Below are 115,343 nucleotides of genomic sequence, written 5' to 3'. Positions count from 1 at the left end.
AATCCGAGGAAGAGGCCGAACGCATCGCGCTGCGACTGGTGCGCGAGGCCTTGGCGCAAGCCGACCCGCGCAGCAAGCATCCCGTGGCCATCCTGGTACGCGCGCGCGGCCATCTGGGCCAGTTGGTGCGCCGCCTGACGCAAGAGGGCATCGCCTGCCGCGCGGTCGAGCTGGTGCCGCTGGCGCAGCGCGAGGTGGTGTCCGATCTGGTGCAACTGGTGCGCGCCCTGGCGCATCCGGCCGATCGCCTGGCCTGGCTGTCCGTGCTGCGCGCGCCCTGGTGCGGGCTGACGCTGGACGCATTGCATGGCCTGTTCGGCCACGACCTGGCGACGCCGGTGCCCACGCTGCTGGCCAACGCCCTGCGCGAAGAGGCCGCGCCGGCGCCTGCCTGCGGCGCGCCGCAGATGGGCCTGTTCGACGCGCCGCAGGTTCAGCCCTGCCGCGCGGCGCAACTGCTGTCCGAGGCCGAGCTGCGCCGGCTGCGGCACGTGGCCGGCATCCTGCTGGACCAGGCCAACCGCGCCGGCGCCCTGCCGCTGGCCGCCTGGCTGGAGACCCTGTGGCGGCGCCTGGGCGGCCCGGCCCTGTATGCCGACGCCAGCGCGGCCGAGGACGCGGAAAGCCTGTTCCTGCTGCTGGAGCGGCTGTCTCCGCATGGCGGCCTGGATCCGGCCAGGCTGGATGCCGCGCTGGCCCGCCTGTACGCCGCTGCCGCGCCGGCGGACCAGGCGCGGGGCGGGGTGGTCGAGATCATGACCATGCACAAGTCCAAGGGGCTGCAGTTCGACACCGTCATCCTGTTCGGCCTGCACAAGGCGCCGCGCGGCGACCGCGCGCCGCTGGTCAGCTTCGAGCAGACCCAGGATCGCGTGCTGTTCGGCCCGGCCAAGCCGCGCGCCGAGCGCGAGCCCGACCCGATCTCGCGCTACCTGATGCAGCGCGAGCAGCGCCGCGCCTCGTACGAGACCGATCGCCTGCTGTACGTGGCCGCCACCCGCGCGCGCCATCGCCTGCACCTGGTCGCCCACGTTGCCGTGGACCCGGCCTCGGGCCAATCCAAGCCGCCGATGGCCAGCAGCCTGCTGGCGCGCCTGTGGAACAAGCTGCCCGACGCCAGCAGGCAGCCGCCGCGGGATTGGAGGCCGCTGGACGACGCCGAGGCCGGCACCACCGCCGTGCGTGGCCGTCCCCTGCGCCGCCTGGCGGACGAGGGCGTCGCGCGCCTGGCCGGCCAACCCCGCACCGCCGCCAATCCGGGCTTCGCCGTGCCGGCCGCCGACGCGCGCCAATGGAACCAGGGCGCCGACCATCCCGCCTGGCAACTGGAAGCCGCCTACGACGCCGCCATCGGCACCCTGGCGCATGCCTGGCTTGCCCGCATCGGCCAGGACGGCCTGTCCGCCTGGCCTGTCGCCGCGCTGCAGTCGCGCCTGCCGCTGTTGCGCAGGCAACTGACCCGCGCCGGCGTCCCGGCCCCCCTGGCTGCCGACGCTGCCTTATCCGTCCTGGACACCCTGACCGCAACCCTGTCCCATGACCGTGGCCAGTGGCTCCTCTCCCAATCCGGCGCCCGCCGCGAGTGGCCCCTGATCGACTCCACCGGCAAGGTCTCGGTGATCGACCTGGCGCTGAGCACGGAAGACGGCTGGCTGATCGTCGACTACAAGACGGGCCGCCCCCATCCCGGAGAGCCGGAGCCCGTCTTCGCCGAACGCATGCGCCAGCGCCACGGCGACCAACTGGAACGCTACTGCCGCCAGGTCACCGCCCTGGATGGCAGAAAGGCGAGGGCCGCCCTGTACTTCCCGAGGGCGAAGTTGTGGTTGGACCTGTGATCCCAAGCGACCCCGACATCAAGCAAACCCCACCCCAAAAAAAGCAAACGCTAGCCCAGGCGCAAGCAAGCAAACCCCATCCCAAAAAAAGCAAACGCTAGCCCCAGGCGCAAGCAAGCAAACCCCACCCCAAAAAAAGCAAACGCTAGCCCCTGGCGCAAGCAAGCAAACCCCACCCCAAAAAAAGCAAATGCTGGCCCCTGGCGCCATGCGCCACCCCCCTCCCCCTAAGGGGGGAGGGCCGGGGAGGGGGTTCCCATCAAGCTCCCTCCCCCTCGGGGGGAGGGCTGGGGCGGGGGCCCAACAGAGTGGCCCCTCGGGGCCCGCCGACATGAATTCGCCGCAGAAACGGGCGTCCAGCCCGTTCTGCTAGAATTCATGTCGACGGGCCCCTTCGCATGGTTCGGCGGTGAACCTGGTCAGGTCGGGAACGAAGCAGCCATAGTCGTTTAGGATCAGTGCCGAAGTCAGGCTCGTCATCCGGTTTCTCCAAAGGGGGCGCCGCGAAAAACGTGTAGCGGGATTCCATGATGAATCCGCCGCACGTTGGACGCGGTGCCCCTTTTGTCTTGCGGCCGGCTTGCCGCCGGGCGGATCATCCCCATCTGGGCGTGGCAGGCCAGGACGCAGCCGTCCGACCGCGCCCGCGCCGCAGCGATCGTCGCGGTTCCGGCATCAGCGCGCCGTGTACGCGCGCATAACTGGTTCTACAATCCGCCCATGACTTATCTGGTACTGGCCCGCAAGTGGCGCCCGCGATCGTTCGAGACCCTGGTGGGACAGGACCACGTGGTGCGCGCCCTCACGCACGCGCTGCAAACCCAGCGGCTGCATCACGCCTGGCTGTTCACCGGCACGCGCGGGGTCGGCAAGACCACGCTGTCGCGCATCCTGGCCAAGTCCCTGAACTGCGAAACCGGCATCACGCCCACGCCATGCGGCCACTGCCGCGCCTGCACCGAGATCGATGCCGGCCGGTTCGTCGACTACCTCGAACTCGACGCGGCCTCGAACCGCGGCGTCGAGGAAATGACCCAACTGCTCGAACAGGCGGTGTACGCGCCGGGCGCGGGGCGTTTCAAGGTCTACATGATCGACGAAGTCCACATGCTGACCGGGCACGCGTTCAACGCCATGCTCAAGACGCTGGAAGAGCCGCCGCCGCACGTCAAATTCATCCTGGCGACCACCGATCCTCAGAAGATTCCGGTGACGGTGCTGTCGCGCTGCCTGCAGTTCAACCTGAAGCAGATGCCGCCCGAGTCCATCGTCGGCCACCTGCAGGAAGTGCTGGGGCAGGAGACCATCCCCTTCGAGGTGCCCGCGTTGCGCCTGGTGGCGCAGGCCGCCGGCGGTTCGATGCGCGACGCGCTGTCGCTGACCGACCAGGCCATCGCCTACAGCGCCGGCAATCTCACCGAAGACGCCGTGCGCGGCATGCTGGGCACCATCGACCAGCGCCATCTCGTGCGCCTGCTGGAGGCGCTGGCCGGCGGCGACGCCGCCGGCGTGCTGTCGGTGGCCGACGAACTGTCCACGCGCGGCCTGTCGTATGCGGGCGCGCTGGCCGATCTGTCGGTGCTGCTGTCCAAGGTCGCCATCGCCCAGCGCGTGCCGGGCGCCTTGCCCGCCGAAGATCCGCTCACCCAGGACATCGTGCGGCTGGGCGGCATGCTGCATCCCGACGCGGTGCAGCTGTTCTATTCCGTCGCCGTGCACAGCCGCGGCGAACTCACGCTGTCGCCCGACGAATACGCCGGCTTCGTGATGGCCTGTCTGCGCATGCTGGCGCTCAACGGCGACGCGGGACCGGCCACGGCCCTGCAGACGCCGATGCCCACGCCGCAGGCGGTGTCCGCACCGGTCGCTGCTGCTGCCCCATCCGCGCCGGTCGCGGCCCCCGCGGCTGCTTTGCAGGCCTCTACGCCGCAAGCGTCGGCGGCGCCGCCCGCAGCGCAAACCGCGGCCGTGGCGCCGCCGGCATCCAGCCCGGTTTCCGCAGAGGCCTCTGTTTCAGCCGCCACAGACGCCGCCGTCCCGGCGGTCTCTTCGGCGGCCTCCGCTTCATCGGCCCCGATAGCGCCGCCGCCTGCGGCGATCGCCAGTGCATCCGCCACGGCGTCCGGCACGGCTGCCAGCGCAGCGGCTCCCGCCGCCACGCCCGTACAGGCCCCGTCCGCACAAGACGTGCCGCCCTGGGAAGATCTGCCCGCATCGCAGGCGCAAGCCGCGGCTTCTGCGCAGCCATCCGCGATGCCGCAGCCAGCCTCTGCTGCCGCGTCAACCAGCGGTACGAACATGCCGTCCGCCGAAGCTGCCACGACGGCAGCCCAGGCCACCGCCCCCGCCGCAAAGGCTTCGTCCTCCGAACCGCCCGTCCTCGACATTCCCGACGAAGCCTATGCCGCCTCGCAGGACGATGGTCCGCCGCCCTATGACGATGGCCCCCCGGATTGGCACGGCGACGACATCCCCTACGACGCCGAAGCCTTCACGCCGGACCCCGACGACGAGTTCGAGACGCTGTCGCCCGGCGCCGCGCCCGCCGCACCGCGCGAAGCCCGTCCGGCGCCCGTGCGCCGGCGCGCCCCGCGCGAGGGCGGCTCCCGTGCGCCCCGCCTGACCGACATGTCGGCCGACGGCTGGCCCGAGCTGGCCGCCAGGCTGCCCGTCACCGGCCTGGCCGCCGAACTGGCCAGGCAAAGCGAATGGGCCGGCGTGCAGGGCGACGCCGTCGTGCTGCGCGTGGCCGTGCGCACGCTGGCCGAAAGCGAAAGCCGCGTGCGCCTGCAGACGGTGCTGTGCGAACATTTCGGGCAGGGCCTGCGCCTGGAGATCCAGGTCGGCGCCACCGGCGACGGCACGGCGCACGCCGTGGCCCGCATCGAACGGGCCGCGCGCCAGCAGGCCGCCGAAGAAGCCGTGCAGGCCGATCCCTTCGTGCAGGCGCTCATCTCGCGCTTCGGCGCGCACGTGGTGCCCAATTCGGTGCGCCCCTCCGACACGCCGCCGGTGCACTGACGCGCCGCGGCTCCCACGAACCGTTCCCTCCCTCAAGGAAGACAGATCATGATGAAGAATCAACTGGCCGGCCTGATGCGCCAAGCGCAGCAGATGCAGGAAAACATGAAGAAGGCCCAGGACGCCCTGGCCGAGATCCTGGTCGAAGGCGCCTCGGGCGGGGGCCTGGTCAAGGTGACCATGACCTGCCGCAACGATGTCAAGCGCGTGGTCATCGATCCCAGCCTGTTCGGCGACGACAAGGACATGATCGAGGACCTCGTGGCGGCCGCGTTCAACGATGCGCTGCGCAAGGCCGAAGCCACGTCGCAGGAAAAGATGGCGGGCGTCACCGCCGGCATGCCCATGCCCCCCGGCATGAAGCTCCCGTTCTAATCGCTGGCCGCCGCTGGCGGCTTCACGCCTCGACAAGCCTCAGATGGACTCCCAGCTTCCCGAGCCTCAACCCCTGGTCGCGCTGATCGAAGCGCTGCGCCGCCTGCCGGGCGTGGGCGTGCGCTCGGCCCGCAGAATGGCCTATCACCTGTTGCAGCACGACCTGCAAGGGGCCGACATCCTGGGTCGCGCCCTGTCCGGCGCGGTGCAGAACCTGCGTCATTGCGCCCGTTGCAACAGTTTCACCGAGGCCGACGAAGAGATCTGTTCGGTCTGCGCCAATCCCAAGCGGGATGCGTCGGTGCTGTGCGTGGTCGAGACGCCCGCCGACCAGAACATGATCGAGTCCAGCCACGGCTACCGCGGCCTGTATTACGTGTTGATGGGCCGTGTCGCGCCGCTCGAAGGAATAGGCCCGCGCGAGCTGGATTTCCAGCGCCTGATCGACCGCGCCGCCGACGGGGTGGTGCAGGAAGTCATCCTGGCCACCAACTTCACCGCGGAGGGCGAGACCACCGCGCATTTCGTCAGCGAGGCGCTGTCCGGCCTGGGGCTGAAAGTCACCCGTCTGGCGCGCGGCGTGCCAGCGGGCAGCGAACTCGAATACGTGGACGCAGGCACCATTGCCTGGGCGCTGATGGAGCGCCGCGAGTCCTAGGGGCCTGCCGCCCCTGAAAGGCGTCTCGCACGGCCGGGTGTCCGGACGCCTGTCCGCGTTGCGAACGCTCGCCGCCGGCCCGCCGCGCCCCCCGTTCAGCCCCTCCGATCACCTTTCTACGGGATCATCCCGAGGATCGCCCCTGGACGCTGGGGTATGATGCTGCGGCAATCGAAGCCGGCGCAGACCGGCAAAACGGTACGCAATTTCCCGTGGATCGTCCGGGCAAGTTGCCATGCCGCCCCGCGCGGCCCAACAGGAGACAACATCCATGTCAGTCACTCGTCGTGATCTGCTGAAGCTGGCCGGCGTCGCCGGCACGCTCAGCCTGGCCCCCGCCATCGTGCGCGCCCAGAAACCCGAGAAGTCCAGTGTCCAGATCGCCGTCGGCGGCAAGGCCCTGGTCTACTACCTGCCGCTGTCCATCGCCGAAGCGCGCGGCTACTTCAAGGACGAAGGCCTGAACGTCAGCATCGCCGACTTCGCCGGCGGTTCCAAGGCGCTGCAGGCCGTGGTCGGCGGCAGCGCGGATGTCTGCTCCGGCGCCTACGAGCACACCATCAACCTGCAATCGAAGGGCCAGTTCTACCGCGCCTTCGTGCTGCAGGGCCGTGCGCCGATGATCGTGCTGGGCGTGTCCTCCAAGATGGGCTACAAGACGCCCGCCGACCTGAAGGGCAAGAAGGTCGGCGTCACCGCGCCGGGCTCGTCGACCAGCATGCTGGTCAACTTCTTCCTGGCCAAGCACGGCATGAAGCCGTCCGACGTGGCCTTCATCGGCGTGGGCGCCGGCGCGGGCGCGGTCACCGCGCTGCGCAGCGGCCAGATCGACGCCATCGCCAACCTCGACCCGGTGATGTCCGCGCTGGAAACCGCGGGCGATGTCCAGGTCATCGTCGATACCCGCAAGCTGAAGGACACGGTCGACACTTTCGGCGGCAACATGCCGGCCGGCTGCCTGTACGCCTCGCAGGACTTCATCAGCGCCAACCCCAACACGGCCCAGGCGCTGGCCAACGCCATCGTGCGCGCCGACAAGTGGATCGCCCGCGCCTCGCCCGACGAGATCGCCCGCGCCGTGCCCGCCAGCTACCTGCTGGGCGAGCCCGAGGTGTACAAGGCTTCGCTGACCAAGAGCAAGGAAGGCATCTCGCCGGACGGCTCGTTCCCCGACGACGGCGCCCAGACCGCCCTGAAGGCGCTGCTGAGCTACGTGCAGATGGACGAGTCCAAGATCGACCTGTCCAAGACCTTCACCAACGAGTTCGTCAAGCGAGCCAACCAGAAGTACGCAAATGGCTGATGCAGCACTGTCGCTCGAGGGCATCACCTGCACCTTTGCCGCGCGTGAGGGCGGCGGCAAGCGCTACACGGCGGTGCAGGACGCCACCATTGCCATCGCCCCGGGCGAGTTCGTCTCCGTGGTCGGTCCCACCGGCTGCGGCAAGTCCACCCTGCTGAACGTCGGCGCCGGCCTGCTGGCGCCGTCGTCCGGGCAGGTCAAGGTGTTCGGCAAGCCGCTGACCGGCATCAACGAGCGCGCCGGCTACATGTTCCAGGGTGAGGCGCTGCTGCCGTGGCGCAGCGCGCTGGACAACGTCACCGCGGGCCTGGAGTTCGCGGGCGCCGCGCGCGCCGAGGCCCAGCAGCGCGGCCGCGAGTGGATGCGCCGTGTCGGCCTGGGCGGTTTCGAGGACCGCTACCCGCACCAGATGTCCGGCGGCATGCGCAAGCGCACCATGCTGGCGCAGACGCTGATCCGCGATCCCGACATCATCCTGATGGACGAGCCGTTCTCGGCGCTGGACATCCAGACGCGCCAACTGATGGAGAACGAGGTCCTGGAACTGTGGATGGCCAAGCGCAAGGCAGTGCTGTTCATCACGCACGACCTGGACGAAGCCATCGCCATGAGCGACCGCGTGGTGGTGCTGTCCGCCGGTCCCGGCACGCATCCCATCGGCGAATTCGCCATCGACCTGCCGCGTCCCCGCGACGTGGCCGAAGTGCGCACGCATCCGCGCTTCGTCGAACTGCACGCCGCCATCTGGGACGTGCTGCGTGAAGAAGTCCTCAAGGGCTATGCCCAGCAGAAGCGAGCCTGAAGCCATGTCCAAGTCGTTCAAATCGGGTTCCGCCACGCTGCGTATCTGGCAACTGGGTCTGCTGCTCGTCATCCTGGGCACCTGGCATTTCGCTTCCGCCAGTCCGAAGGTCGCGTTCTTCTTCGGGCAACCGCTACAGGTCGCACAGCGCATCTGGAGTTGGTTCGTGGTCGAGGGCGACATCTACCGGCATCTGTGGATCACCCTGACCGAAACCGTGCTGGCCTTCATCATCGGCACCGTCGCCGGCCTGGGCGCGGGCCTGTGGCTGGGCCTGTCGCGCAAGGTCAGCGCCGTGCTCGACCCCTACATCACCGCCGCCAATTCCATGCCGCGCGTCATCCTGGCGCCCATCTTCGGCATGTGGTTCGGCCTGGGCATCTGGTCCAAGGTGGCGCTGGCGGTCACGCTGGTGTTCTTCATCGTGTTCTTCAACGTGTACCAGGGCGTGCGCGAAGTCAGCCCCACGCTGCTGGACAACGCCCGCATGCTGGGCGCGCGCCGACAGCAGTTGCTGCGCCACGTCTACCTGCCCTCGGCCACCAGCTGGGTGTTCTCCAGCCTGCATACCTCGGTGGGCCTGGCCTTCGTGGGTGCGGTGGTGGGCGAATACCTGGGCTCGGCCAGCGGCGTCGGTTACCTGATTCTTCAGGCCGAAGGCACGCTGGACGTGAACACGGTGTTCGCGGGCATCATCGTGCTGACCGCCTTCGCGCTGGTGCTGGACTACATCGTCAGCGTGGGCGAGAAACGCCTGATGAAGTGGCAGCCCCGGTCGGGCGAGACCGAGAAGCTGTGATCCCCACCCGGACCGATGCGCCAGGCGCGTGTCGGTCCAGGCCTTCCACGCGCGCGGGCCGTGCCTGAAAACCGCGTGCGTGCTGCAACGCCCCTTCATCGGGGCGTTTTCTTTTGGCGGGCCGGCGCCACGCTTTCAGGCCGGCCCGCCGTCGTGCCGGCCCGCGCATGAGTGAGGCACAGGCCCCGTCAGTGCTTGTCGCTGAGCGCCTGGGCGGCGTTGATCACCATCGGGCCGAAACGATGCGAGAACGCCTCCGGCGTCCATTGCGACAACTGGCCATAGATGTGGATCGCGGCGATGGGCAGGCCGTTGCGGTCCAGCACGGCGGCCGACACGGCCAGTTCACCCAACAACGATTCCTGCACCGTCTGTGCGAACCCGTTCGCGCGGGCCTCCAGCACCTTTCGCCAGATGTCTTGCGGGTCCGTCAGCGTGTGCGGCGTGGCCGCCGCGAGATCGGAGCGCGCCAGGATGTCGTCGACCCGATCATCGGACAGGTGCGCCATGATGGCCCGCCCGGCGCACGAGCGATACACCGGCATGGTGCGCCCCACCAGCGTGGCGAAGTAATAGCGGCGCCGCGTCTGCCTGCGCAGCGCATAGACGATGTCCAGGTCGTCGTGCAGGCTCAGGTCCACGCCTTCGTCGGCATCCTGCTGCAGCTCGATCAGCACCGGGTTGGCGCGTTCGATCAAGGGATTGCCGCGCAGGTAGTCGAAGGTGCGGCGCAGGATTTTCTTGCCCAGCACGTAGCCCCGTTGATTGGGCCCGCGTTCGAGATAGCCCAGCGCCACCAGCGTGTGCAGCATGCGCAACGTCGAGTTGCGGTCCAGGTTCGAGATCTCGATCAGTTCGCTCAGGCTCAAGGGGCCGGGACGTACGCCGAAGGCTTCGAGGATGTCGAACGCCTTGGCCACGGATTGATTGAAACGGGTGTCCACACTGCCCATGCATTGTCTCTATTGAATGTGATCGGGGTTGCCATCCAGGGTACGGCGCTGGAGTCCCCTGTTGCCAGACCGCCACTTTAACGGCCCTTTCAGTTTCGGATCCTAGGGAAATCACCCCTTTCGAAAATGCGTTCATGGGTTGATAGTCGCTCCTATGATATCAATCATCGATTTATAGGTATCAATATTAGATACTTATCCGGGTGTGTCCCGCGCGGACCGCCCGACGGGTGATACCGATCCGGTTTTTTTGCCGAACGCCTCGCGCGTCGCGAGGCTTGGAGGGACGAAATGAGCGAAGTACAGCCGCGCAAGCTGGCCGCGGCCGCCATCGAGGCCGCTGTCGATGGGTTGGAGCCGTACATGACCGACACCTTGTCGCGTTTCGTGCAATGCCGCAGCCTGCCGGGGCAGGAAACGCCGGCCGCCGAATTCATGGAGGCCGAGCTGGCGAAGCTGGGCCTGCAAAGCGAGCGCATCGTGCTGCGCACCGAGGCCATCAAGGATCTGCCCCTGTACTCGCCCGCGTGCTGCCCCGATGGCGGCCGCTACAACGTGCTGGCCTGCCATCAGCCGCGGCAGGCCACGGGCCGCTCGGTGCTGTTCAACGGCCACCTGGACGTGGTGCCCACGGGGCCCGAGGAGTTCTGGACCGAATCGCCGTTCAAGGGCGGCCTGCACGACGGCTGGCTGTATGGCCGCGGCGCGGGCGACATGAAGGCCGGCATCGTCTGCGCGCTGGCCGCGTTCAAGGCGCTGCGGGACCTGGGCATGCAGCCCGCCGCCCAGGTGGGTTTCAACGGCGTGCTGGAGGAAGAGAACACCGGCAACGGCACGCTGGCCTCGGTGTCCGCGCTGCAAAGCGCCATCGGCGCGGCCAGGCTGACATCCTTCGACGCGGTGCTGATTCCCGAACCCACGCATGAGGGCATGATGTCGGCCCAGGTCGGCGTGTTCTGGATGTACGTGGACATCGTCGGCAAGCCGGCCCACGCCTCCCACATGACCACGGGCATCAATCCCGTGGACATCGGCCTGCGCGTGATGGAGGCGGTCAAGCAGATCGAGCACGAGTGGAACCTGCCCGGGAACCGCCATCCGGCCTATCGCGAACATGAGCATCCCATCAACTTCAATCTCGGCCAGATCCATGCCGGCGACTGGAACTCGTCGGTGCCCAGCGTATGCACGCTGGGCCTGCGCCTGTCGTGCTATCCGGACATGCCCATCGAGACCGCCAAGGCGCGCATCGAGGCCGCCATCCGCCAGGTGGAGCAGGCTGTCGGCCAGCCGGATACCCAATTCAGGATCCGCTACGAGGGCTTCCACGCGCCCGGCTGCGAGTACGACCTGGACGTGCCTGCCCTGCAATTGCTGGCCGCCAAGCACCGGCACGTGACCGGCGAAGCGCCCAGGCCCGTGGCGCTGACGGGCACCACCGACGGGCGCCACTTCCATTTCATGATGGAAGCCCCCGTGACGTGCTACGGGCCCGTTTCGCGCAACTATCACGGCTTCAACGAAAGCGTCAGCGTGGCAAGCATGCTGCGCGTGGCCAAGACGTATGCGCTGTTCCTGAACGACTGGTGCGGTGTCGAGCCCCGGCTCGCCTGACACCGCCCATCCATCACGCCGATAACAGGGGAAATCATGCCGTTGGTCAACCAGGCCCGCCGGGCCATCGTCAAGTGCGCGTTCGCCGTGGCCGCCGCCGCCGCGATCATCAGTCCTTCCAGCCAGGCCGCCGAGACGCCGCAGTATGGCGGCGTGCTGACCGCCATCCTGCATCCCGAACCGCCCAGCCTGAACCTGGCGGTGCAGCAGGTGGCCGGCACGCAGATGGTGGGCGGCAAGATCTTCGAGAGCCTGCTGACCTACTCGTTCGACCTCAAGCCGCTGCCCAGCCTGGCCAGGTCGTGGGACGTGTCGGACGACAAGCTCACCTACACCTTCCATCTGCAGACCGGCGTGACCTGGCACGACGGCAAGCCGTTCTCCGCCGACGACGTGGTGTTCTCGTACGAGAAAGTGCTGTCCAAGACGCCGCGCACCCGCGGCCTGATGGAGAACGTGGCCTCCGTCACCGCGCCCGACGCGAACACCGTGGTGTTCAAGCTGAAGGCGCCGTACGCGGCCTTCCTGTACGCGTTCGACATCGGCGGCGGCGCCATCCTGCCCAAGCACCTGTATGACGTGGACACGCCCGTGGCGCAGAACCCGGCCAACAGCCATCCCATCGGCACGGGCCCCTTCAAGTTCAAGAAGTGGGAGCGGGGCGCCTACATCGAACTGGTGAAGAACGAGAAGTACTGGAAGGAAGGGCGCCCGTACCTGGACGGCATCACCTACCGCGTGATTCCCGACTCTGCCTCGCGCCGCCTGGCCATCGAACAGGGCACCGTGATGCAGGCCTGGCTGCAGGACCTGGAGCCCGTGGACGTGCCGCGCGTGGCCAAGCTGCCCAACATGGTCTACACCAACAAGGGCTACGAGTACTGGTCGACGATGCAGTGGATCGAGCTGAACAATGCCCGCGCGCCCTTCAATGACAAGCGTTTCCGCCAGGCCCTGATGTATGCGGTCAACCGCAAGTTCATCGCCGAGAAGATCATGTTCGGCCAGGGCGTGGTGGCCACCGGCCCGATCCACCACAACACGCGCTTCTATGACGGCAACGTCAAGAAGTACGAGTACGACCCCAAGAAGGCCATCGCGCTGCTCGACGAGATGGGGCTGAAGCCCAACGGCGACGGCGTGCGCGCCACCGTCAGCATGATCCCGCTGCCGTATGGCGAGATGCCGCGCCGCATGGCCGAGTACATCAAGCAGAACCTGTCCAAGGTCGGCATCGCCGTGACGCTGGAAAGCACCGACGTGGGCGGCTGGGTGTCGCGCGTGGGCGCCTGGGACTACGACATGGCGGGCAACGGCGTGTTCCAGTATGGCGACCCCGCCATCGGCGTGTCGCGCACCTACCTGAGCAGCAACATCCGCAAGGGCGTGATGTTCAGCAACACCTCGCAGTACAGCAACCCGAAGGTCGACGAGCTGTTCACCAAGGCCGCCTCGGCCGGCGACGACGCCGAGCGCCAGAAGTACTACTCGGAAGTGCAGCGCATCCTGGTCGAGGACGTGCCGCTCTTGTGGATCGTCGACACCAACTACGGCACCATGCTGAACAAGCGCGTGCATGACGCCGTCACCACGGGCCTGGGCGTGGTCGGCAATTACGCCGACACGTGGCTGTCGAAAGAATGAGCAGGATCGCCGCCTTCCTGGGCAGGCGGGTCGTCAAGAGCATCCTGGTGCTCTTCATGATCGCCTTGTTCAACTTCTTCCTGGTGCGCGCGGCGCCCGGCGATCCGGCCGAGATCCTGGCCGGCCAGTCGGGCGCGGCGGATGCCCAGTACATCCAGAAGCTGCGGCAGGACTTCGGCCTGGACCGGCCCATCGCCGTGCAACTGATGTCGTACCTGAAGCACGTCGCGGTCTTCGACCTGGGCTATTCGCATCGCCAGCAGGCGCCCGTGTCCACGCTGATCCTGAACCAGTTGCCGGCCACGCTGCTGCTGGCGCTGACGTCCTTCGCCTTCGCCTTGCTGGCCGGCATGGCGCTGGGCATCCAGGCCGCGCTCAGGGTCGGGAAGTGGGGCGATACCGTCATCACCACGGTCGCCATGCTGGCCTACGCCACGCCGCTGTTCTGGGTGGGGCTGATGCTGGTGCTGGTGTTCTCGGTGCAGTTGCAGTGGCTGCCGGCCTTCGGCTATGAAAGCGTCGGCACCTCGCTGACGGGCGTCGCGCGCTTCATCGACATTGCCCGTCACCTGATGCTGCCCGCGATCACGCTGGGGCTGTTCTACATGGCCGTCTACACGCGGCTGACGCGCGCCTCGATGCTGGAGATCCGCCAGCTCGATTTCGTCAAGACCGCGCGCGCCAAGGGGCTGTCCGAACGCACCGTCATCACGCGCCATGTGCTGCGCAACGCCTTGCTGCCGGTCATCACGTATGCCGGCATCCAGGCGGGACACCTGATCGGCGGCGCGCTGCTGGTCGAGACGGTGTTCGGCTGGCCCGGCATCGGCCGGCTGGCGTTCGATGCGCTGGTGCAGCGCGACTACAGCGTGCTGCTGGGCGTGTTCTTCATGGCGTCCATCGTGGTGGTCGTGGTCAACCTGGTCACCGACATCCTCTACACGGTGGCCGATCCCCGGATCGAACTGAAATGAATCCGCAACTCCCGCTGTCCTTCGCGAGGCAGCCTGGCTGAGCCGACATGAACGACTTCTTCCACGCTTTCAGCCGCCACAAGGGCGGCATCATCGGCCTGATCGTGCTGGCGCTGGTGGCCGCGATGGCCATTTGCGCGGGCTGGCTGTTTCCCGACAGTCCCTGGGACATCATCAACGCCCCGTACATGCCGCCGCTGTCGGACGACGCCCTGCTGGGCACCGACACGCTGGGCCGCGACATCGCCACCGGCATCGCCTACGGCGCGCGGGTCACGCTGGTGCTGGCGGTGGTGTCCACCGCCGTGTCCATCCTGGTGGGCATCACGGTGGGCGCCGTCGCCGGCTTCTACGGCGGCAAGGTCGACCAGGTGATCGTCGGCTTCATCGAACTGTTCCAGACCATTCCGGGCTTCTTCCTGGCGGTGGTGCTGGTGGCGATCCTCACCCCCACCATCGGCACCGTCATCCTGGCGATCGCGCTGGTGTCGTGGCCGCCGCTGGCGCGGCTGGTGCGCGCCGAGTTCATGAGCATGAAGCACCGCGAGTTCGTGCAGGCGGCGGTGCTCAGCGGCCAGTCCAACACCCGCATCATCCTCACGCAGATCCTGCCCAACAGCCTGTCGCCGGTCATCGTGTCGGGCTCGCTGATGGTGGCCAGCGCCATCCTGCTGGAATCCGCGTTGAGCTTCCTGGGCCTGGGCGATCCCAACGCGATGACCTGGGGCTACATCATCGGCGCCTCCCGAAGCGTGCTGCGCGATGCCTGGTGGATGAGCGTGTTTCCCGGCGTGGCCATCCTGGTGACCGTGCTGGCGCTGAACCTGGTGGGCGAGGCGCTGAACGATGCGCTCAATCCCAAGCTCGCCCGCAAGAGGACAAGCTGATGACCGCGCTTCTCGAAATCCGCGACCTGGTCGTGTCCGTGGTGCGGGACGGCCCCGACACGCCGGTGGTCAAGGGGGTGTCGTACACCGTCAACGCCAACGAGATCCTGTGCGTGGTGGGCGAGTCCGGCTCGGGCAAGTCCGTCACGGCGCATGCCTTGATGGGCCTGCTGCCCGAGGGCGAACTGCGCGTGTCCGGCGGCAGCATCCGCTACCGCGACCGCGAACTGGTGGGCTTGTCCCGCAAGGACTGGTACGGCCTGCGCGGCAAGTCGTTCGGCATGGTGTTCCAGGAACCCATGACCGCGCTCAATCCCATCATGCGCGTGGGCCGGCAGGTCGACGAAGTGCTGGAACGCCATACCGGCCTGTCCGCCCAGGCGCGCCGCGACAAGGTACTGGCATTGTTCCGCGACGTGATGCTGCCCGATCCCGAACAGTTGATCGACGCCTATCCCTTCCAGCTATCGGGCGGCCAGCGCCAGCGCGTGGTGATCGCCATGGCGCTGGCCATGGAGCCCGACATCCTGATCGCGGACGAGCCCACCACCGCGCTGGACGTGACCACGCAGGCGCAGATCCTGGCGCTCATCAAGGACATCCAGGCCCGCATGGGCATCGGCGTGATCTTCATCACCCACGACTTCGGCGTGGTGGCCGAGATCGCCGACCGCATCGTGGTGATGCGCCACGGCGCGGTGGTGGAGCAGGGCGCCGCCGGCGACATCCTGAACCGGCCGCGGGCGGCCTACACGCGCCAGCTGATCGCCGCCGTGCCGCACAAGCCCGAGGGCAAGGCCGTGGCCGCGCCCGCGCCGCCGCTGATGACGGTGGACCGGCTGGGCAAGACCTTCCGCTCGTCCAATGGCCGCGAGGTCGATGCGCTGAAGGACATCTCGCTGACCATCCAGCAGGGCGAGACCCTGGGCCTGGTGGGCGAATCCGGTTCGGGCAAGTCCACGCTGGGCCGCACGCTGGTCGGGCTGATCCGTCCCGACCGGGGCAGCGTCAGGATCGACGGCCAGGAGCTGGTCGGCCTGACGCCCGCGCAATGGCGCGAGCACCGCCGCCAGATCCAGATGGTGTTCCAGGACCCGTACGCCTCGCTCAATCCCCGCCACCGGATCGTCGATGCCGTGGCGCAGGGGCCGATCGCCTTCGGCGAAAAGCGCGCCAAGGCCCTGGCCGATGCCCGAGAACTGCTGGAGCTGGTCGGCCTGGGCGGCGATGCCGGCGACCGCTATCCGCACCAGTTCTCGGGCGGCCAGCGCCAGCGCGTGGGCATCGCGCGCGCCCTGGCGCTGCGGCCGCGCCTGCTGGTGGCCGACGAGGCCGTGTCGGCGCTGGACGTATCGATCCAGGCCCAGGTGCTGGACCTGTTGAAGACCGTCAGCGGGCAGTTCGAGCTGTCGATCCTGTTCATCACCCACGATCTGCGCGTGGCCGCCCAGATCTGCGACCGCATCGCCGTGATGCGGCAAGGCGAATTGGTCGAGCTGGGCCGCGCCACCGACGTCTTCTATCGCCCGCAGCACGAATACACCCGCCGGCTGATCGAGTCGATTCCCGGCAAGCAATGGTCCAAGCCGGACTTTGCCCACCACGACACCGTTGAAGGAGCAGCAGTTCATGCAGCATGAAGAATACGAGTCCCTGGACGGCCTGGACATGGCGGCCCGCCTGGCCTCGGGCGAGACCTCGTCCGAGGCGCTGATGCGTTGCGCCATCGAGGTGGCCAGCCGCCGCGCGCCCGCGTTGAACGCGCTGTGCTACGAGCAGTACGAGCCCTCCTTGGAACTGGCCCGATCCTGGCAGCCGCGCGGCGTGTTCGGCGGCATTCCGTTCCTGCTCAAGGACTCGGGCCTGCCGTCCAGGCGCTTTCCGTCCAGCCTGGGTTCGCGCCTGCTCAACGACACGAAATACGACATCGACAGCACGCTGACCCAACGTTTCGACCAGGCTGGCCTGATCGCCTTCGCACGCACCACCGTCCCCGAGTTCTGCATGATGCCGACCACCGAGGCGGTGCGTAACGGCGCGCCCACCCGCAACCCCTGGGACCTGACGCGATCCACCGGCGGTTCCAGCGGCGGCGCCGCGGCGGCCGTGGCCGCCCGCATCGTGCCCGTGGCGCACGGCAGCGACGGGGGCGGCTCGATCCGCATTCCCGCCGCCTGCTGCGGCGTGTATGGCCTGAAGGCCTCGCGCGGCCGCGTGCCCATGGGACCGTTGCGCGGCGAAGGCTGGGGCGGCATGGCCACCGACGGCGTGCTCAGCCTGACCGTGCGCGATACGGCGGCCGCCATGGACGCCATCTCGGGCTACGAGGCCGGCGCCCCCTATGCCGCGCCGCCGAAGGCCGGCTCGTACCTGGACGCCATCGCGCAGGCGTCCAGGCCCCTGCGCATCGCGGTGTGGCGTTCGGCCTGGAACGACATCCCCATCGCCGCAGAGCCCTTGCAGGCCGTGCAGCACACGGCCGACCTGCTGCGCGCCCTGGGCCACACCGTGATCGATGCCGCGCCGCCCGCCATCGACTACGACGGTTTCGTCCGTGCGCATGCCACCATCCTGGCCAGCAACATCGTGCTGTCCGTGGACACGCGCCTGTCGCTGACGGGCAAGTCCCTGCAGGCCGACGACCTCGAACCCGTCATGCTGTCCGGCTACGAGCTGGGCAAGACCATCCCGGCCGCCGAATACATCGCCAGCATCAATCGCCTGCATGCCATCAGCCGGGCGATGGAAACCTACATGGCGGACTTCGACCTGGTGCTGGCCCCCGCGCTGACCGAACTGCCGCTGAAACTCGGCGAACTGTCGCAGCGGAATTTCATGGACCTGCGCAGGCGGGTGTCGCGCTATGCCACTTTCATGGCGGTTTTCAATGCCTCGGGGCAGCCGGCGGCGAGCCTGCCTTTGTATGCCACCGCGCAAGGCGTACCGGTGGCGACGCAGTTGATCGGCCGATTCGGTCGGGAGGACCTGATCTTGCAGGTGTCGGCGCAGTTGGAGGGTGCTGATCCCTGGCGGTTGCGCAAGCCTGTGTTCTGAGTGTTCTTGTGGGGCTGCAGGTGCTTGTGGGGCGTCCGCCTCGCTGCCGTGGGTCCCTCCGGCCAAGTCGGTCGGCTCGGGCGCGCCATCAGGCGCCCTCGGCCCCGCTGCGCGGGGCTGCCCTCCCTCCAATTGGCCGGAGGGACCCACGGCAGCGAGGCGGACTCACAGTATCTTCCATCGCACGAAAACCCATGCACCGTCATTTGACAAATGGGCACGTGCATTGGATCGGGGTTAGGAGCGCGACGAGCCCAAGACACCGTGAGTCCCGTGGGTCCGCGAGGCCGCGCCGGCCAATTGGAGGAGGGGAAGTCTCGCGTAGCGAGACCGAGGGCGCCTGCTGGCGCGCCCGAGCCCGACGACTTGGCCGGTGCGGCCTCGTGGACCCACGGGACGCCCTACGAGCGATTGTTTTCAGCCCCTCTCCCGCAAGACTTAGCCCCGCTGCGCCTCGATCAGCGCATCCAGCTTCCTGCCATCGGCGACAAACGCCCGGATGCCTTCGGCCAGTTTCTCGCTGGCCATCGCATCCTCGTTCAACTGTGTGCGGAAGCTGACCTCGTCGGCATCGATGCGCGCGACCTCGCCACCCTCGGCCGCGAGCGCCGCCGTCACGGTGCCTTCCGTGCCCGCCAGCTCTTTCAGCAACTCGGGACTGATCGTCAGCAGGTCGCAGCCCGCCAGCGCCAGGATCTGGCCCGAGTTGCGGAAGCTGGCGCCCATCACCTCGGTCTCGATGCCGAAGTGCTTGAAATAACGGTAGATGCCGGCCACCGACTGCACGCCGGGGTCATTGGCGCCCGCGCGGGCGGCTTCGTCCCATGACGCGCCGGCCGATTTCTTGTGCCAGTCGTAGATGCGGCCCACGAAGGGCGAGATCAGTTGCACGCCGGCATCGGCGCAGGCGACCGCCTGCGGCAGCGAGAACAGCAGCGTCAGGTTGCAGCGCACGCCCTCGGATTGCAGCACGCGGGCGGCCTGGATGCCTTCCCAGGTGGAGGCGATCTTGATCAGCACGCGCTCACGGGCCACGCCGGCCGCTTCGTACAGGGCGATCAGGCCGCGCGCGCGCTCGATGGTGGCACGGGTGTCGAACGACAGGCGCGCATCCACTTCGGTGGACACGCGGCCCGGCACGATGCCCAGGATCCGGGTGCCGAAGGCCACCAGCAGCCGGTCGGCCAGTTCGGCGGTGGAGGCGCCGCGATGGGCCTGCACCGTCTCGGCCAGCAGCGGGCGGTAGGCGTCCTGCTGCACGGCCTTCAGGATCAGCGACGGGTTGGTCGTGGCGTCGGTGGGGCGCAGCGTGCGCATGACTTCGAAATCGCCGGTGTCGGCGACGACGGTGGTGTACTGGCGCAGGGAATCGAGCAGGCTGGTCATGGAAGCGGGTATGAGGTCGGTTCGGAAGCCTATCGGAGGCGCCCATGGGGCGCGCGAAGGCCGGCGGGCGCGGAGCCCCCGGCAGGGATAGGGTACCTCAGCCGCATGACCCCGTTGCGAGCGCAGCACGCTGTTCCGCCAGGGGGCAAACGGCGGATCTGGCCTTATCTGGCGCGGTTTTCCAGGGAAAAGCCGCGTTCAGGGTATAATCCGAAGGTTTGATTATCGATTTTGAAACCGGGGTTTACTGTGCTGCCGCAACTTTTTCCCGAGGGCTCCGATGGTGCCAACCGCCGCTACCCTCCTGCAATTCTGGCTTTGGCGGACGGTACCATTTTCCGCGGCGTATCGATAGGCGCGCCTGGCCACACGGTGGCCGAGGTGGTGTTCAACACCGCGATGACGGGCTATCAGGAAATCCTGACCGATCCCAGCTATAACGGCCAGATCGTCACGCTGACCTATCCCCACATCGGCAATACCGGCGTCAACACTGAAGACGTCGAAGCCAACCGTGTCTACGCCGCCGGACTGGTCGTCCGCGATTGCCCCGCGCGCGTGTCCAACTTCCGCGCCACGCAATCCCTGCCCGAGTACCTGTCTGCCCAGGGCATCGTCGCCATCGCCGGCATCGATACCCGCAAGCTCACCCGCATCCTGCGCGACAAGGGCGCCCAGGGCGCCTGCATCCTGGCCGGCGACGACGCCGAGCGCGCCGTCGAACTGGCGCGCGATTTTCCCGGCATGGCCGGGCAAGACCTGGCCAAGGTCGTGTCCCTGAAGGAAAGCCAGTCCTGGACGGGCGGCACCTGGCACCTGGGCGAAGGCTACACCGCGCCCGACCAGACCCGTTTCCACGTCGTGGCGTACGACTTCGGCGTCAAGCACAACATCCTGCGCCTGATGGCCGACCGCGGCTGCCGCATCACGCTGGTGCCCGCGCAGACGCCCGCCGAGGACGTGCAGAAGCTCAATCCCGATGGCCTGTTCCTGGCCAACGGCCCTGGCGACCCCGAGCCCTGCGACTACGCCATCGAGGCGGCTCGCGCCTTTCTCGACCGCAAGCTGCCGGTCTTCGGCATCTGCCTGGGCCACCAGATCATGGGCTTGGCCGTCGGCGGCAAGACCATCAAGATGAAAACCGGCCACCACGGCGCCAACCACCCGGTGCAGGACGTGCAATCGGGCCGTGTCTTCATCACCAGCCAGAACCACGGTTTCGCGGTCGACGCCGCCAGCCTGCCGGCCAACACGCGCGTCACGCACGTGTCGCTGTTCGACGGCACGCTGCAAGGTTTCGAGCTTACCGACCGCCCCGCGTTCTGCTTCCAGGGCCACCCCGAGGCCAGCCCCGGCCCGCACGACATCGTCGAACTGTTCGACAAGTTCATCAGCCTGATGGCCGGCCCGCAGCAATAAAGATTCCACGATATGCCCAAGCGTACAGACATAAAGAGCATCCTGATCATCGGCGCCGGCCCCATCATCATCGGGCAGGCCTGCGAGTTCGACTACTCCGGCGCGCAAGCGTGCAAGGCGCTCAAGGCCGAGGGTTACCGGACCATCCTGGTCAACAGCAACCCCGCCACGATCATGACGGACCCGGAAACGGCCGACGTCACCTACATCGAGCCCATTACCTGGCAGGCCGTCGAGAAGATCATCGAGCGCGAGAAGCCCGATGCGCTGCTGCCCACCATGGGCGGCCAGACCGCGCTGAACTGCGCCCTCGACCTGGCCCGCCACGGCGTGCTGGCCAAGCACGGCGTCGAACTCATCGGCGCCAACGAGCACGCCATCGAGAAGGCCGAAGACCGCCAGAAGTTCAAGCTGGCCATGACCGACATCGGCCTGGAATCGGCCAAGTCGGGCGTCGCCCACTCCATGGACGAGGCCTGGGAGGTCCAACGCCGCATCGCCGCCGAAATCGGCACGTCGGGCTTTCCCGCCGTCATCCGCCCCAGCTTCACCATGGGAGGTTCGGGCGGCGGCATCGCCTACAACGCCGAAGAATTCGAGACCATCTGCCGCCGCGGCCTGGAAGCCTCGCCGACCAGCGAACTGCTGATCGAAGAGTCGCTGCTGGGCTGGAAGGAATTCGAGATGGAAGTGGTCCGCGACAAGGCGGACAACTGCATCATCGTCTGCTCGATCGAAAACCTCGATCCCATGGGCGTGCACACCGGCGATTCCATCACCGTGGCGCCTGCCCAGACGCTGACGGACAAGGAATACCAGATCATGCGCAACGCGTCGATCGCGGTCCTGCGCGAGATCGGCGTGGACACCGGCGGTTCGAACGTGCAGTTCGCGGTCAACCCCAAGAACGGCCGCATGATCGTCATCGAGATGAACCCGCGCGTGTCGCGTTCGTCGGCGCTGGCTTCCAAGGCCACCGGCTTTCCCATCGCCAAGGTCGCCGCGCGCCTGGCCGTGGGCTACACGCTCGACGAACTGCGCAACGAGATCACCGGCGGCGCGACCCCGGCCTCGTTCGAGCCCACCATCGACTACGTCGTCACCAAGGTGCCGCGTTTCGCGTTCGAGAAATTCCCGACCGCCGATGCCCGCCTGACCACCCAGATGAAGTCCGTGGGCGAGGTCATGGCCATCGGCCGGACGTTCCAGGAGTCCTTCCAGAAGGCCCTGCGCGGCCTGGAAGTCGGCGTGGACGGCCTGAACCAGAAGACCACCGACCGCGAGCGCCTGCAGGTCGAGCTGGGCGAGCCCGGCCCCGAGCGCATCTGGTACGTGGGCGACGCCTTCGCCCAGGGCTTCACGCTGGACGAGGTGCACAACCTCACCAGCATCGATCCGTGGTTCCTGGCCCAGATCAAGGAAATCGTCGACATCGAGCTGGCGCTCGAGCAGAAGACGCTGGCCGACCTGGACTACGCCACGCTGTGGGAACTGAAGCGCCGCGGTTTCTCCGACCGCCGCCTGGCCTACCTGCTGGATTCGGCCGAGTCCGAAGTCCGCAAGCTGCGCCACCAGCTCAACGTGCGTCCGGTCTACAAGCGCGTGGATACCTGCGCCGCCGAATTCGCCACCCGCACGGCCTACATGTACTCGACCTACGAGGAAGAGTGCGAATCGCAACCCACCGACCGCAAGAAGATCGTGGTCCTGGGCGGCGGCCCGAACCGTATCGGGCAGGGCATCGAGTTCGACTACTGCTGCGTGCACGCCGCGCTGGCGCTGCGCGAGGACGGGTACGAGACCATCATGGTCAACTGCAACCCGGAAACCGTGTCCACCGACTACGACACCTCCGACCGCCTGTACTTCGAGCCGCTCACGCTCGAGGACGTGCTGGAAATCGTCCACAAGGAAAACCCGGTCGGCATGATCGTGCAGTACGGCGGCCAGACCCCGCTGAAGCTGGCGCGCGCCCTGGAAGCCAACGGCGTGCCCATCATCGGCACCAGCCCCGAATCCATCGACGTCGCCGAAGACCGCGAGCGCTTCCAGAAGCTGCTGAACAAGCTCGGCCTGCGCCAGCCGCCCAACCGCACCGCGCGCACCGAGAACGAGGCCCTGTCGCACGCCACCGAAATCGGCTATCCCCTGGTGGTGCGTCCCAGCTACGTGCTGGGCGGCCGCGCCATGGAGATCGTGCACGAGCAGCAAGACCTCGAGCGCTACATGCGCGAGGCCGTCAAGGTCAGCAACGACTCCCCCGTGCTGCTCGACCGCTTCCTGAACGACGCCATCGAAGTGGACGTCGACTGCCTGGCCGACGGCGAAACCGTCTTCATCGGCGGCATCATGGAGCACATCGAGCAGGCTGGCGTGCACTCGGGCGACTCGGCGTGCAGCCTGCCGCCGTACTCGCTGTCGGCCGAGGTCGTCGCCGAGATCAAGCGCCAGACCGCCGTCATGGCGAAGGCGCTGAACGTCAGCGGCCTGATGAACGTGCAGTTCGCCATCCAGAACGGCGATGTCTACGTGCTGGAAGTGAACCCGCGCGCCTCGCGCACGGTGCCCTACGTGTCCAAGGCCACCGGCCTGCAGCTGGCCAAGATCGCCGCGCGCGCCATGGCTGGCCGCACGCTGGCCCAGCAAGGCATCACCCGTGAAGTCGTGCCGCCCTATTTCTCCGTGAAGGAAGCGGTGTTCCCGTTCGTCAAGTTCCCTGGCGTGGACACCATCCTCGGCCCGGAAATGAAGTCGACCGGCGAAGTCATGGGCGTGGGCACCAGCTTCGGCGAAGCCTTCGTCAAGTCGCAACTGGCCGCTGGCGTGCGCCTGCCCGAATCGGGCACGGCCTTCATCAGCGTGAAGAACCAGGACAAGGTCCGCGCCGTCGACGTGGCGCGCGGGCTGCACAACCTGGGCTTCAAGCTGACGGCCACGCGCGGCACCGCCGCGCAGATCGAGGCCGCCGGCATTCCGGTGCAGGTGGTCAACAAGGTCACGGAAGGCCGCCCCCACATCGTCGACATGGTCAAGAACGGCGAGATTTCGCTGGTGATCAACACCGTCGAGGAACGCCGCAACGCCATCGTCGATTCGCGCACCATCCGTACGCAGTCGCTGGCCAACCGTGTTACTTTCTTCACCACCATCGCCGGCGCGCGCGCTGCCGTGGAAGGCATGCAGTACATGCGCCAGGGTGGCGGCCTGCAGGTCTACCCCCTGCAGGAACTGCATGCCGGGTTGCCCAAGCAGTCGTAAAGGCTGCGCCAGGCCGGGGTTCCTCAGGGAACCCCGGCTCGTTTGATGCAATCGTGTCGGCCGTCATCGTATCGCCGCGGCTGGGTCCAGGTCATGCGCCTGGCGGGAGTCACTCATGAAATGGTTCATTCTTGCCCTGTTCGTGGTCTGCGCCACCCTGGTGCACTACCGCGGGCGCGTGCGCCATCGCTTTGCCCGGCAGGCGCTGGACCACTCCACGTTCACCGCGCCGATCAACGTCTTCATGTACGCGTTCTCGCGCGTGCCCAACAAGCCGTACATCGAACTCGAAGAGTTTCCCGAACTGGCGCCCCTGATGGCCCGCTGGCGGGACATCCGCGCCGAGGCCGAGCAACTGTTCGGCGAGGGCCACATCAAGGCTGCGGCGGGCTATACCGATGCCGGCTTCAATTCGTTTTTCAAAAGCGGCTGGAAGCGGTTCTACCTGAAGTGGTATGACACCGACCATCCCTCGGCGCGCGCGCTGTGCCCGGTCACCACCGAGCTGCTGGCGGGCATTCCCGGCATCAAGGGCGCCATGTTCGCGGCCCTGCCGCCTGGCAGCAAGTTGCCGCGCCACCGCGATCCGTACGCGGGTTCGCTGCGGTTTCACATGGGCCTGATCACGCCCAACAGCCCCGAGTGCTACATCAACGTCGACGGCCAGAGCTATCACTGGCGCGACGGCGAGGCCGTGGTGTTCGACGAGACCTTCATCCACTACGCCGAGAATCGCACCGACCAGAACCGGATCATCCTGTTCGCGGACGTCGAGCGGCCGATGAAGTACCGCTGGACGCAGAGGGTCAACCATTTCTTCGCCACCGTGCTGCTGCGCTCGGCCACCTCGCCCAACCAGGAAGGTGACCGCACCGGCGGCATCAACCGCATCTTCGGCGGCGTGTACGCCTTCCGCCGTTTCGGCAAGCGCATCAAGAAGTACAACCAGACGCTCTATTACGTGCTGAAGTGGGCGCTGGTGCTGGGCATCCTGGCCCTGATCTTCCTGTAACCAGCTTCCTGTACATTCGCTGCTTGCGGGCCGTAAGCCCGTCCTCGGACCCCCGGCCGGCGAATGGCCGTCCCGGCAGCGACAGGAGATCCCAGTGACGCAGAACATCTTCATCACCGGCGCCAGCAGCGGCCTGGGGCTGGCCCTGGCGCGGCGCTATGCCGCTGGCGGCGCCACATTGGGCCTAGTGGGCCGGCGCGCCGATGCCCTGCGGAGCCTGGCCGCCTCGCTGCCCGGCACCCATCATTGCTACCCGCTGGACGTGCGCGACCGCGCGGCGCTGCATCGGGCCGCGGCCGACTTCCTGGCGAAATGCGCCGGCAAGGTGGACGTGGTGGTCGCCAGCGCCGGTATCAGCGCGGGCACCGTCACCGGAGAGCTGGAAGACTACGAGGTCTTCGAGGCCATCTTCGCCACCAACGTGCTGGCGACCCTGTCCACCTTCGAGCCTTTCATCGGGCCCATGCGCGCCGCGCGCGGCGGCCGCCTGGTCGGGATCGCCAGCGTGGCGGGGGTCCGCGGGTTGCCCGGCGCGGGCGCATACAGCGCGTCCAAATCGGCGGTGGTCACGTATTGCGAAAGCCTCAGGCTGGAGCTGGCCGGCAGCGGCGTGCGGGTCGTCACCATCGCGCCGGGCTACATCAAGACGGCGATGACCGCGCACAACCCCTACCGCATGCCGTTCCTGATGGAGGCCGATGCCTTCGCGCTGCGCGCGCATGAAGCCATCGCGCGCGGCGCCTCGTACAAGGTCATTCCGTGGCAGATGGGGGTGGTGGCCAAGCTGATGCGGCTGCTGCCCAATGCGGTGTACGACCGCCTGGCGCGCAACGCGCCCCGCAAGCCGCGCAAGGGCGGGGCATAGGCCGCGGGGTGCAGGTCAGGGCGGCCGGGTTGCACGGGCCAGGCCGCCTCCACGGCTTCACGCCGACGCCGGAATGAACGCCCGCTCGCGTACCCACTTCGTCGCGATCCATTTCTCGCCGGCGAGCACCGCGGCGCCGGTATGCAGCGACATGGGGTCGGTCTTGCGGGCCGCGTTGCCGTACTCGAAGAACAGCGCCTGCCCGCGCCGCGGCAGCACCGACCATCCCACATGCGGAAACCCGGTTTCCCCGCCAGCGTCCACGTCGTTCAGGTACATGATGAAAGTGGCGATGCGCTGGCCGCTGCGCGCGATCGAGGCCTTGTTGGACTCGTTGGCCGGCATCAGGAAATCGTAGTGCGGCGTGCTTTCGGCGCCAGTCGGATAATGCAGGATCTGCAGCCCTTCGCCGTGCTCCACGGGCAGGCCCGTCAGCTCGGCGATGCGCTTCTCGATGCGCGCCACCAGCGGCGTCTCGCCAGGCTTGAAGAACATGCCCGCGCTGCTGCGATGGTCCGCCACGCGGTCCAGGCCGGTGATCGGATCGACCACGGTGGAGGCCGCCAGCCGCGGCTTCGCCTGGGCGATCAGTTGCCGGCATTCCTCCGCGTCCAGCACGTTGCCCAGCAACGCGGCGCTGGGCCGCTGCAGCCGCGCCAGCACCGGCACGTCGCGCTTGCCCGTCTTCAGCACCGACACGCGGCCCAGGCGGCTCGGATCGGGCACGTACTGGGCCGGCGGCGCATCCAGGTCGAGCTTGCCCGCGGGCATGGGCTCGCCGTAGATCAGGGCGTTCAGCACCGACTGCACCATGGCGACCGCCAGCTCGCCCTCGACCTTGTTGCCCACCAGCTCGCGGACCACGGTCTCGGGCTGGCAGCCCCGCATCAGGTTCTGCGCGATCCAGTCGCGCGCCTCGTTGGCGAAGTTGACGATCATCGCTTGAACAGTTCCTCCGCCACCCAGCCGTCCTTGGTCAGGCGCACGCCCTCGCGCAGTTGCAGGGTGCCGGCACTTTCGACCAGGCGCGCCACCATCGGGAACACGCGCTGGAACTCGGCATCCCTGGTCCAGGGCGCGGGATCGATCCTGTAGGTGTACAGCACCGACGTCCGGGTGTCGTCGCCTTGCTTGACGGGCGGTTCCCAGCCGACCACCTTGTCCAGCGTCAGCGTGGCGACGCAGAAATCGGCCGGGTGCGTGGTCTGCTGGCCTGCCGTGGCAACCACCACGGGCTTGTGCAGGTAGTACTTGTTGCCTTCTTCGGTCAGCGAATACTGCCGCGCCTGCGCCCTGATCTTCTTGCCGTCGTTGTCCGTGCCCTCGACGGGCGTGTCCAGCCCCTTGACCAGGCCCAGCTTCTCGAGCACGGGCATCTGCACGGCATCGCGGGTCTTGGCGGCCTGGTCCTGCTTCGTCACGTACACGGGCCATTCGTACTTGGCCAGGCACACGTGGCCGCGCTCGGCCAGGTAGCGCGTGATGGTGCCGGTGAAGTTCTCCAGGGTGGCATCGGCCGCCGCGGCATGGCAGGTGCCCAGCAGCATCAGGGACAGGGAGAGCGCGGTGCCCGCGTGGCGGGCGGTATTCGAAAATCGTTTCATGGTGGATGAGAGGTACAAGACAGGAAGGTCAGTTCACGCAGGGACCGCTGGTGGGCGGGCTGGCGGGCGGCTTGTAGCCGTCGGTCAGGGTGTCCATGAAGCACAGCAAGTCCTGGATATCGTGCTCGGACAGCACGGGCGCGCTGCCGGGCAGGCGGGGCAGGGTGCCGCCGCCCAGGGTGTTGTCGCCGCCTTCGCCGGTGCCCAGGGGAATCTCTTCGTCGACGTTGCCCTGGAAAGCGACGGGCAGGTCGTTGAACTTCTGCACGGTGGCGCCCGGCACGGACGTCGGAAACAGCGCCCACGACGGGTTGTCCACGGGCGTGCCCGCGCCGCCGGTCTGCGGATACCAGTACTCGGGATTCGTGTCGCGCGTGTTGTAGAAGTGCACGACCTGGTTCAGCGAGTGCATCACGCCGTTGTGGAAGAAGGCATTGCGCGTGGCCACGTTGCGCAGCACCGGTACTTTGAACAGGCCGCAGTACGGGTCCGGCGTGGGGATGCCCGGCGCGCCCGGCGCGTGGTCGGTACGCGTAGGGCCGCACACGCCCATGTCGTAGTAGGTGGCGTCCTGGTTCGCCGGGATCGGCGAGGGATTGTTCGGGATCGACTTGTCGTTGCGCGGCACGCCCAGCGCCTGGTAGGTGAAGTCGCTCATCAGGCCGCTGTTGCCTTCGAAGTTCGCGCCCGGGTAGTGGCACGCCGCGCAGTTGCCGATGCTGCCGCTGTTGAAGATCATCAGGCCGCGCGTCTCCGCCGGCGTCAGGGTGCCGCCCACCTTGTTGTGGGCATAGAGGTCATACTTGCTCGAGTACGGGTGGAAGCTGGCGTCTTCGCGCTGGAACGCCTCGATGGCGCGGCCGACGTAGGCGAAGGCGGCGTCGGTGGTGCCGAACGCGTCCGCGCCGAAGGCCTGCTTGAACAGGCCGGCATAGGCCCCTGCCTGCACGGCCTGGACCACGGCCGCTTTCGAGGGGTTGTTCATCTCGACGGGGTTCAGCAGCGGCAGGCCGGCCTGGTCGGCCAGCGTCGCGGCGCGGCCATCCCACATGAAGCCGCCGCCCGGAGAATCGGACGTCACGTTGTCCGGGTTCGGCGCGTTGTCGTCGTAGGGCGGCGTCGCGTCGCGGTAGCGCAGCGACGGCACGGCGCGCTGCCCGGATACCGAGGGGTCGGAGCCCAGCTGCACGGCCAGGCTGTTGGGCGGGCCGTAGGCGTATGCGGGATCGTGGCAGGTGGCGCACGACATGTTCTTGCCGCCGGACAGGTTCTTGTCGAAGAACACTTTCTGGCCGACCTGGGCCGCAAGGCTCAGCTTGCTGGCCGGCGCGCTGGAGGTGTCCGCGCCGCCCGGGCCGGAGCCGGGCTCCGACGACGGGGGCGAACCCGAGTCGTCGCTGCCGCCGCAGGCCGACAGGCCCAGCAGGACGGTGGACAACAGCACCGTATACAACATGCCCGAATGGACCTTGCGCATCTCTTTTCCTTTACCGTTTCAATGAAGCAGGCAGGAAGCGGGCAAAGTCCGCTTCCTGCCTGATCAGTGCTTGCTGCTGGCTTGCAATGGCATCAGGCGCTTACTTCACGGCCCAGATGTTCAGCTGGCTGAGGTCCGGGCCGACCTGCGGGACGACCACGCCATCCAGCACGGGGTTGCCGTTGGAGTCCTTCACGCCCGAGATGTCCAGCGGATTCAGCTTCTGCGCGTAGCCGGCCGGGATCACGTAGGCGTGGTTGATCGGGCGCACCGAGTCGAAGTGCGTGTCGGCGCTGCCTGCGAACTCCGGCAGGTTCATGATGTTCTGCGCAATGAACGCTTCCGTGTACTTCGCGCGGTTCAGGTAGGTCGAGTCGTCGCCCGGATCGCCGATCTGGAACATGTCCTGCAGCGTGCGGACCAGCGCGAAGTGGCTGTACGCGTCGCTGTCGACCACGCCCTTCTTGGCGGTGCCCACGTCCTGCTGGTTGGTGATGACGCCGAAGATCGAGTTGCCGTGGCCGAAGTTGCCGCGGTCATAGTTCGTCGGAGCCGTGCCCATCGTGACCTTGCCATCGGTGCTGACCTTCAGCGGCGCGGCGCCCGCGCCGCGGCCGGCAGCGTTCCAGCCGCAGCACGCGGTGCTCGAGCCTTCGCCTTCGTCGAACATCACGATGATCGCGACACGCTTGTTCTTGTTGTTCCACAGCGCCGACTTCTGGATGCGGTCGACGACCTTCTGCAGGTAGATGTCGGCGCGCGTGATGCCGACGGCCTGGCCGTTGTTGTTGTTGGCGCAGCTCAGGTCGCTGCCCACGCCGTGCATGTCGTCGCACTGGTCGGGCACGATGAAGTTCAGGTTGCCCACGTCGCCCGTGTCCAGATCCTTGCCGAACTGGTCATAGATCCACTTCGACTTGTCGTACTCGGGATAGACCGACGAGTTCTTCCAGGCGGCTTCGTCGTACTGCGTGCCGAAGATGGTGCGGTTGTCGGCGTAGAACTCGGGCAGGTTGCGCGCCGATTGATAGGCGATCGACGGGCCGTGCTTGACCTTGTACAGGCCGCCCACGACGGCGAAGTCCGGCGTGCCGGTGATGGTGCCGTTCTGGCCGATCAGGTCTTTCTCGCTGTACGTGGCGGTGACGGCGGGGTCGGCGATGCTGTCGGCACGCGCGTCCTGGCCCGGGTTCATCGACTCGTTGTACGTGCGCACGGTCAGGCCGGCCTTGGACATCAGCGAGAACAGGTTGTCGCCCGGGACGTTGTGCGCGGCGATCGCGCCGGCCACGGGGTTGTCGCCGCAGGTCGTGCTGGTCGCGCTGTAGCTGGCCAGGTGGGCGCTGTCCTTGGGCGGCAGCACGCCGGTAACCGGCAGAGGCTGGCCGTCGGAGGCCACGCCACCCGGGAACGCCTTGTCCTTCAGCGCGTAGTCGCCCACCGCGCCGCAACCCCACCAGCTGTCGTCGGTGATGCCGTTGTCGTCGCCGCCGCCCAGTGCCGTGTAGTTCGGCTCGGAGGGGTTGCCGGTCGAGTAGTAGGTGCTCAGCTGGTTGTAGGTGCTGAGGAGGTAGTTCATGAACGGCGCGCGCGGGTTCTTCAGCACCGCGTCCGTCGACTTGTTCTCTTCCATGATGATGAAGATGTGGTCGTAGGCTGGGATGCCCTCGATCTCGAACGCGGCCTGCTGCGACTGCGCGAAGGTGATCTTCGTCTGGGTCTGGGCCGGGTGCACCGAGGTGGCCTTGCTCACGCCGGGCATGTCGACCACGCGCGGATCGCCACCGGCCACCGCCAGGTTGTCGGGGTACATGTCGCCGCGGTCGAGCTTCTTGGCGGCGTAGGCGTAGCGGTTGGCCAGCATGTTGTCCTGGTACAGCAGGGCATACTGCGTGGCGGCGTCGCCGACCTGGTTGACGTCGGACAGCACGTTGGCCGCGGTGATGCTGGCCTGGCCCAGGTTGAAGGCCGGGCCGTTCAGCTTGGCGGCCAGGGCGGCCTTCTCGGTGGCGTAGTCGGTGCCGTTGGCTTCGACCAGGCGCTGCACTTCGCTGGACATCGGGCTGATGACGATCTTGTCGGCGCCCTGTTCGGCGATCTGGGCGGCGGATGCGCGCAGGATCATGTGCGTCGGGCCCTGTTCGCCGGTGGCCTTGCTGGTGGCGCTGGGGGTGATGTCGGCGACCAGCTGGCCCTGGTTGCGGGTGGTCAGCGTGAAGTGGCCGTTGGCGTCGGTCCTGGTGGTCGTTTCGTCGCTGTCGGCGATGCCGTTGCCGTTGGCGTCGACGAAGACGGTCGCGTTGGCGAAGTACGTGGGCTTGAGGGTCGGATTGCCCGAGGCGTTGCCCGGCACGTAGGCGCTGGAGGCCACGCTGCCGCTGAAGGTGGTGGCGACGGGCGTGCCGCCGCCGTTGTCACCGCCGTTGTTCGACTGGCTGTCGTCATCGCCACCGCCGCCGCCGCAAGCGGCCAGCATACACGCCGCGGCAATGGCCGTCAGCGACGTGGTCAACCGAGGTTTGTTCAACATAGACACGATAAGTCCCTCAAGGTGAATAAAGGCGGCTGCACGCCATTTCAGGAGCAGCCATCCACGGATCGGGACGCATCATGAACGCAAAGTCTGACAGTCTTTTGCGATTTCGCTGACGGTCAATTGATCGTTTGCTGACGGTAAATTGAGCTTATAGGGAAGGGTCGCCAGAGGCGGCGGAAGTTTTTTAAGGGCGCCAGCGGGTGGGCGCCGGGCGGCCGCCCCGATGGGGCCGCGCCGCGATCCGCGCAGGGGTGCCGCGGGGATCCCGTGGCGTCATGCGGGGGCCGGGCGAGGGCCCGGCCAAGTGAGAATGATTCTTCAGACGACGTCGTCGCGCGCGCATTCGTCCATGTGCGCGACGTCGCCCCAGCCGATCACCTGCCACCGGCCGTCTTCCACACTGACGCGGTTGATGCTGGCGTTGAGCATCGGGGTGTCGCGCGGTCCGTTCAGCGGCAGTCCCCGGGCGTGGCGCCAGATGATGTCCAGCACGCCGCCGTGGGTGAACGCCAGCACGCGTTCGCCGGCATGGCGCGGGGCGATGTCGTTCACCGAGGCCAGGATCCGGGCCTGGAACTGGCCCAGCGTCTCGCCGCCTTCCAGCACGCGCGCCGGGTCGCGGCTTTTCCAGGCCGCGGCGGCTTCGGGCGCCTGTTCATCCAGCGTGTCGTAGGACAGTCCTTCCAGCACGCCGAAGCCGCGCTCGCGCAGGCCGGGCTCGGTGCGCACGCGCAGGCCCAGACGCTGCGAGGCGGGCAGGGCGGTGTCATGGGCACGCCGCAGGTCGCTGCTGTAGATCGCCGCGAAAGGCGTCTGCCGGGCTTCCGCCTCAAGGCGCTCCGCCACCAGGGCCGCCTGGTTGACGCCCAGCGGATTCAGCGGGGTGTCCTGCCAGCCTTGCAGGCGGCGTTCCAGGTTCCAGGCGGTCTCGCCATGGCGGATGAACCAGAATTCAGTCATGCGTGATCGTCCACGCGGGAGGAAGACATCGCGGCGTCCCGCGGCGCCGTCCGGCGCGCCAGCCGCGCCGCAGCCGGCAGCTTAGCGCGGGGCGCGGCCGCCCGCCAGATCGCCGGGTTCAACGCTGCGGGATCTTCAGCCCCGCCTGGATCAGCGGCCCGCTCTGTTTCCGGAGCATGATCGACGGGGTGTCCAGCGACTGCGACTGGCGGTTGTCTTCCTCGATGCGCAGGGCGCTGTGCCGCACCCGTTGCATCTGCCTGGCCAATTGGCCGAGCGCCAACGCGGCGGCGCCCGGCGGGGCGAATGGCCGCCGGGCGAGTGATTCGCCCAGGGGGTCAGGCGGTGATGCCTTGCTTCGAGGCGGCCTGCAGCTTCTGGTTCTGCAAGGTCTGGATCTGGCCCTGGATGGTCGTGGCCTGGGCATTGAGCGCCTGCAATTGCGCGGCTTTCTGTTCCTCCGTGGCGTTGCTGGCTTCCACCCGCTTGATCTGCTGCATCAGGCGTTCCAGCTGGCGCTGCAACTGCGTGATGGCCTTGTCGGTCGCATCCTGGCTTTCCGACGTGGAGCTTGCGGCGCCTGCGGAGCTGGCCACGTCGCCCGTGCGCACGTTGAGCCCTGCTTCCTTGCCCGCATACGGGTTGGCAGTGGTGAGATTGCTGGAAATCGACGAAATGGACATGGCGGCTCCGGTAAGGGTGACGTACTTTACCCGTCCGTGGCGTCTCTGGCACTGACTTGATCCACCCGGCGGACAGGTCTATCGGCTCGCGGCCATTCGCCCTTACACTGGCGCCCGCTTGGCCACCATCACCCATAAATAGCCCAGAACATACGGGGGTTCCATGTCCGATTCCTACTTTCCTCGCTGGCGCGTGGTCGCCGATCCCGCGCCGGGGGCCGTCATCGCGCCCGACGAGCGCCTGTCCTGGTCCAAGAACGCCGCCATGGGGGCCCAGCACGTGGTCGCCATGTTCGGCTCGACCGTGCTGGCGCCGCTGCTGATGGGCTTCGATCCCAATGTCGCGATCCTGATGTCTGGCATCGGCACGCTGATCTTCTTTCTGTTCGTGGGCGGCCGCGTGCCCAGCTATCTCGGTTCGAGTTTCGCCTTCATCGGCGGGGTGGTGGCCGTGACGGGCTACGCGGGCGGCGGCCCGAATGCGAACATCGGCGTGGCGCTGGGCGCCATCATCGCCTGCGGTCTGGTGTACGCGCTGATCGGCGTGGGCGTCTGCGCGGCAGGCAGGCGGGCCGCCGGCTGGATCGAGGCGCTGATGCCGCCCGTGGTCACGGGCGCCGTGGTCGCGGTGATCGGTCTCAACCTGGCGCCCATCGCCGCCAAGGGCGCCATGGGCCAAGGCACGTTCGACGCCGTCATGGCGCTGGTCACCATCGTCTGCGTGGGCGGTATTGCCGTGTTCACGCGCGGCATGGTGCAACGGCTGCTGATCCTGGTCGGCCTGATACTGGCCTGCGTCGTGTATGCGATCTGCGCCAACGGCCTGGGGCTGGGCAAGCCGATCGACTTCTCCGGCGTGGCCGCGGCGGCCTGGCTGGGCCTGCCGCATTTTTCCGCGCCGGTCTTCCAGGCCGACGCCATGGGCCTGATCGTCCCCGTGGCCATCATCCTGGTCGCCGAGAACCTGGGCCACGTCAAGGCGGTCAGCGCCATGACCGGCCGCGACATGGACCGCTACCTGGGCCGCGCGTTCATCGGCGACGGCGTGGCGACCATGGTGTCCGGCGCCGTGGGCGGCACGGGCGTCACCACCTACGCCGAGAACATCGGCGTGATGGCGGTCACCCGCATCTATTCCAGCATCGTGTTCGTCATTGCCGCGCTGATCGCCATCGCCCTGGGCTTCTCGCCCAAGTTCGGCGCGCTGATCCAGACCATTCCCGGCCCCGTGCTGGGCGGCATGTCGGTCGTGGTGTTCGGCCTGATCGCGATCGCTGGCGCGCGCATCTGGGTGGTGAACCGCGTCGATTTCAGCGACAACCGCAACCTGATCGTGGCGGCCGTCACCCTGGTGCTGGGCGCGGGCGATTTCACCCTGAAGCTGGGCGGCTTCCTGCTGGGCGGCATCGGCACCGCCACCTTCGGCGCAATCATCCTGTACGCGCTGCTGCGCGGCGGCGCGCGCCGCCCGGAATAGGCCGGTTCAGGGCTGGCGGCGGCACGATCCGCCGCGGCCCGCGCAACCCGGGCAATGGCCCGGGCGCTGGTGGCCTCGGGAGGCGTCTTGTTCCCTTCGTGCCCTCCGTTCCGGCCTGGCGGAATACCGCCGAAATTCTGCGCAATGTCATGCCCCATTTTGGGTATGGATATCAGTCGTGGCGTTCCATAGAGTAGCGAATCTCCAACTAAACAATGGGAAAGAGATTCCATCATGCGAATGCCCTATCGGATGTGCGCGTTGGTCCTGGCCGTCTCGGCCGCCTTGTCGGCTTGCGGAGGCGGCGGTGACGACGATGACAAGAATTCGGGAGGCACCACTCCTCCCGTAACCACCCCGGAAACGCCGAGCGACGGCAAGGTCACCGGCAGCATCTCGGGGACCGTTGCCTCGGGCCTGGCCATGATCGGAACGGTCACGGTCAAAGATGCGCTGGGCGTCACCAAGACGGTCGACATAGGCGAAAACGGCAGCTACGAAGTCGATGTCACCGGCATGACCGCGCCTTTCGTGTTCCGTGCGGAGGGTACGGTCGGCGGCCGCAGGACCATCCTGCATTCGGCGGCCATCGCCGCGGATGCCCGGGGCACCATCAACATCACGCAGCTGACCGATCTCATCGTCGCCAATATCGCGGGCCAACTGGCCGCCAACTACTTCGACGCCGGCAACTTCGGCACGCTGTCCGTGGATGAGTTGAACGCCGAAGTGGCTGGCCTGAAGGCCAAGCTGCTGCCCGTGCTGCAAGCCATGGGTGTCGAGGACAGCATCGACTTGCTGCGCACCTCCTTCACGCCCCAATCCAGCGCGCTGGACAAGGCGCTGGACGTGCTGAGCATCAACTACGCCGACGGCGTGGCCTCCATCACCAATCTGGTCACGCAGCAGAAGATCGAGGACGCCCTGTTGACCAAGGCTGCCCAGGAAGCCAATGCGCCCGCGCTGCCCGCAACCGGCATGGACACGGCCGCCGCCGACATCGACGCCATCCGCGCGATGCTGGTCAACTTCAACAACCTGTTCGCCACGAACGCGCCGTCGGCGCAGGCTATCCGTGCCTTCCTGGTCGAAGGCGAGGGCAGCGGCCGCAAGTACTCGTTCCGCCATCAGGACGAGAACGCCGACCGCTTCGCCAGCGAACTGGCCAGCGACCCGGCGCTGGTGGGAGGCCACTTCGTGGACGTGGCCTTCAATCGGATCAACTACACGATCAACGATGACAATCTGGCTCCGCGTGCGTGGATCGATTTCACGCACAAGGACAAGAACGGCGTGATCTTCAGCGTCCAGGAGAACTTCCAGGTGGTGAAAGGGGCGGACAACGTCTGGCGCATGCGTGGCAACAGCAGCGTGCTGGCCGTCGACGCCGTGGCGCTGAACGTCAAGGTCGGGGGCTCCGGTTGCGTCAGTACCGGCCTCGAGTTCAACATCGAAGAGGTCAACCCCAACAACAGCGGCGATACGGCCTATGTGCTGGTCACCGGCCCCGGCCTGCCGACGGGCGGTCTCAAGTACCTTCGCGCCAACGTGAACGGCGACTACTGGACGCTGTCAGGCCAAGGCAATCTCGATGGCACTCGCTACTACCGTATGGCGACCTCGTGCATGAATACGCCGTCGGCGGGTCTCACCGATGCGGCCATCCAGGCGATTCCCGCCAATGCGGTCTATACCGTGACCGGCTACACGTCGGCCGACGTTGCCTCCCTCATCACGGATTCGACGTTCCCCGTCACGGCCAGCCGCCGTGTGGCGCGTCCGCTGACCTTGACCGAAGCCCGCGCAGCGGCGTTCCCCTTGGTCACCACGTCCTCGCCGCTGGCCAGCTACAACGGCGGCACCATGACCGTCTCGGCCACTGGCCTGAACCCCGCCGTGGCGACGTCCATCGCGCTGTCCCTGGCGGGTACGAGCGGCTATCAGTACGAAGACCAGGACGTGTCCACGGCCACGGACGGCACGGCATCCGCCGTCTTCAACCTGTCCGCGTCCGATCTGGGCACGATCCAGTATCGCGAAGCACGCGTCGGCACCACGGATGACGTCTTCCGTGAACTGCTGACGACGACCAGCGTGATGACGCCCGTTTCAGTCGAGTAATCACTCCGATGGCCGCGCCCAGCGCAGCAGCGCCGGGCCGGTCAGCAAGGTGCGCACGAAGTCGGATTGGCGGCCCACGCCTGCCTTGGCCGCCGCCGATTTGTATTGCGTGCGCACCGTCTGGACAGAAAGGCCCTGGCGCTCGGCGTATTCCGCGAGCGACAGGCCATGCGCCAGCGCCTGCGCCAGCCGCGACTCGGCGGCCGTCATGCCGTACAGGCTCTGCAGGATATCCATCAACGACGGGATTTCCAGCGCGGGATCGGTGATGAACACCACGCCCGCGGTGTGCGCGCTGAAAGGCTCCGCCTTCAAGGGCAATGGCGCCACCAGCAGTTGCAATTGCGCGCCCGCCAAGCCGTGCAGTCGCAGCACGCTGCCCGCATGCAAAGGCAGGCCCGCCCCGGTGGCCACCACATCCCGCATGGCGCGTTGTAGCCGCTGGTCGTCGCGTGGGGCCACGGCGTGCAGCGTATCGTCCGCCTCGAAGCGCAGAAGACCGGTGGCCCGCGTCAAGGCATGGGCACGCGCATTGGCATGCAGCACCTCGGCGCGGCCATCCAGCAGCACCACACCCATGGGCAGGTTCTCCAGCGCCGCCAGCGAGGTCTGCGCCAACGCTTCGGCACGGTGCAGCCGGCGGTACAGCGCGAAGGCGGTCTGCAGATGCGGAACCAGGCTGCGCATGCGTGCCTCTTCCCGTTCGTTATACGGACCTTGCCACTTGCTGCGCACCGCCGTGCAATTGAACGAGCGCTGCGCGCGCTTCTCGACGATGACCGCCAGCGTATAGAACAGATCCTGCGGCTGCAGCCAGTCGGCGTACCACTCCGTGCGGGTCAGGTGATTGTCGGGATAGCACTCCGAGCCGCTGAGGATCTGCCCTTCTACGTGGTATCGCTCGTTGGCCGTCCAGACGTTGACGCGGCAGTAGTGCGCTTCGAAGCTGCGCAGGGCCTCTTCACTGAAGCCGTGCTGGGCTGACAGCGAGGTCGGGCCACCGAGGGCGCGGGCCGAGCGGTCCGAGAAATCGTATCCCCAGATCAGGGCCGCCTGCGACGAGAAGGCGACGGTGAAGTGCGCCAGGAAATCGGTCCAGCGCCCAGGGTCGAGCGCCGCCTCGTAGAGGCTGTGGATGAGGTGTTGTCCGTCTTCCATCCGTGTCGCGCCGCCTGGCCCAAGGAGGCGGATGCCCCTTGAAGAGTCCGCGCGATTCTACAGGGGTAAGCCGGCTGTCAGCGATGGGGAAAGCGCGCATTTACCTTTCTTGATGCTGTCTTTGGGCGCCCTCTGTGAGAAGCGCCGCCGGGCCGCGGGAGGGGCCTTGCAATTCCCCCGGACTTTGACCACAATGAGGTTTGATCTGCCCCGGTTCCGACCCGAGCCGGGGTTTTGTTTTGGTCGACGCCCAGCCGCCTGGACAGCAACCGCATCGCCATTGCGTGTCGCTGCCATCCGTAGCCCGCGCTACGCGGCCGGTACGATCCATAAAGAGGGGACACAAGACTGCGTGCGCCGGCCAGGCGCCTGCGCCGTCTTCTCTTTTGGGTTTTCATTCGTCCGGTACAGCGGCAGGTTTCCCAGCGAAACCCACCAGGCGGTCCGCTCGGCCTTTCACTCAGAAACGCTCCATCGGGGGCGTTTTCTACTTTTGTTTGGGAAACGACATGGCTGCCATTCCTTTGACTGTGCGCGGGGCGGAGCGCTTGAACCAAGAGCTGCACAGGCTCAAGACTGTCGAGCGCCCGTCCGTCATCAATGCCATCGCCGAAGCGCGTGCGCAGGGTGATCTGTCGGAGAACGCCGAGTACGACGCCGCGCGCGAGCGCCAGGGCTTCATCGAAGGCCGTATCGCCGAGCTGGAAGGCACGCTCTCGAACGCCCACCTGATCGACCCGACGGCCGTCGAGAGCGAAGGCCGCGCCGTGTTCGGCGCCACGGTCGAGATCGAAGACCTGGAATCCGGCGACCACCTGACCTACCAGATCGTGGGCGACGTCGAGGCCGACATCAAGTCGAACCTGATCTCGGTGTCCAGCCCGGTGGCGCGTGCCCTGATCGGCAAGTCCGAAGGCGACGTGGTGGAAGTGAAGGCGCCGTCCGGCGTGCGTGAATACGAAGTGATCAGCGTGCGCTATATCTGAGTGCAACGCGGGCCGGACAGGCGCTGTCTCGCGCCGCCGGCCCTCGGGCTGTCAGGCCCGGCGCGCCGCCGGGCGTCTTGCGGGGCAGGGCAGCCGCCCCACCCATCCGGATATCATTATTTCTTGACGGTCCTGCTGGTCTTGCGGGCGGGGCCGGTGGCGCGGCGGGCGCCGGCGCGCAGGCTGAGCGCGCTGCCTGCACGGCGCGGTACGCCGTGGGCGGGCGCCTTGCGGGTGCTGGGACGAGCCGGGCGGTCGGCCTGCAGCGCATCGCGCGAAGGACGTGCCGGCGTGGCGTCTTCTTCGTTCGTGCGGCGTGGCGCGCGCGCCTTGGTGACGCGCTTGCCTTCGGCGGCCAGTTTCTTGGGCGTGTACGGCTCGGACGCCTTGCGCTTGGGTGCGTGGTCGTCGTCGCGGGCCGCGGGTTTCACGTTGCCGGGTTGGCGGCGATACAGGATCAGGGTCTTGCCCAGATGGTGCACCGCGGCGCAGGACAGCGTGTCGCAGATGGTGGCGAGCATGGCCTCGCGCGCTTCGCGGTCGTCGCCGCCGGCGCGAACCTTGATCAGGCCGTGCGCGTTCAGGGCCGAGTCGATCTCCTTGAGAACGGCTTCGGTCAGGCCGTTGTCACCGATCAACACGACCGGCCGCAGCGGGTGGGCCGCGGAACGCAGTTCACTGCGTTCGCGAGAGGTAAGTTCTAATATAGGCATGCGTGGAATTGTACGGGAATGGCCAAGAATAAATTCTCCAAAGACTGGATTCACCAGCACATCAACGATCCGTACGTCAAACTGGCGCAACAGAAAGGGTACCGGGCTCGGGCGGCGTTCAAGCTGATCGAGATCGCCGACACCGAGAAACTGTTGCGCCGGGGCGATGTGGTCGTCGACCTGGGGTCGGCGCCGGGCAGTTGGTCGCAGGTGGCCCGCGAACGCCTGGCCGGGCCGGGCGGGATCGTCGACGGTCGCATCATCGCGTTGGACATCCTGCCGATGGACCCCATCGCGGGGGTGGAATTCATCCAGGGCGACTTCCGTGAGGACGCCGTCCTCGAGCAACTGAACGAATTGGTCGGATCGCAGGCGGTAGACCTTGTAATTTCCGACATGGCCCCCAACCTGTCCGGAGTCGGCGTGGCGGACTCGGCTCGCATCCAGCATTGCTGCGATCTGGCGCTGGAGTTTTCCTGCGCGCATCTCACGCCCGACGGCGCCCTGATCGTGAAGGCGTTCCATGGCAGCGGGTTCTCGCAGATCGTGGAGTCCTTCAAGCAGCGGTTCCGGCGGGTGGTCGAGCGCAAGCCCAAGGCGTCGCGGGACAAGTCGTCCGAAACCTTCCTGGTCGGCCGCTATCTGAAACAACACGCGTAACCGGACGCGCGCGGGTCGTCCGGCATTTGTAACCGCTGCAAGAGGTCCATCACCGGGTCCGTCCCGGTTATCTGCGCGCAAACGCGCGAAAACGCGTTCTTTCCCGACAGGGTAGAATGAGTCATTCACATGAAAAAGTGGCTGCGCTTTACGGTTTTTTCCGCGGGTGCAAACCAAGTATCGATCGCAGCCACCGGTCGGAATCGAGAGCAGGAGATCGGCCTTGAACAATTCGTTTTCTAAAGTCGCGGTCTGGATGGTGATCGCACTGGTGCTGTTCACGGTATTCAAGCAGTTCGATGGCCGTGCGCAAAGCCAGGACGGCGTCACGTATACCCAGTTCATGGACGACGCCAAGGCAGGCCGTATCCGCAAGGTCGACGTACAGGGCGACGTGCTCTACGTCACCCCCGACGCGGGTCGCCAGTACACGCTGACCTCGCCCGGCGACCTCTGGATGGTCTCCGATCTGCTGAAGTACGGTGTGCAGGTGTCCGGCAAGGCGCGCGAAGAGCCGTCGCTGCTGATGAGCATCTTCGTGTCGTGGTTCCCCATGCTGCTGTTGATCGGCGTGTGGATCTTCTTCATGCGTCAGATGCAGGGCGGTGGCCGCGGCGGCGCGTTCAGCTTCGGCAAGTCGCGCGCCCGCATGCTCGACGAGAACACCAACCAGATCACCTTCGCCGACGTCGCGGGTTGCGACGAAGCCAAGGAAGACGTGCAGGAACTGGTCGACTTCCTGCGCGACCCCAGCAAGTTCCAGAAGCTGGGCGGCCGCATTCCGCGCGGCGTGCTGATGGTCGGGTCGCCCGGTACCGGCAAGACGCTGCTGGCCAAGGCCATCGCAGGCGAAGCCAAGGTGCCGTTCTTCAGCATCTCGGGTTCCGACTTCGTCGAAATGTTCGTCGGCGTGGGCGCTGCCCGTGTGCGCGACATGTTCGAGAATGCCAAGAAGCACGCTCCGTGCATCATCTTCATCGATGAAATCGATGCGGTCGGCCGCCAGCGTGGCGCCGGCCTGGGCGGCGGCAACGACGAGCGCGAACAGACCCTGAACCAGATGCTGGTCGAGATGGACGGCTTCGAGTCGGGCCAGGGCGTCATCGTCATCGCCGCCACCAACCGCCCCGACGTGCTGGATCCCGCGCTGCTGCGTCCGGGCCGCTTCGACCGCCAGGTCGTGGTGCCGCTGCCCGACATCCGCGGCCGCGAGCAGATCCTCAAGGTCCACATGCGCAAGGTGCCCCTGGCCACCAACGTCGACGCCACCGTGCTGGCACGCGGCACGCCGGGCTTCTCCGGCGCCGACCTGGCCAACCTGGTGAACGAAGCCGCCCTGTTCGCGGCGCGCCGCAACGGCCGCACCGTCGACATGTCCGACTTCGAAAAGGCCAAGGACAAGATCATCATGGGCGCCGAGCGCCGCTCGATCGTCATGCCCGAAGAGGAACGCAAGAACACCGCTTACCACGAGTCCGGCCATGCCATCGTCGCGCGCATGCTGCCCAAGACCGACCCGGTGCACAAGGTCACCATCATCCCGCGCGGCCGTGCGCTGGGCGTGACCATGCAGTTGCCCGAGACTGATCGCTACAGCATGGACAAGGGCCGCCTGCTGTCCACCATCGCGGTTTTGTTCGGCGGCCGCATCGCCGAAGAGATCTTCATGGACCAGATGACCACCGGCGCCTCGAACGACTTCGAACGCGCCACGGCCATCGCCCGCGACATCGTCACGCGCTACGGCATGACCGACGAACTGGGCCCCATGGTGTACGCCGAGAACGAAGGCGAGGTCTTCCTCGGCCGCAGCGTCACCAAGACCACGCACGTGTCCGAAGCGACCATGCAGAAGGTCGACTCCGAGATCCGCCGCATCATCGACGAGCAGTACGGCGTCGCGCGCAAGATCTTGGAAGACAACCGCGACAAGGTCGAGGTCATGACGGCCGCGCTGCTCGAATGGGAAACCATCGACGCCGACCAGATCGACGACATCATCAACAATCGTCCCCCGCGTCCCCCCAAGACGCCGCAAGGTCCGTCCGACTCGTCCGATACGCCTCCGGCGTCGGGCTTGGCCGCGGGCGGCAGCACGGCAGCCGCCGTCTGATGGCCGCATAGCGGCCAAGGTCTGCCAGCTTCATGGCAAATACCTTCCTGTGCGGGCGCTTCGAGTTGGATCTCGAGCGCCCGCTGGTCATGGGAATCGTCAACGTCACGCCGGACTCCTTTTCCGATGGCGGCGCGCATGACGACACCGATTCCGCCGTGGCGCATGCGCGCCAACTCATCGCCCAGGGCGCCCACATCCTCGATCTGGGGGGCGAATCCACCCGGCCGGGCGCCGATCCCGTCTCCATCGAAGACGAGCTGCGCCGCCTGCTGCCCGTCATCGAGGCACTGCGCGATTGCGGCGTGCCGCTTTCCATCGACACCTTCAAGCCCGAAGTCATGCGGGCGGTGCTGGATGCCGGGGCGGACATGATCAACGACATCTACGGTTTCCGTCAGCCCGGCGCCATCGAGGCGGTGGCGCAGAGCCGCTGCGGCGTGTGCGTCATGCACATGAAAGGAGAGCCCCGCACGATGCAGGAAGCGCCGGAGTACGCCGATCTGCTGGGTGAGATCGGCGTATTCCTGGGCGCGCGTGCGCAACGGCTGCGGGCGGCGTGGGTCGATCCGCGCCGTATCGTGCTCGATCCCGGTTTCGGGTTCGGCAAGACGATGGACCAGAACTATCAATTGCTGCGCAGGCTGTCCAGCCTGCGTGTTTCCAGCTACCCGCTACTGGTGGGGCTTTCACGCAAGTCCATGATAGGCGCCGCCACGGGCAAGCCCGTGCAGGATCGCCTGGCAGGCAGTGTCGCCGCCGCGCTGGCATGCGTGGCGCGTGGCGCCGCGATCGTGCGCGTGCACGACGTCGCCGAAACCGTGGATGCGCTGAGGGTCTGGCACTGCGCGGAACAAGGAGCCATACGCTGATGAGTCAACGCAAGTATTTTGGTACGGATGGGGTGCGCGGCGAGGTTGGCGGCCCCACGATCAACCCTGGTTTTGCCCTGCATCTGGGTTATGCCGCTGGCAAGGTGCTGGCCCGCAAGCAGGCCATCCGGGGCGGCGGCCGGCCCCAGGTGGTCATCGGCAAGGACACGCGCATTTCCGGCTACATGCTCGAATCGGCGCTGGAAGCCGGGCTGTCGGCGGCAGGCATCGACGTGCTGCTGGCCGGTCCCATTCCCACGCCCGCCGTCGCCTACCTGACCCGCGCCCTGCGCCTGGTCGCCGGCATCGTCATCAGCGCTTCGCACAACCCGTACCAGGACAACGGCATCAAGTTCTTCTCGGCCCAGGGCATGAAGCTGCCCGACGAAGTCGAAGCAGAGATCGAGGCCGAGCTCGAACAACCCCTGGGCTGCGTGCGTTCCGAAGAGCTGGGCCGCGCGCGCCGCATGCAGGACGCGCAAGGCCGCTACATCGAATTCTGCAAGAGCACCTTCCCGTCCGATCTCGACCTGAACGGCGTGCGGCTGGTGGTCGACGCCGCGCATGGCGCGGCCTACCACACCGCGCCGCACGTGTTCCGTGAGCTGGGCGCCGAAGTGCATTCCATCGGCGTGTCGCCCGATGGCTTCAACATCAACGAGGGCGTGGGCGCGCTGCATCCCGAGTCGCTGGCCAAGGAAGTGAGGGCCCGCGGCGCCCACCTGGGCATCGCTCTGGACGGCGACGCCGACCGTCTGCAGATGGTCGATGGCGACGGCCGCATCTACGACGGCGACGAACTGCTGTACGCCATTGTGCGCGAGCGCCTGCAGCGCGGTCCGGTCGCGGGCGTGGTCGGCACGCTGATGACCAACTACGGCCTCGAACGCCAGCTTCAGCAACTGAAGGTGCCATTCGAACGCGCGAACGTGGGCGACCGCTACGTGCTCGAGCAACTGCTGGAGCGCGGCTGGATGTTTGGCGGCGAAAGCTCGGGCCACCTGCTGTGCCTGGATTGCCACACCACGGGTGACGGCATCATCGCGGCGCTGCAGGTGCTGACGGCGCTGCGCCGGGGCGGCGAGCCGCTGGCGCATTGGGTCGGCGACCTGCGCATGTACCCGCAGACCATGATCAACGTGCCCCTGGCGCCCGGCCTGGACTGGAAGACCCACCAGGGCCTGGCGACCGCGCGCAAGTCGGTCGAGGATGAACTGGCCGGCCGGGGAAGGGTGCTGATCCGGGCTTCGGGTACCGAACCCAAGCTGCGCCTGATGGTCGAGGCCGAGGATGAGCAGCTTGCCGGCAAGTGCGCCCAGCGTCTGGCGGACGCCCTGTCCGCCTGACAATTCATTGACCAGGCGGCTGCAATGGCCGCCTGCGCTTCACGGTGGTTTTCTTACGACAGAAAGCCGCTGCAATGGCATCGTATCCAAAGGTTACTTTTGCCAGCGTGCCGCCCGCTCGGGCTTCTTCAGGCATAAACTTCACAGTCACGTAACATATCAGTCAGATTACTGACATGACGCGCGTCCAAACTGGCAGGATATTTAGGAGTTCCGCGCAATGCTTGAACTAGCACGCATCGACACTGGCAGCGCCGAGGGCGCTCAGAATTGGTCGGGTCCCGCCCCGCGCGGACTCGCTGTCGGCTTGGCTCGCACCAGCGAGGAAGTCGAGCAGATCCAACGCCTGCGCTACACCGTTTTCACCGAAGACATGGGCGCCGTCTTCCCCGATGCCCAGGACGGGATCGAGCAGGATCGCTTCGACCCCTGGTGCGAGCACCTGATGGTACGCGAACTCGATACCAATCGGGTGGTCGGCACCTATCGCATCCTGACCCCGGAGAAGGCCCGCGAAGCGGGTGGCTATTACTCCGAGTCCGAATTCGACCTGTCCGGCCTGGGCAACCTGCGCGAACAACTGGTCGAAGTGGGCCGCTCGTGCACGCATGCCGACCATCGCAGCGGCGCCGTCATCATGCTGCTGTGGTCCGGCCTGGCCGAGTTCCTGCGCCGCGGCGGCTACAGCTACCTGCTGGGCTGCGCCAGCGTCAGCCTGCGCGATGACGGCGTCACTGCCGCCGAAGTGTGGCGCACGGTGTCCAAGCACCTGCAGGATCCGAGCACGCCGCGCGTCAAGCCGCTGCACCGCTACCCGGTCGAGCGCCTGAACAGCACGCTGCCGGCACGCGTGCCGCCGCTGATCAAGGGCTATCTGAAGCTGGGCGCCAAGGTCTGTGGCGAACCGGCCTGGGACCCGGATTTCAACGCGGCCGACTTCCCCGTGTTGCTGACCATGGCGGGCATGGACGAGCGCTATCGCCGCCATTTCGGCCTGGATCGCGCGGAGCGCTGATCATGCGCAATCTGCTGCGTCGCGCCCGGCTCCGGTTTATGCAGCGCGTGACGCGGCAGCTTCTCCTCGAGCTGGATCAGCTCGAACGGGAAACCAACGTGGCGCCGTAACCGTCCGACGTCATTCGCCTGGGCCGATTCGTCCATGCGAAAAAATCGCCACCCAACGGTGGCGATGCACCAACCGCCGCGTCGCATGACGCGGCTTTTTCATTCATGGCTCGAGCAGTTCGAACGAGAAGCCCACCTTGCGCCATTCGGCCTCTTCGGCGCGCAGGGTGAAGTCGCTGAGCGGGTGGCGTGACAGCCATGCGCCATCCACCCGGACCACGATCGAATCCCCTTTCACCGACAGGCGTATGGGGATGGGCGAGATGTCTTCGCGGCGGCGGAAAAGCAGTACCGCCAGGCGCAGGCACAGGACCGCCATCCACTGATCGCGTTGCGGCGCCAGCGGTTCGAGCTTGGCCAGCTTGCCCAGGTGGCCCAGCACCAGCATCGCCAGCAGTTGCTGGTCGGCGCGCGAGAAACCCGGCATGTCGGCGTTCTCCAGGACATACGCCGTGTGCTTGTGGTACGTGTTGTGCGCGATCGACAGGCCCACCTCGTGCAGATCGGCGGCCCAGCCCAGCGCATGGCGCAGGTGGGCCGTCTCGGCGGTGGGTTCGGTGATGACGCTGTCGTAGAAGCCTTGCGCGGCCGCGCGCACCCGCCGCGCCTGGTTGGCGTCGATGTGATAGCGCTTCATGAACTGGCGCACGGATTCGTCGCGCTTGTCGTGCTCGTCGTCGCGGCCCAGCAGGTCATACAGCACGCCCAGGCGCAGCGCGCCGTCGCCGGTATGCATCACGTCGATGCCCAGTTCGTCGAACAGGGCGCTCATGATGGCCAGGCCGCCCGGCAGCACGTCGGCGCGCTCTAGCTTGATGCCGGGCAGTTCGGACGGGATGACGCGGCCGGAACGGATGATGCGTTCCTTCAGCTTGTTCATGCCCGCGCGCGTGATGCCTTCCTGCGAGAAACCGCACTCCTGCAGGATGGCGAACAAGGCCTTGGCCGTGCCGGACGAGCCGTAGGCTTCCTTCCAGCCCATCTTGCGGTATTGCTTGGCGATGACTTCGATTTCGCGGCGGGCGGCCAGTTCGGCCTGCTTCATCTGGTGCGCGTCGACCAGGCCGTCGCCGAAGAACTGGCGGCTGTAGCTGACACAGCCCATGTACAGCGAGGACATCAGGTTGGGCTCGAAGCCCTTGCCGATGATGACTTCGGTCGAGCCGCCGCCGATGTCGATGACCAGGCGCTTCTCGGTCGAGGGCGGCAGGCTGTGCATCACGCCCAGGTAGATCAGGCGGGCCTCTTCGCGGCCGGCGATCACTTCGATGGGGAAGCCCAGCGCGGCTTCCGCCTGGGGCATGAATTCCTGCGTGTTGCGCGCCACCCGGAAGGTATTGGTGGCGACCGCGCGCACCCGGTTGGGGTGGAAGCTGCGCAGGCGCTCGCCGAAGCGTTGCAGCACCGCGACGGCGCGGTTCACGGCTTCGGCGGAAAGCCGCTTGTCGGCATCCAGGCCGGCGGCCAGGCGCACGGTTTCCTTCAGGCGGTCGATCTGGTAGATCTGGGCGACGCCGTCCTGTTGGACGACGCGCCCGATCGAAAGGCGAAAACTGTTGGACCCCAGGTCCACGGCGGCCAATAAATGGTCCATGCGGCTCGTTGTAAGGCTATAGATCAACCGGAATTATAGAGAGAGGAGGGGATTGGCGGGCGCGGATCGTGTTTCTGCTTGCGGAACAATGGTTTGGCGGCGCGTATTGGGGACGTTTTGTCGTACCCTTATGGCTTGGGGCACTGATTACCGCAGTGTGAGACGGCTCGAACACTTCATTTTCTCCATGACAAACCAGGAACTCGACAGACACCAGGAATCGCAATCCGCCGACGCGGTCGGCACGGCCTCCCGCAGCGCAGAGCCTCGCATGCTCAACCGTGAGCTGTCGCTGCTCAAGTTCAACGAGCGGGTGCTGGCCATGGCCGAGAACCCCCGCGTGCCGCTGCTGGAACGGCTGCGCTACGTCTGCATCGTCAGCGCCAACCTGGACGAGTTCTTCGAAATCCGTATCTCCAGCCTGAAAGAGCAGCAGCGCCTGACCCCGGGCGCGGTCGGCTGCGATGGCCTGACGCCGGGCGAGGCCTTCGAGCGGGTGCAGGCCAAGGTGCACAAGCTGGTCGAGCGCCAGTACGAATTGCTCGACCGCGAGATCCTGCCGGGCCTGCAGTCCGAGGGCATCGTGCTGCTGCACGCCTCCGAATGGAACGAACAGCAGCTCGAATGGGCGCGCGACGTGTTCAACCGCGAGGTCATGCCGCTGCTGACGCCGATCGGGCTGGATCCTTCCCACCCGTTTCCCCGCGTCTACAACAAGAGCCTGAACTTCATCGTGGCGCTGCACGGCGCCGATGCGTTCGGCCGCCGCGCCTCCATCGCCGTGGTGCAGGCGCCGCGCGCGCTGCCGCGCCTGATCCGCATGCCGGCCGAGGTGTCGGGCCATCCCGACGGCTACGTGCTGTTGACGTCGCTGTTGCGCGCATTCGTGGGCGAACTGTTCCCGGGCCTGGAGATCCGCGGCTGCTATCAATGGCGCGTCACCCGCAACAGCGACCTGTTCGTCGACGAGGAAGAAGTCACCAACCTGCGCCTGGCCCTGCAGGGCGAGTTGTCGCAACGCAATTTCGGCGCGGCCGTGCGCCTGGAGATCGACCGGCTGACGCCGCCCGACCTGGAAGCCTACCTGCAGCGCGAGTTCTCGCTGACGCCGGTGGATACCTACCGGGTCAATGGTCCGGTGAACCTGTCGCGCCTGATGCAGTTGTGCAGCAACGACGCGCGTCCCGACCTGCTGTTTCCGCCTTACCACGCCGTGGTGCCGGCCCCGTTCGACCGGGTGGGCGACAAGCCCGCCGAGCTGTTCGCGGCCGTGGCCGAGCGCGATCACCTGCTGCATCATCCGTACCAGTCGTTCCAGCCCGTCATCGACTTCCTGACGGCGGCGGCGCTGGATCCGGACGTGATGGCCATCAAGCAGACCATCTACCGGACCGGCGAAGACTCCGAACTGATGAAGATCCTGCTGGCCGCCGCGCGCGCCGGAAAAGAGGTCACGGTGGTGGTCGAGCTGATGGCGCGCTTCGACGAGCAGACCAACATGAACTGGGCCGCGCGCCTCGAAGAGGTGGGCGCGCACGTGGTGTACGGCGTGGTCGCCCACAAGACGCACGCCAAGATGGCGCTGGTGCTGCGGCGCGAGCAGGGCCGGCTGCGCCGCTACGCCCACCTGGGCACCGGCAACTATCATCCGCGCACCGCCCGCCTGTACACCGACTTCGGCCTGCTGACCGCCGACCCGGACCTGTGCGAGGACATGGACAAGGTCTTCGGGCAACTGACCGGCCTGGGCGCGCGCCGCTCGTTGAAGGCGCTGCTGCAGTCGCCGTTCACCCTGCACGACACGATGGTCGGGCTGATCCGCGCCGAGGCCGAGGCGGCCCGCGCGGGCAGGCGCGCGCACATCATGGCCAAGATGAACTCGCTGCTCGAAGAACGGGTGATCGACGAGCTTTACCTGGCCAGCCAGGCGGGTGTGCGCATCGACCTGGTGATCCGCGGCGTGTGCACCCTGCGGGCGGGCGTGCCGGGGCTGTCCGAGAACATCAAGGTGCGCTCGGTGGTGGGGCGCTTCCTCGAGCATTCGCGGGTGTTCTACTTCCATGCCGAAGGCAAGGAGGTCGTCTACCTGTCGTCGGCCGACTGGATGGACCGCAATTTCTTCCGCCGTGTCGAAGTCGCCTTCCCGGTGAAGGACAAGGCGCTGAAGAAGCGCGTCATCGACGAGGCGTTCACGTTCGCCCTGCGCGACAACCAGCTTGCCTGGCAGCAGCAGCCGGACGGCACTTATGCCCGGGTGCGCAGCCGGCGCGAGGGCTACGACGTGCATACCCAGCTGATGAAGACGCTCGGGCAGTAGACGCGTCGTTTCCTGTCCCGAGCCGCCGCCGGGAGGAAAATCGCTTCCGAGGGGGCAGGGCGGCGCCGCAAGGCCTGGCTGATGTTTTTTCAGTGGCTTTGCGCTTCTTGACCGGCGCATCCGCCCCGCCCGGCATTGCGCTGCAGCATATAATCCCCCGCCTTTTCAGGGACATATGGCTGTCCCGTTCCTGAAAGCATGGGACGCGGCTTTTCGGCGAGGCCAAGGCCATTTGTGACTGTCACTATCTTGTCATTTTTGACTTCTAAGATGCGCCTGTCGGTCAAGGCTAAGTACCATGACCCTCGCCGGAATCCTCAAACAAGCACAGGAACCACGATGCTCAAACGTGTCTTCAAGCAAGTTTCCCTGACGGTCGCCCTGAGCGCGGCTGCTTTCGCTGCCCACGCCGTTGATATCACCGGCGCCGGCGCTTCGTTCCCGTACCCGGTCTACGCCAAGTGGGCGTCGGACTACAAGGCTGCTTCGGGCAACGCCGTCAACTACCAGTCGATCGGTTCGGGCGGTGGTCAACAACAGATCAAGGCGAAGACCGTCGACTTCGGCGCTTCGGACGATCCCCTGAAGGCTGACGACCTGCAAAAGAACAACCTGCTGCAATTCCCCGCCGTCATCGGCGGCACGGTTGCCGTGGTGAACATCGACGGCGTCAAGGCCGGCGAACTGAAGCTGTCGGGCAAGGTCCTTGGCGACATCTTCCTGGGCAAGATCAAGAAGTGGGACGACGCCGCCATCAAGGCGCTGAACCCGAACGTCAAGCTGCCCTCGGCTGACATCGTCGTGGTTCACCGCTCGGACGGTTCGGGTACGACCTTCGGCTTCACGAACTACCTGTCCAAGGTCAACGCCGAGTGGAAGTCGTCGGTTGGCGAAGGCAAGGACGTCAAGTGGCCCACCGGTCAAGGCGGCAAGGGTAACGAAGGCGTCGCCGCCTACGTTGGCCAGCTGAAGAACTCGGTCGGTTACGTCGAATACGCCTACGCCAAGCAGAACAAGCTGGCCTGGACGCAACTGCAGAACGCCGCCGGCAAGTTCGTGCAGCCCGAGCAGACCGCTTTCGCCGCTGCCGCCGCCAACGCCGACTGGAAGAGCGCTCCCGGCATGGGCGTGGTCCTGACGAACGAACCGGGTGACGCCTCGTGGCCCATCACCGCCGCTACGTTCATCCTGATCCACAAGACGCAAGACAAGCCCGCCCAAGGCAAGGCCGTCATGGAATTCTTCGACTGGGCCTTCAAGAACGGTGGCAAGGCTGCTGAAGCCCTGGACTACGTGCCGCTGCCCCAGAACGTCACGGACGAAATCCGTGGCCTGTGGAAGACGGAAGTCAAGTCGGCTGACGGCAAGGCTGTCTGGCAGTAAGCCGCAAAAAACCGCGGTTGCCCAGGTAGAGGCGCTTTACCTGGGCGTGTAGACCGCAGCAGGCGCCGGCACATGCCGGCGCTGGCAGACCCGGGGGGCGCACAAATCATTGGGCGCCCCTTTTCATCTCTGAGATTTCCCAAGGAAAGCCCATCCATGAGCGCGGTAATGGATAATAGCGCCTCGATTCCATCGGACAGAGCGACGTCGTCTCCAGTCATGACTGCCGGAACGCCCACGCCTGTCAATCAGAACAATAACGCGCTGATGGATAAGCTGTTCAAGAACCTGACGCGATTCTTCGCGTTCTTCGTGTTCATGCTGCTGGCGGCGATCATGGTGTCGCTGGTCTACGGCAGCCATGAATCGATCTCCAAGTACGGCCTGTCGTTCCTGTGGCTGAACGAATGGGATCCGGTCAACCAGGTGTTCGGCGCGGTGGTGCCCATCGTCGGCACGCTGCTCACCTCGTTCATCGCCCTGCTGATCGCCGTGCCGGTGTCCTTCGGCATCGCCATCTTCCTGACCGAACTGGCGCCCGCCTGGCTGCGCCGCCCGCTGGGCACCGCCATCGAGATGCTGGCCGCCATCCCGTCCATCATCTACGGCATGTGGGGCCTGTTCGTCTTCGTGCCGGTCTTCCAGCAATACGTGCAGCCCACCCTGATTTCGGTGCTGGGCGGCATTCCTGGCCTGGGCATGCTGTTCCAGGGCCCGGCCTTCGGTATCGGCATCTTCACCGCCGGCCTGATCCTGTCCATCATGGTCATCCCGTTCATCACGGCCGTCATGCGCGACGTGTTCGAACTGGTGCCGGCCATGCTGAAGGAATCGGCCTACGGCCTGGGCTGCTCGACCTGGGAAGTGATGTGGCGCGTCGTGCTGCCCTTCACCAGCTCGGGTGTCATCGGCGGCATCATGCTGGGCCTGGGCCGCGCGCTGGGTGAAACGATGGCGGTCACGTTCGTCATCGGCAACGCCTTCCGCCTGTCCGAATCGCTGTTCGCCCCCGGCAACTCGATCGCCTCGGCGCTGGCCAACCAGTTCAACGAAGCCGCCGGCATCCAACGCGCCGCGCTGCTCGAACTGGGCCTGATCCTGTTCCTGATCACCACCGTGGTGCTGGCCATTTCCAAGGTCATGCTGCTGCGCCTGTCCGCCTCGCAGGGCACGAAGTCCTGATCCTGGGTCCGAAAGGGAGAATACGAAATGGCTCAATCGGCACTCAACATGAATAACCCGATCTATCGTCGGCGTAACTTCACCAACAAGGTGATGCTGACGACGTCGATGGTCACCCTGGTCTTCGGCCTGTTCTGGCTGTTCTGGATCATCCTGACGCTGCTGACCAAGGGCGCCCCCGCCCTGTCGTTCACGCTGTTCACGGAAATCACGCCTCCCCCGGGGCAGCAGGGCGGCCTGCTCAACGCCATCTTCGGCAGCGTCCTGATGGCGGCCATCGGCACCGTCATCGGTACCCCGATCGGCATCCTGGCCGGCACCTACCTGGCCGAGTATGGCCAGAAGGGCTGGCTGGCGCCGGCGACCCGCTTCCTGAACGACGTGCTGCTGTCGGCGCCGTCGATCATCATCGGTCTGTTCATCTACGCCGTATACGTGGCCCAGGTCGGCCACTACTCCGGTTGGGCCGGCGCCCTGGCGCTGTCCATCCTGGTGATCCCGGTCGTGGTGCGCACCACCGACAACATGCTGCTGCTGGTGCCCAACAGCCTGCGCGAAGCCACCGCGGCGCTGGGCTGCCCCAAGTGGCGCATGATCCTGATGATCTGCTATCGCGCCGCCAAGACCGGCATCATGACCGGCGTGCTGCTGGCCATCGCCCGCATCTCGGGTGAAACCGCGCCGCTGCTGTTCACCGCGCTGTCGAACCAATTCATGTCCACCAACATGAACGGCCCGATGGCCAACCTGCCGGTTGTCATCTACCAGTACGCGGCCAGCCCCTTCAAGGACTGGAACGACCTGGCCTGGGCTGGCGCCACGCTGATTACCCTGCTGGTGCTCGGCATCAACATCCTGGCCCGCAACCTGTTCCGTAAATGATCGCCAGCCGGCGCCAGGGGCGCCGGCACTAGGAAAGCCAAATGGACAACATCGCTACCGCTACGAAAAGCAAGATCGAGGTCAAGAACCTCAACTTCTATTACGGCAAATTCCATGCGATCCGCAACGTGAATATGTCGATCCGCGAAAACAAGGTCACCGCCTTCATCGGCCCGTCGGGCTGCGGCAAGTCGACCTTGCTGCGCACGTTCAACCGCATGTTCGAGCTGTACCCCGGCCAGCGCGCCGAGGGCGAGATCATGCTCGACGGCGAAAACCTGCTGACGTCCAAGACCGACATCTCGCTGATCCGCGCGAAGGTCGGCATGGTGTTCCAGAAGCCCACGCCGTTCCCCATGAGCATCTACGACAACATCGCCTTCGGCGTGCGTCTGTTCGAGAAGCTCAGCAAGGGCGAGATGGACGAGCGCGTGGAATGGGCCCTGTCCAAGGCCGCCCTGTGGAACGAAGTGAAGGACAAGCTGCACCAGAGCGGCAACGGCCTGTCCGGCGGCCAGCAGCAGCGCCTGTGCATCGCCCGCGGCGTGGCCATCAAGCCTGAAGTCCTGCTGCTGGACGAGCCCTGCTCGGCGCTGGATCCGATCTCGACCGCCAAGATCGAAGAGCTGATCGCCGAACTGAAGAACGACTACACCGTCGTCATCGTGACCCACAACATGCAGCAGGCGGCCCGTTGCTCCGACTACACCGCCTACATGTACCTGGGCGAACTGATGGAGTTCGGCGAAACCGACCAGATCTTCGTCAAGCCGGCCCGCAAGGAAACCGAAGACTACATCACCGGCCGTTTCGGCTGATGCATCTTACCGCGAAGCGGGCCGTCGGCCTGTTTCGCGTGGCTGCGCGGGCATGCACGTCGCGCCGCGCAGCCAGCCATTAGAATGGCGGGCCCAGTGGCCCGCCTTTTTCATTTTCGATGCCCGCTATGGATGCCAGCAACTTGGCGGCGACGCCGTCCGCTCTCCGCCGCCGGATGCTTGCCGCGTTGTGCGTGGCCGCCTGCGCGCCCGTCATGCCTGCCGCGCGGGCCGCATTGCCGCCCGTGGTCGATGGCGCACCCTTGCCATCGCTGGCGCCCATGCTGGAAAGCACGATGCCGTCGGTCGTCAGCATCGTGGCGCTGGGCAGCAATCAGGAAGCCGCCGGCTTCGGACGCATGCCCAATCGCGCACGGCAAAGCTCGGGCTCGGGCGTCATCGTCGACGCTGCGCAGGGCTATGTGCTGACCAACCACCACGTGGTGCGCGGCGCCCAGACGATCCGGGTCTCGCTGCAGGACGGGCGCACCTTGCCCGCCAAGGTGCTGGGCAGCGATCCGGACACCGACATCGCGGTGCTGCGTATCCAGCCCGACCGGCTGCAGGCCTTGCCGCTGGCCGATTCCAGCGGGTTGCGGGTGGGCGATTTCGTGGTGGCCATCGGCAATCCGTATGGGCTGGGTCAGTCCGTGTCGTCCGGCATCGTGTCCGCGCTGGATCGTTCCAGCCTTCGGGCCGCCGGCTATCAGAATTTCATCCAGACGGACGCATCGATCAATCCCGGCAATTCGGGCGGCGCGCTGGTCAACCTGCGCGGCGAGCTGGTCGGCATCAACACGATGATCTACACGCCCTCGGGCGGCAACGTGGGCCTGGGTTTCGCCATCCCCTCGAACCTGGCCGGGGATGTCATGCGCCAGTTGCTCGCGCATGGCCGTGTCATGCGGGGCACGCTGGGCCTGGACGTGCTGGACCTGAATCCCCGGCTGGCCAATCAGCTGGGGTTCGCGCCGTCGGCCACCGGGGTGGTCGTGACCCGCATCAGCGACGGCGCGCCGGCGCAGCAGGCAGGGGTGCTGGCGCGGGACCTGATCATCGCGCTGGATGGCAAGCCCATTGCCACCAGCCAGCAACTGCACAATGCCGAGGGCCTGCTGCCAGTGGGCCAGCAGGTGCGCCTGACGCTGCGCCGCGCGGGCCGGCAGATGGAAGTGACGCTGCGCATCGAGCCCGAGAAGGACGAGCGGCTGCATGCCGGCAGCCTGGACGCGCGCCTGAACGGCGTGGAGTTCGCGGAGATGTCGCTGGCGCAGCGCCGCCAGGGCAACGACGGCCTGCTGGTGACGGCCACGTATCCGGGCCGCAGCCAGGCGGCCTCGAACCTGAGGCGCGGCGATGTGCTCATCGGCATCAACCAGCGTCCGGTCAGCAGGCTGTCCGACCTGCGCAACCTGCTTGAACTGCTGGATGGACAGCCGCTGCTGATGACGCTGATCCGCGGCCGCGGGATTTTCTATCTGCAGGTGCGCTGACGCCCCCGCTGCGCGATGCCCACCGCGGCCCGTGCGCCGCCTCGCCCGGGGCGGCATGCCGCGCGCGATAGGTCTTGGGACTGCCGCCGTGGAACGTCGGGATGGTGTACGGGGTATCGAACGCAGCTAGGCCAGGAAGGTCCAGACCATGACGGAATGGCAGGCCGTGCCGGCAATGGTGAACAGGTGCCAGACGCCATGCGCGTGCGCCCAGCCCGAACTGTTGCGGTAGAACACCAGGCCCGCGCTGTAGAGCAGGGCGCCGGCCAGCAGCCATGTCAGTCCCGCTTCCGGGACGTGCTGCGCGATGGGCACCGCCATCAGCACGCCCAGCCAACCCATGGCGACGTACAGGCTCACCGCGGGCGCGGCGGCGCGCTTGCGGAACACGATCTCGCGCGCGATGCCGACGAGGGCCAGCAGCCACGCGCCGCCGGCCAGCAGCCAGCCCCAGTCGTCCTCCAGGGGAATCAGGCCCAAGGGCGTGTAGGTACCGGCGATCAGGATGTAGATGGCGCAATGATCCACGCGCTCCCAGAACAGCTTCCGGGCGCCTCGGCAACTGTGGTACAGGGTGGAGGCGGCATAGGTGGCGACCGCGGCGGTGGCGAACACCGCGCAACTGACGATATGCCAGGCATCGTTGGACTGGACGATGACATAAGGCATCAAGGTGGCGGCGCTGGCCACGGCCAGCACCAGGCCCGCCAGGTGGCTCCAGCTGTTGAATCGTTCGCCGTAGTACATCGGTACCCTTGCCCCCCGTCTCTGGTGCTGCGCTGCCGTATCTCCCAGGATATCCGGGAATGATGCAACGATGCCGCGAGCAGGACAATAAGACCGGAAGGTCCCGGTCCGCGTATCGGGTTGTGAAATTTTTATGACAAACGGTAGTTGGGCCGCGCGCCAATCGTCTAGACATCAGAGCCGCCAGGCGTAGCCGGGCTTTCCCACCCGCCTTTACTGTCACGACCTGGCAATGGCCGATTCCTACCCTGTCGCGCCTCTTGTTGCCGACATAAACAAAAGAACGCGAATGGCGACGATTTCCTCCACGCTGAACGGCCTGTCCGTTCTGGCCTGCCGCCTGTTCCTGGTGGTGGGCGCGGCCCTGCTGGGGCCGGTGGGCGCGACCCATGCATTGCCGCTGATCGGCGGCCTGGAGGCGCACGCCACGGGTTTCTTCATCAACAGCGGCGGCGATGTGCTGACGGCGCATCATGCGGTGTCCGATTGTGGCGACATCTTCGTCGTGAAGGACGGCAAGGTGGTGCGTGCCTCGCTGGCCGCGGCTGATGACAGACTGGACGTCGCCGTGCTGCGCACGGCGCTCAAGCCTTATCTCAGCGCCACGTTCGTGGCCGGGCCCGAAATCAAGGCCGGACGCCAGGCGGTGTTCGCGGAAAGCTACAACACGCTGCAGCGCATGCCCGACCGGGCTCGCACGCTGTTCAATGCGTTCGCCGAATCGGGCAATGCCGGCAGCGACGATCTCTCGTTGATCTCGTCCGTGCGTCCCGGCGCCAGCGGCAGCCCTGTCCTGGGCGCGGCCGGACTGATGCTGGGGGTCGTGGTCGAACGCTTCTCGCTGGACGGGCGCCCGTCTGGCCGCGTGGCCCTGAGCGCGGCGCAGGCCAGCGGCGCCACCGGCGCCACGCGCGTCAAGGCCGTGTCGGCGACGCACGTCAAATCCTTCCTGCGAGACGCAGGCATCGCCTTCAACGAAAGCGACGAGCCGCAGTTGGGGCCCATGCAGGCCCAGGCGCCGCGTGCCGCCACGCTGTCGGTCGGCGTCATCTGCGGCTGAGTCCATACCCGGCCCGCGTCCGTAACATCGCCATGGAGAATCACCGCTATGCATGAAGACAATGTGTCAAAGATGGCCCGTGCGCCGTTCTGGCGCCGCATGTGGGGAGCCGCCGCCGGCGCGCTGGGGCTGGGCCTGGCGCTGTCCCAGCCTGCGCCGGCGCTGGCGCAGGCGGCCGTGCCGCAGCATTGGATCAGCTACGCGCAGCTGGTCAGCAATCAGTTCCAGGCCTGGCTCGCCGATCCCGCCAACGAGGCGGTGGTGCGCCTGCACGAACGCATGCAGCAGCGCGTGCTCGAAAGCAATGGCTCGCCCGCCGCGCCCGTGGTGGTGCGAGTGTGGGTGACGAACCAGGGCCAGGTCGAGCGCGTCGCCTTCGATACGCTGGGCGACGACCAGGCGGACCAGGATCTGCGCGCCGTGCTGACGGCCCAGCCCTTGTCCGAACCGCCGCCGTCCGACATGCGCCAGCCGATGGTGCTGCGCCTGAAGCTGGATTTCGCGACCTGAGGGATGCGAGGCCCATGGCCTCGCCGTGGGATGGAAAACACACGGGCCGCGTCGAGCGGCCCGTGGCGTGGGCGGCGTCTGGAATCAGCGCGCGACGGGGTTGGTGTAGATGGGCGCGGGCCGTTGCGGGAAGGCCGAGTTGCCGAAGTTGCTGCCCATGCGGTTGGACGTGGCGGCGCGGTTGAACAGGCCCAACTGGTTGGACGGCATGCGGGCGACGCCCTCGGACGCCAGCGCGGGGTTCTCGTGCGGCGCGCGGGCGCGGGGCGCCATCTGCTGGCTGAGGCAGTCATAGGACGGCGCCCGGTAGCCGTTGACTTCGACGTCCACGCAGGAAGCCGGCGCGGCGCGTGAATCCGACGGGACGGCAGGCGCTTGCGCCAGCACGGCCGAAGGCAATGCCAAGCCAGCCACCAGCAGCATTGATGCGCGCAGATCGGAAACGGACATGGCGGACTCCTGGGTGATGAGACGGTTCGTGCGCTTGGCTCGATGCGTCCCTGATCCCGGAAGTGTACGTGGCGCCTTCCCGGCCGTGGTGACAAGTCAATGTCATTTCCGTGCGCAACGCCACTGCGCCACCGGCGCCTCGCCCGGGCGTGCATGCGCCGTCCTTCCTGCATCCGCGCACCTCGACCCTCTCTCTCGATCGCTGCACGCATTGGCCGAGGGTTATCCCTGACTCTCCCTCTCGTTCCTTTGTTACGAGTCAGTTTCTTCGTGAAATTTTTATTACATCGCGCACTGGGCGCGTTGGCGGAACGTCTAGTAACAAGCAGACGCTGTTCGACGCTGACCAACCAGGTGCCGACGCTGTCGGGTGCCTGGCAGTGAAGTGTCTGGCCTGGCTGCGAACGGTCGCCAAGCACGGCGAGACGGGTAGAGCAGGACATCAGATTAATTTGAGGACTGAGTGCATCCCTATGCAGGATTTTGATAAAGCAGGTGCATCGGCCCGCGCCAGAGCGACGCTAGCAGCGTGCCTGGTGCTGGGACTGCAGGCCGGCGCCATCGCGCAGGACGCGCAGCAAGGGCAGGCGCAAGCCGGCCAGGCCGAACAGGCAGCCGCCGCGGCGGATACGCGCAAGGTCGACGTGAGCGAGTACATCGTTCGCGGCAACACCGTGCTGGATGCCAAGGCCATCGAGAAAGCGGTCTACCCCTTCCTGGGGCCGGAGCGCACGCTGGCCGACATCCAATCGGCCCGCGACGCGCTGCAGGCCGCCTACCATGAGCTGGGATACCAGTCCGTCTACGTCGACCTGCCCGAACAGCAGGTCACGGGCGGCGTGGTCATCCTTCAAGTGGCCGAAACCAAGATCGGCCGCCTGCGCGTGGTCGGCGCCAAGAACTACTCGCCGCTGGCCATCCGCGACGACGTGCCGGCCCTGAAGGAAGGCGAGGTGCCCGACTTCAACCAGGCGCAGGCGCAACTGACCGAGCTGAACCGCACGGCCAGCCGCCAGGTGCTGCCGGTGGTCCGCGAAGGCAAGATCCCGGGCACCATGGACGTCGACCTCAAGGTCGAGGACAAGAACCCCTGGACCGCCAGCGTCGGCCTGAACAACGACTACAGCGCCGATACCAAGCACCTGCGCTCGACGGCCTCCATCGGCTACGACAACCTGTGGCAACGCGGTCATGCGTTCTCGCTGACGTTCTTCACGGCGCCCCAGGAAACCGACAACGCCAAGGTGTGGTCGGCCTCGTACACGCTGCCGCTGGCCGACCGCTGGAGCCTGCAGTTCTCGGGCTACCACTCGGACAGCAACGTCGCCACCATCGGCGGCACGAACGTGCTGGGCAAGGGCTACTCGTTCGGCGCCACGGCCACCTACACGTTCGACCCGGTCGGCAGCTGGTACAACTCGCTGTCGGTCGGCCTCGACTACAAGAACTTCGACGAGTCGCTGGTCTTCGGCGGCGAGAACGACACCGTGCCGCTGAAGTACGTGCCGTTCACGCTGGGCTACAACGGCTATCGCTACACCGAGGCTTCGCAAAGCTCCATCGGCCTGAGCATCGTCGGCGCCACGCGTTCCTTCTTCGACCTTGGCAGCTCGTCCGAAGAATTCGACTACAAGCGCTATCGCGCCAGCCCCAGCTTCGCGTTGCTCAAGGGCGACTTCACCCACACGCAGAACTTCGCACAAGACTGGCAGGCCTTTGCCCGCGCCGGCTTCCAGTTCTCGTCCGGCGCGCTGGTCTCCAACGAACAATTCGCCGCTGGCGGCGCGACCAGCATTCGCGGCTATCTGGCCGCCGAGCGCACGGCCGACGACGGCCTGTTGGGCTCCATCGAAATGCGCACGCCCTCGCTGGCGCGCTACCTCGGTTCCAACGTAAACGAATGGCGTTTCTACACCTTTGCGGAGTGGGCGTGGCTGCGCCTGCGCGACCCGTTGCCCGAGCAGGAGGATTCCTTCCGCCTGGCCAGCGTCGGTGTCGGTACGCGCATGCAGGTGCTCGACTGGTTGTCGGGCAGCCTGGACTGGGGCTATCCCCTGATCAACGGCGCAAACACCCGCAGTCATGATCCCCGCATCAACTTCAATCTGCGCGCCAGTTTCTAACCCAATTCGGATGACGGTTTTCGGAGTAAGACAATCATGCAACGCCTAATGATGTACCTGCTGGCTCTCGTGGTCAGCGCGCTTCCGGCAGTCGCCAACGCCTGGTGGCAGCCCGATTGGAAATACCGCAAGCAGGTGTCGATCGACACCACGCAGCAAGGTGCCGCCATCAACGAACCCGCTGGCCGCGTGCCGCTGCTGGTTCGCCTGCACACCGGCAACTTCACGTTCGACGGCGTCAACGCCAACGGCTCGGACCTGCGCTTCGTCGCCGCCGACGACCAGACCGTCCTGAACTACCAGATCGAAAGCTTCGACCCCCTGCTGGGCATGGCCGTGGTCTGGGTCGACGTCCCGGAAGTGTCCGGCGCCCAGCGCCAGGACATCTGGATGTACTACGGCAACGAGAAGGCGCCCGCCGCCTCCAACGGCCAGGTCACGTTCGATCCCAACTACACGCTGGTCTATCACTTCAACGGCGCGGTCGAAGCGCCTCCGCGTGATGCCACCGGCTACAACAACAACGCCCAGACCCCGGTCGCCGGCATGGTCGACGGCGTCGTCGGCCGCGCCGCCCAGTTCACGGGCGCCGCGCCGCTGATGCTGCCCGCCAGCCCCTCGCTGGCCATGGCCGCCGGCAGCGCGTTCACGTTCAGCGCCTGGGTCCGTGCCGACCAGCCGTCGGGCGACCAGGCGATCTATGCCCGCCGCGATGCCGGCAACTCGCTGGTGATCGGCGTGTCCAACGGCGTGCCGTTCGTTGAAGTCAACGGCCAGCGCACGCAGCCCGGCCAGCCCCTGACGCCGGCCGCCTGGCAACACCTGGCCGTCACGGCCAATGGCGGCCAGATCACGCTGTACGTCAACGGCCGCGCCAGCGGCACGATGGCTGCCAGCCTGCCGGCCCTGAACACCGCCGCCGCCGTGGGTGGCGACGTGGCCGCCGCGGCCCCGCCGCTGCCGCCCCCGCTGCGGCTGCCCCCGCTGCCGCCGCCCCGGCTGATCCGGCCGCTGCGGCCGCCGCGCCCGTTCCCGCCCCCCGGTACGCCGCCTTCGTCGGCGCCATCGACGAAGTCCGCCTGTCCAAGATCGCCCGCCCGGCCGCGCTCCTCTTCGCCGATGCCACTGCCCAGGGCAGCGAGTCGCGCATGGTGGTCTACGGCGCCGACGAAGAGCAGTCGGGCATGGGCTTCGGCGAACTGGGCTTCCTGCTCAACGCCGTGCCGCTGGACGCCTGGGTCGTTATCGGCGTCCTGGTCCTGATGATGATCCAGTCCTGGGTCATCATGGTCAGCAAGAGCCGCCTGGCCAAGCGCGTCGAAGTCGCCAACTCGGACTTCCGCACCGTGTTCGCCAAGGTCGGCAACCGCCTGGAAATGCTGGCTGACGAAGCCCGCCTGAACGAGCAATTGAAGAACGCCCCGCTGTGGCGCCTGTATTCGGTGGCCGTCAACGAGATCCGTGTCCGCCGTGCGCAGGGTGCCGATACCAACACGGTGTCGGCCGCCACCATCGAAGCCATCCGCGCCTCGATGGACGCCATCCGCACCAAGGAATCGCAGATGCTGGGCAAGCGCCTGTCGGCGCTGTCCAACGCCATCGCCGGCGGCCCGTACATCGGCCTGCTCGGTACGGTGCTGGGCATCATGGTGGTGTTCCTGGGTACGGCCATGGCCGGCGACGTGAACATCAACGCCATCGCCCCGGGTATGGCCGCCGCGCTGCTGGCCACCGCCATGGGCCTGTTCGTCGCCATTCCCGCGCTGTTTGGCTACAACCGCCTGATCACGCGCAACAAGGAAATCAACGCCGACATGCGTGTGTTCGTCGACGAGTTCATCACCCGCCTGGCCGAAGTCCACGGTGAAGGCTCGCGCGCCGAAACCATGCACGCCAACCAGGCCCGCGTGGCCACGGCCTGAGGAGACGCCAGATGGCTTCCGTATCCGCGCAAGACGACGACGACGGCGCACCCGTCGACGGTATCAACATCACGCCTCTGGTGGACGTGCTGATGGTGGTGCTGGTCATGTTCATCCTGACCGCCACCGCCCAGATCGCCGGCATCCAGGTGAACCTGCCCAAGGCGAGTTCGACCGTGTCGTTGTCGCAACCCAAGACCAAAGCCATCTCGGTCAACGAAGCCGGCCAGGTGTTCCTGGACGCCTACCCGGTCACGTTGCCCGAGCTCGAAGACAGGCTGCGCACCGAGAAAGCCCTCAACCCTGACTTCCCGGTCATTGTCCGCGGCGATGCCGTCGTGCAATACCAGAAAGTCATGGAAGTGCTCGATCTGCTGCGTCGCCTCGAACTGCCGCAGGTCGGTCTCGTGACCGGCAAGCCGACTTGAAGTAGAAGGGCTATCCCGCGATGTCGTCGAATAAACCTGAAACCCCCGATAGCCGCGAGGACACTTCCTCGCGCCTGTCGGCGCTGCTGGACGAAGGCCGGCAAGCCAAGCGCTCGCGCTCGGCCGGACGTTTCGTCTGGCCGATCGTAGGCCTGGTGGTGGTGGTCGGGCTGGGCTATTTCATCTGGCGCTGGGCCGGTGACATGGCGGGTGTCCAGCGTGAGGCGCCCAAGGTCGCCGCGATCATCCCGCTGCCGCCACCGCCGCCTCCGCCGCCGCCTCCCGAGAAGCCGCCGGAAGAGCCGCCGCCGCCCGAGGAAGTGGTCGAACCCAAGCCGATCGAAGAGCCCAAGCCCATCGATCAGCCCAAGCCCGACGAGGCGCCGCCCAAGCCCGCCAACGACATGGCCAATGCGATGGAAATGAACACCGACGCGCAGGCCGGCTCGGACGCGTTCAACATCGGCGCCGGCAGCGGCAGCGGCATGGCCGGTTCCGGCGGCGGCGGCGGCTTCGGCAACGCCACCTACGGCCAGTACATGTCGTACATGCTGCAGAAGATCCTGCGCGAGGATGAGCGCACCCGCAATCTGGTGTATCGCGGCGTGGCCGTGAACATCTGGCTGGATACGGCCGGCCAGGTCACCCGCGTCGAAGTGGCTCGCTCCAGTGGCGATGCCGAGATCGACGAGAAGCTGGTCGCAACGCTGCGTGCGGTGGGCCGCGTGGACGAACGTCCGCCTGCTTCCACGCCGATGCCCATCCGAACCTCCATCAGCAGCCGTCGGCCTTCCTGACGCCGCGCTCTTCGATTTCCTTACCGGAGTTTGATCAAAATGAAATTGCAACCCAATCGACTGGCCGGCGCGCTGGCCGTCGCCCTGGCGCTGTCGGCAGGACAGGTTGCGGCCCAGACCGCCGCGCCGTCCCAGAACGCCACCGTCAACCTGATCCGCCTGCTGGTTCAGCAAGGCGTGCTCAAGCAGGACCAGGCCAATGCCCTGATCCAGCAAGCCGAAGCCGAAGCCGTGCAGGCCCGCAAGGCCGCCGCCGCACCGGCTGCCGCCGGCGGCGCCGGCGCCGCCATGGCCCAGCCGGGCGACGTGCGCGTGCCGTACATCCCCGCCACCGTCCGGGACCAGATCCGCGACGAGGTCAAGACCGAAGTCATGGCGCAGGCCAAGGCCGAGAACTGGGCCGCGCCCAACACGTTCCCCGACTGGGCGTCGCGCATCACCGTCGAGGGCGACGTGCGCTTCCGCGACGAGTCGCGCTTCTTCGACAGCGGCAACAGCGACGAACTGATCGACTTCGCCAAGTGGAACCGCAACGGCCCGATTCCCACGTTCCTGGCCGGCCAGCCCTACGGCCTGGACATTCCCTACATGAACTCGCGCCAGGACCGCCGCAACCTGATGCGCATCCGTGCTCGCCTGGGTGTGAAGGCACAACTGTCCGAGCAGTGGATGGCCGGCATCCGCCTGGCTTCCGGCAGCGACAACAGCCCGGTGTCCACCAGCGATACGCTGGGCGGCGGCATGGCCAAGAAGGACATCTGGCTCGACCAGGCCTACCTGAGCTATCGCCCGTACGAGTGGGCCACCATCACGGCCGGCCGCGCGTCCAGCCCGTTCGTGTCGTCCGACATGCTGTACTCCAACGACCTGAACTTCGACGGCATCTCCGCCGCGTTCAAGCGTCCGCTGGGCAACGGCAGCCCCGTCACGCTGTTCGGCTCGCTGGGCGCCTATGCCCTCGAATACTCGAACAACCCGTTCAGCAGCGACACGTTCTCCGAAGGCAAGAGCGAGAACAAGTGGCTGTTCGGCGCGCAGGCCGGCGCCGAGTGGAAGCTCAACGCCCAGAACAAGCTGCGCGGCGCGGTCGCCTACTACACGTTCCAGAACATCGAAGGCCAGCGTTCGGCGCCTTGCGATTCGCTGATGACCGTCTGCAGCACCGACTGGTCGCGTCCCGCCTACATGCAGAAGGGCAACACCCTGTTCCTGCTGCGCGATGTCGTCCAGAGCTCGGCCGACCAGGCCGACTGGAGCGAATACCAGTACGTGGGCCTGGCTTCCAAGTTCAACCTCCTGAACCTGAACCTGCGCTGGGATACCCGCCTGTTCGACAACCTGGCCATGCGCCTGGATGGCGACTACGTCCGCAACCTGGCCTACAGCAAGAACAAGCTGATCAGCCGTGCCGGCGGCGCCGCGAACATCGTCAACTCGCGCGAGAACCTGGACGACATCGAGAGCGGCGGCAATGCCTGGATGTTCCAGGCCACGATCGGCGACGGCATCGACCTGGTTCGCAAGGGCGACTGGATGGCCTTCGCCGGCTACAAGTACATCCAGCCCGACGCGCTGCCCGATGCCTACAACGACTCCACGTTCCACCTGGGCGGCACCAACGCGCGCGGCTACTTCCTGGGCGGCGGCTATGCGTTCGACAAGAACGTCTACGGCTTGCTGCGCTGGACCAGCGCCAAGGAAATCTATGGCCCCCCGCTGGCCATCGACGTCCTGCAGCTCGAAGTCAACGCACGGTTCTGATCATCATGCGCACCCAAACCTCCCAACCCGCGCGCGCCCTGCGTGACGTTGCCAAGACGCCGATGTCCCCGGCGTTGCGGCATGTCGCCTGGACGCTGAAGGCCACCGCCGCGGCGATGGCCGCCATGCTGACGGTCTTTCCGGCCCACGCGCAAAGCATGGAAGAACGCCTGCGCACCCAGTTGCGCAGCGCCACCCAGCAACTGCAGCAGCTGCAAAGCCAGCAAGCGCAACTGAACGCCGCCAAGAGCGCGGCCGAGACCCAGCGCGATGCCGCGCAGAAAGAGGTCGAACAGCTGCGCGCGCAGCTCGGAAAGGTTCAGGGCCAGGCCGAGCAACTGGCAGGCCAGCAGGAAGCCATCCGAGACGCCGCGCGTGCCCAGGCTGCCGCCAGCAACGAGCAGCTCGGCAAGTTCAAGGCCGCCTACGACGAACTGCTGGGCATCGCCCGCGCCAAGGACGCCGAGGGCAAGAAGCTGCAGGTCTCGCTCACCGAGCGTGATTCGCAACTGAAGGTCTGCGAGCAGAAGAACGATCAGATGTATGCCGCCGGCAAAGAGATCCTGGCGGCGTACGAATCGTTCAGCACCGGCGATCTGCTGAAGATCCGGCAGCCGCTGGCGCGCGAAGCCCGCGTGCAGTTCGATGAGAAGGCCCAGGAATACGGCGACAAGCTGTACGACAGCAAGTACGATCCGCGCCTGGTGCCGCAGCAGCAATCCGGAGCCAAGCCCGCGCAGTAATGCGCTGGCCGATATCGTTCCAGCCTTACCCCGGCGGCCGTGCGCCGTCGGGACGTTTTCCACACGTCAATACGAGACTGTCACATGACGGATACCACCCTGATCCAATCCCTGAGCGCAACCAAGCTGCAAGACATCCTGCAAAGCATGGGGTATCGGGTTACCAGCACCGAGCAGAACGGCATGGTGCAACTGCTGAGCGCCACGCAAGGCATCGGCTTCGCCGTGCGCTTCGGCAATCCTTCTCACACCGAAGGCGAATTCGTCGACTACACGCTCAGCTGCGCGCTGCGTGTGCAGGGTGATCTGCCGCAAGGCCTGGTCGAATCGTGGAACATCGGCAAGCGCTTCGCTCGCCTGGCCCAGCAAGGCACCTTCCTGGTCCTGGAAATGGACGTGATCGCCGCCGGCGGCGTCGCCGAGAACCATCTGCGCGCCACCACCGAGCTGTGGGACCGCCTGTTGCAAGAGTTCCTGCTGTTCCTGCGCCAGTACGCCACGCAGGCCGTGCAGGCGGAACAGGCCGTGCAGGCTGAACAGGGCGTGCAGGCCGCCGAGCCAGCTCCGGTTGCCGAGGCCGCCGCTGAAGCCGACAAGGCCGATACCAAGGAATAAGATGTGCCCCCATGCGGCCGGGGTGTTCCCGCCGCATGGCTCTGTTTGAATGGGATGGATGAAATGAAGAAGTCGGATTACGCAGCGCTGCGCATGCGCTGGATGAGCGCATTCGGCCTGGCGCTGGTGCTGAGCGGTTGCGGCGACAAGGGCCAGGCCGAGCAGACCCAGAAGCCCGCCGAGAGCAAGCCCGCCGCGCAAGCGACCAAGCCCGCCGCGACGCCGGCAGCCGCGCCCGTCAGCAATTCGCCCGCCGTCGCCACCCTGGGTGCGTTGTCGGTTTCGCAAAGCGACCTCGAACAACTGCTGCGTTCGCTGTCCCCGGCGCAGCGCCAGCAACTGACGGCCAACCGTGCCGCGCTCGAACAGGTCGTGCGTAGCAGCCTCGCCGAGAAGGCGCTGCTGGCCCAGGCCCGCGCGCAGAACTGGGCCGACAAGCCCGAAGTCCAGCGCGCCATCCAGGCCGCGCAGGAACAGATCGTCTTCCGCTCGTATCTGGACTCGGTCACCGTGCCGCCGGACACCTATCCGTCCGAAGCCGAACTGCAACAGGCCTACGAGCAGAACAAGGCGCGCTTCGTCCAGCCTGCGTCGTACCGCGTCAGCCAGATCTTCCTGGCTGCTCCGTTCAACGACGCCGAGGCCGTGGCTGCCGCCCGCAAGAAAGCTGCCGATCTCATCAAGCGCGCGCGTGCGCCGCAAGCGGATTTCGCCCAGCTTGCCCAAGAGAATTCGCAAGACAAGGAAAGCGCCGCTCGCGGCGGAGACACGGGCTTCATTCCCCTTCAGCAGGTGGTGCCGGAGTTGCGTGGCACGGTCCAGCGTCTGAAGAAGGGTGAAGTCAGCGAAGTGGTGCAGCTGCCCTCGGGTTTGCACATCGTCAAGCTGGTCGACCTGCGCGAAGCGCGCCAGGTCCCGCTGACCGAGGTGCAGGTGCAGCTGCGCGACACCATGCGCGCGCAGCGCCAGCAGGATGCCGCGCGTGCCTATCTGGAGGGACTGCTCAATGCAGGCACGGTCAGTATCGACGGCAAGGCGCTCCAGGGCGCTGTCGACGGCGCCAAGTAAGGCGGGCGTCATTGTCCACTCGCCGTTTCGCAACGTGCGTGACGTGCTCAATGCACGTCTGCGCAAGCTGGTCGGCCACAGCCGCGCCACGCGCAGCGCCACGCTGGGCGTGAAGCTCTTTCCGGTGCTGCGCGAAGCGATTCCGCAGCAACCGCAATGGCGCGAGCTGGTGCCGTCCATCGGCACGCTGAACGATCCCGATGATGCGGCCGCGTTGCGCCCCCACGAGGCCATCGCGCTGTATCGCCTGTTGCGGCTGGTCTGGCTGGCCGAACTGGTGTTCGGCGATGAAGACCTGGCGCACGACTGGTTGTCCACGCCCAAGGCGCAGTTGTACGGCGCCGTGCCGGTCGGCCTGATCGGCTCGGCCCGCCATGCCGGCCACATCGAGCGCTGGTTGCTGAACATCGAAGAAGGGAATGGTCCGTGATGCGGCTGTGGCGCTTGAGCAATAGCGGTCTGCTGGGCGGCGGGTTCTATCCGGGCGGGCGCTGGCTGCCTGCCGGCGCCCCCGTCGTGCTGCTGGACCCATCCCCCCTGGCGGCCATCTGCGCCCGGCTGGCGCTGGTCGAGGCCGAGCATCCCCGCAAGCTTCCCCGCCAGTATCGCTTGCTGGAGGTGAGCGTTCCCGGGCGAGCCGGCACGCAGGTCTGCACGCCGCCGCGCAACTGGCGCACCGATCTGCCGGCCACCCGCGCGCTGGGCCACGCCTGGCTAGAGGCGGGCGCAGACCTTATGTTCAGAGTGCCTACCCTGGCAGGCGGCGAGCAATATCTGCTGAATTGCGGCCATCCCGCGATCGCGGACTGCCAGGTCCGTTCCGTGGCCACCCAGCCGTTCGAGGACCAGCCCGGACTGTTCGGTGGCGGCGTGGCGTGGTCGAGCGAAAGGGATTGGCTCGCCAAGCCCTGAGCGAGGCGATTCCGTCCGGCCCTGCCCAGGTACCGGCGCCGCACGGCGCCATGCTCCTTTCCTGTATGTGTTTTTTGCACGCCATAGGGATAAATCCCGGTGCGTGCAACCTTGCACTGAGTCCGGGAAAAGAGTATTTGTTATGACAACTAGATAAATAATCCGAAGCCCGGAGACAAACCACGGCGCCTTCGGCGTCCTGGAAGCCATTCCAAGCGCAAGCTGTCAGTGCGTGCCCATCAATCGGCAGGAGGAGCTGATGATGATTGCTACGATGTTCGATCGTTCCAGCATGGTGTCTGACGAAGAAAACCGTATCGCCTGGTACGGGTTGCACAACGCGCGCAGGCGGTCGCTAGTGACCTTCGCGCTGCTGGCCCCGCTGACCGGCCTGGTCGGTCCATTGGTGCTGGTGCCTGCCTTGGGTTTCGCGGGGTGGCTGCTGATCGCCGCGGGCGTGCTGTCCTGTGTGGGCTTGCTGTTCTACATGGCTCGCATCGATGCCGACATGAGCGACATGAAGCGGCCAGTGGGCGTGGTTGATCAGGCCCGTGCCAGCAAGCATGCGCGCCATGCATCCCGGCAACCGCACAGCGTGCAATCGCTGTCGGGCGCCCGTGCCCGCCGCGCCGCGCAGCAACTCCAGTTGCAGCCGGTGTTCAGCGGTGCGCGCCGGCGGCCGTACCGCCTGGCGCATTGATCGCCTGGCGCTTGATGCCGCCGCGGGTGATGGCGTCCCGCCCGGGATGGGCGGGATGACTGCTGGAGGCCAGAGAAGGGCGCCTGGCGCTGTGCGGTGACCGGGAGTGGGCCGCGGGTGCTCCCGGCCCTGTCTCGGGCTTGGCAGGCCGTTTGACCTGGCTGGTGGATCACTTCTTTCTGGACTGTCATCGCCCGGCCAGCCTGCGCCGGGGCCTTTCGAGGCTGCGTAGTGAGCGGCTGCAACGTGACCCGGGCCTTGCCCGAATCGTGCATGTGCACGCCCTTGAAAAACATCTGGCCCCTGGGCCGCATTGTCGCGGCCGGGGGCCAGATGTTTTCATGACGTTCTCAATGGCGGGGCGGCAACGTCGCCCGGCCGTTGAGGTGTCGTTAGATCAGGACTGTTGACCCTGCTTGGTGTCGTCAGCGGGTTGATCCGCGGGAGCCTCGGTGGCTGCTGCGGTATCCGCGGAGGCGGCCGGTTCCGCGGCATCGACTTCAGGGGGTTGCGTTGCCAGCGCCTCGGCTTCGGCTTTGGCTGCCTTGGGCGTTGCGTCCGCGGCCTCAGCGGTGTTGCCCGCTGCTTCAGCATGAGCCTGAGGCGCCACGTCAGTGTGTGCCGTTGCTTCGGCACCCTGCGCCTCGGCTTCGGCATCCGTCGTGGCCGGCCGCGCTTCGGCCGACGCGCCTTCCGGCGCATTGGCTGCGGCCTTCTGCGCCGCAGCCGCCTTTTCCTCTTGGGCCTTCTGCTTGCGCTGCTTGCGCGCCAGGAAGCTGGCGTGCGCGGCTTCGGCCGGCGTGACCGTGCCGCTGGGCTCGCCGTTCAGGTCGAGGCGGGCGGCTTCCTTCACCAGGCAGGCCCAGTAACGCTGCGCCGAGCACCACGTGGCCACGGCCTGCTTGATCTCTTCCTCGCTCAGGCTCAGCTTGGCCGAGTGCGCGTACAGATCCTCGATGATGCCCAGCTTCAGCGGCACGCGCGGATCCGGGCGCTTCGGGAAGGCCTTGGGGAAGTGCTTCTGCAGCCGGCCGATGGCCACCAGCAACGGATCGCGCGGCGGCTCTTCCGGGCGTTCGCGGCGCTGCTGTTGCGGACGATTGCCGCCGCGCGCTTCGCCTTGCGGACGCGGACCACGGCCTTCGCCCTGGGGACGAGGCCCACGGCCTTCGCCAGGCTTGCCGGAACGGCCGTCGCCCTGGCGATTGGGGTTGCCACGGTGGGGGCGATCGCCGCCCCCTTTGCCGGCGGGCTTGCCGCCCGGCTGCGCGTCCTGCGCCTTGGCACCTTGCCTGTCGCCCGGCTTGCCGCCGCCCTTGTTGGGGCGCGGCTCTTGCTTACCCTGCTGCTGCCGTTCATCGGCCGCTTGCTTGGCCAGCATGTCGCGCAGCGCGGCGAGTTGTTCGAATCCCATGTTATTGCGTATAGCCTGCGTGGTCGGTTTAGCCCGCCATTGTATTCAACATTGCGAAGTGCTGGCGGCAGTGTCGTTTGGGGGCGTCGAAGTGTAAGTTTTGATGGGCTGTCGGCAGCCCTGCGCCAAGCAGCCGCAGACATAAGGCGGTCTTCGGGGCGCAAGGGGGAGCATCGATGCCCGTGCTGCAATTGGTGTGCCCAAGGCCGGGCGCCAAGCCGCATTTCGCTGTTCGAAGAGGTGAGTGGCGGGCTGGGGTACAATCCGTGTCCGTTGCCGATGGGGTTGTTCATCGGCAATCCGTCGGGGCGTAGCGCAGCCTGGTAGCGCATCTGCTTTGGGAGCAGAGGGTCGCGAGTTCGAATCCCGCCGCCCCGACCATATGAATCAAAGGGTTAGCTGATTTCTTCGGCTAGCCCTTTTGTGCTTTTTAGGGCCAATGGGGCAACCGGCGCGTGGTTGCTGGCGTTCCAGGGCGAACGGCTGCGGACGAATCGTTGACCTGGGTCGGGGAACAGATATCCGCCGGAAAGCGGTGTGGTCGCTGGTCATGAACTGGCAGTCTGGGCGGTGAATGCCGACCTCGCGATCCATCTGACGGACGCCATGGTCGTTCTCCGGCCGGGCCTGGCTTGCCGTATCCGATAGCCTTGCCGCTTGGCAGTGGTTTGAACGCAACTTGCTGCATCGTTCTCTGTTCGACCTTCGACGGTCGATTTACGTGGCTGAGGTTGCTGGGGCGGCGCGCTCAAGTAGGCAAAACTGCCAAGATGCGAGGCCACGTTTTTGCCAGTGCGGCGATCCAGCTGCATGGCTGGCGTCGTGCAATGTGCTGCTCCGGTTTTTAGCGCGCCCCGCGATTGCGGGACGGCCGTGAGTGAGCTTGCGATCTGGAGCAGCAAGCGATTTCCCGCTGAGCGCAGATAACGTCTTCAAACTGTTTTGTCGAACATTCCGCATTCCAGGAGCGCCTGTTGTCGTCTGCCGCCTTCATTGTCCAGGTGTCATGTCCGTCGCAAATAAAATCTCATGGTTTCTTTTGGATGCCTGAATTCAATCCATCTATAGGCTTGTTTTAAGGAAGTGCCAATAAAATTCTCGAGCCCATAAATCGATTGATTATCGTCCGGGAGTGGGCGGGTGTAGGGTCCGCGTCTCATGATCCCTGGCGAATTCGAGTGGAAACATGCCTGATAACGAGAAAACGCCAGCCCGATACAGCTACGCATCTCAGGTTTCCGAAGCCGTGAGTATTCCTTTTCCGGTCGCTGCCAACATGGGCTGGGACGGATACTGCCGATACCTCTATGACAAGGCAAACGCCGTCATTCAGAGGCAAGCGAACGATCTTCTGAGACGCGGAAACGTTACCTATGAGGAGTCTCGCCAATTGGTCGAGGTGCAGCGCAATGCTCTGGTCCTGGAGATGCGCAAACCCTTGAGTCCATTCGGCAAGCTTTACTCCGAAGCTCTCAAGCCTGCTTCTGCGCTACCCGCCATGGAGAGTCTGCTCCAGAGGAAGGGAACCATCGAAGCGGTCTTGTTGAGTGTCGGCAAGACGCGAGCAGTAACGAACCGGATTGCCTTCATTGGCCGAACGGCAGGACCGGCGGGAGTGGTCCTGGAAGTGATCGCTGTCGGCGTGGTCATTGAAAAGGCTCCGCCGAGTGAAAGGGCGCGTGTGGCCACCGAAGAGATCAGCGGCGCAGTGGGGGGCTTGGCGGGAGGAACAGGTGGCATGTGGGCTGGTGCGGCGGCTGGCGCGGCGTGGGCCGGCACGTGGGCTGCTCCAACACTGGTGATTCCTGTCATTGGAGAAATCACTGAAGGTGGTGCCATCGTGCTTGGCGGCATCATTGGCGGATTGTTCGCGGGCTGGATCAGCCATGACGCGAGCAAAGTGGCGGCAGCCGAGGTGTGGCGGCTGGCCTCCATAAAATGGAATTAGCAAGCAACAGGAGTGGCGGATCAGATGGTCGTGAACAGGATTAATGCGTGGCTTGTCAGCCGGCTGCCTTCGCGCAGATCGTCTGTCGATATCGTTGTCGACGACTCCGGCTTGCAGGTGTGCGGCAGGCAAGGGAAACAGCACATCGATTGGCAAGACATTGCTGAAATCGTTGCGACGCGCACTGAACAGATGGTCGGCAGCATGCTCGTACTGGTCATTGCACTGAAAGACGGCCGCACTTTGACGGTGGCGGAGGATGCGCCAGCGTGGGCCGACCTTACGGCGCGGCTGCCGGACTATCTTGTGGGCGCAAAACCTTATCAAGAATGGGCACTGCATGGCGCTGTTTCCGACGAGCCTCGTATAGTGGTCTATCGGAGCTGATGGCAGGTCACGCGGGCTAGGTGGTACGCCACGTATTCTTGGCCATAGCAGTCACGAATTGCCGCGCTCAGTGGAGCACTTGCGATGGATGATGGCTACTCTATTGGTGATTAGGGGTGGCGCGCCATGCATGCTCGTCTATTTGAAGATCGAGTCGAACAGCGCAGCGGGCAAGCTGCTCTTCCTTGTATTTGCGGCCCTAACGAAGAGAGTCGTCGAGGTGAAATTTACTGCCGTCGGTGCAAAGGTCGTTCACAAACCGTTAGTTCTAGTAAGATGATTAGAGAAGTCCGCATCTAGGGGGAGTGCCTTGCGGACTAGGGGCAGGCGATGGTTTAGTGGAAACGGAGGGGACTTTGTCAGACGCCGGGAAGATCAGCATAAGGCAGACGCTCGACTTGCTGGATGGCGCCTTCGCTGGCGTTAGCAAGGGCATTTGTCAGGGCGAATACGCTTTCTGGCTCGGATCAGGGATTTCGCGCGAGCGCGTAGTTGATCTGAACGGAGTGCTCGCCAAGCTCCTTGACTTCCTGCGCGTGAGATTCACCGCCGCCGCCGACTGCCCGTACAAGAGCGCGTTCGATACGATCATCGACATGGCCAAGCTGTCCGATGACGAGCGAAAGGAGATCGACCTCGCCAAGCCGGTCAAGGACTGGCCCTGTGCCAAGCTGCTGCTGGCGCGGCTATGGAATCAGTATTCCAAGGTGCTGGCGGTGGAGATACCGAAGCAGAGTTCCGACTATCTTCTGTGGGTCGGTCTCGACTTTCCGCATACCTTCGCAAGCCAGGATCCAGACGCCGAGCACCTTGCGATCGGCATCCTCGCGCTGGAGGGGGCGGTGACCAAGCTCGCTACTGCCAATTGGGATGGTTTGCTTGAGGCAGCGATGAAGGAGCTCGGCTATCCCGACAATGTCTATCGGGTGACGGTGACCGGCGACGATCTGCGTGGGCCGGCGGCGGCGGCAATCCTCTACAAATTCCACGGTTGCGCGCTTCGCGCGATCGAGACAGAAGCCGTCTACCGGCAACTGCTGGTCGCACGCTCGGCGCAGATCACCGGTTGGATGAGCAGCGATACGTTCAAGATTGTGCGTGATCAGCTCGAAGCGATGATCCAAACCTCGCGCACGATAATGATGGGGCTCTCGGCGCAGGATGAGAATATCAAGCACCTGTTCGGCAAGGTGAACGCGCACAAGGGTTGGAAGTGGGCCGACAAACCGACCCCAATTGTCTTCTCCGCGAACGAGTTGGGCGACGATCAAAAGAGCCTGCTCACGGTCGCCTATGGCGACGACTACGAGCCTAACCGTGACGTGATCTGTGAACAGGCGCGGCTCCAGGCCTACGCTAAGCCGCTGCTTCTGGCGCTCCTGCTGCAGGTGCTGGCGGGAAAGCTGGACGTGCTCGCCAGCGACGCCAACGCGCCCGGCCTAAATGATGCCGCGCGCGCGGCAATCTCGGAGGGCATCATGCATCTGCGCGATCGTGCCGCGGGGGCCGATAACGGCGACCGGGCCGCGTTCGTGCGTTTGCTCGCGGCCGCGCTCGCGCGCGCGCGACATCAGTTGCAGAACGGGACGAGTGGACCGGGTGTGCAGCAATATTTCCCGATCGACCACCGACCCGCGCACATGATGCAGGGCAATGTCGCACTGGCCTCCACTGGGCAGCGCGAGGCGGCTGTCGCGCTCGGCCTGATCGGGCTGGAGCATAAGGATTCGACGTGGACGTCGGCGCTCGATGATCCGGCCGATCCGCGATCGGGTGCGCTGCGGGTGACGTCGGCGAGCAGTGCGGCGCGGGTGTTCCTTGCGGCAAATGATGACAATATCACCAGCTTGATGGAGGCAGGCGCGTTCGACGAGGACGATGACGATGTCGTTGTGATTTGTTCGCGCAAAGTCGGTGGGCGCCAACAGCGTAGTCCGCGCACATCGCTGCGCGACGGGTCGCTTGGTGCGCGCTATGTGTCGTTCGGACCGATGCTCGCCAGCGCGACCAGCCTGGATGGTCTGCGCGACGACTTCAGGAACGAGGTCTCGATATGACGACCACTAGCGAGCGCGTGGTGGAGATCCTTGTCCAGCAGGGCAAGTATCGCGAGCTGGCTCAGCCGATGAAGATCGGCTCGCTGTCGTTCGAGTTCGATCGTGCGCTCGTCGCGAGCGACCGGGCTAACGATCTGGTGATCGTGATCGAGCTGAAGAGCGGGACATCGGACGAAGCGTTGATCCGGAAGGTACTGGCGCTGACGCGCGCGCTCGATGTGCTGAAGTCGAAACGTTCAGTGACTGCGGTGCTGACTTCCGGCCAGGCGTTGCCCGAGACAGTGCAGTCGATCAGCCGAGTGTGCCGGGTGCTTCCGATCGGGACTCCGGCCGGACCGAAGGCGGCGGATGCGGTGCGCGACTGGCTGTCCGTGCTACTGCCGATCAGCCAGCCAGCGTCGGTCGAGACATTGGTCGACTGGACGGGCGATCTGCGCCGCGAAATTCCGGAGAAGGCGGCCGGACCGCTTGCGGATCTGTTGGTCGAGGCGGCTCCACTAGGCAAGCAAGCGGTAGAGGACGTACTGGTCGATGCGATCAAGGTCGCGGTGGAACCGGCTTTGGCCGAAGGCGAGGACGACGCATGAGCACCGAACGACTGAAAACGCTCGTAATCCGGAACTTTCGCAGCCTGCGCGGCGAGGTCGTGGTGCCGCTCGATGCCCAGGTCGTGCTGGTTCACGGCACCAACGGCATGGGCAAGACCAGCGTGCTGTCGGCGCTTGAACTCGCGTTGACGGGCAAGATCGCGCACCTCGCCGCCGATGGCGATGGCTATCGGTCCTACCTCACGACGCTGGAAACCGGCGGCGGATCGATCGAGCTGACGACCACCGGGCCGCTTCGCGAGGGCGCCCGGACCAAGGGCACGCTTGATTTCTCCGACACGACGTTCAAACCGACGCCTTTGCTCGACGCTGCGGAAGCTCGCTTCTTCGCCGAGCGCTGCTACCTGCCGCAGGCGACGCTTGGGAAGTTGCTCGAACTCTATGACGATCGGGGAACTGGTTCGACCTCTCCGCTCACCCAGTTCGTGAAGGAGCTGCTCGGCCTCGACCCGCTCGATGCTCTGGTTGATGGCTTGTTTCCTGCCTTCAATGTCACTCGGATTCGTAACCTCGTTCCCGCTTATCGTCGGCTGGAGAGTCTGCGCACGTCGCTCGTGCAGGAGCGCGATCGCATCAGCCAATCCATCCGGACCACCGAACAGTCGCGCGACACGCGCGCTTCAGCTCTCACCGTTACCCTCGCCGGGCTTGCGATGCCCAACCCAATCACGGTCGACCCGGCGACGGACATCGAGGCATTGCGAACGCAACTGGAGTCGGAGCGGAGCGAGGAGCGCGCGCTGGCCGATCTTGGCGGCGCGCGTTCCCACATCACCGGGCTGCGCGAACGCTGGCGTTCGCTGCCGACGGCCGACGCAGACCACGATCGTGCCGCGAGCGAACGCGTGGAGGCGATCGCGGCCGAGGCGTTGCGTATGTGGCGAACTGGCGTCGGCAAAGAATTGGGCGAGCTGATCGCGACACTCCGTATCCAGTTTTCTGACATCCCTGAAATGGACGATGGGCCGGAGGAAGCGCGGGCATTTGCCTCGCGTCGGGCCGAGGCGGAAAGTGCGCGCGCGGACAGCTTGGTAAAGACGAGCAACGCGGCGGCCGAGAAAGTGAAAGCGCTTAACACGACCGTGCAGCGCGCCACCGCGCGGATCGGCGAACTGAATGACGCGCTCGCGAGTGGCGCAAAGGACGCGCGTTCGCTCGCAAGTGCGCTCGCCGGTGTAGCACCGCATGTCGAAGGCGACATCTGTCCAGTGTGCAACCGCAATTTCGCCGAGCAGGATGCAGGTTCGCTGTCCGCGCATATCGCTGCCAAGATCGCGTCGCTGACGAGCGAGGCGGGGCGACTCCAAGCCTTGTCGACCGAACGGGCCGAGGAAAGCACGCGGCTCGCCGCTGCGCAGCGAGATCTGCTGAGTGCGACCAGCGGGCAGCTCGGCGCCGAGGAGCAGGCCGATCTGACGGTGCGCGCATTGCAAATGGCGGACGCCGCACAACGGCTCAAGCAGATGGTGCCCATTGCCGAGCAAGGCCGGCGGTTGACTACGGAAGCGCGCAATGCTCGCGATGCTGTTGCGGCGGCACGTCGACTGAACGAGATGTCGAGGTCGCTGGTGCCGGAGATCGAGCAGATCGTGCAGAGCGTGACCGGCACTCCGGCGAGTAATTTCGAAACAATCGATGAAGCGTTGGCCGGGGCCGAACGCCTGGTAAACGAGCGCAATCGCGCTGCGGAGGCGGTCCTGGCCGCACGCGTCCGCGCGCTGTCCGAACTCGACCTCTACGCCAAGGACCGCGCGCAGATCGAGGTGCTCAAGGGCGAGCTAGAGGCTACCAAGAAGCGCCTCGCCGCGGTCGAGCGCGCGGCGGTCGAAGTCGATACGGATCGCGAGTACGCTAAGAAGGTATCGGGTGCAGCGGGCCGGGTGCGTGCCGGGATCGTCAAGAAGGTGTTCAACACGTCGCTCAACAAGGTATGGCGCGACCTGTTCGTGCGGCTCGCACCGTCCGAGCAGTTTGTCCCCCAGTTCCAGCTTCCGACAGAGGATGATGGTAAGGTCGAGGCCGTCTTGGAAACGCTGCACCGATCCGGCAAGACATCGGGTACTCCCGGTGCGATGCTAAGCCAGGGCAACCTCAACACGGCTGCGTTGACACTGTTTCTGGCTCTGCATCTCTCCGTGCCGTCACGCTTTCCGTGGCTGGTACTCGACGACCCTATTCAATCAATGGACGACGTCCACATCGCGCAGTTCGCCGCTCTGCTGCGTACGCTGGCCAAGGGTATGGGCCGCCAGCTCATCGTCGCCGTGCACGAGCGCGCACTGTTCGACTACTTGAGCTTGGAACTGAGTCCTTCATTCCCCGGCGACAGCCTTATTGCGGTCGAGATTACTAGGAATTTTGACGGCAACGTTGTCGCGACGCCTGCGTCGTTTGCCTATCACGAAGACCACCTAGTTGCTGCATAGAAAGGGCAAAGCTGGCGGGCGAAAAGTTGGGGCGAATGGACAGGACGTGAGGCGGCCACCTTCAGCGTAAGCTGGCGTCCCACTTTCGGCATGGGAATGGCAGGTAAGCCCCGGATCCAGCCATACTTTTAACGTCCGTTTGTAGTCGAGGCGGATCGTTATTGTGAGGAGAAAGCGAGCGCCCACGGGGTCATAGCTAAAAGTATGGTACCAATCATGGCATTGCTGTGTGATCCATTTGTAATCTTATGATAAATATAGATTTTTTATGATTATCAACAATTGAGTGAGGATGATACAGCTCGTTGGCGCAAGTCCGATCCCTGCGCAGTCACCGAGGAGATACGCCGCGATCTGGAGAAGCAGAACATCAAGCTGGACATCGCGTTCATCCGCAAGGTCACAAAGGACGCCGCGGACCTGCAGGCGCGACTGATCGAGCTAAAGAAGAGCCAGCCGAAGCAGCAGGAAGCCTTCAAGGAGCGCAGGCGTCTGATCCAGGAACGCGCCACCCTCCGCGCCAAGATCTTCAATGCTCGTCAGGCCTTCGCGACGACGATGAGCGGAAATCTGGCCGCGGCGGTGGTCGATTACCGGGTCAAATTCCAGTTCTACGAAGGCTTGCTTTCTCCCGAGATGGAAGATCTGATCAAGACCACGATGAACTGGCGCACTTCTCAGGTTCCACGCGCAGGGCTCATTGCCGCCAGGATTTCGCCGGCTCAACTCCTTGTCGCCGTCAACGCGAAGAATACATCGGTACTTGAATAGTTGAATGATGCCGATGGCAACCGTGTGTTCTCGAAGGCCGATGCTGGCGACATCATTGCGAAGCTGTCGGAGTGGCAGGCGAAGTGTGCATTGGAGCGCATCGCATTCGAAGACCGACCTGAAATCAAAGTGACGCAGGTCGCCGAGAATGCCGACGGTACGAAAGGCTATCGGGTCCGCGACTTCGCCAAGCTTTCGCTCGGCCAGCAGCAGGCAATCCTTTTGACGGTGCTGCTGTTCTCCAAGAGCCGTGTGCCCTTGATTATCGATCAGCCGGAGGACAACCTCGATGGCGAATTCATCTACAAAACGGTTGTGCGATCGCTGCGTAGCATAAAGGAACACCGGCAGGTTATTATCGTCACGCACAATGCCAACATCGCTGTCCTTGGGGACGCTGAGCTAATTAGTCGGTCCTGAACAATCAGGTTTCCGGTTGTCCCAAGCAGTGTGATCCGGTGGTTATCGGACCGCAGTCACTGCTCTGCCGGTAAAACCTTGTGCCCACATCGCCAGGAGCAGGGCGTAAAAAAGCCGCAGCCGGCGCAGCAGCAGGCGAATGTTGTGGCCCGCGCCACACAGCACCGCGTGGATCGCATCGCCCAATGCGCCCTTGAGCCAGTTTCGCCCGAGCTTGCCATCAGCCTTCATGTGTCCGATCGTCGGTTCGATGGCGCTGCGGCGCTTGATCATCGCTTTCAGGCCTCGCGTCAGCCCGCGCCGCTGCCCGGATCGCAGGATACGCACACCTGGCACCTGCACGCCCCGGTAGCCGCGATCCACGACCGCTGTGCTGATCGGGCTCTCGGCAATGATCCCCGCCTGCTCCAGCGCCTCGACCAGCGTGTGCCCGTCGTACGGATTGCCCGGCATCGAACGCGCGCCCACCACGAACCCTTCCTTGAGCGTGGTAGTGATCGACACCTTCACCCCGAACTCGTAAGGTGTTCTGGCCTTGCCCTTGCTGATGCACTCGACCTCGGGCGCGTGCAGCGCGTACAGCTTGTTCTTGTCCTTGGTGCGCTGATCCAGGATGCGCCGGGTGCGCGCCATCAAATCCTGCAGCGAGGCACGCGCGCCTTCTTGCACCCGATCCCTCTGCCGGTCGATGTCACGCCAGACCCGGCCTACGCGCGACCGCAACGTGCGCAGCGACTTGTTCATCCGCTTGAACTGCCGCGCATGCGCGTAACGTCCAATCTGCGCGGCCAGCCTCGGCGCCTCGCGGTTGTAGTTCTGCCGCAACTTCAGCCCGTGCTCGGCTGCGCTCGAGCAGCCGCGAGTCGGTCGGGTGGGCCACTGCCTTGGGCGCCACCGTCGTGTCCACGATCACCGTCTTGAAGCTGGCCGCGCGCAACAGCCCGCCGCCCTTGGCCGCGGCCACCGTGGCGGCCAGCAGCTCTTCCACTCCCGCCTCGCCCAGCCGACGGCGCCAACGCGTCAGGCTCGACGGATCGATCGGCGGATCGGTCTGCAAATAGGTCTCGCCCGTGAATACCTGCCAGTACGGGTTCTCCACCCAGCCCCACACCACGGCCTCGTCCGACAGATCGAACGCGTGTTGCAGGTACAGCAGCCCGGCGATCAGCCGCGGCGAGGTGGCTGGACGACCGCGGCCCGAGGGGAATCCCGACGCACACACAGACTCGATGCGCTGCCAGTCCATCAGATCGGCCAGTTGCACGATCGGATGCTTCAGGTTGATCTGTTCGCGCAACGGATGCCCGAACAACTCTCCGGACTGAGGCACCTCTGGCTTCGGGCCCATCTGAACCTCGGATAAATTTGCAAGAAAACGGGCTTCTATTATCTCCAATCCTGCAAATACACACCACCTCGGCACCGCACGAAACCGCATGAAATAAGGCTCAGAGCGATTGTTCAGGGCCGACTAATTATTCCGTTGCGCGGCGCTAGCGAAGTATCGGTGATCAGGGATCGTGGGTCGATCGACACCACCGATACCAAAGACATCGTTTGCACGATTCTCGAAGGTAGTCAGAAGGCTTTCAAACGTCGGCAAGAGGTCTATGGGTACTGACATTGCATCGGGATCCTGTTTGTCATCAACTGAATTGGGAAGTTTGAATGCGTAGTTGCGACAGCGACTTGCGGAAGCGATTCAAACGCATACTTTCTGGCCCTCGCGCGCCGTGGCCTTGAGCAAGTTCATCAGCTGGCTGCTCGCGGGGAAGTGTGATGTCGGCCAGTGACCGTTGTCGCCCTAAGCTGACAGTCGGGTGGCCACTAGCCATTTTTCCACTTGTTCCTGAGGCTCTTTATTAAGGAGCTTGGTTTGGCTTTTTTATCTTCAGGAGTTATTAAGCAAACACATCCGCGCGGTAGTCCAAATATTTTTTCGATTTCCCCTTGGATCGTCTTTATGGATGCATCCGCCCGGGCAACCCTGAATCTAGTGCCAATGGTTTTGTTTCCCTCTAATAAGCTCCCTTCTCCGTAATCTGCACTTATTTCCAGCAGCCACCTGAAAGGTCGTCTGCATAATGTTTTTTCCGGTTTGCTTATCCGATCAATTTTTACTTTATAGCCATCAAACTCAAGGTCATAAGCAATTCGGGATTCAACTCGCCCCACATTGATCGAGTTCCAGCTTCTCCACTCAGTCGATTTTGTTGAGATATCTATATAACAGGTTAGTGGTTTTTCTTCTTGATAATTAAGCATTAATGCATCGGAAAGATCCAGCCTGCTTCGCTTTGATTCTGCAATAACTTTATCTTCAAAATCAAGGCAGATTATTTTTGAGTGTGGTGGCCATTGAATCATTATTCAGTTCCGATTTATTTTGACGTATTTAGCAAGTCTACCAATTCGTGTTGTTCCGATAGTTGGGCTCAAGCGAGTAGTCGCTCGTGGCCGATTATAGCTAAAATTTTGGGGCTGAAACCGACCCTGCTCGGTCATCCGCTGGTTGCGCCGACCGACGGCCGCAACCGGATCTGGAGCGATCGATCAAAGTTGGACGGAATGCCTCCCGCAGTTTGCGCGAAGGACATGTTGCGATTCGCGCTCGAGTTGTTCTGCGAAGCTTGAGCGCGCCGGATCCGCTGACAGACGATTTATCATTACCAATCAAGATTAAAAAAGGATCGGCACGCATGACACGCGCCATGGTTACTCCAGAAGTGTTCGCGGCGGCGTATGAGGCTGCGAGGCAGGTACTTGAAAAAAAGGCAAGACTGATCGAAGCGCAAAAGACCCTCGCTGCAGAATACGGCATTGCGGAACGGACGGCGAGCGGATATATCGGCTGTTTTCTCGCCCTGCGCCGAGGCAAGACATTCAAAACCATTGTTAGCGCAGACGGGCTTCGATTCATGCTTGGCCGCATTGCTGAAGGTGGCCCGGGCGACCTAATGATCGCGCTGCAATCAGTCCTTAGTCACATCACGTATCTGCATGGGATCACCGGCAACGAACCGGGACTGCGCCGCGTTTATGCGGAATTCGTCGGCAGGCTTCGCGAAATGGCGATGTTCGATGAAGTTTCCCTCTCGCTTGACGATCAGGTGACAAAGGCGTTGGCAGATGCGCCCGAATCGCGCGCGCAGCGACTCCAGCAAGCCCGGGCGATGCCGGAACAGCAAATCGTGCTGGCGCGGGTTTTCAAGCGCAATCCCGATGTAATTGCGGAAGCTCTTTTTCTTGCGAACGGTGTGTGTCAAGGCTGCGATCAGGTCGCGCCATTTCTCCGGGCGGACGGCCGCCCGTATCTCGAAGTGCATCATCGTCAACCGCTTGGAGAAGGCGGTGCAGACACGATTGACAACGCCATAGCGCTATGTCCAAATTGTCATAGGGAACGGCACTACGGCGCAAACTATCGCGAGACGCAGTGGTAGTTGCAAGCGGAAAGAAAAAGAATGCTGACGACAGCGTGCCTTGGCTGGGGCTCACTCGTTTGGGATGCGCGACAATCTCCTTTCGAGTAAAGGGAGATTGAGTGCTCCCCACGGAGGGGCGTTCTCAACCGCAGCAGTCACTCGAACGGCTACTCGCGAGCGAATGTTTTTGGGTTACGGTAATCGGTTACGGCCCATGAGAGGCCACAGCGCTCCAAATATCTTGATGGGCGTTCACTGTGCGTCGAATCACCGCTCGGCGTCCAAGTCTCCAAACCTTTAGCGGCGTCCAGTTGCTGTTTCGACCCTCGGCCAGAACCAAGGAATCGTCATAGCGCCTGTTCTTCAGGGCGATGCGATCCTTGAGGACACTTGCCGATCTCCTGCCTGCTTGGAGCCGACCGACGGCGACAGATGCGAGATCCGCTCAGTCTCCTCGCCAGCGAGCCTGCTGGGCCCGGGGCCGGGGCCGGGAACTCATTGCGTGCCGCTGTTACTCATTCGGATCGGTCGTCCGACGCGATGAGGCGCGGCCGGCGTTTTTTCACGGAGAGGGGCAAATGAACACCGCAGAAGCACGCGATACCGTCAACCGATGCCTGGCCGCCGTCTGGGGCGAAGGCAACGCGCTGGACAGCGCGGGTACGTTCGAGATCACCAGCGAAGAGGGCGTCAACATCCTGATGGAGGTGGCGCAGGACGAAGCGCAACTGCGTCTGTATGCCCCCATCTTCGCCACGCCCGACGCACTTTCCTACCGCGTCCTCCACGAGGCGCTCGCCTTGAATCTGTTCCAGGTGCCGCTGGCCGGCGCCTGCCTGGCCATCGATGGCCGCACGGGCGCGCTGGTGCTCAACGAGATCGTGGCGCTGGACGGCTTGCAGAGCGAGGGTTTCGAAGCGGCCATTCGCAAATTCATCGGAACGTCCGTGCAGGCGCAGGGCTACCTGCTGGCGGCAAAGCAGGAGGTCGAGCCGCTGCCCGAGAACGAGCCCGGGGCCGGCGTGCTGCCGGCCAACCTGGCCTGAGGAGTCCGCGATGCAGACCGTCACGCATACCTTCACGACGTCGGCCCTGAATCAAACGCTGCGCCGCTCCTCCACCGTCTTGCCGACCCTCACTCGCAATCTGGCGGGCCTGGAACGCAGCGGGGTGCGAAGCCTGCACACCGACGCGTCCCCGGCCAAGAGCCTGAAGACGAGCGCAACGCCCAACTCTTCGCCGGATGGCAATTTCCTGACGCGGGTTCGCAACCAGGTAGCCCAGTTGATCTCCGCGAGCCAGCAGGCGTACAAGGATTCAGGCATCAAGTACACCCCGGTAAAAATCGAGGAAAAGCGTTTCTTCGATGTCGACAAGACCGGCCCCCTGCCGACGACCGTCAAAGACCGCAGCTATGGCACTTTCGTCAAGGAGAAAGCCTGGAAAGAAGAGGGCGACGAGGTCAAGCTCAAGGCCGAATTGAAGTTGGCTCAGCTCACGACCTCGACGGGATACACCGCTTCGGCCGAAGGCTATCTGGGCAAGGGCACGCTGCAAGGCGAGGCGGGGCTGAGCCACCGGCACCAGACTGCCCAGACCCGTGTCAACGTCACGGGGGGCATGGCGGTGGGCTATCTCTTCATCAGCATGAAGGACCAGGCGGGGTATCTGGGGGGCGAAGCGATAGCCGGCGTGAAAGGGGAGGAATTCGAGCCCCCCAGCCTGAAGAACGTGCGCATGGAACTGTTCAAGCCGATTCTGTCGATGCAGGTCGAGCGGCGCGATCTGCAGAATGGCACGCTCGTCATGGCGAAGTTGAACCTCGCCAACGTTCTGAAGGAACTCGGCCGGCTCGAAAACGAGGGAGGCCTGCCCCGCCTGGACAAGATGTTCTCGGGCGAGCGCAAGGTGTTCGACGAGAAACTGTCCAAGCTGTACCGCGACGTGGGCGATGCCTTCGAGGCCGAATATCGTGCGCTCGAAGATAGCGAGGTGTCGCTGCGCATCGACGAGGCGGTCGAAGACAGTCTCGGCAATTGGCGCAGCGACGGCGAAGGCTGGAGCCAGCACGCGCTGGACCTGCTCAAGCGCGACCTTCTGGTCTCCAATGTGATGGCCAACGTCCTGGGCCTGAATAAGGAACAGGCGGACGCGTTGCCCGTGTTCAAGCTCGGCGAGCGGTTGTACAACGAGCGGATCGCCTCGCAACTGTAGCCGCCCCCGCCGGCAGGGCCGTGCCACAGCGGCACGGCCCCGTTCCGGGTTTCCTGGGCCTTACTGCCAAGGCACCCCATAGTGCTCATGCACCCGGCGGCCGTACTCGTCGGTAAATTCGGGAGCCTGCTCGTGCTCATAGTGCGGCGCCTTCTCCAGCGTCGACTTGTCCAGCGGCACGACGTAGCCGTCCAGGCCGGTGTCGTACTTCAGCACGTTCCAGGGCAGGGGATACCGGTCGGTGCCGATGCCCAGGAAGCCGCCGAATTCCAGGACGGCGTACCGTACGTGGCCCGAGTGCTTGTCGATCTGCACATTGTCGATGGAGCCGAGCTTCTCGCCCTGCTGGTTGTAGACCTTCGTGCCTTCGACGCGCTTGGACGAAATGGTGCTCGACGCACTGGTGCCCGTGGTGGGGGTCGTCATCGCATTCATGTGGTGTCCTCCTAAGAACGGTTTCGCGTGATCGCGGCGGTTGCTGCGACGCAAGCCTCTTCAGCAAGCACCGTGCCGGGGGCCGGGCCCGGCGAACGCCTGCCCGGCGCGATAACGGTCCGCAGCCGTGGGCGGCGCAAACGCAAAAAGCCCAGGGCGCGACCGCCCTGGGCTGATCGGAGGCAGGACGGCAGCGCCTAGAAGATCAGTTTCAGGATTCCCGTCACGGTCAGCAGGCCGACGATGAAGATGATCGCAATGATCCAAAGCAGTATTTTCATGATTCTTCCTTTTATGGCTTCAGGTTTGCCGTAGGGCTGCGGCCGGGGGCCGCGGAAGGGGAAGGCGTACGCCGTCGACCGGCCAAGCAAGTGCCGTGCCCGGTCGCCGCGAATTGCCCGGCCTGCCGCGGCGCGTGGAATGGCCGACAGCCGCCGCGCCGTCCCGGGAACGGGCGGCCAGCAACGACCCTGCAGAGGGGCAGGCGATGAAAGGGGCGCCCGCGGGGGCGGCGCTGCAGGCGCGATCAGCGCGAAGGCAGGGAGGGCGGCATCATGGCGCCGATGTCCCGCCGTCCCGTTGCTGCATCGTCCAGGTCCGTCGCATCCGGCCGGCGCGGCGCCGACGCCAGCAGCTTGCTGTGGATGCGGGCGCGATGCTTGGCGGCCTTGAGCCGCGCCGTCACCCGTTCGATGACGCGGAACCGGCATCGCAGGCGGTATTCCAGGTCGAAATGGCGACCGCCCAGGCCATCGATGAAGGCCAGCCGGGTGCCGCCCTGTTCCGTGGCTTGCAGCACCACGTTGTCCTGGCTGGCATCGATCCAGACCACGCCATGGCAAGCCAGCCAATCCAGCGCGTCGTTCAGCAGCGCCGCCGCCGCATCGTCCGACACGGTTCCCATGGCGCGGGCCTGGCGCAGCGTGGGGGCGGGCATGCCTTGCGCATCGACCACCAGGTCGAGGATCAGGCCCCAGCCCCGATCGGTCATGGCCCAGCCGTGCACGCGCGGCAGGCACATGTCGGCCACGCCGCGTTGCTGCAGATGGGTGGCGTAATGGCTTTCCAGCAGATTCTGCAGGTGCGCGCGCGGCTTGTTCTTGGCGATCTTGATGCAGCGCGCCGGGTGTTCCGGGTGACGCCAGCATTCACGCAGATGGCCCGCGCCGATCTTCTCTTTCAGGATCAGTAGTCCCAATGCCCAATCCTTCCCATTGTGTATGGCGGCGAGTGTCGTATTCGCCAGGTGTTATTCACACTGTCGCGAATTTGTAATGTGGCGTCATTTTGATCTCGCCGGATAGGTGCAACAAGCCGATTTATCGTTTTAATCAATACGAATTGTTACGAATGCCGGGGTTGAAGGGGCGTATTGCGAGTGCGGCACGGGCGGAATGCGCAGGCTGCCGCGCGATCCGCCCACGGCCCGTCCCGAATGGCGATGCGGTGCTTCCCCGCGGGAGCGTGCGGCGATGCGGGCCGCGGCACGCGGCTTGCTGCATGGCGGCGCGCCGGCCGGGCAATTCCCTTCGGACTCCGTGCCGGCCGTCTCCACGTTTCTTCAGAGAGGTGCCATGAAATCCCATGCCTTGCAGTGCCGCTCGCGGTTGGCGACCGCGCTATTCGATCTGCTCGATCCCGTGGCGTTCGGCCTGTTCGTCGGCGCGCTGATCTTCGACGTGATCTATATGTCGTTGCCCATCGTGATGTGGGTGAAGGGCGCGGCCTGGCTGGTGACGCTGGCGCTGGTCTTCGCCATCGTGCCGCGCCTGATCAATCTGGCGCATGTGTGGATCGTGTCGCGCCGCACGGTATCCGCGGCCGAACGGCTGGATTTCTGGTTCAACCTGCTGGCCATCGTCTCGGGCGTGGTCAATGCCTTCGTCCACAGCCGCGATGCGTTCGGCGCGATGCCGCTGGGCATGTGGCTGTCGGCGATCACCGTGGCGCTGCTGTGCCTGGGCCGCATCGTGCGGGTCACGGACAAGGCGGCGGTCGGAGGGCTTCGCCATGAATGACGCACGCTGGGTGAAAGCGGCGGGTGCGGCGGCGATGGCCGCGATGCTGGCGGCCTGCAACGATGGCGCGGCGGTCGATCCCAAGGAGCAGATCGGGCCCGATCCGAAGCTGCCCCAGGCGCAGAGTTTCCTGTTGCCTCCCATGCAGGTTCCCGAAGGCGTGGGCTGGCAGGGCAATGCGATGCCGAAGGTGGCCGCGGGTCTGAAGATCGAGAAGGTGGCCGATGGGCTGCTGCATCCGCGCCAGTTGTATACGTTGCCCAATGGCGACGTGCTGGTGGTCGAGGCCAACGGCCCCGGCACCGCGCCCGTCACCACGCCGAAGGCGGCGCTGGCGGGATTGGTGAAGACCAGGTCCGGCAAGAGCGGCAAGGGCGGCAACCGCATCACGCTGCTGCGCAACGAGGGCGGAAAGTGGCGGCAGCACGTGTTCCTGGAAAAGTTGAATTCGCCCTTCGGCGTGCAGTTGATCGGCGACACGCTGTACGTGGCCAACACGGACAGGATCGTGGCGTACCCCTATACGCGGGGCGCCACGAAGATCACCGATCCGGGCCGCGAGTTCGCCGACCTGCCCGATACGATCAACCATCACTGGACCAAGGCGCTCTTGGCCAGCCCTGACGGCGCCAAGCTTTATGTGGGCGTGGGCTCGAACAGCAACGTGGGCGAGAACGGGCTGGACGTGGAATACCGGCGCGCGGCGGTGCTGGAGGTCGACGTGGCCACGCGCGGCAGCCGCATCTATGCCTCGGGGCTGCGCAACCCCACGGGCCTGGGCTGGGAGCCGCGGACGGGCAAGCTCTGGGCCATCGTGAACGAGCGCGACGAGATCGGCGCCGATCTGGTGCCCGACTATCTGACCTCGGTGCAGGACGGCGGCTTCTATGGCTGGCCCTACAGCTACTTCGGCCAGCACGTCGACGTGCGCGTGTCGCCGCAGAAGCCCGATCTGGTGAAGAAAGCCATCAAGCCCGACTACGCGATCAGTTCCCACGTCGCGCCGTTGGGCATGTGGTTCTACCAGGGCAGCAACCTGCCCGGGAAGTATCGGGGCGGGGTGTTCATCGGCGAGCACGGCAGTTGGAACCGCACGCCGCTCAATGGCTACAAAGTGAGCTTCATCGCGTTCAAGGACGGCAAGCCGACGGGCACGGTCGAGCCCGTGGTGACGGGGTTCGTGTCCGAGGACCAGAAGCAGCTGTACGGCGCGCCGGTGGGCATCACCGAGGATGCGGAAGGCGGGCTGCTGATCGCGGACGACGTGGGCAACGTCGTCTGGCGGGTGTCGGCGGGCGGTTGACGCAGGCGCTGGCTGGCGGCGCGCGCCGGCGCGCCGCCGCTCCAGGCCCTGCCTAGCCTATCGTCTGCACGACGTTGCCCTTGGGGTCCTTGACCTCGGTGGGGCGCACGTCGATGCGAAAGCCCTTGAAAGACTTCAGGGGATACTCGCCGCGCCTGGGTTGCAGCAGCGAAGCGATCTCATCGACCGCCGCATCGTCCAGCGTGACGTACAACACGTCGTCTTCCGTGCGCAGCGCGTTCTCGCCCGGCGCGAACACCACGTTCTTGTTGTTGCTGAGCAGGCGCAGGTCGCGGCCGAAGGGCAGGCGCAGCGGCAGCAGCGTGGTGGCTTCCTGCACTTGCAGCGCGCCCAGCGTGACGATGGTGGCGGGCTTGCCCAGCAGGCGCTTCTCCTGCCGCCAGTCCAGCTCGTCGGTATACACGTAGCCGGTGGACGAGCCGCTTTCCTTGCGGCCGCGCTCGATGCTGTCCTGCACGCCGGGCCGGCCCATCAGCGAGTCGCGCGCCAGGTCGGTGATGTACAGCGGCATGTGGGGCTTGAGCACTTCCAGCAGGTCCCGCGTGCGCCACAGCCGTGCCGCATAGGCCTCGTCCTCGGTCAGGCCGATGACCTGCAGGAATTCGAACTCGCCGTTGGGCGTCTGCTGCGTGGGCAGTTCCGGGTCGGCGGCGAACGCCACATACGTGAGCTGGGTCTTCTCTTCGACCGCGATGGGGCCGTTGGCGGCCAGCCAGTCGCCGTCACGGAACACGTTGCCGGTCTTGAAGACGTAGCGCGCCAGGTTCTGCAGGAAGTTGATCACCCACATGGGCGGATCTTCCGCATCGGGCGCGCAGCGCAGGCGCAGGGTCAGCTCGAAGCCGTAGCCGCTGATCTCGGCGTCGTCCGACTCTTTGCCGTAGAGCTCGGTGAAGCCGTACGTGACGTAGTGCCAGTGCGGTATGGGGTCCATGCGCTTGTAGGCGCTGACGCCTTGCAGCGGATCGTTGCCGCCCAGCCGATAGCTGATGATGGTGCCGTAGTGCTTGGGTTCCTGGGTGGGGTAGATCGTTTTGATGGCCGCGTCGATGGCGTCCCAGCCATGCGCAACCTCGTCTTCGTCGATGTCCGTCATGAAAGCGGTTCCGGTGGATTGGAGGGGCCAAGCCAAGTGCCCGGGTATCGTACCGCCCGTGTTTTCTCGATATGAGACGAGAGTGTCGCGCCTTGTACCGAGGTGTATCACCTGCTTTGCGGCAAGGCCGCGGCAGGCGGCGTGGTGGTGGCGATGACGGTGGGAACCGTCTTGCCGAAGGCGCCGCCGCCGCTCGCGGGCAAGGCGGCCAGCGACGTGGCCGGACGCCATACGCCGCCGCGTCGGGCCAGCATCCGGTAGGTCTGCGGGTCGCCCGAACTGCGGGCGACCACGTAAAGCGTGCCGTCGACCATGCGCATGGCGGGCAGCGAACTCGCGGTGGCTTCCAGCAGCGTGGCGCGGCCGTGCTCGACCAGCCACAGCGGGCCGTCGGCCCGTTCAAGGACGGACACCAGCACGTTGCCCTGCGCGTCGGGGCCGATCGCCGGCTTGCCGACGTACGGCACGCCCAGGTCTTCGGCGCCCGCCCAGTGGATGGCGGCGGCGCGCGCGGTGGCGGGCTTCTCCTCGACCACGCGCATCAGGCGCTTGTTGTCGCGGTTGCGCAGATAAAGCTCGATGAGGCCCTGGGCGTTGCGCATGGCGGCCAGTCCGCCGGCGCTGGCCGCGACCGGCACGGGTTGCCAGGCCGCCCAGCCGCCGTCGTGGCCGACGGCGCGCTGCGTCGTCGACCAGGCATTGCCGGCGCGATCGATGGCGAACACCACGAAGCGGCCCGCGGCGTTCCTGGCGATGGCGGGGCTGCCGGCGGCCTCTGCCAGTACGGGCAGCGGCTGCCACGCGTGCCAGTCGCCGCCGATGCCCGACGGCGAGGTCCAGTAATAGCGGCCGTCATTGCCCATGGCCACGGCGGCGGCGTCGCGCGGCGCGACGACCGGACTGTTCGAGAAGCGCACGCCGGACATGGCCTGCCAGCCCTTCCAACTGCCGTCCAGGTTCTGCTTGTTCACCCACAGGCTGCCCAGCGTGTCGCGCGCGAAGACGCCGGCGCTGGCGTCGGGATAGGTGAAGGACACCAGCGAGCCGGCGGTGCGTCCGCCCAGCGAGGTCCAGCGGCCCTGGCGCGAGTCCCACAGATTGACGGCGTCGTTGGCCTCGCCGGCCGCGAACACCTGCAACCCGTGGCGGGCATCGCTGTGCAGTTCGGGGGCGAAGTCCTGGCGCGAGACGTAGTACGAGCGCTGCACCCAGGCGGCGGCGGGGCCGGCGGGTTCCTGGCACCCTTGCGGACCCTTGCAGTACTTGTAGTCCTCCCATGCGTAGCGGCGGAAGATCTCGGACTTGAGGATGGTCTCGGCATCGCTCAGGTTGGCGGCGCGTTCCTGGGAGGGGTAGTCGACGTAGCCCGCCTCGGCGTAATTGCCGGGCACCAGCGCCATGGCCTCGCGCGTCAGGCGGGCGCTGGCGATGTGGTCGGGATGGCTGTGGCCGGTGCAGCGCCAGCACAGCTGGGTATAGGGCACCGGGGTCTGGTCGTCCAGGTGGCGCACGGTGGTGGGGCCGTAGTCGCGGATCAGCGCGGCCAGCGTCTTCACCAGCGCGTCGCGCGTGTAGGTCTCCTGGTTCGGGCCCAGGGTGTCGGACGGGGTCTGCGGTTCGGACTCGGTGCGGCTCAGCGGGGTCAGGCTGCCCCAGCCCTTGCCCAGCCACGGGTCTTTCAGGCGCATGTGCACCAGTTGCACGCGTGGGTTGCCCTGCAGCGTGACGCGGGTGATGGCGCGGCCGTTGGCCTGCAGGGTGTCGGTGCTCCACAGGTCGGGCTGGCGCGCCATGTAGGCATAGGCGGCGCGCACCCCTTTCTCGCGGCCCAGCATGTAGCCCTCGCCCTCGCCGGCATCGCTGGCCGTCAGGTAGACGACGCGCACGCATCCGCCGGCCTCGATGTTCGAGGCGATGTCCGGGTTCATGAACAGCAGGTCGTCGTCCAGGTGCGCGACGAATGCCATGTCCTTGATGCCGTGGCATTCTTCCAGCGAGGGGGCCGTGGCGGCCGCGCTGGCGGACGGGGCGCTGATGAGGCCTGCCACGCAAGGCAGGATGAAGCGGGCAATGATGCGGCGGATGGCCGCGGCGGCTGGCATGGCGATTCGCAAACGGGCGGGCTAGGCCCCGAGAAATGGGCACGCAAGCTGGCGCGCCTTTACAGACTGCGACACGATGTGAAGGACGACTGCGCGCTGAGTATAACGACGGCTTTTTTTGAAAAGGTGACGGACGGCGGCGTTTGCCTGCCTCTGGCCTGACGGTTACAAGCATTGTCGTGGCTGCGCAACGAAAGCGGCCGCGGGGCATACCTATCCGGCCATCGGTGCGCTGGCGACGAAGTATCTGGCCTCGCCCCCTATCTCGAAATACCGGAAGTCGCCGCATGGGATGCATTGTCTCGACGTCCCGTGCGATGCCGGGTTGCGGGCGCCGATCGAGCCATTTCGCTGAGCGCGACCCAAGGATGAGGAGCTCCACGGCCCGTCCGCGCCTGACGGGCGAATGCGGGAAGCGTATGCCACGGGCGCGGAAGGGCGCTCAAAAGGGCAGTTTCAAGCCGGGCGAGAATTCCAGCAGATGCCGCCGGAATTCCTCCTGGATACGCCATAGCGCGGCGCCATCGTCCCCCTCGAAACGCATCAGCACCGCGATGCCGGCGGGCGCCACGCGCGCCATGGCGAAGCCGTCGTCGTACTCGACCCGCACGCCCTCCACGTGCCGGATACTGCGCGCCCGCGCGAACTGCCCGTCGGCGCGCAGCGCCTCGATCAGGCGATCCGGCTCGCCGTAGTGCAGGGCCAGGCGGAACTCCGGCGTCGAGTACGTCTGCGGCAGCGCCTCCAGCGCCTCGCCGGCGTCGGGATGGCGCGACAGTATTTCCAGCAGGCGGACCGCGGCGTACAGCCCGTCGCTGTAGCCATTCCATCGGTCGCGGAAGCGGATACTGCCGTTCATCTCGGCGCCGAGCATGGCGTCCGACTGGCGCATCTGGGTGGCCATGCAGACCTCGCCGCCATGGCACATGACAGGGAAGCCGCCGAGCTGGCGCACTTCTCGCGGAAGCAGCCTGGTGCTGCCGACATCGTGCAGGACGCGCATGCCGGCGCGCCCCGGCAGCATGTCGCGCGCCAGCAGCAAGGCCAGCCTGTCGGTGCCAGTGGCGATGCCTGAGCGATGCGCAACGCCGATGCGGTCGCCATCGCCGCCCAGCAGTAGCCCGATCTCGCAGTCGGTATGGCGCAGGTAGGTGGCGAGTCTTGGCAGCGCGTGCCGCGGGTCATGGCTGCCGGCTTCGTACCTGGGTTGCCGCGACACGTCCAGGACCTCGCAGCCGGTCTCCTCCAGCACCTCGACCGCCAGGGCGCGCACCGAGTCGCTGCAATCCAGGGCAACCTTGACCGTTCGCGCCAGTATCACGTCGCTGGCCACCCGGGCGGCGTAGCAGCGTGCCGCGTCCATGCCCGTGCGGGTGCCGTAGCGCCCGTCCTGATGCGCGGTGGATGGCTGCATTGCCGGACGCAGCGCTTGCAGCGCAGGTCCGCCCAGGACGCTGCCGCCGAGCATGACCTTGAAGCCGTTGCTGGCCTCTTCGTCATGGCCGCCGGTGACGGACACCGCCGCGCCCGTGTCGGTCAGCCGGGCGGCGAACCACGTCAGCGGCGTAGGCGCCATGCCGATGTCGATGATGTTCATGCCGGTGTCCCGGATGCCGGCCTGCAACGCGGCCGCCAGTTCGATGCTGCTCAGCCTGGCGTCGCGGCCGACGACCACCGATCTGCAGCCGGATCGCATCGCGCGTTCTCCCACCGCCCGCCCGAAAGCGTGCGCGAAGCGGTGGTCGATCTCCTGGCCGAAGCGGCCGCGGACGTCGTCGGTCCGGAAGGCCTGCGAGGCGAAGCCGGGAACGGCGGCGGGAGCGGGGTGGTGCATGACAGTCCCCCGGTCGCCGCTAGGGTTGGCCGTCGCCGTAGTAGGCGGCGCGCGTATGCCGGTAGCGTCCGTATTTGGGCCGGTAACCCAGCCCCTCGCCCCGCAGCTTCAGGCCGTTGAAGATGACGCCCGCCACTGTCGCGCCGGCCTGCTCCAGCCGTTTCGCCGCCTCGCGTATCTCGCCGACCGAGTTCATGCCGGATCGCACCACCAGCATGACGGCCGCGGCGTGCGCGCCCACCACGGCCGCGCCGGACGACGACAGCACCGGCGCGGTGTCGATGATGATCAGGTCGTAGTCGGCGGACAGCCTGCGCAGGCATTTTCCGAATGCATCGCCGGCCAGCAGTTCCGACGGATCGAAAGTCACCTTGCCGGCCGAGATGAAGTCCAGGCCGTTTCTCACGTCGCGGCGCGTGGCGGCTTCGAGCGTGGCCGCACCGGCCAGGACTTCGAACAGGCCATCGCCCGGCGGCACGGCGAAATAGCGGTTCAGGGCGCCGCGCCGGAAATCCGCGTCGATCAGCAGTACGCGCTTGCCCACGGCCGCCTGGATGAAAGCGAAGTTCGCCGACAGGAACGATTTGCCCACCCCCGCGGTGGGGCCCGAGAAGGCGATGATGTTGTTGGCCGAGCCGCGCATCGCGGTCTGCAGCACGGTACGGAAGCTGCGCAGGCTCTCGATGGGTGGGGTGTTGCCATTGCTTTGCGCCAGCAGCGCGGGGACGCGGGCTTTCCTGCGCCGCGCGCGCCGCCACAGCCTGTCCTGCAGTTCGCTGAAGGGCACGGCGGCCAGCACGGGCAGGCCCGTATACCGCTCGATCTCTTCCGGATCGGTCAATCCGCCGAACAGCGCATTGCGCAGGAATGCCGCGATCAGCCCGATCAGCAGGCCCGCGAGCGTAGCGATGCCCAGCACCATGGGCGCCTTGGGCCTGAGCGGCCGCTCGGCTGGCAGCGCGGCATCCACGACGCGCACGTTGCCGACTTTGCCCGCGCGGATCATGCGCAGCTGCTGCGCGTTGTTCAACAGTCCCGTGTACAGCTCGGTGTTGACCTTGACGTCGCGCGTCAGGCGCACCACCTCCTGTTCCAGGTCGGGCAGCCCCCGGATCTTCGTGTTGAGCCGCTCCATGTCGCGCTGGATCGATCCGATCTGGCGGTCGATGGCTTCGATGCTCGGATGCGAGCGCGCGAAGCGCGTCGCCAGTTCCTGCCGTTTTGCCGCCAGGTCGAAGATGCGGTTCTGTGCTTCGACGGACTGGCCGAGTACCAGCTTGGCCTCCTCTCCCAGGTCGATCGTGCCGCGCGAATTGCGCAGGGCGTTGTAGCGGGCCTCGGACTGCTCCAGCTGGTTCTTCAGCTCGGGCAGTTGCTGATCCAGGAACGCCAGGGATTTCTCGGCCTGCGCGGCCTTGCGATTCGTGTTCTGCCGGACGTACTCCTGGCCGATTTCATTGAGCACGGCGGCGGTCAGGGCCGGATCGGTTCCCTGCAGGGTGACGCCGATGACGTTCGATTGGCGGCCGCGCTCGAAAATGCCCATCCTGGCCTGAAGGGCGGCGATGGCTTCGAGGCGGGATTCGCGCGTCACCGTGAAGTGCGTTTCCGGCTTTGCCCGCAGCGCGCCGATCCCCATTTCGATCACACCGCCTGGAGTCTCGAAGCGCTCCAGCCTGCCGACCAGGCCTTCGAAACGCAGGCCGTGCACGCTGTCGATCAGTTCATAGGCGCCGTCCCGCAGCGCCACCACGCGCAGCTTCTTGCCGATGAGATCTTGCGGCACGTCGATGCGATCGACCTGTATGCGCGCGTCGCCCCAGGCGTAGTTGCCGGGGAGGGCGTCCAGTAGTGCCGGGGACAGCCCGATGCCGTCGCGATTGTCGGCCAGCCAGCGGCCGATGACCGGGAAGTAGTCGGGCGAGGCATGCACGTACAGGTGGAAGTGATCGACCGCGCTGCCCGTCACCAGGCGCGAGCGCAGGATCTCCATTTCGCCGGACGCCGCTTGCTTGATGTCGAAGATCGCCGACACGTCGCCCAGCATGCTCTTGGCCGAGGTGGGGGTTTCTTCCTCCACCTGCACCGCGATGTCCGACTGGTACACGGGCGGCGTCAGCATGTAGTAGACCAGCCCCGCCAGCATCGCCAGCAAGGTGATCGTGGCGATCATCAGGCGGTTCGCCAGCAGTACGTCCAGGTACGACATCATCGGCATGTCGGGTGCGCGGGTGTCTGCGTACTCGAGCTGGAGAGGAGGCTGCTTCATTGTCGGCTCGCTATTGAGAAAAAGCATGCGGGTCCGCGTGCGTGCCGCGGACTGCATTGCCATGCGCCGCATACCGCGCGGCAAATACGCCATCAGCGTCGTGTCGAGTCCAGGGTCTGTACCGTCTGCGCGCTGGGGAACAGCAGGGAAATGAAGCGGTTCCATCTCACCAGGTCGCCGGCGTCGATGAACACCACGTCCTGGGATTCGAGCGGGAACTTCAGCGCGACGGCCATGGCCTGCGGCGATGCGCTGTCCAGGTGGAAGACCTCCGGCAGAGCCTGGGGCGTGGAGCGCACGACATAGATATCGCCGGGATTGCTGGTCAACTGGCTGGGCCCGCCGGCCTCGCCCAGCGCGTCGCCCAACGACAACGAGCCGTCGCGCATGGTCAGCGCGCCGGGCCGTGTCGCTTCTCCCATCACATACACCTTGTTGTCCGCGCGTGTCTGCACCCGGACGGTGTCGCCGCTTTGCAGCAGGATCGACGTCGGGTCGATGTTCTGGGCGTTCAGGGCGCCCAGGTCCACGCGCACGGTACGGCCGCCGCGCGTGACCTGGACCCGGCTGCGATCGGCGGTGGGCAGCAGGCCGCCGGCCCGGTTGATCGCCTCGGGCAACGTCATCGGCACGTCGGTGATCGGCATCGGCCCCGGAGTCTTCACCTCGCCCTCCACGTAGACACGCTTGCTGCGATAACCTAGCACGCGCACCGTGATCTGCGGACTGGGAATATGGTTGATAAGGCCTTGTGCCAAAGCACTACGCACCTGCCCCTCCGTCAGTCCGGATACCTTCAGGAGGCCTACATACGGAAATTGGACGTAGCCGTCCGACGAGACGGGGTAGCCCGGTACGCCGGCGCCGGTATCCCCGAAGGCGAGTTCGGTCGGTCCCGTCCCGATGCTGTATGTCTGCGTCGGAAGGACGAGTTCGGGGTGGTCCCAGATCACGATGGAAAGGATGTCTCCCGGTCCGATGGTATAGGGCCGTGCGGTGCCGACCAGGGCACGCACCTCGTCGGCCACGGGCCGCGAGCGCGCCAGCGTTGCGGCCAGCGCCAGCGTCGGCGTGATCCGCTTGACCTCGGCACGCGATGCGGGATCGTTGGGGTCGACCAGGAATTCCGCCTTGTATCGCATGCCTGGCGAGTACGCGCAGGCACCCAGCATGGATACGGCGGCCGCCACCGTGGCGGCCCTGCACGACGTGCGAATTAACGTCTTCATTGGCATTCCAGAGGATGAGGAGCCCCGCGCCGCGGCAATGGGTTGCGTAACGGGCTACGACATTCCACCGGTTCCGACGGATGTCGAACATTGGGCGGATGGCTTAGTGCCTCGTGTAAGCCTTTTGGCCGTTTCGGCATGCCCGCCCGCTTCTTATGATGGCCGGGCAACGTCGCAAGAAGCCTCGATCGGCCGTGTCGGCCGCCTCTCTGCGTTGCCTCGCCCTGGAGCGCGTCATGGACATGCCCCCGATGAACGTGTCTGGCAGGTTCGCCGGCAACGGCGTGCTGTATCGGTTGGCCGACGCGGCCATCATCGCGGCCTGCGGCATGACGACCACGCATTGGTTTGCGCAGCGGCAGCAGGTCGATATCGCACCGATCCACGCGCTGTTGGTCTACCTGTGCAGCTTCATTGCCATCGCGATGTTCCCCGCCTTCCGGCTGTATGCGTCTTGGCGCGGGCGCAGCCTGGCCGACCTGGCCGCGCGCAGCCTGGGCGCCTGGGCGACCGTCTTCGCGCTGGGGATCCTGGCCAGTTTCCTGAGCCATCAGACGGAGGCGATCTCGCGGCTATGGGCGGGCACCTGGTTCGTGGCCACCGCCGTGGGCCTGGTCGGCGCGCGCCTGGCGGCCCATGGCGTACTGCGCCGCGCGCGTGACCGGGGATTGAATGGCAAACGGGTGGTCATGGTCGGGTTCGGCGCGCTGGGCCACGATCTCTGGCGCCGCGTGCATGCGGCGCGCAGCACGGGCTACGAGGTGGTCGGCATCTACGCCGATGCCAAGGAGCAGACGCCGGCGTGCGCGCACCGCCTGCGAACGCTGGACGATCTGTCCGGTTTCATCCGGCAGCACGAGGTTCGCGAGGTATGGATCGCGCTGCCTGTCGAGTCCAGCCAGTTGGTGAGCCTGGCCATGCACGCGCTGCGCCATGATCCCATCGACGTGCGCTGGATCCCGGACGTGATGTCGGTGCACTTGCTGGGCCATCGCGCGCACGAGTTCCTCGGGGTGCCCGCGATCGAACTGAACAGTCTGCCCGCCGCCGGCGTGCGCGGCATGGCCAAGGAAGGTTTCGACCGCGTGTTCGCGCTGTGCGCGCTGGTGGGGCTGGCGCCCCTGATGCTGGCCATTGCGGTGCTGATCAAGCTCGGCTCGCGCGGGCCGGTGCTGTTCACCCAGGCTCGGCTGGGGGTCGATGGCCAGGTGTTCCAGGTCTACAAGTTCCGCAGCATGACCCTGCACCACGAGACGCCGGGCCGGGTCACGCAGGCCACCCGCGATGACGCGCGGGTCACGGCGCTGGGCGCATTCCTGCGCCGCACGAGCCTGGACGAGCTGCCGCAGTTCTTCAACGTGCTGCGCGGCGAGATGTCGGTGGTCGGGCCGAGGCCGCATGCGCTGGAGCACAACGAGCAGTTCAAGGACCTGGTCGCCCGCTACATGATGCGCCATCGCGTCAAGCCCGGCATCACCGGCTGGGCGCAGGTCAACGGCTTCAGGGGGCAGACGGACACGGTGCTCAAGATGCGCGACCGGGTCGAGTTCGATCTGTACTACATCCAGAACTGGACGTTCCTGATGGACCTGCGGATCATCGCCAGGACTGCCGTGGCTGGCTGGACGGGCAAAGATGTCTACTGATCCGTCATCCGCCGCCCGGCGGACGTTGCCCTTCGAACGGTTTCGCCAGGCGGTGGACATGCTGCCGCTGGTGGCGATCGACCTGCTGGTGCGCAATGCGGGCGGGCGCTACTTGCTGGGCCTGCGCGGCAACCCTCCCGCGCAGGGCTGCTGGTTCGTGCCGGGAGGACGCATCCGCAAGGGCGAGACGCTGCTCCAGGCGCTGGCGCGGCTGACGGCCGAAGAGCTGGGCACGGCGCTGCCGCCCTCGGCCTGCGCCCTGGTGGGTGTCTACGAACATTTCTACGACGTGAATTTCGCCGGCGAGACCGGCAGGCAGACCCACTACGTGGTGCTGGCCTACGAGATCCGGCTGTCCGTCGATCACCAGGTCCTGCTCCTGCCCGCCGCCCAGCATGCCGCCTACCGCTGGGACACCCCCGCGCAAGCCGCGGCGGATAGGGATGTCCATCCTTACACCCGGGCCTATTTCATGGAGTCTCTTCAATGACTTTCTCTTCTGCCGATTGCCGCGTCGTCGTGTTGTGCGGTGGCGCCGGATCGCGGCTTTGGCCGCTGTCGCGCGAGTTCCTGCCCAAGCAGTTCATCCGCTTGACGGGTGCCCGCAGCCTGCTGCAGGACACGGTGATGCGGCTGGCCCTGCACGCGGGCGCCACGCGTCCCCTGCTGGTCTGCAACGAGGCGCACCGCTTCATTGCCGCCGAGCAGTTGCAGGACCTGCCCGGCATCCAGCCCGAGCTGCTGCTGGAGCCCTGTCCACGCAACACCGCGCCGGCCATCGCCGCCGCCGCGCTGCGCGCGATGCATGACGGCCGGGACCCCGTGCTTCTGGTGGTGCCCTCCGACCATGTCATCGAAGAAGGATCGGCGCTGCGGGAGGCATTCTCCATCGCGATGCAGGCGGCGGCCGAAGGGGCGCTGGTGGCCTTCGGCATCGCGCCCAGGACGCCCGCGACGGGTTATGGCTATTTGCGCCTGCAGGCGGGGCAGGGCCGCTGGCGCCGTGTCGACGCTTTCGTCGAGAAGCCCGACGCGCAACGCGCCGAGCAGTTCCTGCGCGATGGGAGCTATTACTGGAACAGCGGCATGTTCGCCTTTCGCGCATCGGTGTTGCTGGCGGAGATGGAGCGGCTGGCGCCGGAGATGCTTCTGGCCGTGCGCGCCGCCGTGTCGGCGGGAACGGGTGATGACGACGTGTTCCGGCTCGATCCGGCGGCGTTCGCGGATTGCCCCGCCGATTCGATCGATTATGCGGTGATGGAACATACCGACAGGGCCGTGGCCGTGCCGCTGACCGCGGGGTGGAGCGACGTGGGCGCCTGGGATGCCGTGTGGGACATGGCACAGAAATGTCCGCAGGGAAATTCCAGCGTGGGCGACGTGCTGCTCCAGGATTCGCACAACTGCCTGGTCCACGCCACGAGCCGTCTGGTGGCGACGATCGGCCTGGACGACATCATGGTGATCGAGACCGCCGACGCCGTGCTGGTCGTGCACAAGAGCCGCGCGCAGGAGGTCAGGCGCGCAGTGGAAACGTTCCGCGCGCAGGGGCGCGCCGAGCTGGCGCAGCATCGCGAGGTGCGGCGTCCCTGGGGCGCCTATGACCTCGTGGGTCAGGGACCGCGCTATCAGATCAAGCGCATCACCGTGAAGCCCGGCGCGCGCCTGTCGCTGCAGATGCACCACCACCGCGCCGAGCATTGGGTCGTGGTGACGGGAACCGCGCGGATCCGCAACGGCGAGCGCAGCTATCTGCTGACGGAGAACCAGTCCACCTACATCCCTTTGGGCGAGACCCATAGCCTGGAGAACCCCGGCAAGATCGCGCTCGAACTCATCGAGGTGCAGTCGGGGGCCTATCTGGGCGAGGACGACATCGTCCGTCTCGAAGATATCTACGGCCGCGCCTAGCCGGCCGCACCCGGCCATGGGGACCGCGCGGAGGATGAGTGCGCTTGCGCGCATTACGCCATCCGGTCGATATCCCGGACGAAAGGGCCTCGGTAATCTTCATTCATACACCGCCTAAAGGACACCACCATGCATAAACGGGCATTGATCACGGGCATCACCGGTCAGGACGGCGCCTATCTGGCCGAGTTCCTGCTTGGCAAGGGCTACGAAGTGCATGGCATCAAGCGCCGCGCCTCTGTCTTCAATACCGCGCGCATCGACCATCTGTATCAGGATCCCCACGAGACGCCGCGCAATTTCGTGCTGCACCACGGCGACATGACGGATGCCTGCAGCCTCATCCGTGTGGTGCAGGCCGTACAGCCCGACGAGATCTACAACCTGGCGGCCCAGAGCCACGTGGGCGTGTCCTTCGAGGAGCCCGAGTACACGGCCAACGCGGACGGGCTGGGCACCTTGCGCCTGCTGGAGGCGATGCGCATCCTGAAGATGGAGGACCGGGCGCGCTTCTATCAGGCCTCCACTTCCGAACTGTACGGCCTGGTGCAGGAGGTGCCGCAGCGCGAGAGCACGCCGTTCCATCCGCGCAGCCCCTATGCCGCCGCCAAGCTGTACGCCTACTGGATCTGCGTGAACTACCGGGAGGCCTACGGCATGTACGCATGCAACGGCATTCTGTTCAATCACGAGTCGCCCCGTCGCGGCGAGACGTTCGTCACGCGCAAGATCACGCGTGCCCTGGCCCGCATCGCGCTGGGCCTTGAAGGCTGCCTGTACCTGGGAAATCTCTCGGCACGCCGCGATTGGGGCCACGCGCGCGATTACGTCGAGATGCAGTGGTTGATGCTGCAGCAGGACAAGCCTGAGGATTTCGTGATCGCCACCGGCCTGCAGTACAGCGTCCGGGACTTCATCAACGTCGCCGCGCGCGAGCTGGGCATGTTGCTGGCCTGGGAGGGCGACGGGGTGAACGAGACGGCTACCGTGCTGCTCAGCCCGGCCTACGAGGCCGTGAAATCCGGCCAGGTGATCGTGCGTGTGGATCCCCGCTACTTCCGTCCCACGGAGGTCGAGACATTGCTGGGCGATCCGACCAAGGCACGCGAGAAACTGGGCTGGACGCCGCGCACCGACTTCGAGCAATTGGTGCGCGAGATGATCGCCAGCGACCTGAAGGAGGCCCAGCGCGATGCGCTGGTCGGGCAGAACGGCTACGAAGTCTACGCATACAAGGAGTGATGCGATGGCCCACCTCGACCAGCACGTCTTCGTCGCCGGCCATCGCGGCATGGTGGGATCGGCCATCGAGCGCGAATTGCGTCGGCAGGGCTACCGCAACGTGGTCACCCGGACGCGGGAATCCCTGGACCTGGAGAACCAGGCTCAGGTCGACCGGTTCTTCCATCTGCAGCGCGTGGACATGGTCTACCTGGCCGCGGCCAAGGTGGGGGGCATCCTGGCCAATCAGACCTTTCCCGCGGACTTCATCCACCGCAATCTGGCGATCCAGACCAATGTGATCCACGCGGCCTTTCGCGCCGGCGTGCGGCGCCTGGTGTTCCTGGGCTCGTCCTGCATCTATCCGCGCCTGGCGCCGCAGCCCATACGTGAAGATGCCCTGCTGACCGGGCCGCTGGAGCCGACCAACGAGGCGTACGCCATCGCCAAGATCGCCGGTATCAAGCTCTGCGAGGCCTACAACAGCCAATACGGTACGCGCTACCTGTGCGTCATGCCGACCAATCTGTACGGTCCCAACGACAGCTACGACCTGCGGATCAGCCACGTATTGCCGGCGCTGATCCGCAAGTTCCACGAGGCCCGCGAGCAGGGGCTGGACCGCGTGACGATATGGGGCTCCGGGCAGCCCCGGCGGGAATTCCTGCACGTCGACGATCTGGCCCGCGCCTGCGTCATGCTGGCGCAGTCCGACCAGGCCCAGGGCTTGTACAACGTCGGCGTGGGCTGGGACATCTCCATCGCCGAACTGGCGGAGATGGTGGCCGAGGTGATCGGTTTTCGTGGGCAGTTGACCTATGACCCGAGCAAGCCGGACGGCACGCCGCGCAAGTTGCTGGACATCGGCCGGCTGGACGCGCTGGGTTGGCGTCCCACCATCGGCCTGCGCCAGGGCATCGAGGCGGTCGCTGACGAGTACGCGCGGCAGGCCGCGCCGCTTGCCTGACCACCGCTGCGGAGTCTCGTCCATGCGCGCATTCATGCGGAGAACCCTCGCCGGCAACGCCTCGTTGTGGGGGCTGGTGGAGTACGGACTGGCCCCGCTGGTGGCGCTGGCCGCCACGCCTATCCTGCTGCGGCAGTTGGGAACCGTGGGCTTCGGGCAATTCGCCATGATCATGGCGCTGGCGGGTTTCGGCAACGTTGCCAACCTGGGCGCGGCATTGACCGGCACCAAGCTGGTGTCCGAGCGCCGGCATGTGCCTGGCGGCGCGATGCATGGGGCGGGAGTCAGCCTGGCCCTGGTGGGCGGCGCCCTGCTCCTGGTCGCCGTGCTGGCGACAACCGCCTGGGCCGTTGCGCGGATGGCATGGCCCGGCGCGAGATTCGGCGGCATTCCGGTGGCCGCGCTGGCGCTGCCGGCGCTTGCGGTGTATCTCAGCCAGCAGGTGGACCAGTTGTTCTCCGGTTGCCTGAAAGGGCGCGAGGCCTTTCGCGTGGCCGCGCTGTGCGAGGTCGGCGGCCGGCTGTCGGCGTATGGCATGACCTGTTCCGTGGCGTTGCTGACGCATTCGGCGCTGCTGGCCGGGCTGACGCAGGCTGGCGGCCTGTTGGCCTCGGGCCTGCTCAAGATGCACGCATTCGCCCGTTGCGAAGACCGCATGGTGGTTCGTCCGCTGTGGGATCGCGCGGCGTTGGGCCCGGCCTTCCGGTTCTCGCGCTGGTCCTGGCTGAACAGCCTGAGCGCCGTGGCATTCGGGTCGGTCGATCGCATCCTGGTCGGTTCGCTGCTGGGGCCGGCCAGCCTGGCGATCTATACGGTCGGGGCACAGGTGGGCCAGATCATTCACACCGCATCGGTCGCCGTGTTCCAGAAAGTCATGCCCAGCGTCAGCGGATTGGCCGCGCGTCCTGGCAGCGAGCATGCCGTCGCCCGCCTGGTGCGCCGCATGATGGCGGCGAATCTGGCGCTGTCCACGCTGGGCACCGCCGCCGCGCTGGCCGCCAGTGCCCACGTACTGGCGCTGATGCTGGGGCAGGTCCATACCGGGGACCATCTGGCGACCTTCCGCCTGTTGATCATCGCCGCCGGCCTGCTGTCCCTGAACGCCGTGGCCCACTTCTCGTTGCTCGGCATGGGCAACAGCAAGGCAGTGGCCGTGCTCAATGGATTGGCGGGCGTGGCCATGGCGGGCGTGCTGCTGATGCTGGCCGTCCCGGCGGGAGAGCGCGCGGCGGGGTGGGCGCGCATCGCTTACGCCGTCACCACGCTGGCGGGCATTCACCTGGCGCTGCGGCAGTCGCGCGCTGCGTCCTTCGCCCATCCGCAGCCCGTCGTGCGATAGCCCATGAATATATTGAGGACACTGATGCGCAATCGTCATCTCCGTTCCACCCGCATGGTGGTGGACTTTGTCAGCCGCCTGCAGGCGCCGCCGGTCTTGCCCCGTTCGGACCTGCCTCGCATCACGGTGGTCACGCCGTCATACAACCAGGGAAAGTTTCTGGAGCGCACCATCCTGTCGGTGCTCAATCAGGGCTATCCCGACCTGGAGTACATCATCATCGATGGCGGCTCGACCGATGGCAGCGTGGACATCATCCGCAAGTACGCCGCCCATCTGGCGTACTGGGAGAGCAAGCCCGACCGGGGCCAGTCCCACGCGATCAACAAGGGCCTGGAGCGCGCCACGGGAGAATACGTCGGCTGGCAGAACTCCGACGACCTGTATTGCCCGGGGGCGCTGCTCGAGCTGGGCCGGGCGGCCGCGCGCCTGCGGCCCTCCATCGTCAACGGCCACCTGCTGATCGCCGACGCCGAGAACCAGGTCTTCCGCCGGGTTTTCTACACGCCGCTCAACCGCGCCAAGCTGACGGTGGTACGCGCCTCGATTCCCAACCAGGTAGCCATTTTTCGCCGCGATTGCCTGTTGCGCCACGGGATGCTCAATGAGCACATGCGCTACTGCATGGACCTGGAACTGTGGAGCCGCCTGTTGCGCGATGGCCCCAACGTGGTCGTTCCCGACGCCATGGGCGTCTACACGGCGCACGGGCAGAGCAAGACTTCGCTGATGCAGGACGTGCTGCGGAGCGAGCGCGAGGAAATCGTCGGCGCCATCCGCGCCGCCGGGGAAGGCACCGGCCGCCTGTTCGGCCTGTCTTGCCGCGCGGCCAAGGTCGCCGCGCATGCCCGGCAGGGAGACATCGACTACCTGATGGAGAAGCTGTTGCACAAGTTCGCCGGCCGGGACGACTGGCACGCGCGCTAAGGAGCCGACACATGCAGGCACGTTATCGCCATCCGTCCACCTTGCCCTGGCTGTGCGTTTTCGTCTTCTGCGCGCTGGCGCTGAGCAATGAGTGGCTCGTCCTGGCCGTGGGCGAGTTCAAGCTGGCGGGATTCGACCTGGCATTCCTGGCGATCGTGTTCGTCAAATGCATCAGGCTGGCGGACCCCGCGGCCTATACGTTGCCACCGCCGCGCGTGACGCTGCCGATGGCACTGAACGCCCTGGCGATCGGCTACCTGCTGCTGCGGGCGCAGTCGTCGGCGGCCACGTCTGCCGCGGACATCGCCCGCGACCTGCGCATCGTGCTGTATTTCCTGCTCACGCCGTTCCTTTGCTACAAGGACATCGACGGTCCCAGGGCCCATCGCCGCCTGCAGTGGACGATCGTGGCCAGCGGCCTGGCTGTGTCGACCTTGATGGTGGCCAAGCAGATGGCCGGCTTCAGCACGATCGAGCCCGTGCGCGACGCCAATCTGGGTGTCTGGGTGTTGCCGATGGCTGTCGTCTCCATTCTGTACTTCCGCCAGCCGCTGGGTTTGAAGCCTCGCACCGCGTACCTGATGATCCTGTACATGGTCGTGGCGCTGGTGTTCTCGTTGAACCGCAGCCAGTATCTGCAGCTGGGGTTGACCCTGGTCATCGCGGTTGCGCTGGGGGGCAGGGTGGGCGCCATGCGGCGCGCGACCCTGCTGTTCGCCCCGGCGATCGTGGCGGGCATGCTGATCTTTCACGCGATCGGCTACCTGGACGTGCTGTCCAGCCGCGTGCTGAGCGTCGAGACGCTGGACCAGGACTCCAGTTATGGCGCCCGCGTGCAGGAGTACGAAGGGCAGATGGCCCTGTTCCGGGAAAGCCCGACGTTCGGGCACGGGCCAGGCCTGCGCAGCTGGGTCATGGGCGAGGATGGCTTCGAACTGAGCACTTTCTCGCATAACTCCTGGGTCTTCTACCTGATGAAGTTCGGCGTCGTGGGCACGCTGCTGCTGATGGCGCCGGCCGTGCTGATGCTGGTGGCGGCGCTGGGGCGGCGTCATGGGGACGAGGCGTTGGAGTTGCACCGGCGCTATCTGATCGCGTGCGTGCCGGTCTACATCCTGATCGACTCCATGTCTGCCGGACTGGCCTATGCGCCCAAGACGGCCTTCACGGGTTTCCTGTTGTGCTATTGCCTGTCGTTGCTGCGGCTGTACCGTCCGCCCCTGGCTTTTACCGCAACGCCAGTCAAGGCTCGCGTGCCGGTCGCGCCGCGGCCCGAAGTGACCCGGCCGGCACCTGCCAGGCCCGTCTTTCCCAGGCTGCCCGATCATGGTTGACGTCCTGTTCGTCGCGCCCGACCTTCGTCCCGGCGGGGTAGGCCGGTGTGTGGCCGCCCAGATCGAGGCATTGCCCGCCCTCGGGCTGTCCACGGCGCTGTTCTGCGCCCGCGCGGCGGAGGATGAGTTCAGCCCCGCGGGTGCGGCCGTCACGCGCGGCCTGGATAGCCGGGTCGGCGGCGCCGCGATGCAGTGTCTGGCGCCGCTGCTGCTGGGGCGCCTGATGGCGGCGCTCCGCAGTCAACGCCCGGCGCTGGTCTGTTCGCACGGGATGTTCTGCAACCTGCTGGTGGCGGCCGCGCGCATCATGATGCCGGATGCCTTCCGTTCGGTGGCTTTCGAGCACAACAGCCCGCGCGCGCACTACGGTTCCGCGCGCCTGGGCAGGCTCAAACGCATGCTGCTGCGTGCCTACGGCGTGCATGACTGCGTGGTCGGCGTGTCGCGCGGCGTCGTGCGCGACCTGGTGGAGATGGTGCCGTCGTTGCGGGACAAGAGCCGTCATCTCTACAACGGCATCGCGCTGGCCGACGTGCGCAGGCAGGCACGCGTCGTCGGGCGTGCCATCGTGGACGATGGCACGCTGCACGTGGTGGCGCTGGGCCGCCTGGTCGAGGGCAAGGGGTTCGACACGCTGGTGCGGGCCGCGCAGTTGCTGGATGACCCGGGGATTTCCATCATCATCGTCGGCGAAGGGCCCCTGCGGGCAGACCTCGAGAGCCAGATAGAGCGCCTGCGGCCGGGCACCGCGGTGCTGCTGCCTGGCCATGCGAGGAATCCTTTTCCTGTGCTGGCGGCCGCCGATATCTTCGTGTCGGTCTCCGAGCGCGAGAGCTTCGGCATGGCGCTGGTCGAGGCAATGTGCCTGGGCGTGCCGGTGATCGCCACCGATTGCCCGTGCGGGCCGGCCGAGATCCTGCAGGACGGCCGGTTCGGCGATCTGGTACCCGTGGGCGATGCCGCCGCCGTGGCGCGGGCGATTCGCGCGCTGGCGGACGAGCCGGCGCGGCGCCGTCTGCTGGCTTGCCTGGGGCCGCGCCGCGCGGCCGATTTTTCCCTGGAACGCCATTGCCACGATCTGGCGGCCCTTATCCAACCGCTATTGCAGCGCGGGAAACCGGGCCGCGCAGGAGCACGCACATGAATCGCATACCAGTGTCGGTCGTCGTGATGACCAGGAATGAAGAGAGGAACATCGATAAATGCCTGCGGTCCCTGGACGACTTCGACGAGGTGTTCGTCGTGGACTCGCTGAGCACGGATCGCACGGTGGAAATGGCCGTCGCGCTGGACGCCCGGGTCGTGCCGTTCCGCTGGAACCGCCAGTATCCGAAGAAGAAACAATGGTGCCTGCTGAACCTGCCCTTCTCGCACGATGTGGTGCTGTACGTCGACGCGGACGAGGTCATGACCGGGGCGCTCGCGCAGGAGATCCGGGCGATGCTGCCGCGGTTCGCCCAAGGGGCGGCAGGCGCCTTCGTCGGATTCGACTATGTGTTCTGCGGCAGGCGGTTGCGGCATGGCCATCGCGTCTACAAGCTGGCGCTGCTGCATCGCGCGCGGGCGCGTTTCCTGGATTACGACGATCTCGACGTGGCCAATATGTGGGAAGTCGAGGGCCACTATCAGCCCCAGGCGGAGGGCAAGGTTCTGAGGCTGAGGCATCGGATGGTGCATCACGATCACGACACGCTTTATCACTACTTCGACAAGCACAACCGTTATTCCGACTGGGAAGCCCGGTTGCGCGTGCGGGGCCTGATGAACGATCCGCGCGAGGCCAATATCGGCATGCGCCAGTGGTTCAAGCGCCTCTTCAACGTGTTGCCTTTCAAGGCGCCCGCGATCTTCCTGCATGGCTATGTGCTGCGCCTGGGGATGCTGGACGGCAAGGCCGGGCTGGACTATGCCCTGGCCCGCGCGTGGTACTACTGGCAGATCGGGCTGAAGGCGCGTGAACTGCGCGCCGAACTGCGACGACAGGCAGTCCGGTCCGCCTGCCCGGACGCCCCGGCGCGCGGCGGCGCACGCTGATCCGCCAGGAGCCGTGATGGAAAGCTTCCAGCGTCTCGATTCGTTCCGCATGCCGGCCGGCTTTCGCGGCAGGCACGTGCTGGTGGTCCAGTTGTGGCGGATCGCGCAGGCGACGCTGTTCCGTGGGTCGCCGCAGTTCGCCTACGGTTTCCGGCGCGCGCTGCTGCGCGCGTTCGGCGCGCGCGTGGGACGCGGCGTGCTGGTGCGACCCAGTGCCCAGATCACGTACCCCTGGAAAGTGAGCCTCGGCGATTACGCCTGGGTGGGCGACGACGTGGTGCTCTACAGCCTGGACGCGATCACCATCGGTCCGCATGCGGTCGTCTCGCAGCGCAGCTACCTGTGCGCGGGCTACCACGACATCGATGCCGCCGACTTTCCCATCCGGAGCGGCCCCATCGTGGTCGAGGCGGGCGCCTGGCTCGCCACGGACGTGTTCGTGGCGGCGGGCATCACCGTGCGATGCAACGCGGTGGTGGGCGCCCGCAGTTCGGTCTTCAAGGATGTCCCCCCCAACATGGTCTGCCACGGGAGCCCGTGCCAACCGGTCAGGAGGCGCACGGCGCTGTGCGCACGCCCATGAGAATCCTCATCTACGGCATCAATTTCGCTCCGGAGCTGACCGGGACCGGCAAGTACACCGGCGAGATGGCCGCCTGGCTGGCCGCCCGTGGCCATGAGGTCACGGCCATCGCGGCGCCGCCCTATTACCCGCAGTATTGCGTGCACGAGGGCCATCGGGCCAGCCGATATGCCGCGCAGTGGTGGCAGGGCGTCAGGGTTCTGCGCGCGCCACTGTGGGTGCCGGCGCGGCCGGGCGGGGCGAAGCGCCTGCTGCACCTGGCGACATTCGCGCTGTCCAGCCTGCCGTTGCTGCTGCACGCCGCGTCCCGGCGTCCGGACGTCATCATCGCGGTCGAGCCGCCCCTGTTCTGCGCACCCGCCGCGGCGGTGGTGGCCCGGCTGTGCGGCGCGCGCTCCTGGCTGCATATTCAAGATTACGAAGTCGATGCCGCCTTCGAGCTGGGGTTGTTGAAGGGCGGGGCGCTGCGCCAGCTGGCCAGCGGGCTGGAGCGCTGGCTGATGCGGCATTTCGACCGGGTGTCGACCATATCGGAACGCATGCTGGACCGGGCCCGGGACAAAGGCGTGGATCCCGCGCGCCTGGTCTTCTTTCCGAACTGGATCGACGTGAGTGCCGCGCGCGCGGCCGCGCGCAAGGTGGATTATCGCGCCCAGCTGGGAATCCCCCGCAATGCCGTGGTCGCCATGTACGCGGGCAACATGGGGGGCAAGCAGGGGCTGGACACGCTGGCCGACGTGGCGCTGCTGCTGCGGCACGTGCCGGGCCTGCATTTCGTGTTCTGCGGCGAGGGGCCCCAGCGTTCGGCATTCCAGGCGCAATGCGCCGGCCTGGCCCAGACCCACTTCCTGCCCTTGCAGCCGGTCGAGCATTTGCCGGCGTTGCTGGCGGCAGCGGACATTCACATGCTGCCGCAACGCGCCGGCGCGGCGGACCTGGTGATGCCGTCCAAGCTTACTGGCATGCTGGCCAGCGGCCGCCCCGTCGTCTGCGGCGCGGCCTCCGGAACCGAATTGGCCAACGTGGTGCGAGGATGCGGCCGGGTGGTCATGCCGGACAATGCGTTTGCAATGGCGCGCGCGGTGTTGCGCCTTGCGCGCCAGCCGGAACGCCGCGCCGCCCTGGGCGCCGCGGCGCGCCACTACGCACAATCGGCCATGCACTCCGAATGGGTGCTTGGCCGCTTCGAGCGCGATCTGTCGCAGCTCTGCCCGCCTCGCCTGACGGTGGACGGCACGCCCTGACGGCGTGCCGCGCGGCCCCGGGGCCGCTCAATCAGCCGTTTCCTTCTCGCCCTCGTCGTCCTGCAGCAGTCCCTCGTGGATGGCGATGTAGGCGGCTTCGGCCTGGTTGCGCGCATTCAGCTTCCAGTAAAGCGTCCGCGCGTGGCTTTTGACGGTGGCCACCGAGATACCGATCTCATGGCTGATTTCCCGCATCGTGCGCCCCTTGGCCAGCAGCCCCAGTATCTCCTTCTGCCGTGGGGTCAGCACGCGCGCGGCGCGCGGCGGACGCGCCGGCAGAGGTGCGCGGTAGGGCGTTGCCTCGGCGATCACGCAGGGAAAGCATTGGCCACCGGCCAGCACCAGTTGCACGGCGGCGGCGATCGCATCGGGTTCCGACGTCTTGGGCAGCAACCCGTTGACACCGGCGCGGGCGCACTCCAGCATGAAGCGCTCATCGAGGGTATCGTGAAGCACCAGCGTATGGCGCGGCGAGAGCAGCGTCAGCGAACTGTTCAGTATCTGCAGGGCCATGGTCGTCTCCTCGCTGATCCCCAGCACCAGAAGCAGTACCGGGCGAGCGAGCGTCAACGAGACTTCCTTGAGCTTCTGCGGCCCCATCGCTATGATGCTCTCCGGACTGCGCACTTTTTCCAGGGCGTGTTGGATGGCAATACGCAGAATGGCGTATTCCTCGATCAGGACGGTGGTCATGCTCCGCAAGCCTCTTTAGGGTGCGCTGTGCGTTCTGTCAGAACGCCTCGAAGAGGGGGGTTCGAGATCGTTCGGAAGCAGCTGATTTCATCGTATCAGCGCAGTGTCAGCATGACCCTCCGCCTTGAGCACGGCCTCCGGGGCATGGATGAGCCCGGCCGGGCCATTTCGCATTGGCCTTATGGACGAGAGGACGAAACCAGAGGCGTAGGCTCCGGTTTCACTGTCCGGCTCCCGGCGGCGGCGCCACCTCGCTGCGGCAGCGAGCCCTGGCATCCGGGACGGGACCCGCACGAACCGGCGTCAGAGCCGGTTGGATTCGTAGGTTGTGCCGTTGCCTTGAACGGTGGTGCCCCAATTCAGCGTAGCCCCGCGCTGAAGGGCCGTGTACACCGCCTCCCCCTTGTTCTTGACCTGCAGGCGCTGATACAGCGTGCAGGCATGCGTCTTGGCGGTGGCGATGGAGATATTGAGCATCCGGCTGACGGTCTTGATGGGATAGCCGCGCGACAGCAACACCAGCACTTCATACTGCCGGGGCGTGATGTTCAGTAACTGGGCGCCCGTTGCCACGCTGACGGCGTTTTCGGCAGGCTGATCGAATTTTCCCAGGGGAAGCAAGGTGGACGGCTTGAAATCGGAAGCCGGCTGGACGGTCAATGCAATCGTTTCCGGGGGGGCGCAATGACTGCTGGGAAAGCATTGGCCGCCTGCCATGATCAGGCGGATGGCGGCCTCCAACGCCTCGATGGATGCCCGCTTCATCAAGCAACCTTGGACGCATCCTTCCGGCAGGCGGGATAGCGCCTGGATCGGGGTGGCATCGACCAGCAGCAGGATCCGGTGTGGCATCAGCAGACGCCTCACATCCTGCAGGGCCTGCCAACCAAGGGGGGTCTCGATGGGCAGGCCGAAGACCAGCAGTTCGGCCTGGGTGTTGTGCTGCGCCACTTCGGCCAGATCCTGCATGTCCAGCCCCACGATTTGCCAGTTGCCCTCGATTTTGCTCAGTACGTGCTGCAGACCCAGCCTGAGTAGTGGATGGGCTTCGATCAGAACCATCTTCGACATAATAATCCCCAAAAGCATCGGACGTAGGAATGCAGCAAGCGGAAATGGCGCATCGCCGACACGCGCACCTTGGTGTGGCTGGTGCCTGCAGTGTCTGAGTGGTGACCGGAAAGAGGATGAGGCGAAAAGGGCTGAAAACGCTGTCATCGCTTGGAATGACGTAATTATGTTAGGTTCAGCCCTGCGGAAAAATCAAGCAACCATATAGACGTAAGCCTTTATAGAGAAAGCTCATCCTTTCGTAGTCATCGAAGGATGTGCCCTGGTACGAGGTGATCGCAAATCTGTGAGAAAAATCTGAGGCGGGCGATGAAAAGCGGGAATATTGATTTGCGTCCGCATGAAAGCCATTGAAAAAGGGGCTCCCGGGCGGCCGGTTTCATTCCATGAATGCGAAATCGAATACGGTATGGCCGCCATGGTGATGCCAGTGATGCATGGATGCGAAGGGCTTGTGCAGGAAATCGGGATAGTGCACCGGCCCGCCCGTCTCCCGGTAGGTGTCCGGCGTCAGTTCCTCGATACGATTCAGCGAAACGCCCTTGCCGTAATGCAGGAACCCCTGGGTCTGCGCGCATCGGATCACCCCTCCGTCAGGGTTGACGACCATGCCGGCGTTGCGCGCCTTGGCGGGACTGTCGATGATGGGGTTGCGCGCATGGGGCTGCCAATCGGTCGAGTCGGGGCGGTCGGCGTAGAAGGCGAAGAGTTCGTCGCAGTGGCTTTGCCCGTCGGTGCGGTCGACGTTGGTGAACAGCCACCAGCGGCCCCCATGGGGAAATACGATGGTGTCGACAGCGGACAGGCCTTTCATCAGGGTGGCGTGCAATTCCCATTTGAGGGGAAACTCCACGCAGCGCCACAGTTCTATGGTGCGGTTTCCGCTGGTTTCGGGAACCATGTAGGCGGTTTTGCCGTGTTCGAAGACGTAGGGAAAACTCAGGTGATACGGTAAATCCAGCACCACGCCGAGGAATTGGAATTCGCCATCGACGTGCGTCGCGACCGATATTTTCCCCTTGCGCTCGCCGAAATAATAATCTTCGAAGAAAATGAACGGTTGGCTGTTGCGGGTGTAGACGAAGGGATCGGCGAAGAATCGCCCCTTGGGCGGTACCAGCACGGCGGTGTTGGAGGTGATGACGCCTTGCTGGCCGGTCGGACACATGCCAATGCGCCACCGGATATTCCGCCTCATGGCCCGGCGCACCAACAGGCCGCATGCCAACCAGGCCTGGCGGGCCACGTAGGCCGCGCCGTCCCACTGCGCGGGTTGCGGCCGCGCCAGGGCGGTGCAGATGTCCAGGGTGGCATCGCGCCGCGCACGGCTTTCGGCGCTGGCGACGGCGCTCAGCATGTCGCACACCATCAGCTTGCCCAGGCTGAGCGAGCGGGCCCTGTTCTTGAGCCAGAACATCTCGGTGTTGAAGCTGCGAGAGTCGAGCAGCGCATCGGCCTCTTCCGTCGCTCCCAGGCGCCACAACCGGACTGTCGTGTGGTCGGCGCGTTCATACACTTCCCAGAATCCGATGTGCGCCGCGTCGGCCCGGTTCTTCAATTCCGAGTGGACCGGCATCCAGACGCCGTGCGCCGGCAATGCCGCCAGTCGCCCACGCACCGCGGGCAAGCCCAGGGCGAGGATCACGTCCAGCCGCAACGTCGCAAGATCGCGCATCGCCTCATCCCTCGGCACCAGAAGCGATCCTTCCGAGACATCCAATGGCAGTTCGATCAGCGGTGTGCCGGCGGGCAGGGAGCGGCGAAGATCGCGGGTTTCCAGTTGTACGCGATGCTTGGGGTCGAGCATCCGGTTTTCCAGCCTGGCCACCGCCATGAGCGGGTAGCGGGTGCGCGGCACGACCGCCTGGTCGTTGCGTGCCAGAATCAGGGCGGCGATCTGAAAGCGCGCATCCTGAGACAGCCATTTGACCAGATCATGCATCCAGCCTGCCTGGTCCACCGCGTTCACCAGCAGCGCAATGTTCTTCCTGTCCATGTCATATCCACCAGAGAGCGTATCCAGGCCGTGCCGACCTTGGCTGGTCTCGATAGTGCGCGCTGTCATGGCCAAGCTCCAGAATGCGTTCATCCTAGGGCGGACGAGCGACCCGGCGCCGGCACACTCGGCCGTACGGCCGATGCGCATGGGACAGGAGAGGGAGTCAGGCGACCGCGAATGCGCCGTTTGCACCAGGAAGGCGATGAGGCTGGATTGCCCGTAATGGCTGATACGGGCGTCAGGTCGCGATGGCCGCCGGCATGCCGCGCGCGTGACCCGTCATCCGGAAAGGGTAGGCCGTGTCGAGCATGCCGCCCGATGGAGCCGCCAACCCTGCGCAAAGCAGGCCGTGGATGACAGCAGCCAGCTCTGCCCATCGTCCGATGGGTACCGCCGTGTTCGTACACGGCGGGCGGCGCATCGCGGCGAATGCGCCGCGCCACCCAATCGGGTTGGCGTTGCGCCTTGGCGCCTCAGTACATCTTGTAAGGCAGGAACTTGCCGCTCATCACGATCTGCACGCGATCTCCGTTCGGATTCGCTTCGCGCGTCAGGTCCATCCTGAAGTCGATGGCGCTCATGATGCCGTCGCCAAACTCTTCGTGGATCAGCGCCTTGAAGGTCGTGCCGTAGACGCTGACCAGTTCGTAGAAGCGGTAGATCAGCGGGTCGGTGGGTACGACGGTGGGCAGCGAGCCCTTGTAGGGCACCACCTGCAATTGCAGCACCGCGTCGGGCGGCAGGTCGAGCAGGCGGCCGGCGGCCTCGGCCTGCTCGCGGGTCATCGTCATCTGGCCCAGCAGGGCGGCGGTGGTCCACTCCTTGCTCTGGCCCACGGCCTCGGCGATGGCGGCCCAGCTCAGTTGCTTTTCCAGCCGGCGGGTGACCACCAGTTCGGTGACGTCGTTGCGAGTCATCATGGCATTGCTCCTTCAGTGTGTGGCGGCGTTGTCGACCAGGAAGTCGACCAGGTGGTTGCGGATCTCGTAATAGCGAGGTTCGTGATGCAGGCTGGCGCGGGTGCGGTCGCGCGGCAGGTCGATGTGCAGCGATTCGGCGATGCGGGCGTTGGGGCCGGCGCTCATCAGCAGGATGCGGTCGGACAGCAGGATGGCCTCGTCCACGTCGTGCGTGATCATGAACACGGTCTGGCGGGTGTCGCGCACGATGGCGCGCAGCTCGTCCTGGATCGTGCCGCG

98 protein-coding genes, 1 tRNA gene, 1 other RNA gene and 2 pseudogenes (2 of these 102 only partly in view) are annotated in these 115,343 nt (G+C 65.9%); 71 read left to right on the top strand and 31 right to left on the bottom strand.

All coding sequences use genetic code 11. The annotated features are described in order from the left end of the window. The 8 genes from A6745_RS01830 to A6745_RS01795 all read left to right on the top strand — a co-directional run. Positions 1-1,838 carry the 3' portion of a UvrD-helicase domain-containing protein gene (locus A6745_RS01830; protein ID WP_066122859.1) on the top strand. It extends 1,612 nt beyond the left edge of the window, so the window shows 1,838 of its 3,450 coding nt (coding positions 1,613-3,450); its start codon lies off the left edge, out of view; it ends in the stop codon at positions 1,836-1,838. A gap of 383 nt (positions 1,839-2,221) precedes the next feature. Continuing rightward, positions 2,222-2,319: signal recognition particle sRNA small type (gene ffs, locus A6745_RS01825), an RNA gene on the top strand. A gap of 239 nt (positions 2,320-2,558) precedes the next feature. Beyond that, complete coding sequence (gene dnaX, locus A6745_RS01820) at positions 2,559-4,859, top strand: DNA polymerase III subunit gamma/tau (protein ID WP_066123729.1); 2,301 nt, start codon at positions 2,559-2,561, stop codon at positions 4,857-4,859. 48 nt (positions 4,860-4,907) lie between these two features. Then, positions 4,908-5,234, top strand: a complete 327-nt coding sequence (locus tag A6745_RS01815; RefSeq protein ID WP_066122858.1) for a YbaB/EbfC family nucleoid-associated protein — start codon at positions 4,908-4,910, stop codon at positions 5,232-5,234. 43 nt (positions 5,235-5,277) lie between these two features. Further along, positions 5,278-5,892, top strand: a complete 615-nt coding sequence (gene recR, locus A6745_RS01810; protein WP_066122857.1) for a recombination mediator RecR — start codon at positions 5,278-5,280, stop codon at positions 5,890-5,892. 271 nt (positions 5,893-6,163) lie between these two features. After that, the gene (locus A6745_RS01805) at positions 6,164-7,195 is read left to right on the top strand and encodes an ABC transporter substrate-binding protein (protein WP_066122855.1); all 1,032 of its coding nucleotides are present in this window, start codon (positions 6,164-6,166) and stop codon (positions 7,193-7,195) included. Then, on the top strand, positions 7,188-7,997 hold the full coding sequence (locus A6745_RS01800) for an ABC transporter ATP-binding protein (protein WP_066122854.1): 810 nt from the start codon (positions 7,188-7,190) through the stop codon (positions 7,995-7,997). The genes A6745_RS01805 and A6745_RS01800 overlap by 8 nt, the downstream gene beginning before the upstream one ends. A 4-nt stretch (positions 7,998-8,001) precedes the next feature. Then, on the top strand, positions 8,002-8,796 hold the full coding sequence (locus A6745_RS01795) for an ABC transporter permease (protein ID WP_066122850.1): 795 nt from the start codon (positions 8,002-8,004) through the stop codon (positions 8,794-8,796). 188 nt (positions 8,797-8,984) lie between these two features. Here A6745_RS01795 and A6745_RS01790 read toward each other — a convergent pair whose 3' ends face one another. Beyond that, positions 8,985-9,749: an IclR family transcriptional regulator gene (locus A6745_RS01790; RefSeq protein WP_066122848.1), complete on the bottom strand. Its 765-nt coding sequence runs from the start codon at positions 9,747-9,749 to the stop codon at positions 8,985-8,987. Positions 9,750-10,040: 291 nt separating this feature from the next. Here A6745_RS01790 and A6745_RS01785 point away from each other — a divergent pair, with 291 nt between their 5' ends. Genes A6745_RS01785 through A6745_RS01760 form a run of 6 tightly spaced genes read left to right on the top strand, consistent with a single transcriptional unit; the run spans position 10,041 to position 17,922 of the window. After that, on the top strand, positions 10,041-11,363 hold the full coding sequence (locus A6745_RS01785) for an ArgE/DapE family deacylase (protein WP_066122846.1): 1,323 nt from the start codon (positions 10,041-10,043) through the stop codon (positions 11,361-11,363). Between the two features lie 36 nt (positions 11,364-11,399). Beyond that, the gene (locus A6745_RS01780; RefSeq protein WP_066122843.1) at positions 11,400-13,007 is read left to right on the top strand and encodes an ABC transporter substrate-binding protein; all 1,608 of its coding nucleotides are present in this window, start codon (positions 11,400-11,402) and stop codon (positions 13,005-13,007) included. Continuing rightward, positions 13,004-13,981: an ABC transporter permease gene (locus tag A6745_RS01775; protein WP_082852847.1), complete on the top strand. Its 978-nt coding sequence runs from the start codon at positions 13,004-13,006 to the stop codon at positions 13,979-13,981. The genes A6745_RS01780 and A6745_RS01775 overlap by 4 nt, the downstream gene beginning before the upstream one ends. Before the next feature lie 47 nt (positions 13,982-14,028). After that, a complete protein-coding gene (locus tag A6745_RS01770; protein ID WP_066122842.1) occupies positions 14,029-14,868 on the top strand; it encodes an ABC transporter permease in 840 nt (279 codons plus the stop codon). After that, positions 14,868-16,508 carry an ABC transporter ATP-binding protein gene (locus A6745_RS01765; protein WP_066122839.1) on the top strand — a complete coding sequence of 547 codons (1,641 nt, stop codon included), beginning with the start codon at positions 14,868-14,870 and terminating at the stop codon, positions 16,506-16,508. Before A6745_RS01770 ends, A6745_RS01765 begins: the two co-directional genes overlap by 1 nt. After that, positions 16,498-17,922: an amidase gene (locus A6745_RS01760; RefSeq protein ID WP_066122836.1), complete on the top strand. Its 1,425-nt coding sequence runs from the start codon at positions 16,498-16,500 to the stop codon at positions 17,920-17,922. The genes A6745_RS01765 and A6745_RS01760 overlap by 11 nt, the downstream gene beginning before the upstream one ends. A 438-nt stretch (positions 17,923-18,360) precedes the next feature. Here A6745_RS01760 and tal read toward each other — a convergent pair whose 3' ends face one another. Next, the gene (gene tal, locus A6745_RS01755) at positions 18,361-19,308 is read right to left on the bottom strand and encodes a transaldolase (protein ID WP_066122835.1); all 948 of its coding nucleotides are present in this window, start codon (positions 19,306-19,308) and stop codon (positions 18,361-18,363) included. Positions 19,309-19,557: 249 nt separating this feature from the next. Here tal and carA point away from each other — a divergent pair, with 249 nt between their 5' ends. From carA to A6745_RS01735, 4 genes are all read left to right on the top strand, one after another. Then, positions 19,558-20,727 (top strand): glutamine-hydrolyzing carbamoyl-phosphate synthase small subunit, encoded by a 1,170-nt coding sequence (carA, locus tag A6745_RS01750; RefSeq protein WP_066122832.1) that lies wholly within the window; start codon positions 19,558-19,560, stop codon positions 20,725-20,727. A 12-nt stretch (positions 20,728-20,739) separates the two neighbouring features. Continuing rightward, the gene (carB, locus tag A6745_RS01745; protein WP_066122830.1) at positions 20,740-23,985 is read left to right on the top strand and encodes a carbamoyl-phosphate synthase large subunit; all 3,246 of its coding nucleotides are present in this window, start codon (positions 20,740-20,742) and stop codon (positions 23,983-23,985) included. Between the two features lie 115 nt (positions 23,986-24,100). Next, complete coding sequence (lpxO, locus tag A6745_RS01740; RefSeq protein WP_066122829.1) at positions 24,101-24,997, top strand: lipid A hydroxylase LpxO; 897 nt, start codon at positions 24,101-24,103, stop codon at positions 24,995-24,997. Positions 24,998-25,091: 94 nt separating this feature from the next. After that, positions 25,092-25,862: an SDR family oxidoreductase gene (locus tag A6745_RS01735; RefSeq protein WP_066122826.1), complete on the top strand. Its 771-nt coding sequence runs from the start codon at positions 25,092-25,094 to the stop codon at positions 25,860-25,862. Between the two features lie 57 nt (positions 25,863-25,919). Here A6745_RS01735 and A6745_RS01730 read toward each other — a convergent pair whose 3' ends face one another. The 7 genes from A6745_RS01730 to A6745_RS01705 form a co-directional block, all read right to left on the bottom strand. Next, entirely contained in the window at positions 25,920-26,801 is an 882-nt protein-coding gene (locus A6745_RS01730; protein ID WP_066122823.1) for a 2OG-Fe(II) oxygenase, read from the bottom strand. Further along, complete coding sequence (locus A6745_RS01725; RefSeq protein ID WP_066122822.1) at positions 26,798-27,466, bottom strand: hypothetical protein; 669 nt, start codon at positions 27,464-27,466, stop codon at positions 26,798-26,800. The genes A6745_RS01730 and A6745_RS01725 overlap by 4 nt, the downstream gene beginning before the upstream one ends. 28 nt (positions 27,467-27,494) lie before the next feature. Further along, positions 27,495-28,943, bottom strand: a complete 1,449-nt coding sequence (locus A6745_RS01720; RefSeq protein ID WP_066122821.1) for a cytochrome-c peroxidase — start codon at positions 28,941-28,943, stop codon at positions 27,495-27,497. Positions 28,944-29,043: 100 nt separating this feature from the next. Then, positions 29,044-31,473, bottom strand: a complete 2,430-nt coding sequence (locus A6745_RS01715) for an alkaline phosphatase family protein (RefSeq protein ID WP_197488073.1) — start codon at positions 31,471-31,473, stop codon at positions 29,044-29,046. Positions 31,474-31,797: 324 nt separating this feature from the next. Continuing rightward, positions 31,798-32,439 carry a histidine phosphatase family protein gene (locus tag A6745_RS01710; RefSeq protein WP_066122818.1) on the bottom strand — a complete coding sequence of 214 codons (642 nt, stop codon included), beginning with the start codon at positions 32,437-32,439 and terminating at the stop codon, positions 31,798-31,800. 118 nt (positions 32,440-32,557) lie between these two features. Beyond that, the gene (locus A6745_RS28515; protein WP_156513250.1) at positions 32,558-32,695 is read right to left on the bottom strand and encodes a hypothetical protein; all 138 of its coding nucleotides are present in this window, start codon (positions 32,693-32,695) and stop codon (positions 32,558-32,560) included. Positions 32,696-32,777: 82 nt separating this feature from the next. Further along, positions 32,778-33,122 (bottom strand): FlxA-like family protein, encoded by a 345-nt coding sequence (locus A6745_RS01705; protein WP_082852846.1) that lies wholly within the window; start codon positions 33,120-33,122, stop codon positions 32,778-32,780. Positions 33,123-33,285: 163 nt separating this feature from the next. On the opposite strand from A6745_RS01705, the gene A6745_RS01700 reads away from it, so the two are divergent. After that, on the top strand, positions 33,286-34,599 hold the full coding sequence (locus A6745_RS01700) for a solute carrier family 23 protein (protein ID WP_066122814.1): 1,314 nt from the start codon (positions 33,286-33,288) through the stop codon (positions 34,597-34,599). Between the two features lie 234 nt (positions 34,600-34,833). Next, positions 34,834-36,720: a hypothetical protein gene (locus A6745_RS01695; RefSeq protein WP_156513249.1), complete on the top strand. Its 1,887-nt coding sequence runs from the start codon at positions 34,834-34,836 to the stop codon at positions 36,718-36,720. Here A6745_RS01695 and A6745_RS01690 read toward each other — a convergent pair whose 3' ends face one another. Further along, positions 36,721-37,878: a helix-turn-helix transcriptional regulator gene (locus tag A6745_RS01690; protein WP_066122811.1), complete on the bottom strand. Its 1,158-nt coding sequence runs from the start codon at positions 37,876-37,878 to the stop codon at positions 36,721-36,723. It lies immediately after the preceding gene. A 509-nt stretch (positions 37,879-38,387) separates the two neighbouring features. On the opposite strand from A6745_RS01690, the gene greA reads away from it, so the two are divergent. Next, complete coding sequence (gene greA / locus A6745_RS01685) at positions 38,388-38,864, top strand: transcription elongation factor GreA (RefSeq protein ID WP_066122810.1); 477 nt, start codon at positions 38,388-38,390, stop codon at positions 38,862-38,864. Between the two features lie 116 nt (positions 38,865-38,980). Here the strand turns inward: greA and A6745_RS01680 are convergent, their stop codons facing one another. Further along, positions 38,981-39,577, bottom strand: coding sequence for a YhbY family RNA-binding protein (locus tag A6745_RS01680; protein ID WP_066122808.1), 597 nt, complete (start codon positions 39,575-39,577; stop codon positions 38,981-38,983). Between the two features lie 18 nt (positions 39,578-39,595). On the opposite strand from A6745_RS01680, the gene A6745_RS01675 reads away from it, so the two are divergent. The 5 genes from A6745_RS01675 (at position 39,596) to A6745_RS01655 (ending at position 45,583) form a co-directional block, all read left to right on the top strand. After that, positions 39,596-40,237: an RlmE family RNA methyltransferase gene (locus A6745_RS01675; protein WP_066122807.1), complete on the top strand. Its 642-nt coding sequence runs from the start codon at positions 39,596-39,598 to the stop codon at positions 40,235-40,237. Positions 40,238-40,460: 223 nt separating this feature from the next. Further along, the gene (gene ftsH, locus A6745_RS01670) at positions 40,461-42,350 is read left to right on the top strand and encodes an ATP-dependent zinc metalloprotease FtsH (RefSeq protein WP_066122805.1); all 1,890 of its coding nucleotides are present in this window, start codon (positions 40,461-40,463) and stop codon (positions 42,348-42,350) included. Positions 42,351-42,382: 32 nt separating this feature from the next. Further along, on the top strand, positions 42,383-43,222 hold the full coding sequence (folP, locus tag A6745_RS01665) for a dihydropteroate synthase (protein ID WP_066122803.1): 840 nt from the start codon (positions 42,383-42,385) through the stop codon (positions 43,220-43,222). Next, a complete protein-coding gene (glmM, locus tag A6745_RS01660) occupies positions 43,222-44,568 on the top strand; it encodes a phosphoglucosamine mutase (RefSeq protein ID WP_066122801.1) in 1,347 nt (448 codons plus the stop codon). Before folP ends, glmM begins: the two co-directional genes overlap by 1 nt. A 220-nt stretch (positions 44,569-44,788) precedes the next feature. Beyond that, positions 44,789-45,583 carry a GNAT family N-acetyltransferase gene (locus A6745_RS01655; RefSeq protein ID WP_066122798.1) on the top strand — a complete coding sequence of 265 codons (795 nt, stop codon included), beginning with the start codon at positions 44,789-44,791 and terminating at the stop codon, positions 45,581-45,583. 213 nt (positions 45,584-45,796) lie between these two features. On the opposite strand, the gene ppx is transcribed toward A6745_RS01655, so the two are convergent. Then, a complete protein-coding gene (ppx, locus tag A6745_RS01650) occupies positions 45,797-47,287 on the bottom strand; it encodes an exopolyphosphatase (protein WP_066122796.1) in 1,491 nt (496 codons plus the stop codon). A gap of 187 nt (positions 47,288-47,474) precedes the next feature. Between ppx and ppk1 the strand changes: the two genes are divergently transcribed. From ppk1 to pstB, 5 genes are all read left to right on the top strand, one after another. Beyond that, the gene (ppk1, locus tag A6745_RS01645; protein ID WP_082852845.1) at positions 47,475-49,604 is read left to right on the top strand and encodes a polyphosphate kinase 1; all 2,130 of its coding nucleotides are present in this window, start codon (positions 47,475-47,477) and stop codon (positions 49,602-49,604) included. Positions 49,605-49,943: 339 nt separating this feature from the next. Beyond that, the gene (gene pstS / locus A6745_RS01640) at positions 49,944-50,987 is read left to right on the top strand and encodes a phosphate ABC transporter substrate-binding protein PstS (RefSeq protein WP_066122792.1); all 1,044 of its coding nucleotides are present in this window, start codon (positions 49,944-49,946) and stop codon (positions 50,985-50,987) included. A 156-nt stretch (positions 50,988-51,143) separates the two neighbouring features. Then, the gene (gene pstC, locus A6745_RS01635) at positions 51,144-52,169 is read left to right on the top strand and encodes a phosphate ABC transporter permease subunit PstC (RefSeq protein ID WP_066122791.1); all 1,026 of its coding nucleotides are present in this window, start codon (positions 51,144-51,146) and stop codon (positions 52,167-52,169) included. A 27-nt stretch (positions 52,170-52,196) separates the two neighbouring features. After that, entirely contained in the window at positions 52,197-53,051 is an 855-nt protein-coding gene (pstA, locus tag A6745_RS01630) for a phosphate ABC transporter permease PstA (protein ID WP_066122789.1), read from the top strand. Between the two features lie 41 nt (positions 53,052-53,092). Then, on the top strand, positions 53,093-53,869 hold the full coding sequence (pstB, locus tag A6745_RS01625; RefSeq protein WP_066122787.1) for a phosphate ABC transporter ATP-binding protein PstB: 777 nt from the start codon (positions 53,093-53,095) through the stop codon (positions 53,867-53,869). Positions 53,870-53,948: 79 nt separating this feature from the next. Here the strand turns inward: pstB and A6745_RS29170 are convergent, their stop codons facing one another. Next, the gene (locus tag A6745_RS29170) at positions 53,949-54,185 is read right to left on the bottom strand and encodes a hypothetical protein (protein WP_231885882.1); all 237 of its coding nucleotides are present in this window, start codon (positions 54,183-54,185) and stop codon (positions 53,949-53,951) included. On the opposite strand from A6745_RS29170, the gene A6745_RS01620 reads away from it, so the two are divergent. Then, positions 54,166-55,362, top strand: coding sequence for a trypsin-like peptidase domain-containing protein (locus A6745_RS01620; RefSeq protein WP_231885881.1), 1,197 nt, complete (start codon positions 54,166-54,168; stop codon positions 55,360-55,362). The genes A6745_RS29170 and A6745_RS01620 overlap by 20 nt on opposite strands. Positions 55,363-55,488: 126 nt before the next feature. Here A6745_RS01620 and trhA read toward each other — a convergent pair whose 3' ends face one another. Beyond that, the gene (trhA, locus tag A6745_RS01615) at positions 55,489-56,109 is read right to left on the bottom strand and encodes a PAQR family membrane homeostasis protein TrhA (RefSeq protein WP_066122785.1); all 621 of its coding nucleotides are present in this window, start codon (positions 56,107-56,109) and stop codon (positions 55,489-55,491) included. Between the two features lie 289 nt (positions 56,110-56,398). Here trhA and A6745_RS01610 point away from each other — a divergent pair, with 289 nt between their 5' ends. Both A6745_RS01610 and A6745_RS01605 read left to right on the top strand, forming a co-directional pair. Then, on the top strand, positions 56,399-57,169 hold the full coding sequence (locus A6745_RS01610) for a S1 family peptidase (protein ID WP_066122784.1): 771 nt from the start codon (positions 56,399-56,401) through the stop codon (positions 57,167-57,169). 48 nt (positions 57,170-57,217) lie between these two features. Further along, positions 57,218-57,679, top strand: coding sequence for a TonB C-terminal domain-containing protein (locus A6745_RS01605; protein WP_231885880.1), 462 nt, complete (start codon positions 57,218-57,220; stop codon positions 57,677-57,679). Positions 57,680-57,763: 84 nt separating this feature from the next. Here A6745_RS01605 and A6745_RS01600 read toward each other — a convergent pair whose 3' ends face one another. After that, complete coding sequence (locus A6745_RS01600; protein ID WP_066122783.1) at positions 57,764-58,129, bottom strand: hypothetical protein; 366 nt, start codon at positions 58,127-58,129, stop codon at positions 57,764-57,766. Between the two features lie 473 nt (positions 58,130-58,602). Between A6745_RS01600 and A6745_RS01595 the strand changes: the two genes are divergently transcribed. From A6745_RS01595 to A6745_RS01545, 12 genes are all read left to right on the top strand, one after another. Further along, on the top strand, positions 58,603-60,252 hold the full coding sequence (locus tag A6745_RS01595) for a ShlB/FhaC/HecB family hemolysin secretion/activation protein (protein WP_082852842.1): 1,650 nt from the start codon (positions 58,603-58,605) through the stop codon (positions 60,250-60,252). Between the two features lie 36 nt (positions 60,253-60,288). Beyond that, positions 60,289-61,515, top strand: coding sequence for a DUF2341 domain-containing protein (locus A6745_RS01590; protein ID WP_330999983.1), 1,227 nt, complete (start codon positions 60,289-60,291; stop codon positions 61,513-61,515). Further along, positions 61,401-62,174, top strand: a complete 774-nt coding sequence (locus tag A6745_RS29620; RefSeq protein WP_330999981.1) for a MotA/TolQ/ExbB proton channel family protein — start codon at positions 61,401-61,403, stop codon at positions 62,172-62,174. Before A6745_RS01590 ends, A6745_RS29620 begins: the two co-directional genes overlap by 115 nt. Before the next feature lie 11 nt (positions 62,175-62,185). Further along, positions 62,186-62,602, top strand: coding sequence for an ExbD/TolR family protein (locus A6745_RS01585; protein WP_066122781.1), 417 nt, complete (start codon positions 62,186-62,188; stop codon positions 62,600-62,602). A 20-nt stretch (positions 62,603-62,622) separates the two neighbouring features. Beyond that, entirely contained in the window at positions 62,623-63,399 is a 777-nt protein-coding gene (locus tag A6745_RS01580; protein ID WP_082852841.1) for an energy transducer TonB family protein, read from the top strand. Between the two features lie 39 nt (positions 63,400-63,438). Beyond that, a complete protein-coding gene (locus A6745_RS01575; protein ID WP_066122780.1) occupies positions 63,439-65,160 on the top strand; it encodes a putative porin in 1,722 nt (573 codons plus the stop codon). A 5-nt stretch (positions 65,161-65,165) separates the two neighbouring features. Further along, a complete protein-coding gene (locus tag A6745_RS01570) occupies positions 65,166-65,903 on the top strand; it encodes a DNA repair protein (protein ID WP_231885878.1) in 738 nt (245 codons plus the stop codon). An 84-nt stretch (positions 65,904-65,987) separates the two neighbouring features. Next, positions 65,988-66,518, top strand: a complete 531-nt coding sequence (locus A6745_RS01565) for a YbjN domain-containing protein (RefSeq protein WP_066122779.1) — start codon at positions 65,988-65,990, stop codon at positions 66,516-66,518. 63 nt (positions 66,519-66,581) lie between these two features. Then, positions 66,582-67,586 carry a peptidylprolyl isomerase gene (locus A6745_RS01560; RefSeq protein WP_066123705.1) on the top strand — a complete coding sequence of 335 codons (1,005 nt, stop codon included), beginning with the start codon at positions 66,582-66,584 and terminating at the stop codon, positions 67,584-67,586. A gap of 43 nt (positions 67,587-67,629) precedes the next feature. Then, positions 67,630-68,016, top strand: a complete 387-nt coding sequence (locus A6745_RS01555; RefSeq protein WP_231885877.1) for an MbcA/ParS/Xre antitoxin family protein — start codon at positions 67,630-67,632, stop codon at positions 68,014-68,016. A gap of 14 nt (positions 68,017-68,030) precedes the next feature. Continuing rightward, a complete protein-coding gene (locus tag A6745_RS01550; RefSeq protein ID WP_156513248.1) occupies positions 68,031-68,498 on the top strand; it encodes an RES family NAD+ phosphorylase in 468 nt (155 codons plus the stop codon). Positions 68,499-68,757: 259 nt separating this feature from the next. Further along, positions 68,758-69,198 (top strand): hypothetical protein, encoded by a 441-nt coding sequence (locus A6745_RS01545; RefSeq protein ID WP_156513247.1) that lies wholly within the window; start codon positions 68,758-68,760, stop codon positions 69,196-69,198. A gap of 397 nt (positions 69,199-69,595) precedes the next feature. On the opposite strand, the gene A6745_RS01540 is transcribed toward A6745_RS01545, so the two are convergent. Beyond that, entirely contained in the window at positions 69,596-70,612 is a 1,017-nt protein-coding gene (locus A6745_RS01540) for a ProQ/FinO family protein (RefSeq protein WP_066122772.1), read from the bottom strand. A gap of 304 nt (positions 70,613-70,916) precedes the next feature. Here A6745_RS01540 and A6745_RS01535 point away from each other — a divergent pair. The 8 genes and pseudogenes from A6745_RS01535 to A6745_RS01500 form a co-directional block, all read left to right on the top strand. Beyond that, positions 70,917-70,993 (top strand) — tRNA-Pro (locus A6745_RS01535). A gap of 805 nt (positions 70,994-71,798) precedes the next feature. Continuing rightward, entirely contained in the window at positions 71,799-72,560 is a 762-nt protein-coding gene (locus tag A6745_RS01530) for a hypothetical protein (RefSeq protein WP_156513246.1), read from the top strand. 30 nt (positions 72,561-72,590) lie between these two features. Then, positions 72,591-72,947 carry a hypothetical protein gene (locus A6745_RS01525; RefSeq protein ID WP_156513245.1) on the top strand — a complete coding sequence of 119 codons (357 nt, stop codon included), beginning with the start codon at positions 72,591-72,593 and terminating at the stop codon, positions 72,945-72,947. Between the two features lie 356 nt (positions 72,948-73,303). Further along, positions 73,304-75,004 carry an SIR2 family protein gene (locus tag A6745_RS01520; protein WP_082852873.1) on the top strand — a complete coding sequence of 567 codons (1,701 nt, stop codon included), beginning with the start codon at positions 73,304-73,306 and terminating at the stop codon, positions 75,002-75,004. After that, the gene (locus tag A6745_RS01515; RefSeq protein ID WP_066122765.1) at positions 75,001-75,591 is read left to right on the top strand and encodes a hypothetical protein; all 591 of its coding nucleotides are present in this window, start codon (positions 75,001-75,003) and stop codon (positions 75,589-75,591) included. The genes A6745_RS01520 and A6745_RS01515 overlap by 4 nt, the downstream gene beginning before the upstream one ends. Next, positions 75,588-78,038 (top strand): AAA family ATPase, encoded by a 2,451-nt coding sequence (locus tag A6745_RS01510; protein ID WP_066122763.1) that lies wholly within the window; start codon positions 75,588-75,590, stop codon positions 78,036-78,038. Before A6745_RS01515 ends, A6745_RS01510 begins: the two co-directional genes overlap by 4 nt. 282 nt (positions 78,039-78,320) lie before the next feature. Continuing rightward, the gene (locus A6745_RS01505; RefSeq protein ID WP_066122761.1) at positions 78,321-78,809 is read left to right on the top strand and encodes a hypothetical protein; all 489 of its coding nucleotides are present in this window, start codon (positions 78,321-78,323) and stop codon (positions 78,807-78,809) included. Positions 78,810-78,833: 24 nt separating this feature from the next. Further along, positions 78,834-79,217: pseudogene (locus A6745_RS01500) on the top strand (ATP-binding cassette domain-containing protein); the annotation flags it as partial. 54 nt (positions 79,218-79,271) lie between these two features. Here the strand turns inward: A6745_RS01500 and A6745_RS01495 are convergent. Then, positions 79,272-80,577: pseudogene (locus tag A6745_RS01495) on the bottom strand (IS5 family transposase). 479 nt (positions 80,578-81,056) lie between these two features. Then, on the bottom strand, positions 81,057-81,596 hold the full coding sequence (locus A6745_RS28510; protein WP_156513243.1) for a hypothetical protein: 540 nt from the start codon (positions 81,594-81,596) through the stop codon (positions 81,057-81,059). A gap of 332 nt (positions 81,597-81,928) precedes the next feature. Between A6745_RS28510 and A6745_RS27585 the strand changes: the two genes are divergently transcribed. The 3 genes from A6745_RS27585 to A6745_RS01480 all read left to right on the top strand — a co-directional run bounded on the left by A6745_RS27585 (position 81,929) and on the right by A6745_RS01480 (position 84,868). After that, positions 81,929-82,672, top strand: a complete 744-nt coding sequence (locus tag A6745_RS27585; protein WP_082852839.1) for an HNH endonuclease — start codon at positions 81,929-81,931, stop codon at positions 82,670-82,672. 560 nt (positions 82,673-83,232) lie between these two features. Beyond that, positions 83,233-83,700, top strand: a complete 468-nt coding sequence (locus tag A6745_RS01485; RefSeq protein ID WP_066122755.1) for a CesT family type III secretion system chaperone — start codon at positions 83,233-83,235, stop codon at positions 83,698-83,700. A gap of 10 nt (positions 83,701-83,710) precedes the next feature. Then, the gene (locus A6745_RS01480; protein WP_066122753.1) at positions 83,711-84,868 is read left to right on the top strand and encodes a hypothetical protein; all 1,158 of its coding nucleotides are present in this window, start codon (positions 83,711-83,713) and stop codon (positions 84,866-84,868) included. Between the two features lie 60 nt (positions 84,869-84,928). On the opposite strand, the gene A6745_RS01475 is transcribed toward A6745_RS01480, so the two are convergent. The 3 genes from A6745_RS01475 to A6745_RS01470 form a co-directional block, all read right to left on the bottom strand. After that, positions 84,929-85,294 carry a PRC-barrel domain-containing protein gene (locus A6745_RS01475; RefSeq protein WP_066123702.1) on the bottom strand — a complete coding sequence of 122 codons (366 nt, stop codon included), beginning with the start codon at positions 85,292-85,294 and terminating at the stop codon, positions 84,929-84,931. A 206-nt stretch (positions 85,295-85,500) separates the two neighbouring features. Beyond that, positions 85,501-85,584: a small membrane protein YohP gene (locus tag A6745_RS29735; protein ID WP_456236467.1), complete on the bottom strand. Its 84-nt coding sequence runs from the start codon at positions 85,582-85,584 to the stop codon at positions 85,501-85,503. Positions 85,585-85,829: 245 nt separating this feature from the next. Then, on the bottom strand, positions 85,830-86,501 hold the full coding sequence (locus A6745_RS01470) for a YrbL family protein (RefSeq protein ID WP_066122751.1): 672 nt from the start codon (positions 86,499-86,501) through the stop codon (positions 85,830-85,832). Positions 86,502-86,877: 376 nt separating this feature from the next. Between A6745_RS01470 and A6745_RS01465 the strand changes: the two genes are divergently transcribed. Together A6745_RS01465 and A6745_RS01460 are read left to right on the top strand one after the other, a co-directional pair. Continuing rightward, on the top strand, positions 86,878-87,321 hold the full coding sequence (locus tag A6745_RS01465; protein ID WP_066123698.1) for a hypothetical protein: 444 nt from the start codon (positions 86,878-86,880) through the stop codon (positions 87,319-87,321). Next, complete coding sequence (locus A6745_RS01460; RefSeq protein WP_066122749.1) at positions 87,314-88,624, top strand: PQQ-dependent sugar dehydrogenase; 1,311 nt, start codon at positions 87,314-87,316, stop codon at positions 88,622-88,624. The genes A6745_RS01465 and A6745_RS01460 overlap by 8 nt, the downstream gene beginning before the upstream one ends. 52 nt (positions 88,625-88,676) lie before the next feature. Here the strand turns inward: A6745_RS01460 and A6745_RS01455 are convergent, their stop codons facing one another. From A6745_RS01455 to A6745_RS01435, 5 genes are all read right to left on the bottom strand, one after another. Beyond that, complete coding sequence (locus A6745_RS01455) at positions 88,677-89,741, bottom strand: suppressor of fused domain protein (RefSeq protein WP_197488072.1); 1,065 nt, start codon at positions 89,739-89,741, stop codon at positions 88,677-88,679. A 107-nt stretch (positions 89,742-89,848) separates the two neighbouring features. Continuing rightward, on the bottom strand, positions 89,849-91,843 hold the full coding sequence (locus A6745_RS01450) for a PIG-L family deacetylase (protein WP_066122747.1): 1,995 nt from the start codon (positions 91,841-91,843) through the stop codon (positions 89,849-89,851). 442 nt (positions 91,844-92,285) lie between these two features. Continuing rightward, positions 92,286-93,677, bottom strand: a complete 1,392-nt coding sequence (locus A6745_RS01445; protein WP_066122745.1) for a phosphohexomutase domain-containing protein — start codon at positions 93,675-93,677, stop codon at positions 92,286-92,288. A gap of 19 nt (positions 93,678-93,696) precedes the next feature. Then, the gene (locus A6745_RS01440; RefSeq protein ID WP_066122743.1) at positions 93,697-95,946 is read right to left on the bottom strand and encodes a polysaccharide biosynthesis tyrosine autokinase; all 2,250 of its coding nucleotides are present in this window, start codon (positions 95,944-95,946) and stop codon (positions 93,697-93,699) included. Between the two features lie 92 nt (positions 95,947-96,038). After that, positions 96,039-97,175 carry a polysaccharide biosynthesis/export family protein gene (locus A6745_RS01435; protein WP_066122739.1) on the bottom strand — a complete coding sequence of 379 codons (1,137 nt, stop codon included), beginning with the start codon at positions 97,173-97,175 and terminating at the stop codon, positions 96,039-96,041. Positions 97,176-97,411: 236 nt separating this feature from the next. On the opposite strand from A6745_RS01435, the gene A6745_RS01430 reads away from it, so the two are divergent. The 12 genes from A6745_RS01430 to A6745_RS01375 all read left to right on the top strand — a co-directional run bounded on the left by A6745_RS01430 (position 97,412) and on the right by A6745_RS01375 (position 110,381). After that, positions 97,412-98,821, top strand: coding sequence for an undecaprenyl-phosphate glucose phosphotransferase (locus tag A6745_RS01430; RefSeq protein WP_066122736.1), 1,410 nt, complete (start codon positions 97,412-97,414; stop codon positions 98,819-98,821). Beyond that, the gene (locus tag A6745_RS01425) at positions 98,811-99,311 is read left to right on the top strand and encodes a GDP-mannose mannosyl hydrolase (RefSeq protein WP_082852836.1); all 501 of its coding nucleotides are present in this window, start codon (positions 98,811-98,813) and stop codon (positions 99,309-99,311) included. Before A6745_RS01430 ends, A6745_RS01425 begins: the two co-directional genes overlap by 11 nt. Next, positions 99,308-100,732 (top strand): mannose-1-phosphate guanylyltransferase/mannose-6-phosphate isomerase, encoded by a 1,425-nt coding sequence (locus tag A6745_RS01420; protein ID WP_066122734.1) that lies wholly within the window; start codon positions 99,308-99,310, stop codon positions 100,730-100,732. Before A6745_RS01425 ends, A6745_RS01420 begins: the two co-directional genes overlap by 4 nt. A gap of 129 nt (positions 100,733-100,861) precedes the next feature. Then, positions 100,862-101,974: a GDP-mannose 4,6-dehydratase gene (gmd, locus tag A6745_RS01415; RefSeq protein ID WP_066122732.1), complete on the top strand. Its 1,113-nt coding sequence runs from the start codon at positions 100,862-100,864 to the stop codon at positions 101,972-101,974. Positions 101,975-101,978: 4 nt separating this feature from the next. Then, positions 101,979-102,920, top strand: a complete 942-nt coding sequence (locus A6745_RS01410; protein WP_066122731.1) for a GDP-L-fucose synthase family protein — start codon at positions 101,979-101,981, stop codon at positions 102,918-102,920. 34 nt (positions 102,921-102,954) lie between these two features. Continuing rightward, a complete protein-coding gene (locus tag A6745_RS01405) occupies positions 102,955-104,259 on the top strand; it encodes a lipopolysaccharide biosynthesis protein (protein ID WP_231885876.1) in 1,305 nt (434 codons plus the stop codon). Between the two features lie 24 nt (positions 104,260-104,283). Beyond that, complete coding sequence (locus A6745_RS01400; protein WP_066122727.1) at positions 104,284-105,186, top strand: glycosyltransferase family 2 protein; 903 nt, start codon at positions 104,284-104,286, stop codon at positions 105,184-105,186. Positions 105,187-105,197: 11 nt separating this feature from the next. Beyond that, complete coding sequence (locus tag A6745_RS01395) at positions 105,198-106,520, top strand: O-antigen ligase family protein (RefSeq protein WP_066122725.1); 1,323 nt, start codon at positions 105,198-105,200, stop codon at positions 106,518-106,520. After that, on the top strand, positions 106,513-107,664 hold the full coding sequence (locus tag A6745_RS01390) for a glycosyltransferase (RefSeq protein WP_066122723.1): 1,152 nt from the start codon (positions 106,513-106,515) through the stop codon (positions 107,662-107,664). Before A6745_RS01395 ends, A6745_RS01390 begins: the two co-directional genes overlap by 8 nt. Next, a complete protein-coding gene (locus A6745_RS01385) occupies positions 107,661-108,554 on the top strand; it encodes a glycosyltransferase family 2 protein (protein ID WP_066122721.1) in 894 nt (297 codons plus the stop codon). The genes A6745_RS01390 and A6745_RS01385 overlap by 4 nt, the downstream gene beginning before the upstream one ends. A 16-nt stretch (positions 108,555-108,570) precedes the next feature. Next, a complete protein-coding gene (locus tag A6745_RS01380) occupies positions 108,571-109,137 on the top strand; it encodes a putative colanic acid biosynthesis acetyltransferase (RefSeq protein WP_066122718.1) in 567 nt (188 codons plus the stop codon). Further along, positions 109,134-110,381: a glycosyltransferase WbuB gene (locus tag A6745_RS01375; protein ID WP_066122716.1), complete on the top strand. Its 1,248-nt coding sequence runs from the start codon at positions 109,134-109,136 to the stop codon at positions 110,379-110,381. The genes A6745_RS01380 and A6745_RS01375 overlap by 4 nt, the downstream gene beginning before the upstream one ends. Positions 110,382-110,408: 27 nt before the next feature. On the opposite strand, the gene A6745_RS01370 is transcribed toward A6745_RS01375, so the two are convergent. From A6745_RS01370 to A6745_RS01350, 5 genes are all read right to left on the bottom strand, one after another. Beyond that, positions 110,409-111,074: a helix-turn-helix transcriptional regulator gene (locus A6745_RS01370; protein WP_066122714.1), complete on the bottom strand. Its 666-nt coding sequence runs from the start codon at positions 111,072-111,074 to the stop codon at positions 110,409-110,411. A 303-nt stretch (positions 111,075-111,377) separates the two neighbouring features. After that, positions 111,378-112,145, bottom strand: coding sequence for a helix-turn-helix transcriptional regulator (locus tag A6745_RS01365; protein WP_066122713.1), 768 nt, complete (start codon positions 112,143-112,145; stop codon positions 111,378-111,380). Positions 112,146-112,524: 379 nt separating this feature from the next. Further along, the gene (locus A6745_RS01360; protein ID WP_231885875.1) at positions 112,525-114,210 is read right to left on the bottom strand and encodes a glucosamine inositolphosphorylceramide transferase family protein; all 1,686 of its coding nucleotides are present in this window, start codon (positions 114,208-114,210) and stop codon (positions 112,525-112,527) included. 407 nt (positions 114,211-114,617) lie between these two features. After that, positions 114,618-115,061, bottom strand: coding sequence for a cyanase (cynS, locus tag A6745_RS01355; protein WP_066123688.1), 444 nt, complete (start codon positions 115,059-115,061; stop codon positions 114,618-114,620). A 15-nt stretch (positions 115,062-115,076) separates the two neighbouring features. Further along, positions 115,077-115,343: the final stretch of an ABC transporter ATP-binding protein gene (locus A6745_RS01350; protein WP_066122711.1), read on the bottom strand. The gene runs 525 nt beyond the window's last position; the window shows 267 of its 792 coding nt (coding positions 526-792); its start codon lies off the right edge, out of view — the gene reads right to left on this strand; the stop codon is at positions 115,077-115,079.

This window comes from Bordetella ansorpii (genome assembly GCF_900078705.1).
Taxonomy (GTDB): Bacteria; Pseudomonadota; Gammaproteobacteria; order Burkholderiales; family Burkholderiaceae_B; genus Bordetella; species Bordetella ansorpii_A.
The sequence above is the reverse complement of the archived record's forward strand: the minus strand, read 5'-3'. Positions and strand labels throughout refer to the sequence as shown.

Excerpts from the sequence above, each read along its gene's own strand:
- A6745_RS01690 (WP_066122811.1), bottom strand. The coding sequence starts at position 37,878 with ATGGAAGACGGACAACACCTCATCCACAGCCTCTACGAGGCGGCGCTC.
- A6745_RS28510 (WP_156513243.1), bottom strand. The coding sequence starts at position 81,596 with ATGATTCAATGGCCACCACACTCAAAAATAATCTGCCTTGATTTTGAA.
- gmd (WP_066122732.1), top strand. The coding sequence starts at position 100,862 with ATGCATAAACGGGCATTGATCACGGGCATCACCGGTCAGGACGGCGCC.
- A6745_RS01720 (WP_066122821.1), bottom strand. The coding sequence starts at position 28,943 with ATGCGCAAGGTCCATTCGGGCATGTTGTATACGGTGCTGTTGTCCACC.
- A6745_RS01680 (WP_066122808.1), bottom strand. The coding sequence starts at position 39,577 with ATGCCTATATTAGAACTTACCTCTCGCGAACGCAGTGAACTGCGTTCC.
- tal (WP_066122835.1), bottom strand. The coding sequence starts at position 19,308 with ATGACCAGCCTGCTCGATTCCCTGCGCCAGTACACCACCGTCGTCGCC.
- A6745_RS01420 (WP_066122734.1), top strand. The coding sequence starts at position 99,308 with ATGACTTTCTCTTCTGCCGATTGCCGCGTCGTCGTGTTGTGCGGTGGC.
- A6745_RS01795 (WP_066122850.1), top strand. The coding sequence starts at position 8,002 with ATGTCCAAGTCGTTCAAATCGGGTTCCGCCACGCTGCGTATCTGGCAA.
- A6745_RS01560 (WP_066123705.1), top strand. The coding sequence starts at position 66,582 with ATGAAGAAGTCGGATTACGCAGCGCTGCGCATGCGCTGGATGAGCGCA.
- A6745_RS01575 (WP_066122780.1), top strand. The coding sequence starts at position 63,439 with ATGAAATTGCAACCCAATCGACTGGCCGGCGCGCTGGCCGTCGCCCTG.
- A6745_RS01580 (WP_082852841.1), top strand. The coding sequence starts at position 62,623 with ATGTCGTCGAATAAACCTGAAACCCCCGATAGCCGCGAGGACACTTCC.
- A6745_RS01785 (WP_066122846.1), top strand. The coding sequence starts at position 10,041 with ATGAGCGAAGTACAGCCGCGCAAGCTGGCCGCGGCCGCCATCGAGGCC.
- ppx (WP_066122796.1), bottom strand. The coding sequence starts at position 47,287 with ATGGACCATTTATTGGCCGCCGTGGACCTGGGGTCCAACAGTTTTCGC.
- A6745_RS01430 (WP_066122736.1), top strand. The coding sequence starts at position 97,412 with ATGGACATGCCCCCGATGAACGTGTCTGGCAGGTTCGCCGGCAACGGC.
- A6745_RS01435 (WP_066122739.1), bottom strand. The coding sequence starts at position 97,175 with ATGAAGACGTTAATTCGCACGTCGTGCAGGGCCGCCACGGTGGCGGCC.
- A6745_RS29620 (WP_330999981.1), top strand. The coding sequence starts at position 61,401 with ATGGTGGTCTACGGCGCCGACGAAGAGCAGTCGGGCATGGGCTTCGGC.
- A6745_RS01600 (WP_066122783.1), bottom strand. The coding sequence starts at position 58,129 with ATGTCCGTTTCCGATCTGCGCGCATCAATGCTGCTGGTGGCTGGCTTG.
- A6745_RS01765 (WP_066122839.1), top strand. The coding sequence starts at position 14,868 with ATGACCGCGCTTCTCGAAATCCGCGACCTGGTCGTGTCCGTGGTGCGG.
- trhA (WP_066122785.1), bottom strand. The coding sequence starts at position 56,109 with ATGTACTACGGCGAACGATTCAACAGCTGGAGCCACCTGGCGGGCCTG.
- A6745_RS01380 (WP_066122718.1), top strand. The coding sequence starts at position 108,571 with ATGGAAAGCTTCCAGCGTCTCGATTCGTTCCGCATGCCGGCCGGCTTT.
- A6745_RS01530 (WP_156513246.1), top strand. The coding sequence starts at position 71,799 with ATGCCTGATAACGAGAAAACGCCAGCCCGATACAGCTACGCATCTCAG.
- A6745_RS01480 (WP_066122753.1), top strand. The coding sequence starts at position 83,711 with ATGCAGACCGTCACGCATACCTTCACGACGTCGGCCCTGAATCAAACG.
- A6745_RS01725 (WP_066122822.1), bottom strand. The coding sequence starts at position 27,466 with ATGAAACGATTTTCGAATACCGCCCGCCACGCGGGCACCGCGCTCTCC.
- pstB (WP_066122787.1), top strand. The coding sequence starts at position 53,093 with ATGGACAACATCGCTACCGCTACGAAAAGCAAGATCGAGGTCAAGAAC.
- A6745_RS01710 (WP_066122818.1), bottom strand. The coding sequence starts at position 32,439 with ATGACTGAATTCTGGTTCATCCGCCATGGCGAGACCGCCTGGAACCTG.
- lpxO (WP_066122829.1), top strand. The coding sequence starts at position 24,101 with ATGAAATGGTTCATTCTTGCCCTGTTCGTGGTCTGCGCCACCCTGGTG.
- A6745_RS01360 (WP_231885875.1), bottom strand. The coding sequence starts at position 114,210 with ATGACAGCGCGCACTATCGAGACCAGCCAAGGTCGGCACGGCCTGGAT.
- A6745_RS01445 (WP_066122745.1), bottom strand. The coding sequence starts at position 93,677 with ATGCACCACCCCGCTCCCGCCGCCGTTCCCGGCTTCGCCTCGCAGGCC.
- A6745_RS01515 (WP_066122765.1), top strand. The coding sequence starts at position 75,001 with ATGACGACCACTAGCGAGCGCGTGGTGGAGATCCTTGTCCAGCAGGGC.
- A6745_RS01460 (WP_066122749.1), top strand. The coding sequence starts at position 87,314 with ATGAATGACGCACGCTGGGTGAAAGCGGCGGGTGCGGCGGCGATGGCC.
- greA (WP_066122810.1), top strand. The coding sequence starts at position 38,388 with ATGGCTGCCATTCCTTTGACTGTGCGCGGGGCGGAGCGCTTGAACCAA.
- dnaX (WP_066123729.1), top strand. The coding sequence starts at position 2,559 with ATGACTTATCTGGTACTGGCCCGCAAGTGGCGCCCGCGATCGTTCGAG.
- cynS (WP_066123688.1), bottom strand. The coding sequence starts at position 115,061 with ATGACTCGCAACGACGTCACCGAACTGGTGGTCACCCGCCGGCTGGAA.
- A6745_RS01540 (WP_066122772.1), bottom strand. The coding sequence starts at position 70,612 with ATGGGATTCGAACAACTCGCCGCGCTGCGCGACATGCTGGCCAAGCAA.
- A6745_RS01395 (WP_066122725.1), top strand. The coding sequence starts at position 105,198 with ATGCAGGCACGTTATCGCCATCCGTCCACCTTGCCCTGGCTGTGCGTT.
- glmM (WP_066122801.1), top strand. The coding sequence starts at position 43,222 with ATGAGTCAACGCAAGTATTTTGGTACGGATGGGGTGCGCGGCGAGGTT.
- A6745_RS01815 (WP_066122858.1), top strand. The coding sequence starts at position 4,908 with ATGATGAAGAATCAACTGGCCGGCCTGATGCGCCAAGCGCAGCAGATG.
- A6745_RS01455 (WP_197488072.1), bottom strand. The coding sequence starts at position 89,741 with ATGACGGACATCGACGAAGACGAGGTTGCGCATGGCTGGGACGCCATC.
- A6745_RS01475 (WP_066123702.1), bottom strand. The coding sequence starts at position 85,294 with ATGACGACCCCCACCACGGGCACCAGTGCGTCGAGCACCATTTCGTCC.
- A6745_RS01620 (WP_231885881.1), top strand. The coding sequence starts at position 54,166 with ATGCCGTCGGTCGTCAGCATCGTGGCGCTGGGCAGCAATCAGGAAGCC.
- A6745_RS01760 (WP_066122836.1), top strand. The coding sequence starts at position 16,498 with ATGCAGCATGAAGAATACGAGTCCCTGGACGGCCTGGACATGGCGGCC.
- A6745_RS01425 (WP_082852836.1), top strand. The coding sequence starts at position 98,811 with ATGTCTACTGATCCGTCATCCGCCGCCCGGCGGACGTTGCCCTTCGAA.
- A6745_RS01465 (WP_066123698.1), top strand. The coding sequence starts at position 86,878 with ATGAAATCCCATGCCTTGCAGTGCCGCTCGCGGTTGGCGACCGCGCTA.
- pstC (WP_066122791.1), top strand. The coding sequence starts at position 51,144 with ATGAGCGCGGTAATGGATAATAGCGCCTCGATTCCATCGGACAGAGCG.
- A6745_RS01545 (WP_156513247.1), top strand. The coding sequence starts at position 68,758 with ATGATGATTGCTACGATGTTCGATCGTTCCAGCATGGTGTCTGACGAA.
- A6745_RS28515 (WP_156513250.1), bottom strand. The coding sequence starts at position 32,695 with ATGCAACGGGTGCGGCACAGCGCCCTGCGCATCGAGGAAGACAACCGC.
- A6745_RS01595 (WP_082852842.1), top strand. The coding sequence starts at position 58,603 with ATGCAGGATTTTGATAAAGCAGGTGCATCGGCCCGCGCCAGAGCGACG.
- A6745_RS01410 (WP_066122731.1), top strand. The coding sequence starts at position 101,979 with ATGGCCCACCTCGACCAGCACGTCTTCGTCGCCGGCCATCGCGGCATG.
- recR (WP_066122857.1), top strand. The coding sequence starts at position 5,278 with ATGGACTCCCAGCTTCCCGAGCCTCAACCCCTGGTCGCGCTGATCGAA.
- A6745_RS01390 (WP_066122723.1), top strand. The coding sequence starts at position 106,513 with ATGGTTGACGTCCTGTTCGTCGCGCCCGACCTTCGTCCCGGCGGGGTA.
- A6745_RS01405 (WP_231885876.1), top strand. The coding sequence starts at position 102,955 with ATGCGGAGAACCCTCGCCGGCAACGCCTCGTTGTGGGGGCTGGTGGAG.
- A6745_RS01565 (WP_066122779.1), top strand. The coding sequence starts at position 65,988 with ATGACGGATACCACCCTGATCCAATCCCTGAGCGCAACCAAGCTGCAA.
- A6745_RS01585 (WP_066122781.1), top strand. The coding sequence starts at position 62,186 with ATGGCTTCCGTATCCGCGCAAGACGACGACGACGGCGCACCCGTCGAC.
- A6745_RS01605 (WP_231885880.1), top strand. The coding sequence starts at position 57,218 with ATGCATGAAGACAATGTGTCAAAGATGGCCCGTGCGCCGTTCTGGCGC.
- carB (WP_066122830.1), top strand. The coding sequence starts at position 20,740 with ATGCCCAAGCGTACAGACATAAAGAGCATCCTGATCATCGGCGCCGGC.
- A6745_RS29170 (WP_231885882.1), bottom strand. The coding sequence starts at position 54,185 with ATGCTGACGACCGACGGCATCGTGCTTTCCAGCATGGGCGCCAGCGAT.
- pstA (WP_066122789.1), top strand. The coding sequence starts at position 52,197 with ATGGCTCAATCGGCACTCAACATGAATAACCCGATCTATCGTCGGCGT.
- A6745_RS01700 (WP_066122814.1), top strand. The coding sequence starts at position 33,286 with ATGTCCGATTCCTACTTTCCTCGCTGGCGCGTGGTCGCCGATCCCGCG.
- A6745_RS01365 (WP_066122713.1), bottom strand. The coding sequence starts at position 112,145 with ATGTCGAAGATGGTTCTGATCGAAGCCCATCCACTACTCAGGCTGGGT.
- A6745_RS01770 (WP_066122842.1), top strand. The coding sequence starts at position 14,029 with ATGAACGACTTCTTCCACGCTTTCAGCCGCCACAAGGGCGGCATCATC.
- A6745_RS01715 (WP_197488073.1), bottom strand. The coding sequence starts at position 31,473 with ATGTTGAACAAACCTCGGTTGACCACGTCGCTGACGGCCATTGCCGCG.
- A6745_RS29735 (WP_456236467.1), bottom strand. The coding sequence starts at position 85,584 with ATGAAAATACTGCTTTGGATCATTGCGATCATCTTCATCGTCGGCCTG.
- A6745_RS01655 (WP_066122798.1), top strand. The coding sequence starts at position 44,789 with ATGCTTGAACTAGCACGCATCGACACTGGCAGCGCCGAGGGCGCTCAG.
- A6745_RS01510 (WP_066122763.1), top strand. The coding sequence starts at position 75,588 with ATGAGCACCGAACGACTGAAAACGCTCGTAATCCGGAACTTTCGCAGC.
- A6745_RS01375 (WP_066122716.1), top strand. The coding sequence starts at position 109,134 with ATGAGAATCCTCATCTACGGCATCAATTTCGCTCCGGAGCTGACCGGG.
- A6745_RS01440 (WP_066122743.1), bottom strand. The coding sequence starts at position 95,946 with ATGAAGCAGCCTCCTCTCCAGCTCGAGTACGCAGACACCCGCGCACCC.
- A6745_RS01695 (WP_156513249.1), top strand. The coding sequence starts at position 34,834 with ATGCGAATGCCCTATCGGATGTGCGCGTTGGTCCTGGCCGTCTCGGCC.
- pstS (WP_066122792.1), top strand. The coding sequence starts at position 49,944 with ATGCTCAAACGTGTCTTCAAGCAAGTTTCCCTGACGGTCGCCCTGAGC.
- A6745_RS01790 (WP_066122848.1), bottom strand. The coding sequence starts at position 9,749 with ATGGGCAGTGTGGACACCCGTTTCAATCAATCCGTGGCCAAGGCGTTC.
- A6745_RS01370 (WP_066122714.1), bottom strand. The coding sequence starts at position 111,074 with ATGACCACCGTCCTGATCGAGGAATACGCCATTCTGCGTATTGCCATC.
- A6745_RS01775 (WP_082852847.1), top strand. The coding sequence starts at position 13,004 with ATGAGCAGGATCGCCGCCTTCCTGGGCAGGCGGGTCGTCAAGAGCATC.
- A6745_RS01450 (WP_066122747.1), bottom strand. The coding sequence starts at position 91,843 with ATGCCAGCCGCCGCGGCCATCCGCCGCATCATTGCCCGCTTCATCCTG.
- A6745_RS01570 (WP_231885878.1), top strand. The coding sequence starts at position 65,166 with ATGCGCACCCAAACCTCCCAACCCGCGCGCGCCCTGCGTGACGTTGCC.
- A6745_RS01610 (WP_066122784.1), top strand. The coding sequence starts at position 56,399 with ATGGCGACGATTTCCTCCACGCTGAACGGCCTGTCCGTTCTGGCCTGC.
- A6745_RS27585 (WP_082852839.1), top strand. The coding sequence starts at position 81,929 with ATGACACGCGCCATGGTTACTCCAGAAGTGTTCGCGGCGGCGTATGAG.
- A6745_RS01385 (WP_066122721.1), top strand. The coding sequence starts at position 107,661 with ATGAATCGCATACCAGTGTCGGTCGTCGTGATGACCAGGAATGAAGAG.
- A6745_RS01485 (WP_066122755.1), top strand. The coding sequence starts at position 83,233 with ATGAACACCGCAGAAGCACGCGATACCGTCAACCGATGCCTGGCCGCC.
- A6745_RS01805 (WP_066122855.1), top strand. The coding sequence starts at position 6,164 with ATGTCAGTCACTCGTCGTGATCTGCTGAAGCTGGCCGGCGTCGCCGGC.
- A6745_RS01780 (WP_066122843.1), top strand. The coding sequence starts at position 11,400 with ATGCCGTTGGTCAACCAGGCCCGCCGGGCCATCGTCAAGTGCGCGTTC.
- ppk1 (WP_082852845.1), top strand. The coding sequence starts at position 47,475 with ATGACAAACCAGGAACTCGACAGACACCAGGAATCGCAATCCGCCGAC.
- A6745_RS01705 (WP_082852846.1), bottom strand. The coding sequence starts at position 33,122 with ATGTCCATTTCGTCGATTTCCAGCAATCTCACCACTGCCAACCCGTAT.
- A6745_RS01800 (WP_066122854.1), top strand. The coding sequence starts at position 7,188 with ATGGCTGATGCAGCACTGTCGCTCGAGGGCATCACCTGCACCTTTGCC.
- A6745_RS01675 (WP_066122807.1), top strand. The coding sequence starts at position 39,596 with ATGGCCAAGAATAAATTCTCCAAAGACTGGATTCACCAGCACATCAAC.
- A6745_RS01590 (WP_330999983.1), top strand. The coding sequence starts at position 60,289 with ATGCAACGCCTAATGATGTACCTGCTGGCTCTCGTGGTCAGCGCGCTT.
- A6745_RS01400 (WP_066122727.1), top strand. The coding sequence starts at position 104,284 with ATGCGCAATCGTCATCTCCGTTCCACCCGCATGGTGGTGGACTTTGTC.
- folP (WP_066122803.1), top strand. The coding sequence starts at position 42,383 with ATGGCAAATACCTTCCTGTGCGGGCGCTTCGAGTTGGATCTCGAGCGC.
- A6745_RS01730 (WP_066122823.1), bottom strand. The coding sequence starts at position 26,801 with ATGATCGTCAACTTCGCCAACGAGGCGCGCGACTGGATCGCGCAGAAC.